The sequence below is a fragment of the Treponema sp. OMZ 805 genome (assembly GCF_050937395.1).
In the GTDB taxonomy this organism is placed as follows: Bacteria; Spirochaetota; Spirochaetia; order Treponematales; family Treponemataceae; genus Treponema.
On sequence record NZ_JACCLP010000012.1, the window covers coordinates 1 to 95781 of the forward strand.

Below are 95781 nucleotides of genomic sequence, written 5' to 3' on the forward strand. Positions count from 1 at the left end.
CAGCAGGGCGAAGCACCGGCAAGCGCAGGTTATCTATGCAAATCCTGATATGTTTGACAGGATAAAACGGGCGTGGGCTGTATGGATGCTTGCAAACATTTCATACGGTTGCAAGCTTGACGGCGTATTCGGATATGACCGATCCGGTACGGCAAGCAAGAAACTTGCCAATAAACGGAAAGGTTTTACCGAAGAATACGCGATAAGGCTGCAAAATACTCAGATTGAGTGTTGCGACGCCTTGAGAATTATCAGAAGCCGCGATACGGAAGAAACATTTTTCTATATCGACCCGCCGTATGTCGGAGCTGACCAGGGGCATTATGACGGCTATAGCCAAGAAGATTTTGATGCCTTACTTGCTTTACTGGAAAGCATTAAAGGCAAATTTCTTTTAAGTTCCTATCGGAACGTTGCCTTAAAAGAGTGCGTTAAGCGGAACGGCTGGTATTCGCTTGAGATAGATATGGCTTGTTCTATGACCAATAGAGCACAATCACCCCGCCACAAAGTGGAGGTATTGACGGCCAATTATCCCATATCGGTAGACCTGAAAGGCTCACAAAAGCGGATCGTAAACAGCGATACCGACAGCCTTTAAAATCAAAAAAGCACCCTTAAAAATCCATTTTAGGGGTGCTTTTCCTGCCATTAAAAGCTGTTTTATAGGCGGTTTAATTCCTAATATTGATGTAAAATACGGCCGTTGTTTTTCCTATTCTATGTGCAAAATTTTTCCTAGTTTGCACGCGCGGTTACAGGTGCTTCTGACGTTTCTGTTGTGCCCCCCGCAAATAAGGCTCCTATTCCAGTCATAAAGACCATAAGAGCTATACCGATTTTCCGTTTCATACATTCCTCCTAATAAAACATCTAATCGAAAATATCAAACCGTGCTCGAGCACGGTTTTAATTATTCTACAATGCTTTCGACATATTGTCAAGGAAATGTATTGATAATTTATACATTTTGTCCCGAATTACCCTATCGTTTTCCATTCTGATCGTACCGTTTCATTGTCCTTCCTCCTCTCTTTTTCGGCAATTTTAGTACTGCACTTTTATTGTATCACTCCACTTCATGCGTCATCGCAAAAGAATGGAGTAATTTTATAAGCTCATTGTGAGAAAGGGGGCCTAAATATGATATAACAGCGGAGGATATCTCGAGCATTATGGATATAAATTATGTATCGGTTTTATGGGGAAAAAAGATAAAGAGAATAGTGAAATCAGCAGTATAAGAGAAACGCAGTAGATGCGTCGTCTATTTCAAAAGGAGGTTGCGTCTTTTAGGTATATCCTATAGTATGGAACACCGCTAAATTCACAATCGCCCTTTCGGCGACGCACCTATGCGTATCAAAGATGAGCAAAAAAGATGGATATAATCGATTTTATTTACAACATTGTTAAAGACCTCAATTTACCTACCACAATCCTGATATCCTTTGCGCTGATATTGATAAGCGGATTTTTGGTCACTCGATTCACAAAAAAGCTCCAACTGCCGAAGGTAAGCGGCTATATTCTTGCCGGAATATTGATTGGCCCAAGCGGATTGCATTTAATTCACCGGCATTTTATCGTCAACTTGGACGTTATTTCGATTATCGCACTCAGTTTTATCGCTTTTGATATGGGGCGCTACTTTAAACGGAGCGACGGCAGAAAGGAATTCCGGAATGTCGTATTTATCACGCTCTGCGAATCTCTGTTAGCGGGATGCTTGGTTACCGTCGTTATGATCTTTGTCTTTAAAATGAAGCTTTCATTCTCACTCTTACTCGGTGCGATTGCAACCGCGACCGCTCCCGCCAGCACTATTATGACGATAAAGGAATACAATGGAAAAGGCCCGTTTGTCGATCTGCTGTTGCATATCACTGCTTTTGACGATGTTGTTTGTCTTTTTGTGTTCAGTATCATGGTTGCCGTCGTCAATGCACAGGACAGTGCTGTGTTTAATATTATGAGCATTGTGAAGCCGATTGCTCTTAATGCCGCAATGCTGATGTTGGGATTCATGACCGCTCTGTGTATGGAGTTTCTCATTACGGAAAAACGGAGCTTTGACAATCGCCTGATTTTAGCTGTCGCGTTCCTTTTTTTAATTTCCGGCATCTGCTCATACTTCGAGGTAAGCCCGCTGCTTGCCTGTATGGTGTGCGGCGCAGTGTATTACAACCGGACAAATGATAAAACCCTGTTCGACCAAATGAATAATTTTTCTCCTCCGGTGATGAGCAGCTTTTTTATCATCTCCGGTATGAATATGGATCTCACCATTATTGTAACGGCGGGGATTATCGGAGTTGCGTATTTTTGTATCAGGATAATCGGAAAGTACATCGGTGCATACACATCGTGTAAAATGCTGTCACTCGATAAGAAGATAACGGACAATATGGGGTTTGCGCTGATGCCGCAAGCAGGTGTTGCCATCGGGCTTGCATTTATGGGAAAAGCAATGTTGCCGGAAAAAGACGGTCTCATCCTGTTTAACATCATTTTAGCATCTTCGGTGTTATATGAATTAATGGGGCCGGTAACGGCGAAGATAGCGCTGATACGCTCAGGCTCAATTGAACCTCAGACTTTCAAAAATCATTGAAATGATTTACGTTTTACATTATACTGCCTGACAATTACTATGAAAGTCGTTATTCTGTATGAAAAAACGGGAAAAAAAATATCCGAAACCGCCGCTCATATCATTGAATCGCATGAATGTGATGTTGTATATCGCCAAGTCGATACAATTTGGGATAATGGCAGCTATTCTCCCACCGTATTGCTGCATGATGCTTCACATATTTTATTTATTTTTGGTAAGCATACGTCCACGCTCAATCCTGCATTTATTTTCTTTTTAGGTCTTGGTATCGGAAAAAATTTACCTATCTTAACACTTGGACAAGAAAATGCCGTATCCTTGCCGGAAAGCTGCAAACAATTTATCATTCCTCTGGCGCTTGATCTATTTGAAGATTATTTTATTAAAGAACAACATAATTTCCTACTAGTAGAACGCAAGCGAATTGCCCGCGAACAGTTACTGGATAACGGCTTTCCCTGTTGTGAGTCGAATTTTACAGAAACAGTAGAAGAAGGCAAATACGAAATTGTCCGGCTCTTTTTAGAGGCAGGCTATAATGCTTCGCAGCGAGACACGCGCGGCACCCCGGTACTTTCACTCGCAATTAGAGACTCACATTATGAAATTGCCTCATTACTGCTTGAATATGGAGCAGAGATCAATCTCTGTTCCGAAGACCGTTCCTATTCGGCATTGATGGAAGCTGCTCAAATCGGTGATTTAAAAACCGCAAAATTGCTTCTCTCGAAAAATGCGGATACAAATATTCAGAGCAAGGACGGTCAGACAGCATTAATCTTTGCTGTCGGTAGAAAGGATATCCCTATGGTAAAGCTGCTCATAGAACATCATGCCGATTGGAATATCGCCGACCGGCTGGGCATGTCCGCACTCGGTTATGCAAAACTATTCAATAATAAAGAAATTTTAGAAGCCATGCAGCAGCCTTAGCTGCGTTCCGACACTATCATTATCAATAAACCTGTTTGGAAACTTCCGTTTCTGAACAGGTCTAATGTCCCTCAAGATTATCAGCCGTTCTATTCGGCTAAAAGTGCATTATAAGGTGAATGATTATGAAAGAAAAACTTGAAAGTTTATCGGTTCGTTGGAAAGAATTGGAACAAGAAATACAAGACCCTGCGTTGATTAAAAATCAAAACCGCTATAAGGAAGCGATGCGGGAACACGCCTATCTTTCAAAGCTGATGGAAGAATATACGCAGTATCTCCGGTTGGAGAACGACATCGGGCAAACCCGCGCAATGATGCAGGAAGAAACCGACCATGAGCTGAAAGAGATGGCGCGGGAAGAGCTGCATAACTTAGAAGCTCAGCTGGAGCAAAGCGAGAACAACCTGAAAGTGTTGCTCATTCCACCCGACCCGCTGGAAGAAAAAAACATCATTATGGAAATACGCGGCGGTACCGGCGGAGAAGAGGCGGCGCTCTTTGCAGCGGATCTGTTAAAAATGTACACGCACTATGCGGAACTGAAAAACTGGAAATACGAAATTCTTTCTTCCAACGAAACTGAACTAGGCGGATTTAAAGAAGTAACGCTGTCCATTTCGGGCAAGTATGTGTACGGAAGTCTCCGCTATGAATCGGGTGTGCACCGTGTACAGCGCGTACCGGAAACGGAAGGTTCGGGGCGTATCCACACAAGTGCGGTAACCGTTGCGGTTTTACCCGAAGCGGAGGAAACGGAAATCGTTATCAAGCAGGAAGACTTGCGCATCGATGTTATGCGCGCAGGAGGCCCCGGCGGTCAGTGCGTCAACACCACCGACTCCGCCGTGCGTATTACCCATATTCCGACCGGTCTTGTCGTTATCTGTCAGGATGAAAAGAGCCAGATTAAAAACAAGGCGAAGGCAATGCGCGTATTGCGGAGCCGCCTCTACGATATGGAAGAGGCGAAGAAGCAGTCCGAGCGGGCGGAAGACCGGAAAAATCAAGTCGGTTCGGGAGACCGTTCAGAACGCATCCGCACCTACAACTATCCGCAAAACCGCGTAACAGACCACCGGATTAACCTAACCCTCTACAAGCTCGATGCGATTATGCAAGGGGACCTCAACGAAATTGTCGAAGCACTCTGCATCGCCGCCCGCGAGCAAATGATGAAAGCTCAAGCATAACCGGATGTTTACCGTCGCCGATGCCCGCCGCTACGCTGTCGATTTGTTTATGCAGTCGGCAATACTGAAAACGCAGCCCCGCTCGTCTTTAACGCTCGATGCGGACGTCCTGCTGCAGCACTTCCTCAATAAGCCGCGGGCATGGCTTTTTGCCCATGATGACACCGATATTTCCCCGATACGGGAAGCCTTTTGCATAGCAGCGAAGCGGCGCTGTACCGGTTTACCCATTGCCTATATCACCAGCGAAAAAGACTTTTGGGGGCTTCCCTTTCACGTAAGTCCCGATGTGCTGATCCCCAAGCCCGACACCGAACTGCTGGTAGAGCGGAGCCTCGCTGTCATAAGAGAAAAAACGGCGGCTCTCCGGCAGAATCAAACCTTGTTCATACTCGACCCCTGCACCGGATCGGGCTGCGTGGCAATTTCCATCTTACATACGCTTGAGGAAGAAGGCATTCGGAATATCTGCTGCATTGCTGCCGATATTTCCCCCGCAGCCCTCGCCATAGCCCGCCTCAATGCACAGCGGCTCCTTCCAGCGGAAACTCAAAGGCGGCTTTACATCTTCGAAGGAGATATGCGCGCATTGCCGGAAACCATCATCCGCTTTCAGAAGCTACTGCGATTGGGAGCAAACCGCTGTTCCGAAACCGCCGGAGAAATCTTCTCCCCGCCCCTGCTCCCCAATATTCTCCGCTTCGACCTCATTGCTGCCAATCCGCCGTATGTCCCCTCCGCACTGACGCAAGAACTGCTCAAAGACGGCCGGAATGAACCGGCATTAGCCCTCAACGGCGGCTCCGACGGTCTTGATTTTATACGGATTTTGACAAATAATACCCGTACTGTCCTAAACCGCAACGGCGTCCTGTTAAGCGAGGTAGGAGAATACCATGCCCAAGCCGCCCGTCGGCTCTTTGAAACCGCAGGCTTTTCGGACATCCGTATCCATCAGGATTTAGCAGGCCAAGACAGACTAATCGAAGGCGTATCGGAGCAACCGGGGGTGTCTCAAAAGCCGGTTACTTTTTCGCTATCCCTGACGGGACATTCGGAACGAAGCTGCCGGAAACCGGATGCTCTGAATTAGTTTTTTCGCAGCAACGAAGGAGATACCCGCATATTTGCAAAAGGGGCTTGACATGATAGCAAGTGACGTCATAATCAACTCAGCAACTCAGCAACTCAGCAACTCAGCAACTCAGCAACTCAGCAACTCAGCAACTCAGCAACTCAGCACTAGATAGTTTTTCATCATTTTTTCAACGTAAAACTCATCATCTTTTTTTATCAACAAAAACGAAACGGCATCATCTTATCTGCTTTTTTCAGTTGATACACATCATTAACAGTACGTATTACCGCAAAAGCGGAGCAGCGATTTGGTTCGATTCCGGGTAATTTATTCAATTTGTAATGAGTAATGGATAATTGGTAATTGGTAATTGGTAATTGAATTACAAATTACACATTACCAATTACAAATTGATTACGCATTACAAATTACAAATATTGACTATTCAACAATGATAATTTTGGAGGAATATTGCAGATGAAAAATATAAAATTAATGAACGGAAAGCTTTTAAGCGGAATAGCAGCGGTACTGATGCTTGCGGCGTTAGTAGTTGGCTGTAAGCAAACTGTAGATACGCCGGTAGCGGTAACAGGGGTAACGCTGAATAAAACTGCGCTGACGCTTGAGGAAGGAACAACCGAGAAACTGACTGCAAAGGTGAACCCTGAAAACGCAGCGAACAAAAAACTAACGTGGAGTTCCGACAATAAGGAAGTTGCGGAAGTAAATCAAGACGGTACGGTAAGGGCAAAAAAAGTTGGAATAGCTAAAATTACCGTAACAACCGAAGACGGCGGTAAAACAGCTGACTGTACTGTAACGGTAACACCGCCAAAATATCAGATCACTTTTAGTGTGGAAGGCGGGCACGGCACGCTTACAGCAAAGGTGGGCGAGGGAGCAGGCGCAGTCGAGCTCAAGACGGGGGCTCAAGTAGAACAGGGTAAGACCGTAACCTTTACGGCAGTGCCCGAGGCGAACTACACGGTGGAAAAGTGGACGCTTGACGGTGTGCACGCTCCCGAAGCGGGAATCGGCACAACCTACACACTCACCGTAACAAAGCCCGCCATAGTCAAAGTGAGCTTTAAGCACATCAGCCACGAAGTCACTTTTGGCGTAGAGAACACGGAGGCGGGAGTTCAGGGCGGAACGCTCAAGGCAAAGGTCGAAGGCACGGAAGCCGACATAACGGTAAGCCCTGCAAGCGTTGAGCTGCATAAAACCCTCACCTTTACGGCAAAGCCCGACGCTCAGTTTGCCGTAGATGCGTGGCAGGTTTTGCCTGAAACTGCATTGCAATCAGGCGGCACTGCCGGAAGCCCGACGGCAACGGTGGAAGTGAGCGCTGCGGTAACGGTCAAAGTAAAGTTCAAATATGTGGGCAATACGCTCGAGCTTGAAAGCCAAGCCTTTACCAAAGGAAAGACGGAAAGTTTTACCTATAAGCTCGTCAAGGCGGGTTCGGGCAACTACACGGCAGAGCCGGAAGACCCTGCCGTCATAAGCGTGGCTCTTAACGACGCTACGGGCGAGGCGGCGGTGCAGTGCGTGGGCGTAGGAAGCACGCGCATAAAAGTGAAAGACAACTTGAGCGGAAAAGAAGCAGCTTCGGGCATCATCACCGTGCCGGAAGGGGCATTTCTTACCCTCAGCCCCGACAAAAAAGACATCAAAGTTAAGGCAAAAACTAAAGACGGGAATCCTATAAAAGTGACAGGCTGCACCGTAACAACGCTTGCAAACGACAGTGAAACCACACTGAATGCAACGGACACCGCCGTCATACTCGAAGGAAACATCATCGAGCTTGAGCTCTATGAAAATAAACTTACCGCCCTTAACGTGCAAGGGTGTGCCGCATTGCAAAGGCTAATCTGCGGCGACAATCAGCTTGTTTCTCTTAACCTGCAGGGCTTAACCGCTTTGCAAAGATTGGAATGCTACAGCAATAATCTCACAGAGTTTAACGTGCAAGGGTTAACCGCATTGCAAAGGCTGCTCTGCTTCGACAATCAACTTTCTTTACTTAACGTGCAAGACTTAAACGCTTTGCAAAAGTTGGAATGCAACAAGAATAAACTTACCGAGCTTAACGTGCAAGGGTTAACCGCATTGCAAGAGCTGAACTGTGAGAACAATGAGCTTACGTCCCTTAATGTAGAAGGATGTACCGCTTTGAAAGATTTGTACTGCGGCAGCAATCAGCTTACTGACATTGACGTACAAGGCTTGACTGCTTTGGAATTACTGAAGTGTGGCAACAATCGGCTTAGTGCCCTTGATGTACAAGGCTTGACCGCATTGCAATGGCTGAACTGCGAGAACAATGAGCTTACGTCCCTTAACGTGCAAGGCTTAACCGCTTTGATACGTCTGGAGTGCCATCGTAATCAGTTTACCGTCCTTAATGTGCAAGGATTAAGGGATTTGGAATGGCTGCGTTGCTACGGCAACAAGCTGAATGCCAAAGTGATGACAAAACTGTTGAACGATTTACCGGAGCTCCAATCGCTGCACAATCCTTCACTGTGTTTTCTTTACACCGAACAAACGGGCGTAACCGAGGGTAATCACAAGGACTTTACCGCTCCGCCTGAATTGAAAGCCGCTTTTGACAACGCAAAAGACAATAAACACTGGAATATGTATAAAATAAATGAGCATGGGCATGAGGACGAGCTTGAGTAAGGCACCGCCCCAGCAAGAGCTGGGGGCATAAGGGGAATTTGGGGAGGCTTCCCCAAGCCCCGCTTTTAGGGGCGGGAGGAAACTTTTTCGGATAAAAGTTTTTTTAGGGAACCTCTAAAAACCTCAGTTTTTTAGAGGTCTTCCTTAGATTTATTTTGCGAAACTTTGTTGGTAGTACCTCCCCCCTATGTCCCCCTTACAACACAGGAAGGATTGCGCACATTAGGGTAGAAGACAGCGCTCCATCCCCTGCACAACTGGATATCAGCGTTTTTTGTACGGACGGCATAGTCAGTGACTATTCCATTCTTCCATAGACGAGTTGCGGTACAAAACAATCGGCATGGTCAACAAAGTGCTGACGGTTATCTATACCGAACGCAAAACCGTGTAACCGACCACCGGATTAACCTAACCCTCTACAAGCTCGATGCGATTATGCAAGGAGACCTCAACGAAATCGTCGAAGCGCTCTGCATCGCCGCCCGCGAGCAAATGATGAAAGCCCAAGCATAACCGGATGTTTACCGTCGCCGATGCCCGCCGCTACGCCGTCGATTTGTTTATGCAGTCGGCAATACTGAAAACGCAGCCCTCGCCATAGCCCGCCTCAATGCACAGCGGCTCCTGTCGGCTGAAACACAAACCCGGTTGCACATCACCAAAGGAGATATGCACACATTGCCGGAAACCATCGCCCGTGTTAGTGAATCACGCTCTCCATCTTCCCTGCTCCCCAATAATCTCCGTTTCGACCTCATCGCTGCCAATCCGCCGTATGTACCCTCCGCACTGACGCAGGAACTACTCAAAGACGGGCGGAATGAACCGGCATTAGCCCTCGACGGCGGCTCCGACGGTCTTGATTTTATACGGATTTTGACAAATAATACCCGTACTGTCCTAAACCGCAACGGCGTCCTGTTAAGCGAGGTAGGAGAATACCATGCCCAAGCCGCCCGTCGGCTCTTTGAAACCGCAGGCTTTTCGGACATCCGTATCCATCAGGACTTAGCAGGCCAAGACAGACTAATCGAGGGCGTATCGGAGCAACCGAATCAGACAATATAATTCTCATAGCGCACAGTGTAAGAGATCTACTCATTCATGTTATTTCAGAATAAAACAGCTTGTCCCCATCTCTTTTTATGCTATAATAACAAAAGAAAGGCAGGAGAAATATACTGTGGAAAAAGAATTTGACGAACTAACCATAGCCGACGATTATATGTTCTATCGTGTAATGGAAGATCCTGAAATTTGCAAAACGCTTTTAAATCGTGTTTTACAGGGAAAAGTAGAAACCATAACCGAAATAGAATTACAAAAGACAATAGATGACGCAGGACGAGCTAAGGGGGTTCGGTTTGACGTATGGGCAAAAGATTGCAAGGGGCGCATTTACGACATAGAAATGTCGTTTTCCGATAGACATCCGTGTCTATCGGAAAACACGAGTTTTGCCGTTCGGCAAAACGTCGCTACTGCATGGAATCACCGCCATCCTTGGCGGTACTGTGATACATTTTCAGTAGCGGCACGGATGCCGCGCGTATTAAGCAGAAGCGATGTTTCGATTTATCGAAACTCGCCGTCAAAAGTGTACAAGGATGTACACTTTTGACGAAAGCAGCCATTGATGTTAGCATATTGGGGAAGAGCAAACCATACGAAAGTCTGCCCGATACGTTTATACTCTTTTTCTGCACGTTTGACTATCTTGAAAAAACACTGCCAGTTTATACCTTTAAGACGATATGCAGTGAAGATAATCGGATAGAACTGGGCGATGGGATAACAAAGATCATTATAAACAGTAAAGCGGCGGAGCACGAAAAGAATGAAAAGCTGAAAATATTTTTAGAGTACATGAACGGAAAAGTCAGCGATGACGAATTTATCCAAAGACTGGAGCGTCGAATCAAGGAAGTAAAGGCAAGTGAAGAATTGAGGAGGGAGTATATGTTAGTGAATACTATCGAGCGTGATGCGAGAAATGATGGATGGAAAGCAGGTATTGTGCAAGGTCTTGCCGAAGGTGAAGCACGTGGTTCCTATCAAAAAGCCCTCGAAACGGCACGGAACTTACACGCTATGGGCTTATCAAGTGAAAAAATCGCACAGGCGACCGGTTTAACCATACAGGAAGTGGAAGCACTATAAGAATGCTTTAGAACCAAGGCGGGTTTTTAGGGTAGAAGCCTAAGTCGCTCAGTAAGGGGAGTACTTCCCTGTACCCCCTTAGTACGAGATTTACGTTTGACGCAAATCTCGTTTCTGCATAAAACCACCGCCATCCGTAGCGGGTCTGAATAGATGGGGGCGTAGCCGGAATGAACCGGCATTAGCCCTCGACGGCGGCTCCGACGGTCTTGATTTTATACGGATTTTGACAAATAATACCCGTACTGTCCTAAACCGCAACGGAGTCCTTTCAAGCGAGGTAGGAGAATACCATGCCCAAGCCGCAAGCAAGCTCTTTGAAACCGCAGGCTTTTCAGATATCCGTATCCATCAGGATTTAGCAGGCCAAGACAGACTAATCGAAGGCGTACACGATGATACAAAAAGTTGAAAACCTAAGCAGTCTTGAACATTTTTTTGCGCAGTATCCCTGTTATGCGGAAGAGGAAAGTCCTGAAGACGCCGCACGGATTACCGCTGCGTGGAATCTTTTGCTTACAAACCGTATATCCGATACGGCAGCTGACGCCCCCATTCCGCACGACGCCGCCCATTCGCTGCGTATGGCGCACAGCCTTGCCGCGCTTGAAATGGATTCCGAAAGCATCATCTGCGCGCTGCTGTACAGCGAAGACGGCAGCTTTACGTTACCGGATGATCAACTGCGTGCTCAATTCGGAAATACGGCGGCGGATATTTTGAATGCGGCGGCAAAGTTCTCCGATGTGAAGTTGTATAATAAAAGCAAAGAACATACCGATACCGTGTGCAAAATGTTCTTCTCCCTCGTAAGCGACTTACGGGTTATGATTGTCCAACTCGCCGATCGACTCAATAAGATTCGGTATATTTCCGAATACCCTACGGAATGGCAGCGCAGTATCGCCCGAGAAATCAGTGAAATCTGGGCGCCGCTTGCCCAGCGGATGGGTATTTCCACCGTTCAAAATGAGCTTGAAGATTTAAGCCTCAAATATATCAACCGCGAAGCCTTCGATCAGATAAAAACCGTTGTCGCAGCAAAGAAAAAAGAACGGGAAGCCTTTTTGCAGAGCGCCGAAAAAACCATCTATCAAACGATGGAGAAAGCGGGAATCAAGGTTAAGGTGCAAAGCCGCGCCAAACATTTTTGGTCTATCTATCAAAAAATGAAAAAGCGGAACAAGGCGGCGGATGAATTGTACGACCTCCTCGCCGTGCGGATTTTATGCACCACAGTGAACGAGTGCTATACCATCCTCGGTCTGATGCATACGGTATGGAAGCCGCTTGAAGGCCGCTTCAAGGATTACATCGCGATGCCGAAAGCGAACGGCTATCAAAGTCTCCACACCACCGTTATCTGCAAGGGCGGGCAAACCTTAGAAATCCAAATCCGTACGCACGAAATGCACGAAATAGCGGAGCGTGGGGTTGCAAGCCACTGGGTGTATAAAAAACACAGCAAGAACAAAACAGCGAACGAGCAGGAATTATCTTTTGTGCAGCAGGTCAAGTCGCTCGCACAACAGCGCTTTAATAATGAAGAATTTCTCGCGGAACTCAAAAGCGATTTATTAAGCGATTCGATTTTTGTCTTTACTCCTAAGGGTGATATTATCGAGTTGCCCGCCGGTGCAACCGCCGTCGATTTTGCATACCGTATCCATTCGTCGATAGGGGAAAAACTCGTATCCGCGAAAGCAGACGGCGCCATCATCCCGCTTTCTCGCCCGCTTAAAAACACGCAGGTGGTGGAGGTTATCACGCACCCGAACGCGCACCCCACGCACAACCAGTACGAAAACGCCCATACGACGCGGGCTCGCCAAAAAATCCGCGCATGGCTCCAACTGCACGAAAACCTCCTCCACACTGAAAAAGAAGAAAAAGGACAGCGAACGGATATTGCCGAAGATGCTGCAAAAGAAGCGCCGCGGCCGCCCAAAGAAACACCGGAAGAAGCTGAAACGGCAAAACGGGAACTCGAAGCAGCGCAAAAGGATCCCAAGAAGAATCCAGCATTGCGGATACGCATCGGCGGCTCTACCAACTTTCCCGTACGTTTTGCAGGGTGCTGCAAGCCGACCTCCGATTCCGTCATCTGCGGCTATGTCGCCAACGGCAGAGGAGTTATCATCCATCGGAAAAACTGTACCAACCTCAAAAGAATCCCCGATTTGGAAGCCCGCCTCATCGATGTTGAGTGGGATATAAAAGAAAGCAAACAGAAAAATCCTGAAAAAGCGCAGAAAAAGATTAAGCCGCATAAGTAATCCGTTCGATATTAAAGATATGAAAAAGAACGGTATTGTTACGGTTATTGTGCTTATCGGATTCCTGTTTCCAGTGTTCGGGGCGGATTTAGAGCTTGACCAAAGCGATCTTGCAGTTATTCAAGACCCTAAGGGAGCCGGATATCACTTTTATATTCGAAAAAAGCCCGACATCGCTTCCATCCTGATGACGGAGACCACAAAGGATCCTCAAAACAGGCTCGATAACTTTGCATACCGTGATTTTCAATACAACAGCATTAATGGTGATGAAAAACGTATCCTGAACGGAAAAGAGCTGGATACCCGCGGAAAGCGGCTCTACAGCTTGATAGACTCCAGCCCGGAAAAAGACACGCCGCTCGGCAAGGCGTTTCACATCTGGGTACCGTACATTATCTGTTACGGCTATGAATGGGACAGACACGGCGAAGTGCAGGTATTGGACGGCACGTTTTTTAATATCCGCGCATTTGAAAAACCGTATGCTGATTATACCGGCTCTTTTAGCGATAATCCGTTTGTATTACGTGTAACGCAAAAATCGATTAAGGAAGTGCATGATCCGGCTTTTAGCGAACCGGCCGCCGCTTCTTTTTCGGAACTCGCCCGCTTGAGCGGCAATAAACTGATCTATTCGGAGAACGTTGACGGTATTATGCCATCAATTGAAGTAATCCTGACGCCGAAGAAACACAAGAAACTCGATGTAGTATTTGTTATCGACGCAACCGAAAGTATGAAGGATGATATAAAAAAAGTCAGAGAGCTGCTTGCGGCTTCGTTGAAAAAGGTACTTCCCAAGTATGATTCCTACCGGATAGGACTTGTCCTTTATAAAGACTACTATGATGATTTTTTGACTAAAACCGCAACCGATTTTACCTCGGATATCGATCGTTTTTCCGCTGCTCTTAGAAGTTTTAGCGTATTCGGCGGACGCGACATCCCCGAAGCGGTGTACGAAGGCATCGACGCGGGACTCGACCTTGAATGGCGTACTGATGCGGATACCGACCGCAAACTGATCCTCATCGGCGATGCGCCTCCCCATCCCCGCCCTCAAGGTTCAATTACCAAGGATGGAGTTATCGAAGCGGCAAAGGCAAAAGACGTAAAACTGTTTCCGATTATATTGCCGCATAATAAAACCTACTAGACCTTTTGAAATATACGGCATATCTGCGTTGTCGCATCGTCAAAACTATACATCCGTGTATAGTTTTGACTGTGAGTTTCGGCAAGAGCCGAAACATCGCTACTGATATAAACCAGCGGCATCCGTGCCGCTACTGAAAATCCTCAACGTATCAAACGGACACGGATGTCCGTGGTTCCACGCAGCAGCGATGTTTTTGTGGAACAAAAACTCGCCATCAATGCGTCCATGGAGGGACGGGGTACTAATCAGCAGTGAGTTTTGTGCACGCACAAAACTCGTCTTTTCCCGACATACACGGATGTATGTCGGGAAAAAGTGTACACGGAGGTACACTTCCGGACAGGCTATTTTCAAAAGGCTTACGGAAAGGCTGTTTTACTATGTTGCTACTCTGTTAAAAACGCCGCTTCGTATTCGCCGTTAGTAATAGTGCTGATAGGTAAACTCTCATAGCGGATATCGTATACGTCATTCATATCTGTAGAATAAGTAACATGATCATATTTTTCATATAAGAAACCGATCCGGTGATCCTGCTGCATCACCATTGTCGAATACCCGCTCTCTCCGGTAAATACTTGATATTTTTCCCACTTGGTACTGTCTGCCAATGCCGAAAGACTGATATTCTCTTCTATTACGCGCCAATAGATACCTACATTCATACGGATGTTCGGTTCGTCGCTCTTAGGGTGCGGTTTTGAGGATAAGGGAATAGACTGTAATGCAAGATATACCGGCGCTTTCGTATCGGCTTTACGGGCTTGTATAATACATATTTCACCATTCGTACCGCGTTCCGTTCCGAGCTGTGCTTTTTGTCCGCTTTCCCAACGTCCGCTTGCTGTTTCTTCATTTGTATAAGTGAAGATATTAAAAAGACGTCCGTTTTTTGTGCGACTTGAAAGCAATACTCTACCGTCGGGAAGCTCTTCAACCTTGGCTTCATCACCGTTCGGTATCGGCGACACTGTTGCATCACCGAGAACCTGCCATGTTTCGCCGAAATCGTCAGAGTACAATACGGCATTTCCGAAGAGAGCTTTTGATGTCTTTTTAACTAACAGTGCTGTATAAATACGATAATAACTACCCTTTTTTATCTTGCGAGACTGCATAATCTTCCCCGAACCGAAAAAAAGTGTTCCCCAATTGTCGTTTAAACCGTAAATAGAAGTTGTAATTTCCTCAGGCGATGTAAATGTTTTACCTCCGTCTAAGGAACGGAGCTTAACAACTTTAAGCCGTGTATTTGCATTTCCTGCCTTATAATGTCCGTAGCGGGTATCCCCGTGAGCGCAAATAATCAGTACATTATCCGACTCTCTATCCGCCACGATAGCGGCATCTCCATAACCGTATTGCACGGGATTATCCGGTGCATTTGTAATTTTTGTACTGCTGCTATCCCATGTCAAGCCGTTATCGGTAGAGCGTTTAATTATTACATCCACGCGATGGATATGGGAGGCTTGACCCCATTCCCCATTAGGCCCGAACTTACCGATATCGGCAGTATGATTGTATCGTAAATCCGTAACGGCAATCAGCGTCCCATCTTTTGTCTGTGCCAATGCCGGAATTCGAAAATAGTTTGTCGATCCTTCAGTGTTCTTACTTTCCCATAAATCCTGTTTTGAAAGAGTTTTAGGAGTCCATTTTGCATAAAGCGTTATATCTGCCGTAACGGTATCGGAGGCCGTATTCCATTGAGCATTGCAATTTTTATCTTTATACCAGCCGGAAAAATTCCATGTCCGGTGCGTAGGATTCGGTATATCAGTTGCAGGGATAGTATGATTTTTAATAACAGTTATCGGAGTGAGGGGTGATGTAAGATTGCGCGTATTAAACGTTACCGTATACAACGGTTCAATTGGAGTAAGCGGCGAAGCATTACGCCATTTTGCGTAGAGCGTAATATCTTTGGTAACCGTATCGGTGGCATGGTTCCACGGCTGTGTACCGGCAGCATCTTTAAACCAGCCGCCAAAGCTTTTATTTAAAGGGATGGCCGTAGGTGCCGGTGTCTGCGCTGCGGTCAGTTTACTTCCTTCCGCAACCGTAAGCGCTGTCGGCGCCATACCAATACCCTGCGTGTTAAAGGTTACCGTGTATAGCGGCGTCGAAGGTTCAATCGGTGTAAGCGGCAAAGCATTACGCCACTTTGCATAGAGCGTAATATCTTTGGTAACCGTATCGGTGGCATGGTTCCACGGCTGCGTACAAGAAGTGTCTTTAAACCAGCCGCCAAAGCTTTTATTTGAAGGGATGGCCGTAGGTGCCGGTGTCTGCGTTGCGGTCAGTTTACTTCCTTCCGCAACCGTAAGCATCGCCGGAGCAGTACCGATACCCTGCGTATTAAACGTTACCGTATACGTCCTCAGAGAAGGATTGCGACAGCCGGCAATTATAAACACACCGGCAAGAATCAAAACAAGGGGAAAAACTCTTTTCACACGCGGCTCCTTTAAAATCGCTTTTTCTAACACTATCAATATGATTAAAAGTAAAATGCAGCCTACATACAAGGAATAAGATTATAAGAAGTTACAGAATTACATTATCTTGCATAGAATGAAAAATATGCGTACACTCCCTTAATATGGAGAGCTTACAAACCGAAGCGTTGCAGCGGGTTGCTGCGTTTAAAAAACAAATGGCCGTATCCGTGATCGGGCAGGAACGGCTGATCGACGATATTCTTGTTGCCTATATTGCAGGCGGACATGTGTTGCTGGAGGGTGCCCCCGGCCTTGCCAAAACCTTAACGGTACGGACTTTCGCGGAGCTTTCTCAATTAAGTTTTAAACGCATCCAGTTCACACCCGACTTGCTGCCTGCCGATCTCACCGGAACGCTCATCTTTGATTCTACCGCACATCGCTTTGCGGTACGAAAGGGGCCGCTTTTTGCGCACGTAGTGCTGGCTGATGAAATAAACCGTGCTCCTGCAAAGGTTCAATCCGCATTGCTCGAAGCGATGGCGGAAGGTCAGGTTACCATCGGCGAAACGAGCTATCCCCTCCCCGAACCGTTCTTTGTGCTTGCAACCCAGAATCCTATTGAACAGGAAGGCACCTACCCCCTTCCCGAAGCGGAGCTCGACCGCTTCCTGTTTAAACTTTTTGTCCCCTACCCTAAACCGGCGGATGAACTCGTCATCATGCTGAAAAGCGAGAACATCACCGCTTCGGTAAAAAAAATGCAAGCGCCCGAAACCGAATCGATTCTTTCCGTCGATATGCTCCATACCATCCGTAGAGGCGCCGAAGCAGTCCGCTGCACCGAAGGTTTACAGGAATACATTATCGCGTTGGTTACGGCAACCCGTCCCATTATCGAAAAACGGGAAGAGCTGCCCCGCGGCAGTTATCTTAGCTATATCACCGTCGGAGCCTCTCCCCGTGCGAGCATCGCCCTTTATCGGTGCTCAAAGATACGGGCATTTTTAAACGGACGCGACTACGTTCTTCCCGAAGACGTAAAGGCTCTCGCCTACCCTATTCTGCGCCACCGCTTAAAACTTTCGTACGAGGCAAGCGCGGAAAATATCAGTGCAGATGAAATTATCGCCGAGCTGCTCGAGCTTATTCCGCAGCCGTAACATATTTGGAGGAACTATGAATAAAGAACTTGACGCCGTAGCGCTTTCAATACGGAGCCTTTCAATCGATGCAATCGAAAAAGCCAATTCCGGCCATCCCGGGCTTCCGCTCGGAGCCGCCGAACTCGCAGCGATGCTGTACGCAAAAATTTTACGGCATAATCCGAAAAATCCCCAATGGGTAGACCGCGACCGGTTCATCTTGTCGGCGGGGCACGGGTCTATGCTCCTGTATGCCGCGCTGCATCTTGCCGGTTACGATCTTTCGCTTGACGACATCCGCTCTTTCAGACAAGTCGGTTCCCGCTGCGCAGGGCATCCCGAATACGGGCTCACCCCCGGCGTCGAAGCCACCACCGGGCCGCTCGGTCAGGGCATTTCTACCGCAGTCGGGATGGCGATTGCCGAAGCGATGCTGGCAGCGCGGTTTAACACCGAAGAGTACCGCATTGTCGATCACTACACCTACGCGCTGGTGGGAGAAGGCTGTTTAATGGAAGGCGTTTCTTCGGAAGCATCGAGCCTTGCCGGTACGTTGAAACTCGGTAAGCTCATTGTATACTATGATAAAAACAATATTACGATAGACGGCTCCACCGATATCGCCTTTACCGAAGATGTTACAAAGCGGTACGAGGCTTACGGTTGGCAGGTGCTGCACGGTTCGATGTATTCTTACAGCGATATAGAAAAGCTCACTGCGGAGGCAAAAAAAGATCCCCGCCCCTCGCTCATCATACTCGATTCGGTAATCGGAAAGGGAGCGCCCGCTGTTGAGGGAACCGCTGCCGCACACGGAGCGCCGCTCGGTCAAGAGAAGCTGGCACAGGCAAAGAAGACGTTGGGGCTTGATCCTGCAGAACAGTTCTTTGTCGCCCCCGAAGCCTACCGTTATTTTGAAGAGCGGCAAAAGGAATTCGCTCAAGCGGAAGCGGACTGGAATAGCCGCTTTGCCGCATGGAGCGCCGCCTATCCCGACCTGCGCAAAGAATGGGATCGAAGCTTTGTACAAGGCGGTATCGACCAAGCCGTACTGGACGGCGTTGCCGATCCGGTCTTTAAAAAAGATGAGATGATTGCGACGCGGGCAGCTTCCAAAACCGCACTGAACGCTTTTGCAAAGGCATTTCCAAATCTCGTCGGCGGTTCGGCGGACTTGCAGGGACCGAATGCAGTCGCCTTACAGGATGCCCAATCGTTTACCGCCGCAACACCGCAAGGACGGTACATCCACTTCGGTATCAGAGAATTCGCGATGGCAACGATTACCAACGGTATTCAGCTACACGGCGGCTTCCGCGCCTTCTGCGCAACCTTTGCCGTGTTCTCCGACTATCTGCGTCCGGCGCTCCGGCTTGCGGCGCTGATGCGCATCCCTTCTATTTTTGTATTAACCCACGATTCCATCTTTGTCGGCGAAGACGGCCCGACCCATCAGCCGGTGGAAACACTCGCAAGCCTCCGCGCCATTCCTAATCTACTGGTACTCCGCCCTGCCGATGCGGAAGAAACCGCCGTCGCATGGAGAATTGCGCTTGAGCAGAAAGATCGTCCAGTCTGTTTAATACTGAGCCGCCAGAATCTGCCCATACTGGAAAAAGCCGAACCTCAGTGGAAAGCTCTGATGAAAGCTGTCGGCAGCTATATCGTAAAAGGCACCGACGGCGATCCTGAGATAACCGTGCTTGCAACCGGTTCCGAGGTAAGCCTTGCCTGCGAAGCCGCTCAGCTTGCCGCCCCGAAAAAAGTACGAGTTATTTCCGTTCCGTCGAAAGAGCTGCTGGAAGCTCAAACATCTTCCTGTAAAGCACAGCTAGTCGGGAACAACGGCCGTGTAATGGTTGCGGAAGCCGGAGTTAAACAAGGCTGGGAAGGCTGGGTACAGTCGCCGGAGCAAGATATTTTCTCGATAGAACGTTTCGGCGAATCGGGACCCGCAAAAAAAGTTGCGGAGCATCTCGGATTTACCGCCCAAGCGCTTGCCGCTCGTATCAAAGAATAGTGAAAATCAAGTAGGAGAAAATCTATGAAAACAATTTTGAAAACAGGTATTTTGCTTGCAGCAGCGGTAATAATTGCCGCTTGTACGACAGCGCCGGCTTCATCGCGAAAAACAGAAACCGTAACCATCACCGTTCCCGAAGGCTCAACACTATCGATTAGAATAAGAACACAAGACGGCTCGGCGGTAAGAGTACAGGGCGCCGATAAAACAGTGATTCCGGGAACGGATGAGGTTCGCGAACTCAACGAGGACAAACCGATGCAGCTACTGAAAGCTACGGGAACGACGGTCGTATTCACCGGAGACATCCGCGAACTGGATATTAAAGATAACGGCACTGTAGAAAACATCGATGTTTCCCGCTGTCCGAATATCGAAGTACTGTACTGTGCAGGCAATAAAATAGCACAGCTGCAATTATCCGCAAATAAAAACTTAAAACGACTGCAATGTTATAATAACCGTTTAAGCGGATTGGATGTTTCACAACAGACACAGCTCGAGCTTTTATGGTGCGGCATCAATCGGTTGTCGGCATTGGACGTATCAGGTTGTAAAAAACTCACACAGCTGCGGTGCTATATGAACGCAATCGAAACGGAAGCAATGGACGCTTTGCTGAAAAGCCTTCCCGCAGCAATCGGAAACAGCACCGTCGTTCGTGAAGCACGCATTTTAGCGGTGGGAGATAAAATCAAGAACGGCAAACCATCTGCCGCCGCATTACAGCAAGCGAAGTCAAATGGTTGGGTTATTCTCGATAGTGGAAATGCCCCGATAGAACCGTAAGCGCAAGAAAGACTCGGCTGGAATGGATAAGCCGCTCAATACCGCTATCCCATCTTGACGAGCGAACACATACCAAGGCTGCTCACCCTATGCAGTCTTGGTAAATTTAAAAGGAGAGAGAGAATGAAACATATAAAAAAATTTACAGCGCTTTTAGTCTTGAGTACATGCTTTGCCCCCGTTTTTTCCCAAACCATTCAAAACGGAATACTTGATCTCCGCAATAAAAACTTCAATGACACTCAAAGTATCGTGATAAGCGGAAAGATGGGATTCTATAATCGCCAGTTACTTTCTTCACCGGAAGATGTGCGTAACCCTACGGTATTTATCGAATGTCCTAAAGAATGGAGTTCAACCGTTTTATCCGACGGGACAAAGATGTCTGCGTTTGGATACGGTACTTATACTCTACAAATTTTATTACCGGAACGGCATCCTGAATTAGCAATACAGTTTTCTTCTCCGGTTTCCGCATGGAGTCTCTATGTAAATGAAGGATTGCAAGCCCATTCAGGAAAAGTAGGAGCTTCACAGGAAACGTCTGTCCGCGGCGAAGGAAACATTCTCTATTATATTCCGAAAGACATAACCGAAGTATGCCTTGCCATTCAAGTTTCAAACTTTTTCCATTCACGCGGAGGTATTTACCAAACCATTAAGTTTTCGACAAAGACAAAAGCCGACAGTGCCAATTTTGCATTCCTTTTTATTGAGATTTTTGTTTTTGGGTTTGGTGTCGCAATTATTCTGTATCACCTTGCGCTTTATCTATTTCAACCTGATAATAAAAGTATCCTATGGTTCGTGTTTTTCAGTATTCTCGTCGTTCTCCGCAACATGGTAAAGGGACCTGTCTTTAGAATCCTTTTTCCTTCTTTATCGTGGAACATCGATACTAAAATCGACTATCTTACCTTTGCATTACTCAGCTTTTCCGTAGTCGGTTATTTTGCCGCGCTCTATCCTAAAGACACCCATAAAATTATCAACCGTATTATTATGATTGAAGCATTGGCATACACAGCTTTTATTTGTGTAACGCCGTCTTATATCTACGGAAAGCTCATACAAGTTCATCAATTAGTGATTGTTATGATTATCGTTTATGTCATTTATTTGATCATCAAACTGCTCATACGTAAACGGGAAGGTGCAATATTTATTGTTATCGGTATTATCATTTTGACTATTTTTACATTAAACGATTTGTTTTACAGTATGATGCTTGTACCAACAGGGAATTTACTACCGTTCGGTTTTTCCGCATTTTTATTAGCGCAGGCATTCGGGTTTGCATGGAAAACACATATCTATAATCGTCAAAGCGAGGAGATAAAAATCCAACTGTCAGATTCCGACAAACAGAAAACGCTTTTATTTAATGAAATTCGACATACCAGCGACAAACTACAACAACAAGAAACGGTTCTGTCACAAAACATGGACGGAGCAGAACAGTCGATGCAGGCATTATCACTTCAAGTACAAACGTTAAAATCTGAAATGTCCGAACAAAGTAATCAGCTCCGCAGTACGCAAAATGCAACCGACAGCTTTAATGCTTTTTTGAATACTATGCGCCAAGGAATTGAACGGCAATCCGATGCGGCAGAAGAAACGGTAATGCAGATTAAACAGTTGAACGATGCTACTAACGGACTAACGGAAAAGTTCAACGAAATAAATCATAACTTTTCTTACATCCGTGAAGCAAGCGATGCCGGTAAACATCATTTAATAACGGTTACGGATATTATCAATGCAATTTATGAAAGCTCGGAAAGCCTGCTGGAAACAAACCAAATTATTACCGCTATCGCAGAGCAAACAAATTTATTGGCAATGAATGCGGCGATAGAATCTGCCCATGCCGGTGAAGCGGGAAAAGGATTTGCGGTCGTTGCCGATGAGATACGGAAACTTGCGGAAAACTCCGCGTATGAAGCCGATAATACCGGTAAGATTTTAAAGCACATCAATAAAAGCATTAAAGACTCTGCGGAAGCTTCGGAAGTATTGCGAAAAAGCTTTGACAATATCAATACGCAGGTCAATAACTTCCAGACGATACTAGGAGATATTTCATCCTTCTTAAAAGACGTCGATATACAGGCAGAAAAAATGAACAGCGCTATGCAATCGCTGGCTGATCAATCCGTTGATGTTCAAGAGGAACAAACCGAAGTTTCCGAACTCAGAAATAAAATCAATGAAAGCTTTACCAGCTTATTGCAAGCAACCGAAAAAGTACATACGGAAATCGAGGCTATGTTCACAAATATTAAAAGCTTAAATGATGCAGTTGAGACAACACGCGGAGTAGAAGCCGAAACGAGCGAATCGATCGGTACGCTCAATGCACTGATTACGCACACCGATCATCTGCAAAACATCCAAATGAATGAATAGCTGAAACGAATAAAGGCATCTCTTAAAACTATATCTGAGTTTCTAGAGATGCCCATGTTCTACCACGTAAACGTCCCTTAAAATTGAACAACTGAACAAAGTGTCAATTTTGGAAGTTGTTCAATTAGTGCGCGATAGCGCACATATAATCTACGATGTTTGCCGAATGGCAAACTCGCAGTGTTTTTCAGCCGCGCCATTTTAGCGGCTGAAAATAAACGTCCCTTTTACCCATATAGCGCTTATCTTGTGTAAGGCTGCAAAGTCTCCCTTACCGTCATAGCCTTTGGTGTACAGATCACCGCCGAGTGCAACATTGATATTATCGGTGAGGGCATAGCTAACCGAATAGGTGCTGGATGTACTGCCGTAGTTTATATCGATAACGCCGCTTGCCGAAAGTTTGAGCGTGTCGCGTAAGAATGTTTTACTCACACTGAGGCTGACAAAGCCCTTGTGCATCGGCCGCTCTATATCGTCTTTATGATTGAGGATGAGATCTTCAAAATACTGGGCGCTCAGCGTCCACGAACTCTTGATCCAGTCAATACCGGCAAGCATCAGCAGCTGGTGTTTTTTGACCGGAGCATTAAATTTAATTGGTACATCGACCTTTGAATCTGGATTAAGCAGTTCTACAATCGGCAAAGGTGATAGCATTTCTTTTGGTTCAAAGTATCGTCCGCCTACCCACGCGGTTTCTAGCCGGATTGTTACATCGCCTGCAGGAATCGCCGCATCGATACCAGCCATTCCGATACGATAATACTCCTCATTTAAATTGGTATAGAGCGCTTTCGGAACGTATGGATTCGAACTGGTATTATGTGGACTATCAGGATTACGAAGTTCTTTTTTAACATACCCGCTTTTTGCATAGCGCGGATTTTTATCCCAGCCGTAGAAACCGGAAACGGAAAAATCGATACCGGGTAAAAAGAAAGAAAAACGGGCGGCCGCTTCCGTGTCGGTAAACATCTTTGGTTTTGCACTTTGGGTTTTTGTATACCGAATTGGAACGGAACCGAACGGCGTCTTGTAACTATCCGGTGTGTCGATATAGTAGAGGCCGTTCTTTGCACCGTCTTCAAAGCCGAAGCGCGGCAGTTTATTCGGGGTAAAAAACGGTACGGCAACCGCTTCAAACGTAAACAGATCGTGAAAAAAACGCAGGCGAACACTATCAGACGGAAACCGCGCAGCATCGCCGCTAAAGGAGATAAACTCCGAGCTGTCCCGCGCACTTAACACATCGGTGAGTTTAAACCCATCCGCCTGTCCCCATGCAATAACCTGCCGTCCGACACTGATATCCCATATCTCACCCGAATAGCGGTAATACGCTTCGTTCAACCGGAAGCCGGTGCGTGCGGGGTTGCGGTAATTGTATTCAGCTGCGGCGGACATAACTGCATAAGAAGAACCGGCAGAGACCTCACCGTTTATCCGGGCAATCGAACGGGACGCTCCGTATTCGAGATTTTTTTTAACATCGTTCCAGCGAACTCCGTGCAGCGTTTCAATTTTGCCGCTTACCGTAAATACCGGTTTTGCACTGTCATCTTCCGAATCGATAGAAAATTCGTCATCTGTTAAATCGTCAACTATGTCATCGGCTGCTTGAGATTCAACCGCATTGCCGGATGAAACTTCCGCTGCGTGAGCTGTTCCTTCCATACCGTCTCTGCCCCGTATATCCGCTGCTTCCTGCGCAGTGCAAGGCAGCAATAGTACCACAAAAAACAGCGTACAAAACGCAATAACCGCTCCGTGTTTTTTTGGTATCGTTTTCATGTTGTCATACCTCTCCTTATCGACATTCTTCAACCTTATCGGCTACCGGTTTACCGTATTCCCGTTTCATAGCTGCTGCAGAAACAACCCACTGTTTACCGTATTTACAAGCATCGATTCCGTTAACAAGCTTACCGTAAGAAATCGCTTTTCTCAATGTACTTTCATGTAAGCCCCAGAGCTCAGTTGCATCGCTCAGCGCGATTAAACCGTCGAACGGAGTTGTTACCGTTTTTCCATTCTCATACAGTTCATCGCACGATAAATCAAGTTCATCATTCCAGACAATACCGTAGCCGCCCGTATCAACTTCCACCTCGGCAAAGAGAGCCGGTTCATTTTTGAGTACCTGAAATACCGTCCATTTATTAAAAAGCGGCTTCACGTCATATATCTTTGATATGCCTTCCGAAAATTGCACCTGTAAGCGATAATCCGACAGAGGATGCACCGCTTTTATTTTATGAAACATACAATTTACCCTCTTTATTCAAGTGGGGAAAGCGGCTTAAATTCCTGTGTTTCCCACATACGTAAAAGATCTTTTCGATGAATGCCGACCCATTCCCGTACCATCGATAATGCTTTCGGAGGTAAATGCCCTTCTAATATTTCTCCGTTTTGTATATCGATAGCAGCCATATCGTCCCCATATAATGCATGAATATGCGGCGGATTATGTTCTGATTGCTGAAAGTACATTCGGATAATAATTCCATAAAACCTTGATAATACAGGCATATCTAATACCTCCTACTTTTAGTATTTACACTATATTCACGGTATCGTGATATTGTCAATGGGTTTATCAATCCTATCAATTTACCGGTTGCCCGTATTCCCGCTTCTCAGTGTACTTTCATGTAAGCTTTAGAAAGAAAACAGAAATTGTATTAGCATTACAATGCCTGTTTGAACCAGAGAAAAAAGCGGCACTATTATAAACGGCCACAACAAAAAATGCTCCGGTATTCCTATAACCTTCATCCAATTTTTTGTTTGATATATTGGGTTATCTTCTGTTCCCGGAATGACAATCAGCTTAGTCCACTTTTGGAATAAAAGACAATCCAACAAGAAAAAATCGCCGAAATTCACAATAATCCAATGAATATATGCAGTCCAAAACAATGCCTTAAACGTATGAATTCCGACATGCAATGCGCTTATTACTCCATAAAGCCAGCATGCTCCCATTACTATCACCGTAAATATTTTATTTACCCGTTTTTCTTTCTTATTCATTGGCTCAGGAGCAGCTTTTTGAATCCCCTTAGGATATGAATCCATCAAATATCTCGGGTTTGCTATTACAAGAGCCGCCGCCGAACCGTTAAATATGGCAGCCATCGCTATGCCATCCAATACTGCCCTGATTATATCCATTGCCCTCCCCTTTTTGCTCCCTCTCCGTCAGCCTTTTGAAATAGCCTGTTGAAAAGTGTACTTCCGTGTACACTTTTTCCCGACATACTTCCGTGTATGTCGGGAAAAGACGAGTTTTATACAAAACTCGCTTCTGATTAATATCCCGCCCGTCCTTGGGCGTTCTGACGACGAGTTTGCACTGCAAACTCGCTACTGCCTCACACCACGGACATCCGTGTCCGTTCTGAAACTACAAGGCGCGAGCACAAATTAACCGCAGGCACGGTAAAAAATGTACATCCCTGTACATTTTTTACCTACGTGCTTGTAAGGCAAACACGCTACTGATTAGAAGCACCGCCATCCTCGCTCAAAAATGTACATCCTGTACATTTTTGAGCTGCAAGTTTGCGGAGCACACTTGTTACTGCATGGAACCATCGGCATCTATGCTGCTTCTGATACGTTGAGGATTTTCAGTAGCAACGTTTTGCTTTTGGCAAAACTTGCAAGTTTAAGCGGCAAGACCGCTTAAACGTTGGCACGGATGCCATTGTTCGGGAATGTACATCCTTATACATTCCCGAACGGCGAGTTTGCTTTTGCAAACATCGCTTTTGCATAGAACCACTGACATCCTGTCAGAGAAGCGATGTTTCGGCGATGCCGAAACTCGCTGCAAAAAGCGTACAAGAATGTACGCTTTTTGCAATGCGACAACGCAGATGTCCCGTATATTTCAAAAGAATCCTTTTTCGCCCTCTCTCCGCTAGCCTTTTGAAATAGACTGTTAAGCAGTTGTACATCCGTGTACAACTGCTTAACGACGAGATTTGTGCATAACACAAATCTCGCTCCTGTATAAAACCACTACCATCCTTGGCAGTTCTGAAGATGCTAGGAGCGTACAAAAAACACCCGCAGGCGTACTTTTTGTACGTCGAGGACTGTTTTTTGTTAAGCGACAACGCAGATGCCCCGCATATTTCAAAAGGATTACCTGATTTTGCCTTCTTCTAATGAATTCACTCTAAAATATGAATCGGGGATATTTTTGTTGAACTCGTGCTTGAGCGTCTCGATAACGGTTGTGTGTTTTTTTTGCAGGTTGTTCATTTCCATTTTGCCCGCAGTCCAAAAACCGTCTTTTTTCTCGATGCCGCTTACCGTAAGCACTTTCAACAGCGAACCTTGCTCATCGTAAAATTCCGCCTTTACCTGCACCAGCGATTCCTTATCAATCCACGAAACGTATTTTGAGTACATCGATTTTTTCACCGGAACCGATTCAACCTTCCAGCAGTTTTTCCCGTCTACGGTTTCTTCTGCAAGCAATGTGTACGTGTAGTCATCGATCTTGTGCCCGCTTATGTCATCATAGGTAAAATCGGTACCCATAAAATAGTCCTGACTTGAAGAACCGGAAATGCGCTTTGACTTTTTAAGCGCAGGCATATAGAGCCAGCGGTCATCGTTTTTCGAAGCATCATCATACGAGAAAGAAAGATAGCCGACGCCCTTTACATCGGCAGGCAGCATAAACACCATCACCGTTTTTTTCTCACTGCCGTAATCCTTTGAATATGCTATAACTTGGCGCACCCGCTTTTTACCGCTGGAATTGATCAGCGTCATCCGCATCGTAAATGAATCTGTTGTCGCCTTTTCGCGCTTATCAACCTTTTGCATAATCTCTTTACCCGTCAGCTGTTGTGCAAAAGCAAGACTCACCGCCACTGCTGCAAACATAGTCAGCGCGATTACGTGTTTTATAATTTTCATACATCCTCCTCTTTTAATTGGTAATTTGTAATGCGTAATTGGTAATTACTGCTGCACGTAAATCGCTTTAATTACCAATTATCAATTACGCACTACCCATTAGTTTCCTCTTTCCCAAATGGTTTACTTATGTAAATCAATACCGGCGTCATAAAATAGTCTGCGGCAAGCGCAGATAAAAGCCCGACAGCGGCTAATACGCCGAGACGCAAAATCGCATCAATCTTACACGTAAGATACACTAAAAATGTTGCGGACAAAATAATCGTTGTCATCGCAAGTGTCTTTCCGATGGAATAAAACGTCTCGAAAATAGCGCGGTTATATGATTTTTCTTTTTCAAAAAGATACTTTGCGTGGTTGGTAAAGTGAATAGTGTCATCAACGGCAATACCGAGGATCATCGGCATAATCGCCATCGTCATAAGGTCGAGCGAAATACCGAGATAGCCCATAATCGCACCGATGACAAGAACGGGGAAGATATTCGGGATAAGCCCGATGAGTCCCATTTTCACACTGCCGAATACGAGCATCATCAAAATTGCAATCGCACCGAGCGAAGTTAAAAATGAGTACAGCTCGCCGAATACGATTTTGTTGTTCAATTCCGCAAATTGCACGGCTGCTCCGATTAAATGACAGTCCGCCTGCGGAAATAGTTCCGCACATGTTTGCTCGATAGTTTTCAGATTTGCCGCAAGCTCGTTCGCATCATACGAGGCAACATCAATCGACATACGAAGCGTACGGAACTCTTCGTCAACCCAACGCGATGTTTGCCCGCCTGAAATTTCGTACAAGAACAAGAGCTGCGCAAGCAAGTCTTCGTCATCGGGGATTGTGTAAAACGCAGGATCGTCGGAGTGCATCGTTTGATTCATCTCTTTGACAATATCCAAAATCGAGAATATCTTCGGCACACCGTTATTCATTTTTGTTAATCTGAACGTCCCGATGAGTGTGCTCAGTTTATCGAGTTTTTTAAGCACATCGGGATTTTTGACTGCATCATCTTCATCAAAGGTGAGCATAATATTGTAACTAAAATAGGAACCAAGCTGCGACTGCGTAATTTGATAGATGCGCCTGATATACGGAATGCGCAAACCCATAAATTTAAAGTTATCCATGTTGACATCGATTTTGAACAACGCCGGAATACAAGCCGCAGTGATGAGCGTAAATGCAACGATGATCGCTTTGCGTCTTTTGATAACGGAATGTCCGAAGCGTTCAAACCATTTATCCAATTTTTGCGCGCGTGCAGCTCTTTTTGTATGAGCGAGTGCCGAATCTTTACCGGCTTCAATATCTTTACCGAAGCTCATCAAAATCGGGATTAACACGCTTACATAGATATACACAGCGAATACCATCGCGGCGCTTGCAGCTCCCATCCAGCGCATGGGGCGAAGGTCGGTTGTCAAAAACGAAAGTACCGAAACAACGGTAGTAACAACCGTAAAAAAGAGCGGCCAGCCGGTATTTTCAATCGAATCGATAACGGCTTCTTTGCGTTTACCGATTGCATAGAAACCGGTTTTAAACGAATTGACTAAGTGAATTGAGTAACCGACCGAAAGCGCCATCGCAAGCACAATCGGAACCGACATCATCTCCGACTTTCCCGAAATATGCAAAAATCCCATAAAGCCGAGTACCGTAGTAATACCGAAGAAGGTTGCGAACAGCGGTACAATCGTTCCGCGCAGCGAGCGGGTAAATATGATGAGCAAGATAATCATACAGAGAAAACTCAAGCCCACGCTTTTTGTGGTCTCGCGCCCCATCACTACTTTTTCTTCCGTTTCGGTATAGGGAAGCCCCGCAGGTTTTATTGTGTACGCAGCGCTGTGATATTTAGGGTCGGTTACAATATCGATTGCAGCATCTCCGATAACGTACATCGGCGCCTTGGTCGAAGTTTTACTCCACACTTCTTCAGGCGGCGTTGCTTTAAGCGACAGCACCAACCACGTTTCCGTTGCATCCTGCGTTACAAGCTTATTGACAATCGACTTGCGCGACAGGATAAAGTCTTTGGCTTTTTTTAATGCTTCGGGATTGTCGGGAATGCCGTCTCGAAACGGATTGGTGATTTCTATGCCCTCATCCGTACCGACGGTAATATCCGTATCGGTAATCGAGGTAATGGAATCCGAATATGGTACCTTTTCCAAAAGTTCGGCGCCGATATCTTTAATCGCTTGCAGCACCTCCGGCTTAAATACATCGTCTGATTCAAAGAGCAGCACGATCGAATCGTTACTGCCGAACAATTCCTTAAACCGCGCATCATTCTTTTTTGTGCTTTCTTTTACGGTTAAAAACTCGTCTTCATCAGCCGAGCCGACCTTAAAACTTTTTACGCCTATAAGCCCCGCAACCGTTACTGCCGCGAGCAGAGCTAAACAAAGCCAGCGGTATTTTAATTGAAACTCTGCGATCTTCTTAAAGAATAGATGCATCCCTTCAAGTTTCATGCCATGAACCTCTTACAATACTGAAATAGTAAACATTGTTTACTATTTCAGTATAAGATTCCCCTAGGAATTGTCAATAGGTATGATTGAATTTGCGATTTAGTTATTCTTCGGATCCGTTAAAACAATCTGAGGCCATTACCTTGATCATATTTCCGGCTGCATAATTTTATTCCAGCAGAAATACATGACATCGGTTAATATATCGATAAATCCTTGAGCTTTTTCATAAGAATATTCATGGGTTATAATCTCAAAAAACGGCGTTAAGGCAGTGCTGTAAATCAAATGAAGCTGGTCGTCGCTTAAAGAACGGATATTGATTCCATGTTTTTTAAAATCGTCGATGAATTTTTTACATGCTGCAACATCCGCCATTACAAATTCATGGCGGATATTTTCGTATTTTGTTCCTGTAGCACGATTAAACAACAGCTTAAATTCGTCAAAGCGGCTATAAACAAGATTATATAAATTCCATATCGATGTGCGTATAACCTCTTTTATCGCCGTGTTATTTTCTGCCTTGAATAGATCAATCACGATTTCGGAAAAATCGGTACCGATACTTAATGTTTGCGCAATAAGCGGCTGCACCAGTGCTTCAAAGATTGCAGCCTTTGACGGAAAGTGTTTATACAAAGCGCCGGCGGTTATTCCCGTCATTGATGCGATGGATCGCATAGACGCTTTCTCAAAACCTTTTCGCAAAAATTCCATTTTTGCATTTTTGAGAATTTCAGTATAAGTATTGCGCCTTTTTTTCGATTCTTTCATTACTGATAGTATAGATTGCCGTTTGCAAATTGTTAAGAGGGCAACTTCATTAACCTCAATTCTCAGTCAGCGTTTTATGCTGCAACAACTGCATCGTCCGGCGGTTAAACCACGAAAGGGATCCGTCATAATTCACGCTGACGATGTATGTATCCGTCATCAACGCCTTGCGGGATAACGCATAGTCCCGCGGAAGCTGCCGAATCGATCTCCGCTTTTTATCGTAATAGCTCAGTTGATTTTTCCCGAGGTTGGTGAGCACGGCGTATCCATCATCGTAGAGCGAGGCTTGTAAGTTTTCATCACCGTACGAAAGCGCCGCGGTAAAAGCGCTGCGGGCGGGATGCGCCGTATCGATTTTCATCGTCATTAAATCGGTTTGCGCCGCTTTCTCCGTTTTTAACCGAAAGCATGAAAATGTATCGGGTACCTTATTATTTGCCTGTGCGGAAAAGGCAATGTCTCCTTCCATATTAAGCGGGATGGTTTCGCTCGTTCTGATGTCAATCAGCAGGAGCGGTTGACGGATAACACCGCCCGTACTTTTGGTAATAAGCACGAATGTGTCATCAACTTGTACTGCATCTTGCAATCCGGCTGCTTGATATGTGAACAACTGTGCACCGTTTTTACCGTTCAATAGAACGAGTCCGCTAAACGCCCGCACAGCTGCGATGGTATCTTTATACACAGAAACCGAATTGAGCCGTTCCCGCGGGCGGTAGAGAATAGTCGGCGTTTGCCCTTCCTCTGCATAATACAGCGGCGCATTTTTTTCCGCTGACCAAAACAAAAAGCCGTTTCCGTATACGGTACACCGTTCGCCCGAAACGGATTGGATAACAGGCGCCGGCTTATCCGCCGGAGAAGCGGCGGCATAGAGTGTCGAACCGCTCAGCATATAGATTTTGGAATCCTTCGTGCACATATCGCTGACCTGAATTGAAGCGTCGATGTTCAGCTCCGTTAGCGAAACAGTCGCATCGCTGTTTTGTGTTAAACGGTATAGCCTACCGTCATCGGTTCCGATTACAACCGCCGCATCGACATGCCGCGCTGCCGTAATTGCTGCCGGATGCGGAAGGCTAAAAGCGGGGGATTTTTTATCACCTTGACACAAATGCCATGTTCGCCGTGCGTCCCCTTTTTCAATCCATACCGGCAGGCTATCCGTAATCTTCCCTGCAAACAGCGCCGAACGCGCGGGATAGCTTTTCAATACCTCGCCCGAAGCAGCCTTTACTACCACGACATTTCCGTTTTTATATCCGATAATCTGAGTGTAATTCTTAATCAGGCAGGGACTTTCCAATCGATCCTCAGTTTCGTACTGCGTTAGAATGGATTTTTTCGCTATATCGGCATACACAAGCCTGCCGGTTTCTCCATAAGTTACGATACTTTTTTCGCTCGGGCCGGTCGCGGCAAGCAGCACAATTCCCGGCGGACGCGGATACACTTTTTTAATCTTTCCGCTTGCATCAAGGATAGTAATGCCTTCCGTCGATGCGGTTCCGATAAAGAGATATGTCCCTTGAGCCGACCACGATAGTGAAAGAACAGAGCTGGTAAAGCGTTTTGCGTACAGCTGTTTTTTTGTTTGCCAATCCCAGAGGGAAATAGTATGAATGCTGAAACCGTCCGTTTCGTAGACGGCAATAAACGTTTTTTTTGGATGGACGGCAATGCGCTTAATCGGCAGGGTCGATACCTGCCACGTTTCGGGCTTCATCGTTCTATATGAAAAACGAGTGATAAAGCCGTCTTTTCCCGCAGCAAAAAAAGAACGTGTAATGGAAGAGTCGGCAATAGCGGTAACCCCGCCTTCAAATTGATGAGAAATACGTGCCCGTTCCAGACTGTTTTTTACAGAAGGATCTTGCCCCCCTACTCCATTTTTTTGCATCGCCGTATCGGCAAGATTTTCATCAAGTGCAGATTCTGCATTGGCATCGGTATTCTCCGATACCCCCTTGCCATTCTGCTCTCCGGCAGCACTTTCTCCCGCTCCTTCCGGAACAGAATCTTCCGTGCGAGGTGATTCATCAGAAGCAGATACGGCACCGGTTGTGTCAGATTTCTCCGGCGTTTTTTTCGATGTATCCTGTGCAGCGGCGGATGATTGCTCTCCGGCATCGGTAGGATTATCTGATTGGGATTGGTGCTGTACACCCGAATCGTCATCGTTATCCAATGTATCCGTTTGCAATTGTTCATCAGCAGCGGTTTGTTCAATCACCGATGCTGCCGGTTTGGTTGACGCAGCTGTTGAGCCGGTGTGACCGGTGGTCTGTGCCTGTATACTTACACACACACATAAAAATAAAAACAAAAGCGGAATGCATCTAAACCACCGGCTCATGATCATCTCCTTCGGCATGAATATTCTTATAGGAAAGATAGGCACCGAGCCATAAGGCTTGAAACACCTCTTTTTGTTTTTTCGCTTTGCGATCCGCTTCAATCGAACGATAAAGATTCAGTGGGATACGCATTACTGCAACCTCTTTTTCCCGTAATCCATGCACATGAAATTCAATCGTCTCATCATTGAGTTTTTCAAACAGAATTTGAATTTGCTTGCCCTTGATATTTTTTCCATTATCCAGCAAAAAGAATTTTACCGCTTCCACAATCTCAGGGTCTAAGCCGGAATCAAGGACGGCAATCCGATCCGCAAGTTCAGGATAACCGATAACAGGTGTTTGTCCTTTCTTCAGAAATTCAGTCTTTAACTTTTTATTATTTTCCGCATCGATTCGGACAGCGCCTGCGCAAAAAGCGAGGCATTCCATACGCTTCTTTTCGGGTACAAACAGCAATGTCGTCTTTTTTGATTTCCACACAAATTCCGTTTCAAGCTCGATATTGACTTTTGAATGGCAGGACGGACATATAAAAGACAAAAAGGAGCCTTTCTTTATATCTTCTTTGATTGCTGGGCGGGCATCAAGATCGATTGTTTTTTCATATTCCACGTCAAACGAACAGTCACATTTACAGGTAATTTTTTGCATAACTTCTCCTATAAAAAGTCAATAAAAAGTTTCAACTTTTTGTTGACTTTTTAAGCACATTCGCAATGAAATGAGAATGTGCAGTAGATATACAAGTTTGCAACGCAAACTTGAGTAGATAAAAGCTGACGGTATCTTCGGCAGCTTTTATCGTACGGCTCCTCACGAGATGCACAAGGAGCATCAAAAATAGATTCTTTCCACTCCCTGTTATTTCATAATATATAAGATATCCGCCCAAAGTGCAAAGAAAAAAAGCACCGCAATAAAGGCAACCCCTACAAACTGGAGATAATATAACACACGAGGCGGTATTTGTCGGCGGACAATGCATTCAATAAAGGCGGTAAAGATCAATCCTCCATCCAAAATAGGAATGGGCAAGAGGTTCATTAAAAAAAGAGACACGCATATTACCGCAACAATTTCTGCGATATTCACAAAGCCCGCCCGTACATTCTCACTAAAGCCGTCTGCTGCAAGACCGCCAATCATCGAACTGATTCGTACCGGCCCTGCAACCGCTTCGGTCATACTCACGCCCTTAAATAAAAGACCGAGGCTTTTCAGCGTAACAACCGTCAGTTCTCCGGTTTGCACCAGCCCTTTGCGCAAACTGGCAATAAAACCGGTTCCTTCTTCATTTACAGTGATATATTCCCAATTCAAACCGAGATCGACGCTGCCGTTTTCCGTGCGGACAAGGTTTACCGGCAGCTCAATCCGCTCACCGGCACGGATAAGCTCAAAGAGTGCGGTCTTTTGCGTATAGTCGCGGAAAAAGTATATCAGCGCCATCTGGTTATCGAGCGCCGTGCCGTCAATACCGGTAATACGATCACCTATTTTTATTCCCGCTAAATCGGCAGCGGAATCTTTCCGCACGGATGCAATTTCGAGCGGCACATAACGGTAAATACCGACCTGCCCCGCACCGGTCTTTTTATTCAAATCAGGACGTATCGTTATGCTAAGCTGCTCGCCACCCCGTTCAATCAGCATTGTAAGCGATTCTTCCGGATGCAGTGCAATAATCTGCTGAATGTCGGCAAAGTTCGCCGTCTTTTCATCGTTTATTTTGAGGATACGGTCGCCCATCTGTAAACCGGCTGCCCGCGCGGGCGATTGGTCGCTCGGGTCGAGGCAGTATACCGGCACAATGCGGTTGTCGGTGGTGTAATATGTTCTGCCGAGCCCGCTTATCATGGCAAGAGCCGCCGCGGCAAGCAAGAGGTTTGCAAAGGGCCCCGCAAACGCTATCAGAATCCGTTTAAAAGGATGGGCGGCAAAAAGGCTCCCCTCTTCTTTGGGAACACTCGAAAGTTTTTTTTCGTACGCCTCTCTAAATGCGTGTTCCCCCTTCATGCCGCAGTACCCGCCGAGCGGGATTGCCGATAGCCGGTACTCGGTTGCTCCTATTTTTTTACGCAACAGCACCGGCCCCCAGCCGATGGAAAAGCTTTCCACCGATACGCCGCAGAGTTTAGCAACGATGAAGTGTCCAAGCTCATGAATAAATACAACGATGCCGAGTACCGGCAATCCGATTAAAAATTTTATCATCTATATAGTCCTTCGCAGGGTAACCGCATCAGTTTATTTTTTTTACACCCCGCAGCATCACAGGGATTGTTCGACCAGAGTTTCGCCGCTTTGCGGCTCAAATGGTCGCCCAATCCCTGTGCTGCTGCGGTATTTGAACTGCACACCTGATGCGGTTATCCTTCTTTTCTAAAAATAAACTGCGTGAAATTTTAGATAAAATTTCACGCAAAAGATACGTCCATTACAGTCCTTTGCTTAGCGATATCATCGGTGATAGTCAACTCGTCAAATTCTTGTTCAATATATTTGCTCCCGTCTTTCCTTTATTATTATAGCAAAAAAAGAGATGGGGACAAGCTAGATATTCTTAACATACATCCTTAAAGCAATTTTTACCACCTCTATCATATACTGGTAAGTTTTGCGGAGCGAAACATTCTTTGAACCGCTGAAAATAGTAACTTATATAACCGCTGTCAGTGTGATACGGCTGTTATTATTTCTTTTATTTTCTGATAAGCATCTTCTTTATCTAAATGGGATAATCGATACCGTTTTTCTTTTTTTAAATATTCCATACTCAACCGCACGGCGAGCTCTTCAAATTCAGATTTCGTTTGATTTTGATTATTTCCATTGCGTAGGTTAATTTCATACAATTCTGTCTTCTCCAATAAACAATCGATAACGCAAGAATTATCTTCTTTTGAAAATACGCAGCAATTTCCATCATTATATTCAGCATAAAACCATATTTTCCAATGTATACTATTAATCGTAAATCGGTAATGTTTTTTACTTTTATCATCACTATATTTTGCCAGATTTTGCGTTAAAAATTGCGATTGTTCAGGTGGAATAAGTTCTAAATAAAAGATATATAGTTCCAAATCAATAAAGGTGGTAGCTCTTGTTTTCGGAACTAATATCCAGTTATCTTTTTTATCATCCCATTGTATATTCTTTTTCTTACAATAGGCTAAAATTTCAGGATATTTCAAGAATTTATCTAAATCATAATCTAATTTACGCTTTCCACCTTTTATATCATCGATACATTTGGTAATCATATCTTTTTCTGCATTCTGTATATTGGATTTATCTTTCAGTATATCAAGAAAAGATTGAAAACCTTTATTATTCTCATAAATCAGCGTTTTCCAATCCTTATACTCCCAACAAAAAGAATAATTTGTATTTCCTCTAAATATCTTAGGATAATTATCCGACGGTAGAATAGTCAGTAACGCTCTTCTGGTGATATCGAGCTTCCGATCCTTATGGCCATTATAAAATATCTGCCTAACGGTTTTATCGTATTCATCAAAACGTGCTACATCAAAGGTGCTGCTATCGAGTACCCCATCTCTACAGCTCCATTGCAATAGCGGCTTTATTTCACCCTTCCATAGATGATGATCTTCTGCTGCCCAAAATCGCTTTTCATAGTTTTGTCTTTCTTTTCCTCCGGTTTTATACAAAGCTAATTTAAATGCTTCTTCATCGGTTAATAAGGTTTTTGAAATTTTATCTTTAAATTCCAATAGAGATGTTATCTCAGCATTCGGCAACTTCTTTATAATGCTGAGAGCTTCAGGTAATTGTTCGGAAATAGCCTTGCTTACGTTCTCCACGCGCGAAAGATTAAAGAAAAACCGTATTACCCGTCTAATATTTTCTATATTCGATTGACCAAACCGAGAGATATATTCAATTACCGGTAAAATCTTAAATAATATAATCTGATCGTTTTGCTCCTGCGGCGCTAGGTATGAGTCAAATTTATCAATGAGTTCTTTATCGAAAAGAAACGTAATAATAGAAAAATACTTTTTCACCGTTTTAAGATCAAGCTTTCTCAGTTCGGTACTCGGCATAGAGTCGACCATATTTTGGAAAGCTGTTTTATTATCGTTTATTATATCAAATTGCAATAATACAACCCATCTAAAAAACTCCTTTAAGCCGATATCTGCAGTATCATTTTCATCTCGATTTTGCCAAAAAAAGTCTTCCCATTGTTCCCAGTCTTTGCTAGCAGATTTTTGTTTTTCGTCATCCGTAATCTTTGATAACATAAGGGGTTTTAGATTTTCAGTTTCGGTAAGCGGTTCACCGGTGGTATTAATAATCACGAAGGTTTCTTCGCCGTTTCTACGATTTTCCATATCATAATACAGAAAAAATATCTTATCTATTAGAAACTCTCCGAAAGCCTTATAGTTATCTTTTATAGTTTGAGACGTTAACCGTTTATCAATGATATCTAAGGCTTTCAGCATACTTTGTATACTAGGATCCACATCATAGTCTTTAAAATACCACGGCTGTTTTCGTATATCTTCAACATTCAGGGTTGTATTATCCCCGGCAAAAAAATTACCGGCAAGATCGAATAAAAAATAGAGCGTATTTTCCCGTATTGCATATTGTAAACGAGGCTCTTTGTTATCAGTAATATACTGCTCAAAAGAATTTTCCGTTCGCTTATTGAGCAGACCGAGTAATAAAAAAAGCGTTGTAAGACGCTGTTGTCCATCGCATAATTGCAGATAATGGGACGGCTCCTCGTATCCATATATGAGCCCCATAGTGATATGCTGATTTTTATCTTTTACAAAGAGTTCAATAAGGTTATCCGTAAAGTTTTCTACAAGACCGGCTTTGTCTCCCCAGCAATAATCACGTTGTAAATCGGGAATAATTATCTTATTCTCACCATTGAATATATCCCCTAAGCAATATTCTTTCCCTGTCTGAAAGGTTTTATTTTGTGTAACCATAATACTTTTTTATCTCCGCTATTATTTTCTCTTTATTCTGCTCTATTTCTTTATTTCCCCAACAGCTTCCTGCAAATACGGACATAGTATGCAGTAAATGACGGCTTTTAAAATTTTCAGAAAAATCAAAATACATTCGTTTTTTATCTTCAAAACTCTTGTTGCCGAATGCGGAATTCTCATTTTTGTAAAGCAGGACAAGATTTCCGATACAATGTTCATTTTTTCCGGATGCTTTTGATTGTGGTAAAATATGCTCTAATGATTTCTTTCCGTTATCCCAACAGGAAAAATCAAAAGCTCTGCCGAGTTTCGTATCTTCTTCAATATTTAATCTAAAAAGTTGCAAATACGCATATTGTTTATAATCATTATTATTGTATAAATCATTATCAGAAACTGCGTTAATTAAATCCTTTACATCATTCTCAATGATCGGTTCGTCATCTTCAGCATTTTTTTCAGCTGCTAATGCTTTTTTGATATCATTATAGGTAAGACTTAAAAATACATATTTATACCATTTTTCCAATTCATCTTGTGTAATATGATCGGAAAAATAATCGACAAGAAAGTTTATTCGATGCTTCTTGTTAAATATTTTTATTATTGCGCCGATTTTATTATGCAACTCCACCGTGTTGCCAGTGCTGTTATATACATCTTCGAATTTCTTTTGTAACCGGCGTAAATCATAAAAAAGATCATGCGCTTTTTGAGCTGAATTTTCTTTTAAAAAGAGACTTCTAAATTCTGCAAAAGAATAATCTGCATTTTTTTCTTTGTGTATTTCATAATATGTTGTTAATAAAAGACCGAGCGTGTTATTTGATTGCTCTTTCATGCCGTAAAACTCTTTTACGCTATTATTATTCCACCAATAGAGCCATCTATCCCACTCCCGTGCATATTTTCCGCGCAATAAGACTTGTTCCCATCGTTTTGCTGAATCTTCATCACTATTGCTATCTAACGATACTAAACGTAATAATTCGGCTTTTATGAGTTCCTCCGGTGTCATCACCGCTTTATTGCCGTTCATCATGGAGAAAACGGTTATCGCTTTATCGTCCGGTATAGATATGCATAAAAACTTTATGTTTTCATACAAAAATACTGCTAAATCGTGCAACTCATTAGGAGTTTTCTTTTTTAAAACTTCATGTATTATCCGTATTGTTTTCTTAAAATAATATATATCTTGATGTTTTTCGGTTTCATCTTTTTTTGCTTGTTTTACCAATTCTTCACGTGACTGTTGAGCAACTTCTGCAATATTTTGAAGAAATGAATCGGATTCTTTACGGATTTCATATTTTATTTTGAATATACGGTCTGAACCAAGATAGCGTAACAGGAGATAAAAAAAGGTTGTGCGCTGTTGTCCATCATCTATTAATATCACTTCATTATTTTTAGGTTTAGTAGTAATAATACCTTGCAAAAATAGCTCTCGCTTCTTTTCAAAAGCTGCTATAATACTGTCAATCATGTATGCTGCCGAATCTTTCTTAGAATCACGTTTTTTACCCCATATATATCCGCGTTGATAATAAGGAATAATGAAAGTAGAAGTTAGACTTAAATACTCGTTTAATGACTTTATTGAATTTTCCATATCCACACCTATCTTTATCCTACCACACTGCTATTCCATTTTCAACACACTACCGAAATTATCCTCGGTGTAACAAATAGAGACGATCTCACTGGAAATCTTATAATGCAAGCGAAGAACGCTCCGACAATTCTGATTTTGAAGCAGGCTGGAACATCATTTTAGAAACGATAAAAATACTCAAACCGAATACTGTTGTTTCATTGGGTGAAAGGCTTTTGATGTATTAAGGAATTTAGAACACGAGGGGATTACCGTTAAAAAAGAAAAATGGGGAAATGATAAAATCAACAATGCCTATCCTCGCTATTTCCGCATAGAGTTTGACGGGCACCCTATCGACACTATTTTTCTCCGGCATATGCAATGTAGGTAAACACTTGAATTATTTCCGTATGGTTGCCTTGTATTCTTACATTACATGCGTGATAATGGCGTCTGCGCGGCGGCGGGCGGATTCGTCAATGCGCATAACCTCCGTTATATCCTTCGGCGCGGCGCTCCAATCTTCCTGCATCACCTGTGCGGTAATCTCCGCTAAATGCACAAACCGGATTTGATTGCGCAAAAACGCCGCGACGGCCTGTTCATTGGCGGCGTTGAATGCGATCGGGTACCCGGCCTTTTTACGGGCGGCGGTAAACCCGAGCGATAGCATCGGAAAATCCTCCGTCCGCGGCGGCTCGAAGTGCAGGTCTAAAGGCTTGGTAAAATCGAGCGGCGCAAGATAGGGCGGCGGCTCTTCAGGATAGCTGAGCGCAGCAAAAATAGGGTTTCGCATATCGGGCGGAGAAAGCTGCGCATACACTTCGCCGCCGGTAAGCTGCACCAGCGAATGCACAATACTCGTCGGATGCACCGCAACGGTAATACGGTCGGCATCCATATCAAAAAGATGCACTGCTTCGATTACTTCCAAAGCCTTATTGGCAAGGGAGGCGGAATCGATGGTGATCTTAGCCCCCATCGCCCACGTCGGGTGTTTAAGCGCGTCCTGCAAGGTTGCTTCTTGAATACGCTTCCTCGTCCATGTTCTGAACGGGCCGCCGGAAGCGGTAATGATCAAGCGTTCAATAGCCTCCCGCCCGTGCGCTTGTATTAAGCGGTAAATGGCTGAATGCTCGGAATCTACCGGAATAATAAGGGAATGATACTTCTCGGCTTCTTTCTGCAAAAGGCGCCCCGCCATCACAATGCTTTCTTTATTCGCAAGCGCGAGTGTTCGATGAGTCCGAACCGCAATGAGGGATGCCGGTAATCCCGCCGCCCCCGCAATACCGTTCACGACAATATCGGCGGGCGTTTCAGTGAGAAACTGTTCAAGGCTCTGATGTTTTGTATCATAGTTTGCGGCTGCGGCAGAATCCGTTACCGCAAAATCCTGAAAATGAAATTCGGTACATAAGGCATCCAATACATCGGTCTTCGTGTGTACGGAAACGCCGACAAGTTCAAAACGATCCGGAAACTTGCGTATAATATCGATAGCATTTTGTCCGATTGTTCCGCTTGCCCCAAGCACAATTATCTTTTTCATTATTCCACCCTATATAATGAGACATCTAAAAACAGATGGTTGCTTTTTCGAGATGCCCGACGAGTATTCAACCTGTTCGGAAACTTCCGTTTCCGAACAGGATACCTTGAAATGAGATGTTCTTGCATCGTGCTATTCGTGCGATTTAGAACTCGTCGACCTATTCGAAGACGCAGTTATCGAATAGGTCTATTATATCCCAACGAAAAATCGATAGCAAAGGTAGAATATCGGAGCAGCAAGTAGAATAGAATCAATACTATCGAGAATACCACCGCGCCCGAGTATGAGCGCTCCTGAATCTTTTACCTCAGCGGAACGTTTAAAAATGGATTCGATAAGATCTCCGATGATGGCGGCTACTCCGGTACAAAAACCCGTTATTAAAGAGCCGCTCAAACTCTTTCCAAAGTCGGCAGGGAACAATTTAAAAGCAAGAAAGCCGACAGCAGTTGAGGCGATGAGTCCACCGATAAAGCCGACGATGCTTTTATTCGGACTCGCCGGTACAAAGCCGCGGTTTCCCTTCCCGAACAACACACCGAAAAGCCATGCAAGCGAATCACAAGAAAAAACCATCAATAAAAATACGGCGATAATATTCGAAGCTGATGTCCAGCGCGTCATAGCGGAAAGGAATACGATCAAAAATCCCGGGTAAAAAATCATAAATACGGCTGAACAAACCCGTTGGATACTTTTTTCAAACGGTTTTGAAAACGAATAAAAAGCTTCAACAAAGAAGATAAAATAGAGCGCACCGATGCCGATCAAGACCATCTCGACACGAGAAAAAAGTCCAAACATAAACAGATATACAGCCACTGGGATAATCATACCGGCTAATAAGACAATTGGTGTAGAATAGACGGCAATTTTTCGGGAAAACATGGTGCGAATTTCTATGATTGAAAGAGCGGTAACAGCAAATATTTCGAGATGTAATATCAAAAAATGTTGATACGGCAAAAAATATACCGAACTGATTACAAGAGGCAAGCCGACGACAAACATTATTATCCGTTCAATAATCTTTTTCATACGATCCTTCCGAAGCGTCGTGTGCGTTTACCGTAAGCGTCTAATGCTTCCTGCAGATGAGTGGGTGTAAAATCCGGCCACAAGACATCCGAACCGTAAAATTCGGCATACGCGGTTTGCCATAATAAGAAATTACTTAAACGCTTTTCCCCGCCGGTACGGATAACAAAATCAACAGGCGGAACTCCTGCCGTGTCGAGCAACTGTTCAAAGGTATCTTCCGTAAGCGCTTCAAGCTGTTCGCCGCTCAGCTTTTTTATTGCACGAATAATTTCATCCTTACCACCATAGTTAATGGCAAGTTGCATGGTTGTTCCCGTATAGTGTTCCGTTTTTTTCATTATATCGGCAATATCCGCTTGAATTGCACGCGGCAATGCTGTCGCATTGCCGATATGCCGTACCTTAATATTGTTCGCAGCATAAAAGGCGAGTTCCGCACGCAGATGTTGTTGAATAAGACCCATCAAAAAACCGACTTCTTCCTCCGTGCGTTTCCAGTTTTCCGTCGAAAACACATACAGAGTGATGTATGGTATATGTAAATCTGAGACAGCCTTGACAATTCGCTTTGCCGCTTCCAGTCCTTCTTGATGTCCTTTTGTACGAGCTAATCCCCGCTGCTCGGCCCATCGCCCGTTGCCGTCCATGATGACGGCAATATGCTGCACTATCATTAACCTTCCATAATCTCTTTTTCTTTTTCAGCAAGGAGCTTATTGATATCGCTGATATGAGCGTCCGTTGCTTTTTGGAACTTTTCTTCGGCTGCCTTTAACGCATCTTCACTTAAAAGTCCCTCTTTTTGCTGTTTTTTTGCATCATCAATTCCATCGCGCCGAATATTGCGGATTGCAACGCGGCACTGCTCTGCAAAGTTTTTCGCTTGTTTTGCGAGCTCCTTTCGGCGTTCTTCGGTAAGCGGCGGAATTGCGATACGGATAAGTTTACCGTCATTGGCAGGGTTTAACGAAAGCTCCGATTTAAGGATGGCTTTTTCGATTTCTCCCAATAACGATTTATCCCACGGCTGAATAACCACTAAGCGAGCTTCCGGAATAGAAATGGTCGCCACTTGATTGAGCGGCGTCGGCTGCCCATAGCTATCCACCCGTATTTTATCAAACAAAGAAGCGGAAGCACGGCCTGTCCTAAGCCCGTTAAATTCATCTTTCAACGCCGCAATCGACTTCTTCATTTTGTCTTCATAGACACTATGAATATCGCTCATATCCGCCCTCTATTGACCAAGCTGCCACAGCACAAGCTTTGAAAGACTGATATTCGCACCGAGCTGCTTTCCTACTTCTTTCATCTTTGCCGCTACGGATACCTTGTCATCCTTAACAAAGGCTTGCTCAAGGAAGCAGATTTCGGCTAAATGCTTATTGAGCTTTCCTTTTACGATGCCTTCTTTTACGTTATCGGGCTTCTGCAATTCGGCAACCTGTCCGCGGAATACTTCAAGCTGCTCGTCGATATAGGCAGCATCGACATCTTCTTTCTTTACATAGAGCGGGGTAAATGCTGCTGCGTGGAGACAGCAGTCATACGCAAAGTCCTTGAATGCTTTCTCGGCAAATACAGCGGGCTTATCGGATTTCAATACGACGATAACGCCGGTTTTTTTGTCGGAGTGGACGTAGTGTGCAATGTATTCGTCGCTGCCCGCTTGTACGGCAGTTAAGCGCCGCAGACCCATATTCTCGCGAACGCGGGTTGCAAGGTCGAGTACCATATCGCTCAATTCTTGTTGAACATCGGTATAGCCTTTTGCAAGAGCAGTCTCTGCAATTTTATCGCCCACTGCGATAAAATCGGCATTTTTTGCAACAAAGTCGGTCTCGCAGGTTAATTCCGCCATCACCGCTTTAGAATCGGCGGTTTTAACAACGATGATACCTTCGCTGGTCGCGCGGCTCGCACGCTTTTCAACAGCGGCAAGGCCTTTTTCTTTTAAGTATTTTTCCGCTTCTTTTGCGTCGCCGTTACATTCCTGCAAAGCTTTTTTACATTCCATCATACCGGCGCCGGTCTTTTCGCGCAGCGCCTTTACATCAGATGCTTTTATTTCCATAATTAATTTCTCCCTCAATCTTTGTGCATGGTAAGATACCGCTGAAAGCATACACACCGTTCAGCGGCAAGTTTTACAAGGTAACCTATTCAGAAACGGAAGTTTCCGAACAGGTTTATTCTTTAGCGGTCGCCGTACAGCGTGTCTTCGTCGATTAAAGAGCTGCTGCTGTCATCCGCTTCTTCTTCAGTTTCGTTCTTTTCCGAAGGGGTATAGTTGGAATAATCCGTAATTTCTTCATCTTCGCGATCTTGATACGGATCGATACCGGAATCGTTGAATCCCTCGTCTCCGTCCTGCAAGTTTTCGATAATCTTGAGACCGCTTTCGTTATCTGCTTCGATAACGGCATTCGCAATAATTTGAGTGAATAAAGAAATCGAGCGGATGGCGTCGTCGTTACCCGGAATCGGATAGTCAATCCCTTCGGGGTTACAGTTTGTGTCGACAACTGCAACAATGGGGATTCCCATGCGGCGCGCTTCGCTGATGGCAATAGTCTCTTTCCGCGTATCGATGATAAAGATGATGCCCGGCAAGTCTTTCATCTCTTTGATACCGCCGAGGTTCTTTTCGAGCTTTGCTTTTTCTTTCTGCAGCACTGCAACCTCTTTTTTGGTAAGGCTGTCAAAAGTGCCGTCGTTTTCCATTTTTTCGATTTTCTTGAGACGTGCAAGGCTTTTCTTAATGGTAGAAAAGTTTGTCAACATTCCGCCGAGCCAACGGTTATTAACATAGAACATTCCGCAGCGTTCAGCTTCTTTTGCAATGGTTTGCTGTACTTGTTTTTTAGTTCCGACAAATAAGACGGATTTTCCTGCTGCGGTTGTCTTACGCACCGCCTCGTATGCCTCGCGGATTGCAGTGATGGTTTTCTGCAAATCGATAATGTGGATACCGTTCCGTTCCGCAAAAATGTATTTCTTCATCCGCGGATCCCAGCGTTTTACCTGATGTCCGAAGTGAACACCGGATTCAAGCAGGTTTTTCATGGTTACTACTGCCATGGTTACTCCTTCACGAGCTTTTTTAAGCCCATCCTTCTCTATTTCTCTAAAAATGCACTCCGAACGTTTCTAAAAATATGGTAAGATTTTAGAGGTTTCCCACTGCATTTTAGGATATTTACACAGCTGCTATTTTTTTAAGTAAAGCTATAGCCGTGCTCAGTCAAAATATCATATAACTCATAAATAGGCAAGCCTACGATTCCGCTGTACGAACCTTCTATTTTTGTAATAAAACACGCCGCCGTTCCCTGTATGCGGTAGCCTCCGGCAGCGCCTTGCCACTCTCCCGTACTGAGATACCAATCGATTTCGGCCTCCGACAACGCCTTAAAAAACACCTGCGAACTGCTGATTCGGGTTGAAATGTGCTGTAATTTTTCGTCGTAGCAACAAATCGCCGTGATAACCTTATGCGCAGTATTGGAATACGATTGCAGCATCTTGCGGGCATCGTCAATATTGGCGGGTTTTCCCATCGGCGTACCGTTAGAAAAAATGAGCGTGTCGGCAGAGATAATCCACGGCGTATTGATTTTGAGCGGAGAGCGAAGCAGCGCCTCTGCCTTCCGCAATGCAATCTGCTCTACCGCTTTTTCGGGAGAAAGATCAAGGGCGACAACTTCATCAGCCTCCGACGGGATACTGATAAATGGTATATTCAAATGTTTTAAAATATCCTGCCGTTGAGGCGATTTGGATGCAAGGATAATGGGTTCCATTCCTAACAGTATACGAGAGGAATCGTAAAAAAACAAGCAAGATCAGAAACAGTACCCTTAGTATAATACTGTTTATTATACATCTGTACGAACGAAATATTATCCGTAACGCCTGCAAAAAACCCTACATGAGGTAGAAAGTAAAAACTTACCCCGACGTTAAGGCCGAGTCCCAATAAACCAATGAGGCTGTCTCTTATCTCAATTCGTTTAGATATGAGAGACACCGCATGCCTACTGCATTAATTCACGCTGCACACGTTGCACAACATAATCGACAATGCCTTCAAGCGGTATGTTCATCGACTCTTTATTCGAACGGAACTTAAATTCAATATTAGGCAGTTTCTTATCGCTGATAACAAGCCGGATAGGCAAGCCGATTAAATCCATATCCTTGAACTTAACCCCCGGCCGTTCTACACGGTCATCCAGCAATACCTCAATCCCACGAGCTGTGAGTTCATCGTGCAGCCGGTCAGCAGTGGCTTTCATTGTTCCTTCATACTGTATCGGTACGATGCCGACATGATACGGGGCAACGCTCATCGGCCAGATAATTCCGTTATCGTCGTGATGCTCTTCGATAATCGATGCCAGAGCACGGTCGATGCCGATACCGTAGCAACCCATTAAAGGATATTGCTGTTGACCGCTTTCGTCAAGGTAAGTCATATTCATACTCTTGGTGTATTTTGTACCGAGTTTGAAAATGTGTCCAAGCTCATTGCCTTTTTTGCTGTAAAACGGCGTTTTGCACAAGGGGCAAAGATCGCCGGCTTTTACAATGCGGACATCACATACCAAAGCAGGAGTAAAATCCCGTTTCGGTTCAACATGAATATAGTGCATATCTTTTTCCAATGCACCTGCGACGGCATCGTGCATCATCATGACGCTTTCGTCAGCCAATACGGGAGCCTTGGTTAAACCGACAGGACCGGCAAAACCGACTACGGTACCCGTAATATCTTCCACATCCGCATTGGATGCAAGTTCAACCTCCGCCGCTTTAAGCGCAGCCGTCAATTTTGCTTCGTTCACTTCCAAATCGCCGCGGATACACACTGCGACAAACTCAGAGTCGATAACCTCGGAATCCTTTACATGATAGATCAACGTTTTGATAAAGGCCTTCGGTGAAGTATGCAAGAAAGCAACTAATTCCTCTATTGTGCGGGCATCGGGCGTCGGCAGTTTAGTACATTTTTCCGACGTTTCGGGAAGTTCGGTGTAGGGATCGGGTGCACAGGCTGCCTTTTCTTCGTTTGCCGAATAGCGGCACTGCGGACAAAGGATGAGCGTGTCATCCCCGATTGCGGATTCAACCATAAATTCCTCGGAGCCGCTGCCGCCCATAGAACCGGAATCCGCCCGCACCCGAATAATGCTTAGGCCGAAGCGGCGGAAAATCTTTTCGTATGCTTCGCCGAATGTACGGTAGGTTTTATCCAGACATTCAGCATTCGTGTGGAAGGAATACGCATCTTTCATCGTAAACTCACGGGCACGCATTAATCCGTAACGGGGACGAATTTCATCACGATACTTAGTATTGATATGATACACCGAAAGCGGATAATCCTTGTACGAACCGAGCTCGTACCGCATAAGGGCGGTAAACGATTCTTCATTTGTAGGGCTGACAACGAGGTCTTGACCGAGCCGGTTCTTCATCCGTAACAGGCCGTCCCCCATCGTGTACCAACGCTTGGATTCCTGCCAAATTTCCCCCGGAGCGACAACCGAAGCCTTACACTCCAAACATCCGGTAGCGTCGATTTCCTCCCGTACGATATTTTCAACCTTCCTAAATACCCGTAAACCGAGCGGCAGATAATTAAACAGCCCGTTGCCCAATCTGCGGATCATTCCGGCGCGTAATAATAATTGATGACTGATAACAACTGCTTCCGCAGGCGTTTCCCGTAATGTGGGAATAAAAGTTTGAGATCTTTTCACACTATGCCTCACTCAGGGTAATCGCATCAGCCTTTTTTCGGGATATTCCCGCAGAAGAATGGAGGTTTATCAACCAGAATTTCGCCGCTTTGCGTCTCAAATGGTTGTCCAACCTCCATTCTTCTGCGATATGTGCCTATGTGTCTGATGCGATTGCCCTTCTTCTAATAAAAAATAACCGGTACGAAATTTTAGAAAATTTCGTACAAAAAGGAAGTCAACCGCTTGAAATATTTCCGATCCGGTTGCCCTGATGCCTCACTATCTTAAACTAAGTTGAGAGCATATAGATTTTTTTTTTTTATGTAAAGAGAGTAGGTATACAGTAATCAACCAACCACATTCGGAAATAGTTCTTAATTCTGCGGTAGGACTATATCCTCCGGAGCACTCCCCTCAATATGCAAAAAAACCCTGTTTGGCATACAAGCATTCCAGTCGCCCACATTTTTGAGTGCTGCGGCCTTTACACAGGTTTTATTGGGACACGGAGAATCGGAAATAAAAGCAGTATTGTTTTCTATACGGACGGTCGTATTGCCGATTGCACCGGGTACAACTACCGTGCGCGTTTCGGTAAGCGGATATATCCATTTACCGCTCGGGGTTTCGATCACCAGCCGCTGTGCACGATTCTCTCCGGTATAGAGAAGAAAACCTGCCCATAAAGAAACCGTAATAATGGAAGCAAAAATAAAATAATCAAGAACACGCAAACGTCGGAAAATAGGAATCATACGCTGTACTCTTTTTTTGTTTTTCGAGTTAAAAGCGCTCGTTGTATCTTGCCGTTAATACCTTCTGCAAAAAAGGCTTGCAGCAAATCTTTGTTATCCATTGTTTTTTGATATCCGAACGCAATCTGTTTTTTGGGGTCTGAAAAATCACGGGAAGACCGAGTGCTTGTCAAATTGATAAACGCAGTAGGGTATTCATTCGGCTGCAGCGCAATATGAGCAGTAGTACAGGTAAGCGTCCTCATCAGTACTGCAACCGAAGTATCCAATTCTGAGGCGGCAACCGGTTCAAAGGAGCCGAAAGTAAGCGCAAGAATATTTTTATACCCCTGCTCACGGGCAATCCAAACGGGGGTATTGTCCATCACACAAGCATCTATCAACATTTCATTCTGCCGCTTAACAGGAGTAAAGAGTCCGGGATAAGAAGAACTCGCCCTCATTGCATCCGCTAATAGTCCTGAATTGAATACAACTTCTTTTCCGCTGCAAAGGTCAAAGGCATTGCAAAAAAAAGGAATAGTACAGTCATCAAAAGATTTACAACCGGAGAGTTCCAAAAAGAATTTATGCGCTTTTTCTCCCGAATCCGCTCCCGTGCCGGAAAGCATACGGGTAATCAACGTACCATAGTGAATAATCTGATTAAGGGCGTGTTTAAAAAGCGGAATATGCACACCGCCTCCGCCGACATATCGGTTGACATCAAAGGATTCTTCAAAAACGGCTTCCATTTCACGTACCGTTTTTCCGCTTGCATATAAGCCGCCGATAATCGAACCCATCGAACAGCCGACAATACAGTCCGGCTTAGGGAGATTCAATTCTTCAAGCGCCTTAAAAAAGCCGATATACGCAAGCCCTGCGGCTCCGCCTCCTGATAACACAAGTGCCCATTTCATAGTAACTGATAGTATACAAAAAAATACGATATACGCCTATAGCGCATTTACCACCTGCTTGAAGAAAGTTATAAATTATAGTATCTTCTATTTATTGATTATTGACGTTCGGCGTTATCAATTTTAGCGGAGGATAGATATGGCGATTACTGACGCGCAGTTTCAATTGGTTACCTTTCAGCTCGGCGAAGAGCTTTACGGTGTTGATATAATGGATGTAAAAGAGATAGTAAAGATTCAAGAAGTTCGGCAGATCCCGAATGCACCGTATTACGTCGAAGGTTTTTTCCATTTGCGGAATGAAATTATACCGATTATCAGTTTGCATAAACGGTTCCATCTTAAAAAGGCGGATTTTGACGGCGACGATGAATATTTAGGAGGATTTATCATCCTTAAAATCGGAAAATATAAGATCGGTATTGTAATTGATCGCATCGCACGTGTTATTATGGTACGGCAAGAAGATGTTCAGCCGCCGCCTCAGATGATTACCGGTATCGGTACCGAATATATCAACGGGGTTATCCGCCAAGACTCAGGGTATCTCATCCTCTTGGATATCCGCAGATTGTTTAATCCGAAAGAATTACAGAAGCTCACTTCCTTCTAGTATGTCGATACCCGTTTATAGCTCTACCATCCGCCGCTCGGAAATGGATGCCGTACTCACCTGCATGGTTGAAGAAAAAATCGGTCCGGGTGAGATGAATCAAAAACTCATTAAATTGGTACGCGAACTCTACGCGGTCGATGGTGCTATTGCTTTACGCAGTCCGGCGATGGCATTAGTCTATGCGCTGAAGATGTTCGACCTTCCTGAGAAAGCGGGCGTACTATTATCGGCGCTCGCTCCTTCGTGGCAGTATCTCGAAGTAGCGCGAAACGGATTTACACCGATTGTCTTGGATGTCGATCCCTTGACCGGCTTGGTTACGCTCGAAGCGATTGAAGAAGGGATCAAGCAAGGCGGTAGAGTGCTGGTACTGCACGAAACGCTCGGCAATGTACCCGATATGGAAGCGTTTACCGCCCTTTCAATTCCGATTATCGAAGATATCTCCCAAAGCGCCGGCGCCCTGTATGGGGAAAAACGGGCGGGAACATTCGGCTCGTTTGCAATACTGGGGCTTGAAGAACGGGATATTTTAACGGGCGGCGGCGGCGGTATCCTGATTGCCGTAGAACGGCGTAATGCCTCCGTGTTAAAGAACATGGCAGAAACCATTCCGATAACCGATTTTTTACCCGACATCAATGCATCCCTCGCCTTTGTGCAGCTTAAAAATATGGAAAAAAATCTCCTACTTCGTGACGAAATGAGGGAGTTGTATCTCCGTGCGCTTTTACAGACAAGGCATAAGCCGCTCGTATTCTCCGAAAGAGTAAAAAATCCCGTCTATTCCTTTCCGGTAATTCTGGAAAGCGGCTTTAAAGATGTAAAACAGTACGTTAACCGCAAGGACATTGACATAGAGCTCGCCTTTACCAATTCTATTGCGGACTTTTTAAAAGAAGAAAATAAAAGCATCAATGCGGCGTCGCTGTTGCTGCGAACCGTGCTCTTTCCGCTCTATCCTCGGCTCGGGCTCAATAATGCGGCAAAAATTGCAAAGGTATTGGGGACACTTCCGTAACGGACACGTATGCAAAAGAACGCCATTATCATCCTGACAACCTATAAACCGCACGCAGCGGAGATATCCAAGGAACTCTTGGGCTTTTTGCAAGAAAACGGGATTCAAGCTGATATCTACGAATATGACGGCTTACCACCGGCAAAACCGATACGGAAGCGGTATGATTTTGCCGTCAGCCTCGGAGGGGACGGTACGGTGTTGTTTGCGGCACGGTACTGTGCACCGAAAAAAATACCGGTATTTCCCATTAACCTCGGTGAATTCGGCTTTATCGCAGGCGTTGAACCGGCGCATTGGAAACAAGCGCTTGGAGAATACCTTGCAGGAAATGCGGAACACCACGAGCGGCTCATGCTTTCTACCGCCGTGTATCGTAACGGCGAATGTGTCGGCTCCTTTGATGCGCTCAACGATGTCGTTGTTTCAGGCGGCGGCATTGCAAAGCTGATCAACCTCGCGCTTTCCTTTAACGGTATCTCTTTCGGCATATATCGGGCGGACGGCGTTATCGTGTCGAGTCCGACCGGTTCTACCGCATATTCGGCAGCCTCCGGCGGACCTATTATGGATCCGACGGTTGCCGCCTTTGTTCTTACGCCCATCGCGGCATTTTCCCTGTCAAACCGGCCGGTCGTACTGCCTGCTTCCGGTACAATGCGTATTGAGGTTTTGCATAATCGTCAAAAAGATGTTATTGTATCCATAGACGGACAGGAGTTGTTTCCGCTCTGCGAAGGCGACAAAATCGAAATTCAAATGTCGCGCCACCGGTTAAAACTTATCGGATGTTCGCCGGAAGCGTTTTATACGGCGCTCCGGTCAAAATTAGCGTGGTCGGGAAGTCCGTTGCAGGAATAACACTGCGGCGCGGAGGTTGATGTGCTCGAAACCATTTCGGTAAAAAATATTGCGCTTATCGACGAGCTTTCGCTCGATTTTAACGCTCATTTGAATGTGCTATCGGGAGAAACCGGTGCGGGAAAATCCATTTTGATCGGAGCGCTCAGCTTTTTGCTCGGCGGGAAGGTTACCGCAGATATTATCCGCACGGGCGCTGCCGAAGCGGCGGTGTCCGGTACGTTCTACCTTGCAAACGCCCATCCCGAAGCCGCCGCATGGCTTGACGAACGAGGCATCGAGCCTGAAAACAACCGGATATTATTACGGCGCACACTGAAAGAAAACGGCCGCGGCGGTATTTGGATTCAAGACACGCAAGTTTCCCGCGCCGAGCTTGAAACCTTTACATCCTTTTTGGTTGATATTCACGGTCAGCACGACCATCAATCCCTTTTTAAAACAGCGGAACACCGCCGCTTCTTGGATTCCTATGCAGGTATCCTCGATGAGGTGCATACATTCAGCCTCCTTTATACCCGCCTCGCCGAAATAAAAGCAAAACTGGAAACGATAGGGCATTCCGAAAAAGAGCGTACCGAACGGGTAGACTATCTTGCATTCGTCATCGACGAAATCGACAACGCCCGGTTACAGCCGGAAGAAGACGATGCGCTTGAAGCGGAAGAAACAAAGCTCTGCCAGTATGAAAAACTGTATGAACAGGTCGAGACGCTGCAAAACCTGTGTACGCAGGAACAAGGCATTGTGCCGCAGCTTAAAAAACTACAGCATATCTCTGACAGCGTTGCCGCTATCGACCCCGCCGTTCACGAATATGCCGAACGGATAGAAAACGCCTACTACGAAATGCAGGACATCGGCGAATTTTTCAGCTCCTATCTTTCAAAACTGGTATTTGATCCCGACCGGCTGGAACAGGTGCAGGAGCGGCTGTCTCTTATCAATAAGCTCAAGAAAAAATACGGCGCAAGCATCAAGGATATCCTCGCCTATCGAGACTCCGCACAAGCTGAACTGGATTCTCTCGGCGAAAGCGAGCAAGATAAAACCGCTCTGGAGAAGGAAGTCCCCGCGCTTGAAGCAAAATTATTTGCAGCCGGTACCGCCTTGTCCCAAAAACGGAAAGCCGCCGCAGCGGAGCTTCAACAAAAAATTCAAACTACCCTCACCAACCTCGGTATGCCCAAGGTGGTATTTACCGTGCAGGTTACCGCAGCCGAACCGAACGGAAACAAGCAGACAGCAGGGCTTTACGGGTTCGATTCGGTAGAATTTTTAATCAGTACCAATCCGGGAGAGCCGGTCAAGCCGCTCAACAAAATAGCGTCGGGAGGTGAACTCTCGCGTGTCATGCTGGCGCTCAAAACCGTTCTAACCGCTGCCGACGAAGCGGACACCCTTGTGTTTGACGAAATAGATACCGGCATCGGCGGTGAGGTTGCCCGCACCGTCGCGGAGCATCTGAAAGAATTAGCCGGTAATAAGCAAATACTCTGTATTACACACCTTGCAGTTATTGCCGCCGCTGCCGATACTCATATTAAGATACTGAAGATACAATCCGAACATACAAGCCGCACATCTGCCAAAACAATAGACGGAGAAACTCGTGTTGAAGAAATTGCACGGATGCTTGCAGGCGATGAGGTCAGTACCGCTTCACGTATTCACGCAAAAGAGTTATTATCAAGGTATGGAAATATAGGATAACACGATATGGATAATCCACAGCAAGGTACAAACATATACGAAGAACAACTCCGTTACTATCAAGAGGAAATCAATCAAATACTCAAACAGGAAAAAGCGATGGCAGAGCTTACCGCAAAAGATCCTGAAGGCAGTATGTATAAAAAAATCATGCTTGCCGATGAACTGATATATATGGTAACACTCTATTTGGCAATGTATCAAATAGCGGTTTCCTTTTTGAATCGGAAAAACGAAACCCTGCTCAACGAAGCGCGGAAGGCCTTATATAAGGTCATTATCAATCTTGAAGAGATTGTTTCAAACTTTATCGATGCTCCTTTTTCCGACTATGAGGAGAAAGTACGAAAGATCGAACACGTACCTCAAAAACAACGGTTTTATTTAATCAGAAAATTGGGCTTGGCGATAGACCTCGTCATTCGAGCATACAGCGATAATACCAAATGGAAATGGTCATTTGTGGAACTCCAAGGGCGGTACGCAACGGTTGCTAAAAATATCCTCGATTTAAAGGACACTGCGGAGACGGGGTTTGATCCTCGCTCACCTGATTACGAAAGCACGATGTTCCATCTAAAATTAGTAAAAAAACTGCTCTTACAGGCAGCCGATCAATACCGCGCACGCTACGAAACAGCAACTTCCAGTATAGAGGATTTCAGGATTGCTATTCAGTATTTGGAAGCTACGCGGCGTATACACATTTTGCTCAATGAGCGAAGCGCAGCGGAAGAAGTAAAACGGCAAATCGGAATATGGTCTGAGAAGATGGAAAAAGATTTACAGCGGCGGAAAAAAGTATAGACAAAAGAGAAATAAAATGTTTAGCAAAGAAATTGTATGTAAACTTTTTGAAGCGTTTTCCATTCAGCGGTGGAACGATTTAGTCCGCCCCTTCGATATCGTCGAAATGGATAAGACAGCGGAAAAAATGTTTCTCAGCTTTATCATCGGCAAATATGAAGAAAAAAATGGGAAAGCGGTCAATTGGCTGCCCATCATTAATAATTCCTTCTTTGAGCTGCTACGCCGAATTGCGCTCTGCGATATGAAGTCGCCGGTACAGCGCATTATCCGCTCGGAATATCCCGAAGAATATAAAAAACTGAACCGCTGGGTACTCGATAAATACAAGACGATTATCACCGATCCGCAGTTTCTTGATGAATTTGCAGCCTACCTTTTTGATCCGGTTGACCCTACGGATATAAGTTTTCGGGTACTGCGCGCTGCACATAAGTATTCGGCAATGCGCGAGCTAGATATGATCCGCATGGTGAACGAACCTTTCCGGCTGACTGAAATCGATAAATGCTTGGAGACCGATATTGCCGATTTTATGGACTTAAAGGGCGTACAGCTTTTGACAACGCGGCAACAACCGTACTATTTTATTACGGAAATTGAAAAACTGCGCTTCCAAACCCGTTGGAATCAAACGCCGCGGGTTCCGGCGACGACGGTACTCGGGCATTCGTACTTTGTTGCCGCGCTGGTTTTCTTAATGAGCCGCACGCTTAAGCTACCGCAACATCGGCTTTCGATTAACTTTTTTGCAGCGCTCTTCCACGACTTGCCGGAAGCGGTTACCCGCGATATTATCTCTCCGGTAAAGCAAGCGACCGATCGCCTACCCGAAGTGGTTAAGCATATTGAAGATGAAATTGTCGCAAAGGAATTACTCCCGCTGATGGACGACTTTTACCGCGAAGAGGTACTGTATTTTATTCAAGATGAATTTGAGAACCGCATTAAACTGGACGGTGCTGTTCGCTGCGTAACAAGCGAAGAGCTGAACACAACGTACTCGGCGCCTCGGTTTCGCGGGATCGACGGTAAACTGATCCGCGCGGCGGATCACATCGCGGCCTTCGTAGAAGCCGACAGTTCCATCCACTTCGGCATCCGCTCCGAGCAGCTGGAAGAAGGCAGGGCAAACATCCTGCAGCACTACGGCAAAAACACCGTTATCAACGGCTTTTCCCTAGAAAGCTTTTTTGAATCGTACCGTTAAAGAAAGGGTATGATACAAACCGTTAGGCTTGATATTTTTAGAGGATCCCTTATAGCTATGCACTATAAAGTTTTATTCAGAATAGAAAAGATTCGGTTGATCGCTAAATTGCAAAATAAATTAGTCAATTACCGAAATTATTGCAAAGAAACCGGCGATACGGCGGAAATTGAAATCGTGTTTGCCGGAGATGTTGTGCAATATTTTAAGAATCTTGAAAATGATTTTACGGACTGCGGTTGCGACATAGCTCTGTGCCATAATGCCTTAGCGGGGCAGGGGATGGACGACATACAGTATAAAAATATCAGAACCGTACGTGCCGGAATCGGAGAAATCATCAAACGGAAAGCGGAAGGCTTTATCGAGTATACGATTGAGTAAAAAAATTATTCTGTGTACTTTCGCTCCTCGTTTTGACTCTCCGCTGCGAGGTTTAGCAGCGCCTGCCGTTCTTTTGCGGTAAGGTCGCGGAACTCTCCTGCTTTCAGGGTTCCCAGCTCGAGGTTCCCGATGCGAACCCGCACCAGCCGCTTTATCGTACAGTTAAAGGAATCCAGCACGCGGCGGATTTCTCTATTTTTCCCTTCGACAAGTACAATCCGCAGCTTACGGCGGTTCACGGCAGCGGCTGAACGGCATTTGTAAAAAATGCCGTCAACGCGGATACCGCGTTCAAAGCGGGTGAGCAGCTCCGGCGGAAAGTCCTGCGTGGTTTCGATGACATATTCCTTTTCGATCTGCGCTGACGGGTGTTCTATCTTTGCGGCAAAATCCCCGTCGTTGGTAAAGAGGATTGCCCCGCTCGAAAACATATCGAGCCTGCCGATGTTGTAGAGCCGTTCGCTGTAGGTTTCTTTTAAAAGATCTGCGGCAGTGGGGCGTCCTTTCTCGTCGGAGAGCGTGCAGACAAAGCCCGCCGGTTTGTTCAAAAGTACGTAGCATTTGCGCGCTTCGGGATGCACCGGCTTTCCGTCAAGGAGTACCGTATCACCTGTGCGAACCTTGCTGCCCATGTCGGTAACAAGCGTTCCGTTTACGGAAACGCGCCCCTCCGCGATAATCTTTTCGCAAGCCCGCCGCGACGCAACCCCCGCATGGGCAAGATAGACTTGCAGCCGCATCTCCTGCTTGTCGCTTTTTCCGTTATCTTTAGTAGTTGTACCGCTGTTGAAATATTCGGTTCGCTTGCCGCTGTTTTCGTCGTCTTTGTTAAGAGTGCCGTTATCGAAAGGTCGAGAGCTGTGAGAAAAATGATTGTTATCGCGCAAGTTCGAACCGCTCCTGTTCAGTCTCATCCATCTTTGGTAAGTCCGCAATGCTGTTTAAACCGAATACTTTTAAAAATTCCTTAGTCGTGCCGAATTGCACCGGTTTTCCGGGAATGTCTTTTTTCCCCACTTCTTTAATCAGCTCTTTTTCTACCAAAAGCCTAATCATCGTGTCGGCGGAAACCCCGCGGATTGCTTCGATTTCGGCACGGGTTATCGGCTGAGAATAGGCGATAATCGACAGCGTTTCCATCGCAGCGCGCGAAAGCCGGTTTTCGTTCTTTTTGCCGTAGCGGTCTTTCAGCGCATCCCAAAATTCTTTTTTAGGCGTGATAATCCAGCCGCCCATCATCTGTGTAATTTCGATACCGCTCGAACCTTCCGAATATGAATCTTTCAGATTTTTAATACATTCTTTTACGACATCGACCGATAAGCCGGCAATTTTACTGATTGCAGCGTCGTCAAGCGGCTCTCCTTCCAAATAGAGGATTGCCTCTACGAGGGCTGTTTCTTTTTCCATTTTATACTCCATCATCATTGCGGGCAGCTTCCCACGGGCGTATTTTTATATCGCCGAACATCCTGTTTTGCCAGATACTTGCCATCCTGAATTTGACCGCCTCAAGCAGCGCCATAAAAGCGCAAATGACATCCAGCAGATTTCCTTTCCGTACAATCAAATCGGTAAAGAGGCATTCACCCTTTTCTTCCAAAAATTCATTCATCAGCGTCAGCTTTTCATTTACGGACACCTCTTCGTACAGGTCAAGAATTTGTTCCGAGTTATAATTAGACATCAGTTTTGAGAACGTCCGTAAAAGCTCCCACGTATCAACCCGCTCCCACAGGTTTTCTTCGGTAAAGGGAAGCGCGTGCTGTATTTTCTTGCGCTCAAAAAACCATTCGGCCTCGCTTTCTTTTTCTTCCATTAAAACCGACAGTTTTTTGAATTTCTGATACTCAATCAGCTTGTTGACCAATTCCATACGCGGGTCTTCGATATCCTCATCGTCCGGATCAACCTCGACGGGAAGGAGCATCTTGCTTTTAATGTAGACAAGGTGCGCCGCGAGTTCATAAAACTCGGTTAAGCTGTCCAGATTGAGGCTTACCGCATAATCGAGATATTCAAGGTACTGTTCGGTTATGTCCCCGATGGGGATATCGTAGATATTGATCTCATTTTTCTTAATTAAAAAGAGCAGAAGGTCGAGCGGCCCTTCAAAATCATTGACTTTAAACGCAGTTAGCGCCTCGTTGTTCTGTTCTTCGTGCTTTTCATCTTCGCCAGTTATCATGGGGGTTATTATATCGAAGAACGGGACTTTTGAAAATATGCATACCGTCTACGGCGTTGCTGCACAAAAATAAATGCTCAACGTACAACAAGTACGTCTCCGCTTTATTTTTGTTCGTGCCTTGTATCCGGTACCCCTATTTTCAAAAGGCTTACGGAAACAAAATATACGGCGCATCTACGCCAAAACTATACATCCGTGTATAGTTTTGGCGAATGCTCTGCGCCGGGGTTGTTGATTTTGTAAATCTAAGATAGCAAAGAAATAAATTAATACCGTTCAATCCGCCCTTCGGGGTAATTGACAGCTTTGACCTTTGTTACGATATTATCGAACTCAGCTCCTTGCGGTATCCTTATCTTTTTGCAACAAGTTTCGCTATGATCTTTATGACCAAAAGCATTGTTGCCTATTGTAGTAAGCTCATTACCTACAATTGTGATCACACTTGCAGTACAGCCTAGAAAAGCTTCCTCACCAATTGTTTTGAGACCACGAGGAAGCTTTACTGCTTCCAAGTTTGAATATCCTCGAAAGGCGTAATCCTCTATTTCGATAACGGAATCAAGAATATTCGCCTCTTTTAGCGCGGGGGCTGCCCACACCAGTTTTTTCTTATCCTTGCTGTAGATGATATTTTCTTCGGCATGATAGATGGTATTGTCAGCATGTACCGTGAATGTAGCCAGTTTAGGGCACTCTGTAAACGCCGTTTTATCAATCTTAGTAACTTTTGCAGGAATGTCTATGGCTTTGAGTTCTGTACAGCCGCTAAAAGCATTTTCACGGATCTCTTCCAGCTTCTCCGGTAAAATGACATTTGAGAGCTCTGCAGCTCCTGCAAAAGCATTCGAATCGATTACGGTAATATTTTCAGGAATAATAATTGAGCCTTTTGGGGCTTTTCCATGCGGATATGCATCAAGTGTTTTACCGTCAGCTGCAATGTTAAAGCTCTTATAATTGGTAACGGCATAGACTGTTGTATCTTTGGTAAAGGTATACGTTGTATCCAGTTTTTCACCGTTTCTATCGTTGAGCCGCCATTCGTAGATTTCATAGTCTGCTGCCGGCCAGTCATCTTTTAAGATAGCCTTTGCTTTTGCTTGTGCTTCCACGTCTGCCCATGTTGCATCCTTGTTTACTTCGATAGTGCCCAACGTATCTTCCTTTATGCGCTCGTCTCCCTCTACAGTAATCCTTAGCTTTCTCCACTGTGCAGTGTATGTCTTACCGTTAGCTTCTAAGGTGAAAGTTGCTGGAAGTTCCGGATCCCACCCCGCAAATATGACATCTGCTTTTGTCGGGTCAGTTATAGAAATAGGCGCCCCAAAACGTCCCGTCAAGGTATTTCCCGATGGAAGGGGCGGTACAAAACTGCCTCCATCCAAGTCGAAAGTAAGTGTGATATTCTTCCGGTCATACTTAATCTCTACAACGGTTGTATTGTCAGCCGCAATTTTCTTCTGATCAAAGGACTGTGCAGTAAAACCCTGATAGGAATTTGCAGTAGCTTTTGTATCTGTGCCGACATCTCCGTGCAGTGTTTGATCATCTTGTGTGTTGTGCGTGTAGTTATCATCGTTGACATTTTGCAGTAAATGATGCACGTAATATTTTTTTCCCGGTTTTTTTGCCGACACTGCAAAAACAACACTATCATTGTTAAATACCGTTTCGTCCGTTACGGCAGTTCCGCTCGCATTGTTGAGCTTCCAGCCGCTCAGCTCATAATCATCATGACAGCTTATTTCGATTGTGCTCTTTATTGCAGCCCATTTGCTGCCTCTTGCAACTGTTAATGATTTTGTTTCCGGTTTTTTGACGGTGATATACTGGTCTCCTTCTACTTTGATGGTAATGACGTTGCTACCACTGTGACCTCTACAGCTTAAAAACATCACTGCGCTTACAGTCAGCATAAGCACAGAGAGGAAAATATGCTTCATCTGCGGCAGCCGGTATGTACGTTTGGCTGCTGAATGAGCGGAAATGTGGTTTTGATCCATGGTGACTCCTTACTGCAGGTGGTTCCCGCGTATCTATTTTGTGTTTTGACTATACACGGTATTTTCCTTCGGTTTGTAAGCTCGGAGCGGCAACCGTGTATGTACCAAAGAATGTAGCTATTCTACAATCAAACTGCGAAAGCTAGCATAAAAGCTATACACACGTCAATACATACGGGAACCTCTAAAAAACTTACGGTTGTTAGAGGTTCCATATAGGGCTGCAACAATGTATTACGTTAGATTGCAAAAGAGATATTGCAATCTAACGTGAAAGATTAATCATTTTCAATAGGTATATTTTTCCGTTACCGAAGACTTTTCAATCATACTTCGGTACAGCGCCGATTTTTGTAACAGCTCTGCGTGCGTACCTTCCGCATCAACTTTGCCTTTATTCATTACGATGATTTTATCAGCGTTCTCGATTGACTTTAAGCGGTGCGAAATGATAATCACGGTTTTGCCTTTTATGAGTGTGTTGAGGCTTTCCTGTATTTTCATTTCGTTTTCCACATCGAGCGAGGCGCTGATTTCGTCAAGAATGATAATCGGTGCGTTTTTCAAAAGGGCGCGAGCAATGGAAAGACGCTGACGCTCTCCGCCGGAAAGCCTGCTTCCATTTTCACCGATGACCGTATTGTAGCCGTCCGGCAGCGCTTCGATAAACTCGGCGCAGTTTGCAAGACGGGCAGCTTCTTTTACGTCGTTATCGCTTGCGTTTTTATTTCCGACGCGGATATTTTCCATAATCGAGGTATTGAAAAGCCCGACATCCTGAAAGACAATCGAAATTTTATCGAAAAGGCTGTCGGTATCGATTGTTGCAATGTCTTTGCCGTCGATGAGAATTTGTCCCTTGCCGTAATCATAGAGACGGGACGCAAGCCTCAGTACGGTTGTTTTTCCGCAGCCTGATGGACCGACAAGCGCGGTAACTTTATTTTGTTCCGCGGTAAACGAAATACCGTCGATAATCTTTTGTCCGTCGTTATACGAAAACTCCACATCTTTAAATTGAATACCGTAATGCTGCAAAGAAGCAGGTTCGCCTTCCTGCGTTTTTGTTTCGCGCAGCTCGTTTATGCGCTTAACCCGTGCATCGATATACATCATCTCTGCAAGGTTCGCTTCAACACCTGCAACCGCATCCACCACACGGGCAGCTGCAATAATATAGCCGATAAGATATAAAAGCGAAGCCGTGCCTGCCAGATACATTTTTAGTCCGAAAAATACGGTAACGCCGATGGAAAACTTTAAAAACAGCAGTGCGATGTTAAGCGGGATCGCTTGATGCGCTTCCACAGTTAAGTGCAATTTCTCTGCTTCATCAACATTGCGGTTCAATTTTTCCATTGTGTCTTCCGTAAGCCCGTAGCTTTTAATTTCCTGTTGCAGTTCTATCGCTTCTTGAAAAAATTCCGTGCGCTCACGCTGTTTATGAAAGTCCCGCGTTGTCTCCCGTATTTGAATTTTTTTCGACAGGATCAATAAAATAAAGCTGATAATAATCGGGACAAATACACATAAGCCTAATCCCGGATGAGCAGTAATCATCACTGCACCGATTATAAGCAAATAGAACACAAGACCGATTGTTTGAGGAATTGCGTGGCTGAGCGCATGTTCGATTGTAGCGACATCGGTCATCACCGTTTGTGATAAGTCGGAAACATCGTGTTTGGAAAAATACGCAAGCGGCAGCGCCTTGAGCCGGTCTGCAATATTCACGCGCAGTTCTTTACATTCTTTAAATGTCGCGGTGTAGAGCGTATTGTAATTGATATGCACAAGCACATACATCACAACCGCAAGCGCAGCAATAATACCGATATAAAATCCCGCCGACTGCAGCGTTCCGTCAAAATAGTTTTGCAAAAAGAACATCATTAAAAACATCGGTAAAATAAATGCAACATCCGCAAGCATCGACCATACCGATGCCGTAACAATTCCTTTTGCCCCCGATTCGGTTACCCCGAACCATTTTTGTAATTTAGTCATATATAACTCCCTAATTAGGAAAAAATCTCTTTCCTTCCAACGCTTTTGCAAATAGGTGAGGTAAGTACGAGGAGCGAATAAAAATTAACCGGAGGCGTATCTTTGATACGTTGAGGATTAATTTTTATGCAGCGACAAAGTAATTACCCGCATATTTGCAAAAGTCTAGACCCTCCAGTCATTCGCCTTAGAATACAGTCGTTGTAGATGGCTGTATTTTCCGCCTTTTTGCATAAGCTCGGCATCGCTGCCGCGTTCGGCGATGTTTCCGTCTTCGACCACGAGAATTTCGTCGACGTTTCTAATCGAGCTCAAGCGGTGCGCAATCATAATAACCGTTTTGTTTTTCATCAAATTGGAAAACGCCTGTTGAATTTCGTATTCATTTTCCGGGTCGGCAGCGGCGGACGCCTCGTCCAAAATGATAATATCCGCATTTTTCAAAATAGCGCGGGCAATCGCAACACGCTGAATTTCTCCGCCGGATAAGTGTACACCCTTTGAACCGATAACCGTTTTTTCACGTTCGGGGAATTTGGCTAAAATATCTTCGCAGCGGGCAAGCCTAAGCGCATTCATCACCTCTTCATCGCTTGCATTTTTATTCCCCATTTTGACGTTTTCAAAAATACTTGTTTTAAAGAGCTTCGAGGTTTGGAACACAAAGGCGATACTGTGCATCAGCGCATTCCGTGAATATGACGAAATATTTTTTCCGCCGATTAAAATTTCACCTGAATTTATTTTATAAAAACCAGAGATCAATTTTGCTATTGTACTTTTTCCTCCGCCTGATGATCCGACCAGTGCATAGGTTTTATTCGGTTCCAATGTAAAACTGACATCATTTAAAATCTTTTCTTCCGTGTAACCGAACGATACGTTTTTAAATTCAATACCGAAGTTCTCAAAGGTTTCTTCCGTACCGTGTTCAAGGTTATCCTTTTCCATATCTGCAAAAAGATTTTCGAGTTTATCTACAACGCTTTTTGCCTGAAAGTTATACATACCGACATACATCACGCGCATAAATGCCGAAAAAAGCACACCGGCGATACAGACAAAAAAGACGAGCTTTGCAATGATAAGGTTAGCGTCCGCCCCCTTGTTCATAAAATAAATAGCGGCAGGAATAGTGAATACCGCGAACAGATTAAACAGCACTTGAAACATCACATACGGCGTACGGCAGCTGAGCGTGTACTTGTATGCTAAATCGGAATAGCCGGTAATTGCTTCGTAAAACGCTTTAAAAGATTCAACCGTGCTTCTAAAGATTTTGACAATCTGCATACCGCGGACATATTCAACCGCTTCGGCATTCATCCGTTCCAACGCCGCTTGATACTTCCGCATAAAATCTTTATTGCCCATCATAAACATCATCTGCGCACCGCCGATAAGCGCAACGGCAAGCAGCAACAGACCGAGTTTTACATCAACTGCAAATACAATGATAAACATAAAAATCGGCGTAAACAATGCGGAAATATTATCGGGAATTAAATGCGCAACCAGCATGTGCGTTTCCTGCGCATTGTCATCGATCAGCTTGCGGATTTTTCCCGACGGGTTCAGGTCGAAAAACGAAAACGAAGCATTCATCAAATGATTGATTGCCGTTTTGCGCAAATTCGATTCAAGCCGGAACCCAAGTACGTGCGACGCCCACAAAGCGCAGAAATATACAACCGAATAACCTGCCAACAGCGAAACAATCACCGTTGCGTACATCGACCCGTCCGTAACGTTTTTGGTAACCAAAAGCGCGTACAAAAACTTCCATAAAAACCAAAATGCACCCATCTGAGAAGCAACTCCCAGCGTAGCGCACACCACCGAAATATACGCACAGTGTATTTTCTCCGGCGTATATTTTAATAACCTTTTATATGTGTCCATTTAGAACAACCTCCTTATCTTTTACAAATATACGGGACATCTGCTGCGTTGCTTCAAAAAAATTAATCCTCACCGTACACAAAGTACGGCTCCGGTTAATTTTTGCTTGCGCCTTGCATCTGTACCGTCTATTTGCAAAAGGCTTATTCATAAAATTAATTTTGGGCGTTCCGGTTCCCGCGTATCCCAGTAGCCACGGAGGGCTGTGGAATACGCTATTGCGAGATTTATACAATAAATCTCGCAGGTCAAACATTGACACGGATGTCAATGTTTGACCGACCGTCGGGCTTTACGGGGTTCCGCTAACGCTCCATTCCTTCGGAACAGCTGCGCTGCCCCTCCAATCCCTAACGCTTATTACCAATTACCAATTATGAATTTCCCATACCCCTTTAGCCTTTTACTTGTTCCATCCAATATTGTTTCCACCCGGCACAATGGTATATGTTAAAGTCGAGTATATATTCTACCGCTTCCGATTTTTTTAAGTTATGATAAAAAACTTCTTTTAGATTTTCAAAGTGAGACGTTACCATGACATGAATAAAAAATCGTATGCGCCGCGACATTTTAACGCCGTCTTGTTCCAGCCATTGAAGTGTTTCTCTTTCAGTTACATCGATTGCTTTATCAAAAATATGCTCACAGGAGCTTCCCTTCGAACAGCAGACAATCAATTTCATCGCATCCCAATGAGCATAGAAAAAATCTATCATCCTTAAAAAGCGGCGTTGCGAAAGCTCGGTAATTGCGGAAAGCTCGCCTGTTTTCATGCCGAATTTTTCAGCATCGAATACATCGTGATGCGTTACGATGGCTAAAAATTCGTCGAATACGCCGCTTACAAGAGCTTCGAATATGCCGTCCTTATTATCAAAAAGGTTATACAGCGCCCCTGTCGTAACCCCTGCTTTTTCGGCGATGGTGCGCACATTGGTATCTGCAAAACCATTGGTAAAAAACTCCTGTTTTGCAGCGCGCAAAATCTTTGCCCGTGTGTTTAGTTCATCCTTATCGGCTAATATTTTTTCCGCATAGTTGTTCATAGTTCTAATCAACATACCCCGCTGCAGAGCATTGCCGAAAAACGGCAGGTATAAAACCCTCCGCATGAATAACTTTTCTACTAATTAGTAACAATGTTACTAAAACAAGCTAAAAATGTCAAGCGTGGGTTACTTTTATAATGCAAAATAGGGAAATCACTATGTCTATAAAAAAACTATTTTTTGTATAGACAAAAGGACGTCGATCCGTTTTTCTACTGTAAAATGTTTATTTGTACGGAAAAGGGTAATATCTCGGCCTCTGTACCATAATAACAATTACAACTACCTTACGGACTCAGGGCTTCAGCATGAAAAAAATTCTTGAGAGATAACAGTGAAACAGGAGGTTTTCTAATAGAGCAAGTGCGGATTTTTGAATGTTTTTTAGGACAAAGAAATTCAAAAATCCGCACTTTTTTAATAATGACAGGGATTCAGCTGTGAAAAAAACAACGAAAGACCGGAATATATCAGAAAAGCGTGAAAAAAGAGGGTTGTGAATGGCCTTTGAGCGAAGCGAAAGTGCCTGAACGCCCTCTTTTTTCACACGTGCTGTCACATAAAACGATGTTTTTCTTTTATTTTTCTTTCATGCTGAATCCCTGCTTACGGACTTTCGGCACATTGTTTTTTTTCGATAAATGGTCTATACTTTACAGTCAGTTCGGCATACATCAGGGCACCTCTAAAAACTCGGTTAGATTTTTAGAGGTGCCCGACGAGTTTTAATTTAAGTCTTTATATAGTAATGACTTAAATTAAAACATCGCAAATAAGCTTAAGGAAAACCTCTAAAAAACTGAAGTTTTTAGAGGTTTCCATCAGTGTGCATAAGAATACTTTACCAATTTGATAGGAGCATCCGGCTATGAGCAAAGGATTAAAAACAGGGCTTATCGTTCTCGGCATTATTGTGCTGATTATTTTTTCACTGTACGGTTGTGTAACCCGTTCGTATAATTCGATGGTAGCGGCGGATGAAAACGTTAAAGCGGCATGGAGTCAGGTAGAAAACGTATACCAGCGCCGTTTCGATTTAATCCCCAACCTCGTGAACACCGTAAAAGGCTATGCGAGCCATGAGGAAAAAGTCTTTACCGAAATTGCGGAAATGCGCTCTAAAGCAGGTGGTGTTATCAATGTTTCGGACGACGTCTTAAATAATCCCGAATCGTTTGAAAAGTTCCAAAAAGCACAGAGCGAGTTAGGCGGTGCACTACAACGACTGCTTGCCGTCGCAGAAAATTACCCCGAATTAAAAGCAAATGAAAACTTTCGAGACTTACAAAGCCAGCTTGAAGGAACCGAAAACCGTATTGCCGTAGAACGGAAGCGTTTTAATGAAGCGGTACAGACATATAATTTACAGATTAGGCGTTTTCCGCAAGCCTTTCTCGCTAATATGTTCGGCTTTAGAGAAAAGGCGTATTTTAAGGCTGATGAACAAGCTGCAACTGCGCCTAAAGTTGAATTTTAACTGATTATCGATTAAGGAAGGGATGCAATGAAAAAGAATAGGCTGTTAAAACTGATGGATATTTCTCCTACTCAAATGAGAGAAATTGCGGATACGGTTGCGGAGGCTGAGAAAAAGACAACCGGAGAAATTGCCCTTGCGGTTGTGTACCAAAGCGATTCCTATGCCTTTGTAGAGCTATTCGTTGCATTTTGCGCATCCTTTCTCTCTTTTCTCATCTTGTTTTTATGCGCTGCCCCCATCTGGAACCTGTTGGAACGCACTGTTTGGTTCCCTTCTCCTGCCCAGTTGACAGCAGTTATCGGCAGCAGTGCAGCTACCGTTGTGCTTATCGTTTATTTATTGGTAAATATTCCCGCAATCGACCGGCTGATTATCCCGAATGCCTTAAAAAACCGCCGCGTCTATGCCCGTGCACTCCAACACTTTGTGGAAAGCGGCATATATAAAACTACCGGACATTCAGGCGTTCTCATCTTTGCTTCCGTACTGGAACGGAAGTTTTTTGTCATCGCCGATTCGGGAATTGCCGCAAAAGTAGCTCAAACCGAATGGGACAGCATTTGCAAAATTATGACTGCAGGATTAAAAGAACGCCAGGCCGCTCAAGCCTTTATCTCTGCCGTAAAAGAATGTGGCAGGATTCTGCAAGAACACTTTCCTAACAAAGCGGAAAATCTCAATGAGCTGCCCGATGGGCTTGTTATTTTAGAATACTAACCTCCTTTTTTTGCAAATATACGGCACATCTGCGTTGTCGCATCATGAAAAGTGTACATCCGTGTACACTTTTCATGACGAGTTTCAGCGATGCTGAAACATCGCTTCTGATATAACCAGCGGCATCCGTGCCGCTTCTGAAACTAGATATCGGATTCAGAATGGATATGGATGAAGAGAGTTGTTGCATTAAAACGGCGGTTTTCTAAAGATGAATTGTCCCCTACCCTTTTCGCCTAAAAATTCGTTATTCTTTACGATTAATTCCCCACGGCTGAATACGGAATCGATTGCACACTGCACCTTCATCCCTTCATACGTGCAGTAATCGCAGGCGCTTTTCAAATTTTTCTTTGTCAGCACTTCTTCGGCATTGGGATTGATCACCGTGATGTCGGCATCGGCGCCGGGCAACAGGCATCCTTTTTGAGGATACATACCGAAGATGCGGGCAGGATTTGCCGCCATCACCTGTACGAAACGCTCCAACGAAATCCGCTTTTTTTGTACGCCTTCGGAGAAAATAATCCGCACCCGCTCTTCGATCCCGGGAGCGCCGCCCGGTCCCTTGGTAAAATCGCCCTTGGTGTCCATCTTTTCTTTTAACAGGAAGGGACAATGGTCGGTTGCGACTACTTGGATATCGCCGTTTGCAAGCCCGATCCAGAGCGCTTCTATATCTTGCTTTCTGCGCAAGGGCGGCGCCATAATATATTTCAGCCCTTCGATATTTTCAGGATCATCGGGGCTGCCGTTCTCGTTTCCGTATTTTTCTTCCGAAAGCGTCAGATACTGCGTACAGGTTTCAACAAACAGCCGATTAACGTGCTGCCGCCCCTCTATGACGCTGATAAGCGCCTCTCCCGTAGAAAGATGCACAATGTACAGCGGGGCATCTTCCACCATTTCCGAAAAATGGATAAGGCGAGAAACAGCCTCGGCTTCCGTTTCGTTAGGGCGGCTGCGCGCATGGTAGATAGGCAGCATTTTATTTTCTTTTACGAATTTCGAGCGGAGATAGTTAATAAGCGAATCGTTTTCCGAATGTACGGTTAAAATTCCGCCCGCTTCCTTCACGGTTTGCAGCAAGCGGTAAAAACCCGTGTCATCAATTTTAAATCCGTAAGTCGTATAGGCCTTAAAGCTCGTAATACCTTCGTTTTTAATGATACCGGATAATTCCTGCAAGATAGCGTCGTCGACATGCTGAATAACGCCGTGAAAGCTGTAGTCGATAACCGCTTTTTTTGCAAGCTCATGGTACCGGTCAATGGAATAATGCAGGTTGCATCCGGCGGGGCCGAAAGCGATATGGTCGATAACGGAGGTCGTACCGCCGCAAGCTGCTGCAACGGTACCGGTGTAAAAGTCATCGACGGCGCGATATTGCGGGGATTGCTGTAACTCAAGATGTGTGTGCGCATCGATTAACCCCGGCATAACATAACAGCCGGAAACTTCATATACGGCATCAAAATCAGCAGGGGGAAAATGCCCAATTCCGGTTATCTTGCTGCCGGTTATCGCAATATCCGCCTTAAACGTATCGTTTTCGGTTACGAGTGTACCGCCCGTTATCAATGTCTTTTTCATATAGTAAACCTCCATTTACAAATTGACTGTAAAAACGCCGGAAACGCCGCGAAAGTCGATTGCTTTCGGAACGCTCCCGGCGCATAATCGGCGTAAGACTAGTCTTCCACCATGATTTTTAATATCACCTTATCGGTTTCCCGCATACCGTCGGCTGCAACAGAGCCTACACCGGCAATGGTCTTTTCTATATCGCCTTTTACGATACCCTCGCCCGGTTGAAATACCCTGTTTTGCATTGCAAGGTAATGAGCATTCAGCGCTGCATCGACCGATGAGGCAATCTTTGAAGCGCACGAGGGCTTGGCGCCGTCGCAGACAATTCCCGACACAACCGCAAGGGTATTGGTAATTGTCCCGCATACCTGTTCATAGCTGCCGCCTGAAAGATATGTAACGGCAGCCCCGCTTCCGCAACCTGCACTGACAGCTCCGCAATAGGCGGAAAGCCGTCCGATCCGCGTCTTTTGATGAATCGCAATCAAGTTACTAACCAGCAACCCGCGTAACAGCTTATCATGCGGGAGCTTTTTTTCTTCAGCAAACACGATAACCGGTAACGAAGCAGTCAAACCCTGATTACCGCTGCCGGAATTGGTAACAACCGGCAAGGTACAGCCGCTCATGCGGGCATCGGAACCTGCGGCGGCGGCGGCCTGTGCACGGATTTTTAGGGTAACGGCTTGCTCCGCTTCAGCAGCCTTCAAGAGATTCGCGCCTGCGTTAATACCGTAGCGATGTTCCAAGCCTTCCTGTGAGATGCGGGTATTATAGTCGATCTGCCGCTCCAGTATCGGGCGGACGCGGTCAAGGTCTATCGTATCGGCAAACTCAAGGATCTTTTTTACCGACAATCCCGCGCGGTCGGTCAACGCGGCATTTGCACTGGCCGGATCAAACGGAATAGATAATACGTCTTTTCCGTTTTTGGTTGTATGCACGATATTCGTATGCTGATGGATAATCTCAACCGATGCGCTGTCGGCGCCGGCAAAAACTTCTACAATAAAATGCAGAGAAGCGACCGTATCCAACAAGGACACCTTGCAAGGAACTTTTTCCAAAAATTCCTTGGTACGGGCGATATCGGCTTCGGTTATGTCGGCAAGGACCTCAAGCCCCTTATCGGGATTACCGCCGATAATACCGATTGCCGCCGCCGCCGGAATACCTTTCATGTTGCCCGAATTGGGGACGGTAACGCTCTTTACATTTTTAATAATGTTACCGCTGCTTTTAATGCACACGCGGTCGGGAATTTTCCCGAGCAAAGTACGGGCATGAGCGCCCGCATATGCTATGGCAATCGGTTCGGTACAGCCGAGCGCGGGAACCAGCTCTTCTTGAAGGATTGCAATGAATTGATTACAGTCAATGTCCGTGAGTTCCATACCTTACGCCTGTTTTAATGTTCCATCGGGTTTATAGAATACACCGCGCAGAATAAGTGCGAGCGCGCCGTCTCCGGTTACGTTGCATGCCGTTCCGAAGCTGTCCTGCAAGGCAAAGATGGCGATCAACAAGCCGGTACCGATTTCGTCAAAGCCGAGTACGCTGATAACGATACCGAGCGAAGCCATAACCGTTCCGCCGGGTACGCCGGGCGCTCCGACGGCGAATACACCGAACAGAAATGAGAACAAAATCATTGTTCCGACTGAGGGAACCGAGCCGTACAGCATCTGAGATATCGTCATTGCAAAGAATGTTTCGGTAAGAACGGAACCGCACAAATGGGTTGTCGCTCCCAGCGGAATCGCAAAGTCAACGATATCAGCAGGTAAAACACTGGATTTATGTGCACAGCGTAGCGCAACCGGCAAGGTCGCAGCGCTTGACATCGTACCGACAGCGGTGGCATACGCAGGGCCGTAATGCTTTACCACTTCAAGCGGATTCTGCTTGGAAACCGCACCGCCGATGAGATACAGCAGCGTCATCCAGATAAAATGACCGATCAGTACGATAATAATAACCTTTAAGAATACGGGAAGCTGGCGGGTTAAGCTGCCGCTGTACGCAAGCTCGGCAAAGGTTGTCGCAATGAAGAACGGCAGCACCGGTACGATAACGCGGTTGACGATTTCGAGCACCATTGCCTGAATCTCTTTTAAGAGCTTTTCAACCGTAGCGGCCTTTGTCCAAATAACCGAAATACCGGCTAAGATAGCCAATACCAACGCAGTCATAACCGGCATAATCGGTTGAATATTCAGCGAGAATGCCGTCGCCGGTATGTCAACCAATTCGGCAGCCTGTGACGGGATATGCAGGAACGGGATCAGAATATATCCGGCTACAGCCGAGAACAGGGATGCACCGACTGCGGATAAATACGATATCAGCAAAAAGACGCCGAGCATTTTTCCCGCATTTGCTTTTAAGTCGCAAATTGCCGGAGAAATAAAACCGAAGATAACGAGCGGAACGGCAAAAAAGATCAGCGAACCGAGTAACCTTTTAATTGTCGCGATGATCCCCATCACCGGAGCGGGTACAACTAACCCGAGTACCACACCGGCAAGAATCCCCAATGCAAGCTGCGGTAACAGTCCCAATTTTCTACCGCTTTGTTTTTCCATAATAGAAGCCTCCATAAAAATTTTTTAGGTAGTGATTGTCCGTCAATTAACATGAAGCGGATCAATTCACAACAAAGGATATTAAACCTGTTCGGAAACTTCCGTTTCTGAACAGGTTACCTTGAAATGCGATGTTCTCGCATCGTGCCATTTGTGCGATTGGGAACTCGTCGACCTATTCGAAAACGAAAGTTTCAGAATAGATCTATTATATACCCGCTTTTTTCCATTTGTCAAATTATAAATGAGGTAACAGTGCCCTGTATTAAGCGAAGAAGAAATACAAGCAAAAATGGAACAGGAAGCACGACGGCAGCGGATAAGCTATCTTTTACTCTTACAGTTAGAGGTTATTGATTCGTAATGTGGTGCTGTGATAAACTGCTAGGGTATGTACTGGAGGCTACCTAGAGAAGTGCTGATTAAAGCGAGGGCGCATTGAATTAGCACTTTCTCAGATTTATTTGTCTGATGCATTTTCTCCTAAAAATAAACTGTGCAAAATATAGCGGAGGCATTTATGAAAGGTTTTGAGATTACATTTCCGGACGGCTCAAAAAAACAGTTTGTTGAACCGATTTCCGCGCGTGCTGCATTGGCATATTGTAAAGAGCCGGAATCGGTTGCATTCGGGATGAAAGTAAATAACGAATTAGTTCCGTTAAACAAGATGATCGATGTGCGCGCTACTATAAAGCCTGTCTTAAAAGGAACTTACGAAGGATCGAATATTTACCGGCGCACGCTGTGTTTTCTGTTAGCCGCTGCCGCACGGAAAGTATACCCCGATTTACGACTGTTGGTTGGGCACAGTTTCGGCTACTCGTACTATTATACCTTTGAAGGCGCCCATGCTTCCGATATCGATCTCAAAATAATCGAAGATAAAATGCACGAGATGGTTGATGCGGATTTACCGATACAAACGCAATCCGTCGCATACTCCGAAGCGCTGGAACTTTTTGCAAATACCAATCAGCCCGATGCGTACCGGCTGCTTTCCTATAACAGTAAGCCGAAAATCACGATCAACATACTCGATGATTATTACGACTTATACTTCCAGCCGTTGATGGATCGTGTCGGCTATTTAAAAGTATTCGAATTGATGAAGTATGAAGACGGCTTTTTGCTGCGCTTCCCTGCAACTGCCGATACCGACACACTGCCTAAATTTAAAGATATTCCGCAGCTTTTTACCGTATACAAAGAATATAAAATGTGGGGTAAGATGATCGGCGTATCTTCGGTCGGGCAATTAAATGAAATTATCGAAAGCCGTAAAACCAAAGACTTCATTGAAATTACGGAAACGTTGCAGAATAATAAGCTGGCGCATATTGCCGAGCAAATTAGAAACAGAGGAAACGTCAAAGTGATTCTGATTGCAGGGCCGTCCAGTTCAGGAAAAACGACCTCCGCAAAAAAACTTTCAATGCAGCTGCGCGTCGTAGGCTATGAACCTTATGTTATCAGCCTCGACGATTATTATGTCGGCAGGGATAAGACGCCGCGTGATAAGGACGGAAAGTTTGATTTCGAATGCCTTGAATCTTTGGATGTTCCGCTTTTAAATGAGCTGTTGCTCAAACTATTTGCGGGTGAAGAAGTTGAGCTGCCGTCTTATAATTTCAAAACAGGTGAGCGGTTTTATACCGGAAAAAAACTTCGCCTCAATAGCCGCTCTATTCTCATCTTGGAAGGAATACACGGATTAAACGACAACCTAACCCCGCAGATAGACGCTTCGCTTAAATTTAAGATATATCTTTCGGCATTAACACAGCTGACCTTAGATGATCATAACCGGATACCGACTTCCGATAACCGGCTCTTGCGGCGTATTGTGCGCGACGCTCAATTTAGAGGCAGCTCCGCATCGATTACCATCGGTATGTGGTCTGATGTGCGGGCGGGAGAGGCAAAGCATATCTTCCCGTATCAAAATACCGCCGACGTTATCTTTAACACAGCGCTCGATTATGAGCTTTCGGTACTGAAAATTTATGCGGAACCGCTGCTCCGTGCGGTAAAACCCACCGATCCGGCATACAGCGAAGCATCTCGACTGCTCATCTTCTTAAACAACTTCCTTTCGGTCTCTCCGTCCTTCGTGCACGGGCAGTCCATTTTACGGGAGTTTATCGGCGACAGCGACTTTTCGTACCGATAAGTGGGCATTCCCGACAGAAGTTCTGTAAAGAAACGGTTTATCATATCCGCTGCTAATGCGGATTGCGTAACAGTTTTTGGACTGCCCCTTTTTACTAGCTTTTTTTACAGCTGTCTTAGGCTGATTCCTATCACAAGTCCTATAGCAATCATTGCGGTCCACAAGGAAGAGCCGCCATACGACAGAAATAAAAGCGGAATACCGGTAATCGGCATAAATCCCATAACCATCCCGATATTTACAACAAAATGAAAAAAGAGCATCGCAACGACACCGGAGACAATGAGTTTGCCGAATAAATCACTTGTCTTTTGAATGATAAAAAACATCCGTAAAAAAATGATTGCATAAAGTCCAAATACCAAAAGCCCGCCGAGAAATCCCCACTCTTCGGATAAAATACTGAAAATAAAATCGGTACTTTGTTCCGGCAAAAAGCGGTAATGGCTTTGCGTTCCTTTTAGAAAACCTAAGCCCGTTTTTCCGCCTGAGCCGATTGCCGTCATCGATTGGAGAATATGCCAACCCGCACCGAGCGGATCGCTATTAGGATCCAAAAAGATAATGAGCCGTTTCATCTGGTAGTCTTTTAATACTCTGCTCCCAACCAATGCACCGGATAAAGAGATGGCGACAATACCGAGCACATAGCCAATCCAGTAATAATACCGTTTCTTTAAAAGGATGTATCCGATTGCAGCAATAACCCCCGCCCCGACAACGGAAAAAATAATCAACAGCATAATATTTTTATTGCCCAATACTTTAACCGCAAGGGAAGATTTGTGTAAAATAGTCCGCTCCCAAAGAGGCAGAAGCGTGAAAACAAGCGTACAGATCGTTGTTCCCAATAAGCCGAACACATATCGAAGCGGAAAACCGGCTATAAAACACATAATTAAAAAGATGGGAAGATAAACGGAAGCTGTTCCAAGATCGGGCTGTAATAAAATCAACCCCATCGGTACGAACATAATAACCGCAGCCTTTATAAATCGGCGAAGTTCGCTCTCATTCTGAGATCTTGATAGATACCATGCAAGAAATACAATATAAATAATTTTTGTAAATTCGGAAACTTGTATGCCGAAATCTCCGATTCCGATCCAGCTCCGTGCACCTTTAACGGTTTTTCCGAACAGTCTTGTGTACACCAATAAGAGCATCGTAATAATATAAATCAATAAGGCACGATCGGCGATTTTAGTATAATCGTATATCGCTACCGCAAACAGTAAAACCAAGCCCGACACTACCCAAATAAGCTGTTTAACATATTCATGCGAAACCGATATGCCATCGGAATTAACCCCGGAAGAATAGATAAAGAGAATACCGACAACCGATAAGCCGATTACAGCTAAAAACAGTATATAATCAAAATTAGTAACTTGTCTCAAATTCATTCTTGCCTTACCCTTACCGCCGGTAAAAAGCGCCTACCGCCGAGAGCCTCAACCGCTTCTTCATACGTTTGATCTGCAAAGATACCTTGAAAGATAATATTCGTGGCATAAGGCGCCCACCACTCCCATTTGTTTTGCGCTTCAACCAATACTACTACTATCACCGCGTTTTCTGCCGAAGCATTGTAAGGTCCGTAAGCCGCCATCCATGAATGCCAGTGATCCGCAAGACCGACTTCTGCAGTACCTGTTTTTCCTGCAAGCTGCACGATTTTATTATGCATAGGATATTGAGCTGTCCCATCCGTAATGGTATACCGCATATCCGCCCGTACCTGTGCGAATACATCCGGAGAAATATCACTTTGCTTTAATATCTCCGGCTTTTTTTCAAAAATGAGTTCGTTGGTACCGGGGGCTCGAACCTCTTTTAACAAATGCGGCTTATAGATTATACCGCCGTTAACAACCATTGCAACCATATTTGCAACCTGTAACGGAGAAGCAAGCATAAATCCTTGTCCGATGGCCATATTCATCGTATCTCCGCCAAGCCATTTTTCATGGAATTGCCGTTCCTTCCATACCGGATTGGGTACTTGACCGATCGCTTGACTCGGCAAATCAATTTCAGCAGACTTACCATACCCAAAATCGCGGACATACTCGACCATCTTATCGATACCGAGATTATCGCGGCATACCGTCCAATAATAAATGTCGCACGACTGTGCGAGTGCATTTCGCAAATCCAAATAACCATGCCCGTAACGCTGGTGGCAACGGAACAAGTGATTACCGTATTCTACTTTACCGGTACACTGTATTTTTTTTTCAGGAGGAAACGCCTTTTCAGAAAGAATAGCGGTAGACATAGCAATTTTAAAGGTCGAAGCGGGCGGATAACTTGCATTAACGGCTCTGTTCAAGAGCGGATTACGAGGATCATGCAACAGCTGCGCATACATCTCATTGCCATTATCATTCAAAAAAAGGTTGGAATCAAAAGAAGGATACGAAACCAGCGCAAGAATTTCTCCTGTTGTAGGCTTCAGCACAACAGCAGCCCCAATACGTTGACCGAGGGCATCTTCCGCAAGCTTTTGAATTTTCCGATCGATGGTTAAGATAAGATTGTTTCCCATTTTAGGGGGAGTAAATGCAGTATTGTTTTCAATTAAACGTCCTCTTGCATCAACCGTACGATATTCGCTGCCATCCTCTCCACGTAACCACTCATCATAGTATTTTTCGATACCGGCCTTACCGATTGAAGTATTCGCGGTATAACCCTTATTATAGAAAGTCTTGAGTTCTTCTTTTGTTATATCACCGACATAGCCGAGAATATGGGAAAATGATCCCGTTTCAACATAATTACGCACCGGCTTTGAATGCCACGAAACGCCCGGAAGTTCGTCGATATTTTCTGCAAGTGAGGTAATGACTTCATAAGGAAGATTAGACCGTATCGCGATACTTTGAAAGGAACTACGCTTTGCCGGTAATTTCTTTTCAATATCTGCAACGGGAATTTGCAGAATATTTGCAAGGCGGGCGATAACCGTCGCAAATGCCTTTTTCGGAATTTCGCCCGGCGTTACCGACACGGCAAAGGTATTGGTGTTAAGCACCATAGGGATATTTGCATTACGGTCAAAGATTTCCCCGCGTTGCGCCGGTATACGCTCTGAACGCTGGGATATTGTTTGAGACTGTTTTCTAAATTGATCGCCTTGAACAATCTGCATCGAAAATAATCGAAAAAGATATATCACTAAAATACAGAAAACAAAGACACTAAAAAATTTCAGCCGTCTATCAACTTGTTGAAAATCCTGCTCATACATGGAACTCAGAGCTCCTTTATTTCAAACGCATTCGGAAATAAACCGAACAACATAAATAACAGCGGTGCACAGAGAGCGTTTTCTGCAACTTCAATCCAAAAGGAGACTGCAAATAGGTTATAAATCTGAATACTTTGTCCAAACAGTACATGCAATATCAATATGATTCCGGCTTTTAAAAATGTCGCCGAAAGACCGAGTACGAGCGGAAAAAAGAAGCGCCGCACATTATATTTTCCGTACAATATACCATAAAGAAATCCGAGTACGGTAAACGTAAATGAATGGAGTCCCATCGGCGCCATGGAAAGAAAATCAAAAATGAGTCCGGAAAAAAAACCTGCCGTAATACCGACGACTGTCCCGTTATACAGCGCAATATACACCACAAGAATTAAAATTAAATCCGGTAGCGCCGACAATAATTGAATATGGGACAGAATAGCTGTTTCAAACACACCGAGTAAAAAGGCTGCTGCAATCGTCCACAGAATAACTTTCCTCACTGTGCTGCCTCCCCATCAGAACCCGACAAGTTTAACACGAATACATAATCGAGCCGGGAGAAGTCGATAATCGGCTGTACCGCGAGCTCAAGGTAGGTTTCATAATCATGCACCTTAATACCGGTTATAATGCCGATGGGACTATCTTTAGGGAACAGATTGTTTTCTCCTGAAGAAAGAATTCTATCGCCGATAGCAATTTCGTCTTTTGCCCGTTTTTGTACATACTTCATAATAAGCGGAAGATCGGCAGTACCCTGTCCGTTAATCAAACCCCGGTGCTTTGTTGTTTGAACGGAGGCGGCAACATAACATTGATAATCATATATTGGGATAATCATACTGCTGTCGCGGCCGGTTTGTACGATTTTTCCTACCAAACCGACATTGCTGCCTTGAAATGCCAATACCGGCATATTCTTACGCACACCATGCTTTGTTCCGCGGTTAATGATAATACCGGAATAGAGGTTGTCGGGATCAAAGCCGGTAACCTGCGCCGGAATATTTTTATATGTAATCGTGTCCGCAAAACCGAGCAGCTCCTTTAACTCTCTGTTTTCACGGCGGATGTCGGCATTTGATCGCTGCAAAAGCTCATAATCTTTGAGTTTTTCGCTCAACGCCACATACTTCGAACGCAGCTCCGCAAGCTCCCGCACAGCCGACACCGCATCCGTCACAAATGATGATATCGAATGTACGGCATTTTCCGTCCCTGCAGCCACCGAAAAACCGACCGATTTAAAATCGACAATAAACCGACCGCCGGAGAATGTCAGCAACACCGAAGATATGATAAGCAGCAAGATCAATAAAAAAACATCAAGCTTTATTTTAAATGAAAATTTTTTTTTCATTGCATTAGCGGTTTAGACTCTCATACAAACTGCGGTTACCCGACATATCCTTATATACGTCATAGTATAAACCTGCACCGATCGCCACGCAGTTCATAGGGTTTTCGGCAAGGATGACCGGAACATGCGTTTCTTTGGAGATAAGCTTCGGTAACCCTTTCAACAGGGCGCCTCCGCCGGTCATAACGATCCCCCGCTCTACAATATCGGCTGCCAGTTCCGGCGGCGTCTGTGCGAGTGTTGTTTTTATCTCTTCGACAATCTGGGTAATCGGCTCCCTCAGCGCCTCGCGCACTTCTACGGAATCGATTTCGAGGCGGCGGGGAAGTCCGGTAATCGCATCGGTTCCCTTAATTTCTACTCGTTCCATATTTTTTTCGGGGAACGCATTACCGATTTCAATTTTAAGGCGCTCGGCAGTCTGCTCTCCGATGATAAGGTTATGCACGGAGCGGATATGCTTAATGATAGCCTGATCGAATTCATCGCCGCCGACACGGATGGCATTGGTAACAACCATACCGAGCAATGAAATAACCGATACCTCAGTCGTACCGCCGCCGATATCGCATACCATATTACCGGCAGGTTCCGTAATCGGAATTTGAGCGCCGATGGCTGCTGCAAGCGATTCTTCAAGCACCTCGACGCTGCCCGCACCTGCTTTTAAGGCGCTTTCGTGCACGGCGCTGCTTTCCACATCGGTGATGCAGCTCGGGATTCCGATAACCATACGAGGCTTAATAAGCCTGTGGCGCGGCAAAATCTTGGAAATGAAGTACCGGATCATTTTCTCCGTCGTATCTTTATCTGCAATAACACCGTCTTTCAGCGGTCGTATAGCGATAATATTGCCCGGCGTCCTCCACAACATCCGTTTAGCTTCGGCGCCGACCGCCACGACCGATTTTGTTCCGCGTTCTACAGCAACAACTGACGGTTCATTAACGACAATACCCTTTCCTTTTATATAGATAATAGTATTACAGGTTCCCAAATCAATGCCGATATCGGCAGAAAATCTTTTAAAAAAGCCCATATTCCGTACGTTCCTCCTAGCTTATTTTATATTCAATTTTGCACGTGTTTCCGCATGTATGGGATTAAGCCGTATCGCAGATCGCCACTCATACCGCGCCTTAATCATATCACCCTGCATCTCATGTATCAGTCCGATACCGTAATGAGCATCAGCAGAGTTGACATCTTTTTCAAGTACAAGCTTGAATTGCTCTAAAGCATCTTCCGGTTTATTTTCCTCTAAAAAGAGCAACCCGAGTTGATTTCTACACCGTACTTCCAACACGGCATTGCCGGTTTTTTTTATGGTTTCAAAAAGATAGAGCTTTGCATTTTGTAGATCACCCTTCTTTTTATAGTTCTCCGCTACGGCATATAGTATGAAATCGGAAGGGTTTACCGCAAGCGCCTGTGTAAAGGCCTCTATCGCCTTATCGGTATCTCCTAATAAAGAAGCCGCCATACCGCGGAACTCCGACAAATCGCTTGCCTCGATACCGCCGGTATATGCTTCATCCAAATACTTCACTGCAAGATCGGCATAGTAATAGCCCTGTTGATAATATGCCTTCCCGAGTACATAAGCGATCTTAGGGATGTCTTTATCTTTAGTTAGATACAGTGCGCGGCGCAAATGCACGATAGCTGCGGTAAGATAATCTGCGCCGATGGATAAATCGGTCTGCTCGGCAAAAAGGTAATATGCGGCAAAACCGTGCAGTGCAAGCGCAGTTCCATCCATCGGGCGTTTCTCTAAAATTTGAGCGGTTTTTGCATACACTCCCGCATAATCTTTATTTTCCCACTGAGTATATACCGTACGTATCGACGGCACACGGAAATAACGCGCCCGATAAACAGTAAAAAAGAAGAGAACTCCGGCAACGATAAGTGCAATACACAAAAAAAGAACGGCATATCTTCCGATATGCGGTTTCGATGAATGCTGTGTCTTACCGTGGTGCCTTTTCATACGTTCCTAACTAATGTCCTTCATAACGGAATCTATCCGTATAAATAAAAATAGAGAGCCATAAGCCGGATTCTGTCTGCGAACAGGGTAACCATCTATCTTATTGCTGCATTACTACAGCAATTTCCGCAATCAACCCGTAAATAAAGGATCGGATATCCTTTACTATTCAATTTTGCTCCTGATGAGGCTTGCACTGCCACCCCGTTACCGGAAAGCGCGGTGGGCTCTTACCCCGCCTTTTCACCCTTACCGTTTTACCGGCGGTTTATTTTCTGTTGCGCTGTCTGTCGCCTGCATTTTACAATACAAGTGCCCGGTCGTTAACCGGCATCATTTCCGAAGGAGTCCGGACTTTCCTCCGTATATCACGGCGGTTACCGGCTCTCTATCCTATTACACTATTAATCTTCGCTGCTGTCTGATTCAGCCTCGTCATAGTCAGACGAATCATCCAAATCGGCTAAGCTTCCCATATCCATATCGTCAAAAATCATATCCTCAGCAGCATCCTGCTCGCTTTCTTGATAATACAGAATTCTACTGCAATAGGGGCAGTACATGATATTTTTTCCTTCCCGCACTTCAATAGCAAATTGAGCCGATAGGATCATGTGACAGCCCATACAGACATTACCTTGAACGGGGACGATACCGATACCTTGCTTGTTTTTGATGATACGGTCGAATTTAAACAGCGTATCGCTATCCAAATCGGGAGCAATCCGCTGCTCCCCTTCAACAAGCTCAGCCAACTCGTTTTTCTTTTCGGCAATTTCTTTTTCAATCATCGCCTTGCGTTCATCGAGTTCCTGCTCTTGCTGTTTAATCAACGCCTCTTCGTTTTTAATCTCTTCGTCAAGACGTTTGTGATTGGCTTCGTTTTTAAGGATTTCCTTGCGAAGTTCGGCTTCTTTTTTAGTGGCATCCTGAATTTCACGATCAAGAGCATCATATTCCCGCTGTGTGGAAATAGTATCCATTCCTTTCTCGGCCTGTTCGCGCTTCTGTTCGGTTTCAAACAACTCTGCTTTTAATGCCCCGATGGTTTGCCGTATTGCTTCGTCATCGGTATTCTTCTTAATATAATTGGTTTTATACTGCGCCAACAGCTCTTCCTGCTTTACCAACAGTTGAGGCGCCTCTAAAATCTCACTATCAAGCTGATTCTTCCGTGCAAGAATATCCTGTAATTCACGCAGTTTATCAAAAATCTCCGCTGTAACCATCGTCACTCCCCTATATCAAATATTCCCTATGTATCCAAATAATCTTTTAATTTGCAGCTCTGTTTAGGATGCCGCAGTCTACGTAATGCCTTCGCCTCAATTTGGCGAATACGCTCACGGGTTACGTTAAAATACAAGCCGACTTCTTCCAAGGTCAGCGCATAACCTTCATCAAGACCGAACCGCATCTTAAGCACTTCTTGCTCCCGCAGCGGCAAACATGATAACACGCCGCGCAGCTGCTCTTGCAAGAGAATATACTCCGTCAGGTTGGATGGATTTTCGACATCCTTATCTTCAATAAAGTCACCGAGCGAAGAATCTTCTTCCTCTCCTATCGGCGTTTCAAGTGAAATAGGTTCGCGCGCTACGTTTTTGACCTGCTTAACCCGCTCGACATTCCAGCCAAGCTGTGCAGCGATCTCTTCATCAGTCGGCTCCCTGCCGAACTTCTGCATCAGCTGCCGCGATTCGCGGGTAACCTTGTTGATTTGTTCAATCATGTGTACCGGCACACGGATAGTCCGCGCCTGATCGGAGATGGAGCGTGTGATTGCCTGCCGTATCCACCATGTCGCATACGTCGAAAACTTATATCCTTTGCGATATTCAAATTTTTCAACCGCTTTGATTAAGCCGATATTGCCTTCCTGAACCAGATCGAAAAAGTGTAATCCTCTATTGGTATACTTCTTTGCAATCGATACAACCAAGCGCAGGTTTGCATTAATGAGCTTATCCTTTGCCTTTTTCAGCATTGCATGACCATGGCGTATCTCTTTCGCAAGTGCGATAATATCTTCCGTCGGCGCTTCAAAATCATATTCGATTTTTCGAACCTTGCGAATGAGCGTTTGAATATGCGTATAAATATCACGGATATCGCTTGCCGTCATACCCAGCTCTTCTTCCAGCTTCTGCCGTTCACGCGGAATAGCGAGCCGTTTTCCAAGCTTTCGTAAATCAGAGTACGCCCGTATACCGAGCTGACGTTGTTTCTTTTCACGTCGGCGCCGATACTCCCGTATTTTCCGTGCAGCCTCCAAAAAATGATCCGAAATTTTTTCAATTTCTTCCGTTTGAAATTCAATTTTCTGTAAATAATTCAGGATTTTTTTTCGTGTTTTTTGCAGATCTGCATCATCCAGAAAACTGGCAAGCGTCTCTTTATCGTATAGTTTCTTTTTTAATAGGATATAAGCCTTTATATCGGAATAGATGGGTTTTAATTGTTCGCCGTACGATTGGCGGAGCCGTTTTTTTTCGGCATCTTCATAGCTCAATTCTTTACGCGGCTTATTGCTCTCTGAAGAACTGATTTTGGCAAACGCTTTTTGAGCGATCATCTGAACTTCGGAAATCAGCACACCGGAGTTTTTTATCGCACTTTTGATGATATTCTCCCCGTCCTCCATCGCTTTCGACAGAATAACTTCCTGTTCGGCTGTCAGCAAATTTTCTTTGCCGATATCACGTAAATAGAGTTTAATAGGGTCGTCAACAATCGCTTCTCTATCGTTATTCAAAAGCTTTTTATGCGTTTCTTCGGGTTTTGAAAATTCAGCGTTGTTTTCAGGTTCAAGCTCGGCTTCTTCAAACAGCTGTTCCTCGCTTTCAAGCTCTACTTCATCAAGCTCATCCGCGAACATATCATCGGTTTCTTCGGCGACCTCATCAACTACTTGTATCTGCTCCTGTTCGAGCAAATCTAGAATTTCATCCATTACAGCTTCGGACGAAGTCATTTTTTCAGGCAACAAATCGGTCAATTCATCCCATGTCAATGACTTGCGTTCTTTTGCATGGGCAATCAACTTTATAACAATAGGATCTTCGGAGATATCTATCATTTACGTCGTTTCCTTTAATTCTGCAAGCACTCTGTCGATATGCAGTTTCTCACTCAGCAGGTCATTGGTATGCCGAATGTCATCAACATTACCGCTCTCATGCACTGCTTGCAATTTACGGATTATGAGCTCCTTTTGCCGCTGTAAAGCATTTTGTTTAATATAGTAGATACCGTCATACACCAGTTTATCAGGATTTTCTGCAAATTCACCTTTAATAATTGCACTGCTTACGGCATTCCTTAACGTTTCGGAAGGACAATGCGCTAATAAGCTGTCATACGTATTTGCATCGGCGCGATAACATTCTTCTAATACAATAAACAAATCCTTCGCAGCAGGATCCTCAAAATCATCGGAAGTCAACTCTGTCCGCATTTTTTTAAATAGATGAGGATTTGCAGCTGCTGCAAGCACGATCCTCAGCTCCGCGGTCATTTTAAGCGCAGTGCGCTTTTGTGTTTCACTTTTTCGTGTAGGCGGTACCCGTTCTTGTTTTTGGTCATACTGTATATAATCAGTAAATAACGCTTTTGAGCTTATACCCAAATCCGCCGAAAACTTATGTATTGTTGACTCTTTTTGAATATCGGATTCCAACACCTCAATATAGGGGAATAGAAAGGCAGCAGCTTGAGCCTTTCCTTCAGGACTCACTACATCAAACCGCCCAACGGCAATTTGAATAAGATAATCACTGTCTAAAATAGCATTTTTCACCAGTTCCGTCAAGCTTTCGGCACCCTTATGCGCCAGTATCTCAGCGGGATCCTTTCCTTCCTTTATCATCAGCACCCGCACCTGCAAATGTCCGGCACGGCAAAGCTTTATCGCCTTGTATGTTGCCTGTTGTCCTGCAAAATCGGAATCGAAAGAAAGAATGATAGTGTCGGCAAAGGATTGAATAAGCTTTACCTGATCTTCCGTCAAAGCAGTACCCAACGGAGCGACGGCATTGGTAATACCTGCTTGATGAAAGGCGATAACATCCATATAGCCTTCGCAAAAAATAACCGTTTTTTCTTTTCTAATTTGTGCGAGTGCCTGCGAAAACGCAAAAAGAGTCTCGCCTTTTTTATACTGCGGTAAATCTCCGGTGTTAAGGTACTTCGGTCCATCGCCTTCCAGAATCCGCCCGCCGAAAGCTACCGGCTGACCGTGCCGATTACAAATCGGAAACATAATTCTGTTAGAAAAAAACGAAACTTCGGGATAGTTTTTGGAAAAGAGTCCCGACTTCGCCAAGAACTCCGCGGAATATCCCTTTGTCTGTAAAAACTTAAAGAGCCACCGACGGTCAGCCGGTGCATACCCGAGGTTGAACTGCTCGATCATTTCGGGACTTACCGCCCTCCTCTCCAGATACCGGAGCGCGGAGGCGCCTTCGGGAGTGTTCAGCAGGAAATAATGAAAGGTTCCGCTCACTCTTTTGTACAATTCGAGCACTGTTTCTTTAAACGAATCTTCCGGTGCAGGACTGTAACTGCCTTCCGCATACACAACCGGAATACCGGCACGCTTTGCAAGCGCTTCCACCGCTTCGGTAAAGGACAGCTTTTCCATCTCCATAACGAATTTAATGGTAGATCCGCCCGCACCGCAGCCGAAGCAGTAATACATTTTTTTGTCGGGGATAACATGGAAGGACGGTGTTTTTTCACTGTGGAAGGGGCAGCACCCCCACCAATCATGCCCGCGCTTTTCCAAATGAGTATAGTTTTCGACGATCGACACCAAGTCGGTATGATTGTTTACTGCGTCGATTGTTTCGGTGGTAATTTTTGCCATCGCGGTCAGCGCCCCGCAGCCCGTTTTAAAATAATCGCGCCTGCTTTTGCATGTTCCGTTAAATTTCTGGTAAAAATATGCGTACCGGTCTCCGCATTTTCCAAGCGGAAGTAGAGGTACCCGCTTTTTTCGGGATTACAGGCGGCGTATAAGGCTGTCATACCCGGATTGGAAATCGGCCCCGGAGGAAGCCCCCGCCATTTATAGGTATTATAGGGATGATCTATTTCCAAATCCCTGTTCAACAGGCGGTCAGGGTGAGGTTTATGCTGAATCTCCGTCAAGATATATTCAACGGTTGCACACGATTGCAAGCCCATACCGATTTGCAACCGGTTTGAAAAAACACCGGCAATTTTTACGGCTTCTTCAGGTACGCGGTATTCCCGCTCGATAATGCTTGCTAAAATAACCGCCTCGTACCGCTGAGCAGGATCATCGGGAAAATGAGGAATATCGGCTGTTTTATGGAAGAAATTATCCAGCATCACCGTGATAACTCGTTCCGCCGTTTCGTCGTACGAAAAAAAGTAGGTGTCGGGAAATAAAAACCCTTCGGCGGAAGCACCGATAATGCTGTATGATTGCAGCAAAGCCTCGTTTTTTGCTGCGGCAAGGAAATCATCGGCGGCGACAACCTGCCGATCTTCAAGAATCGCTGCCGTTTTTGAAAGGGTCAGACCCTCCGGCACGGTAACCTTGATCAGCTCTTGTTTTCCCGCTTGTAAATAGGCGCAGAGTGTATGTACTGACCAAGCGGGAGAAAGTTTATATGTTCCGGCTTTAATCGGTTTATTAACAAGCCGGAAATACAGGTATGCCGGATACTCAAACCGGATGAGCCCCGCCGCTTTTAAATCGGCAGCAATTGCCCGCACGGAAGCGCCGCGTTTAATGGTAAAAAGCTGTTCAGCTGGATTTGTATCAAAAGAAGCAGGAGTATAAAAACCGGCAACCGTACCCACTGCGATAAGAAGGATACACGCCAACACAAACATTATTAAGCGAAAGCGTTTTTGTTTCATAGATATTGCTTGCATTACCGCCCGCCGTAGAGCTGTTCCGCTTCACCGATGGTAAGATTTCGATAAATATACTTTTCAGCAAAAGCATTCAATGAATACAGCTCATCGGGCAGCGGGAGATTTTTCCTAAAAAAAGAAATAAGCGCTTTGAGTTCTGAATCTGAGAATTGATAAATCGGCAGCTCATCACTCATAAGTACAGATCCGTTCCTTCAACAGCGCTGAATATTTCAAGCGTACCGGCGCCTATATAGTTGCAGTAATGCTGTGCACTTGATTCTATCGCTAGAATCTTTTTATCGTTATAGGTCGGTTCGTGATGGAAAAGCGCTAATTTTTTAATTCCCCACGAAGTTGCAAAATCAATAGCGAGGGAAAAGGTAGAATGCCCCCACCCTATTTTTTCGATGGAATCGGTCATCGTATACTGAGCGTCGATAATCAACAGTTCTACATCACTGTAAAATGCGATATTGGCATCGTTTTTTTCAAAGTCTTGAGGACGAAGTTCCGTATCCGTTGAAAAGATGATCTTTTTTTGATTATCGAAAATTGAATATGCCACACACCCGCCCGGATGACGCACACGATGCCAACCTATCCGGGTATTACCGATGTGGATGTACGGTTCGTCAGGGGCAATACAGCGGAACTCAAACTTTGCAGTAAAGCCGCCCTTCCCGAACATAGTTATCGGGAAATACGGCCACTTCATCTGCTCTTCTAAAAATTCCCGCATTTTAGGGCGAGTGCTATATATGATAATGGTATTGCGTGAATCATACGCGGGGCCAAAAAAGGGAAGGCCTTGGACATGATCCCAATGAAAATGAGAGAAAAAGAGATGATAGGTTTGCGGACGATCAAAATAATCAAAGCGATTTTGCAAATTGATTCCCAATTCACGAATACCGGTACCTGCATCAAAAATGATTTGATTACCCTCTTCGGTTTCAACCTCTACGCAGGTAGTATTCCCTCCGACAGTTCCAAAGAGCCATGGCGGTAATGAAGCAAGGAAACGTTCCCGTGCATCTTGATCGGTAATGTCTTTTTCGGTTATCCGTTGAACGACGGCAGAAATTTTCGCTTGAATTTGCGCTGCACTCAACGGAGTTGCAATCGAACCGCGAACGCCCCAAAAATGTACCCGCATACACTCCTCTATTTTTCGGTGAAATCCGCGCTTTCACCGGTTCTTTTTCGTCGAATGACAGGAAATTGTTTTGCAGTATCAAGCAAGCCTTGAATTTCTTCCGCCGAATACCGTTTACCGCGATTTATTCCCGAACAGCTGCGGGCATTTACATTCCAACGCTGCTCATTTTCGAGTAAATAATCCCAAAACGGATATGACGAACATTGAAAAGGCCGATAGTTATATGCAATACAGCCGTTATTCCATAAAATACAATCGTAATTAGGCAGCTCTTTTAAACAAAGATACTCGTATCCATCCCCTTGGAGTACCCACCGGCAATATTTTTGAATAAAAGCGGATCGTTCCAACGACGCCCATGTCTGCAAATTCTGAAGATCGCGAGGAGATAAATACACAAACCCCGGATCATATCGACAACATGCCGAACATCGGTCGCACGAAAAGCATAAGCCGTCTTTCCAAAATAATCCTTGCTGCAAAAACTACTCCGTTACAATTATTCTATTATTATATATGAAAAATCCTGCTATTTCAAGCATTTTTTTGTTTTGCTGCGTTTTTACTATGTGTTTTGGTATGAATTTCCGACGTATGTACTTGCGAAGATGCAATAACCGGCTTATACTAAAACGATATGCGGTTTTTTGATAGGTTTTTTCGCTGGCTAAAGAGACCTCAAATATATGCGCTGGTTGGCGGCAACGGTACCGGAAAAAGTTTTAGGGCACGGATGGTCGCGCAAAGATATGGAATTGATTTGATTATCGATGACGGATTGGTTATTAAAGGCGATAAAATACTTGCAGGGCATTCTGCAAAACGGGAAAAGACCTTTTTGGCAGCAGTAAAAACAGCTGTCTTTGACGATAAACAGCATCGTGATGAAGCGGCAAAAGTGCTTCATCAATTAAGCCGTAAAAAGGTGCTGATTTTGGGAACGTCGGATAAGATGGTTAATAAAATTGCAACACGATTGCAAATTCCGCCGCCGCAAAAAATTATCCGTATTGAAGATATTGCAACGAGGGAAGAGATTGAAACCGCTATCAGGAGTCGCCGTGTTGAAGGAAAGCACGTTATTCCCGTTCCCTCTGTTGAAGTTAAACGGAACTATCCGCAAATATTTTACGATAAAATCAGGCTGTTGTTCCGTAATGCACATATTGGGCGCTTAAAAGAAGAAGAAACGTTATTTGAAAAATCGGTTGTGCGTCCCGAGTTCTCAAAGGTCTATGCGGCACAGGTCTCCGATACCGCATTAAAAGAAATGGTGATACAATATGCGGCGCAGTACGATAGTGCGGTACATATTAAGAAAATAACCGTTCAAGCGGAAAGCAACGGTTACAGAGTTATTATGATGGTCGATATGCCTGTCGGCCCCGATTTGGCGGGCAGGATATTGGCGTTAAAAGACTTTATCATAAAAAACATCGAGCGGTATTCCGGAATTTTTATCGAAGATTTTAATATCGTATTGAATAAGATGATTGATGTACAAACGGAGAACTAAGATGGCACGGACATTAATTCCTTTATGGCAAAATTGGCAATTTGCGGAAAACTTTACGGAGCAATATATACAACCCGATTGCGACGAAACTCATTTTACCGAAGTGCAGCTTCCTCATACGGTGAAGGAATTGCCGTACCATTATTTTGATGAAAAAATATATCAATTCGAATCATGTTATCGAAAAAAATTTGCTGCCCCTTCTCAGTTGCAAGGGATGCGTCTTTTTATCGACTTTGACGGCGTAATGTGCTATGCGAAGGTCTTTATTAACGGACAGTTTGCCGGTGAGCATAAAGGCGGATATGTCCCGTTTTCCGTAGAGATTACTCAATACGTTGAGTATGGAGAAGCTGAAAGCAACGTACTCGTCGTATATGTCGATTCGACGGAGCGGGCTGATATTCCTCCGTTCGGCGGTATGGTAGATTATCTGTGTTACGGGGGCATTTACCGCGATGTTACCCTACGTGCAGTACCCCATTGCCATATTGAATCGATGTATGCCCATCCTGTTTCCGTTTTAACGGCGGAAAAAAGTTTGCAGGTTGATATTGCGATTGAACACAGCGAGCGAACAAATCAATCGATTGATATTTCGGTAGCGCTTTTCGATTCCAGAAACCGGAAACGGGCAGAGCTGAGCAGAAGTCTTGTCGTATCCGTTCCGTTGCTTTCTCTATCGATGATAATGGATGAATTAACCGGCTTAAAACTATGGACACTTGAAAAACCTGAGCTGTACCGCGTCGAAGTATCGTTACTGGAAGACGGCATGGTATGTGATGCCGTATCGACCCGTATCGGATTCCGCACGGTTGAGTTTACGCCGGAAGGTTTTTTCTTAAACGGCAAACTGCTCAAGCTGCGCGGTTTAAACCGGCACCAGTCTTTTCCGTATGTCGGTTATGCAATGCCGAAGCGAGTGCAGCAAAAAGATGCGGAGATCTTAAAATATGAACTTGGCGTTAATATCGTCCGTACCTCGCATTATCCGCAGTCACCGTATTTTTTGGATCGATGTGATGAGATGGGCTTATTGGTTTTTGAGGAAATCCCCGGTTGGCAGCATATCGGCGATTCGGCGTGGCAAGATATCAGCTGTGAAAGTGTCCGGAAGATGATCATTAGAGATCGAAATCATCCTTCTATTGTATTGTGGGGAGTACGCATTAATGAATCGCCTGATTGCACGGCGTTTTATCAGCGCACAAATACGATTGCCCATGAGCTTGACCCGTACCGGCAAACCGGCGGCGTCCGCTGTATTGAGAACAGTGAATTTTTTGAAGATGTCTATACGATGAACGATTTTATATATGGTTCTCAAGGATTGCCCGTCGGTACTGCAACAGCGGCGCGTGTACTTCGGTCTCAGCGTGAGGTTACGGGACAGTCCGATGTGGTGCCGTATCTGGTAACCGAGTTCGGCGGACACATCTATCCGACAAAGCGGTTCGATCAGGAAGAGCGCTTGGTTGAGCATGCAAAACTCCACCTTTCGGTGCAAAATGCCGCCGCGCTCGACCCGCAAAAATGCGGTGCAATCGGCTGGTGCGCTTTTGACTATAATACCCATGCGAATTTCGGTTCGGGCGACCGCATTTGCTACCACGGCGTGATGGATATGTTCCGCATTCCTAAGTTTGCCGCAAGCGTCTATGCAAGCCAGCTGCCTGCGGAAGTCCGTCCGGTGTTGGAACCGTTGACCCGCTATACCGTCGGTGACCGTGCAGTCGGCGGCATCGCACCGCTTATCATCTGTACGAACTGTACCGCAGTCCGGCTGAGCATCGGCGAAAAAGATTTAGGTCTGTTTTATCCCGCTATTGACCGATATCCCGGGCTTGCGCATCCGCCGGTTGTTATCGAGAGCCTTCCAAGCGTGTGGGGAGGCGAATGGGAAGATGCCGTATTCATCGGCTACCATAACGGTAAAGAGTGTATTACCCGCCGCTTTACTGCAAATCCCGTTAGGACGCAGCTCGTGCTTACCGCCGATGAGACAAAACTTCGGGCGGACATACCCGATGCCGTCCGCTTCGTTGTGCGGCTCCTTGATCAGGCGGGGAACGAACTCCCCTATAGCTCCGAGGTTGTGCAGATTAAGCTGAAAGGCCCCGCAGAAGTTATCGGCCCGAAGGAGTTCGCCCTCATCGGCGGCGCCCGCGGATTTTGGATTAAAACGCTCGGAAAAGTCGGTACGGTAAAGGTGTCCGCACAAACCGGTGAATTTAAAAGCGAAACCGTTTCAATCCGCATCCGGTGAGGTTGTAGGTATCAATCTTTAGGTAAAGTAAAATTTTAAGGGTAATTGACAAAGATTTTATTTTGCGCTATAGTCTTCAAGTATTTTTACGGCGGTATAGCTCAGTTGGTAGAGCAAACGGCTCATATCCGTTAGGTCATAGGTTCAAGCCCTATTGCCGCTAACTCCTTTTACATTTACACCGAAGTATCGCCGAAAGGCAAGATAAATCTTTCTGTTACAGTATTGGTGTTCATATTTCCGCTTTATTTCTCACAGTACGCTAAACGCAAGCAAAAATAATAGGTGTATTTTCATCGTACTAATCCCTGCACCGTTCCGTGCTGTATCGTCTGCTCTGACCGTGATAATTCCTGTTCATTTTTTCTGTATGTTACTTAACGCCATGACACATTACCCATGAATAATATGAAGGGTTGTTTTTTTTATACGGGCTGTATATACTGTTTCAATGCTTTTTTATTTGTCGGGGCTCCTTTCTTCATTTTACGGCCCCATGCGGCTTTTACAGTCATATCTTGTACTTATTTCGATTGCATTTTACGTAGGCTTTTTTTTAACGGTATTTATTTTACCGCGCTTTTATGCGCGTTTACCGAAAGACAGGGGAAAGGAATTCGGTATTGCTCCTGAGGCTGCAAAGGGTAAACCGACCGGCGGCGGCGTTGTGTTTATTACGATTTTTGTCGTGATGATTTTTCTGCTGATTATTCCTTCGGGTACGCAAATCGCCGTACTGGTTTTAACATGGTTGGTAATGCTTACCGGTTACCTTGACGATCGGTCGGTTAATCCGTGGGGAGAATACCGGAAAGGTGCGTTGGATTTAGTGTTGTCGCTGATTACCACAGCGGTGCTCTTTCATTGGTATTTCGATGATTCCATTTTTTACTGGATTCCGTTTATGAGTCAAAGTATCGCCGTGCATCCCGCCGTGTTTTTTACCGTTTCGGTTTTAATTTTATGGTTTTCCATCAATACGACGAACTGTACCGACGGGGTGGATGGTCTTTCCGGCACGCTCATTTTGATGGCGCTTATTTCGCTCGGTATGGTTTTCTATTTTATTATCGGGAACGTAAAAGTTTCGGAATACCTGCTCATTCCGCATCGGATAGACGGCGCACAGTGGGCGCTTATCTGCTTTAGCCTTTCCGGCGTGCTGATGGGATACCTGTGGCATAACGCATATCCGAGTAAGGTGATGATGGGAGATGCCGGTTCCCGCGCCCTCGGCTTTTTTATCGGCGTGTTGGTCATTATTTCGGGCAATCCTTTCTTGCTGTTAATGACCAGCGGGATGATTCTACTGAACGGCGGCACAGGTCTCGTTAAAGTAGCGTTATTGCGCTTTTTCCATATCCGTATTTTTAGGAATATCCGATTCCCGCTCCATGACCACATGCGGAAAAATCTTCAATGGTCATCGACGCAGGTATTGATAAAATTCCTCATTTTACAGCTGCTCATTACGCTTGCCGTATTTGCAGTCCTCTTTAAAATTCGCTAATCTCTGTGTCTGAACCTGATAGCAAGAGCGCTGTGTGCAGCTCATACGATGTACACAATATCAGCACAGCTGTGCAGGATGAGCATGGGCCACTGTTTATCCGGAGTAAAGCGCTTATCGGAACGGAAGGCGTTGAGCTGCTCCGTAAGCTGCGGATTGCGGTATTCGGTATCGGCGGCGTTGGCGGGTACACGGTCGAAGCCCTTGCCCGCGCAGGTGTCGGGACGCTGTACTTAATCGACGGCGATACGGTAACTCCTTCAAACCTTAACCGGCAACTCTATGCACTCCATTCCACCATCGGACAGTACAAAACTGCCGCAGCTGCCGCACGTATCACCGACATAAACCCAGCGTGTACGGTTCATCAGATTGTGCAGCATATTCTCCCCGATGCGGACGGATTCCTTTCTTTCTTACCTTTTTTATCTGACATCGATTGTGTTGTCGATGCGGTTGATACGATTTCGCTTAAAGTCGCACTGGCGGCAGAGGCAGAAAATCGCAGCATCCCAATCGTAGCGGCGATGGGTTGCGGGAATAAGCTCCGCGCGGATTTATTTCAATTTGCTGATATTTACGATACCGCCGTTTGCCCCCTCTGTAAAACCATGCGCGGTCTTTTAAAAAAGCGGGGCGTAAAAAAGCTGCGGGTACTGTATTCCAAGGAAGTTCCCGCTGTCCGCAGCCGTCCGCCAAGCTCGGTTTCATGGGTACCCGCTGCTGTCGGTATTTTGCTTGCAGGCGATTTACTCAATCAGATACTCCGATACTAAATCCCATGCGGTGCGGGAAATATCGGTACATTCGGCCTGTTCGATAACTGCGTTTCCGAATAGGTTTATCAGTTACTTTTCCAGCACGGTGATTTCAACACGCCGATTCCGCGCCATGTTCGCTTCCGTGGTGTTAGGCGCAATCGGCTTTTCCGCACCGAAGCCGCGGGTAAAAATATGGTGCTGCTCCCTTACACCGAGTTCTACCAGATAATTTGCAACCGCTGCTGCACGCTGCTCGGATAAGATTTGCCGGTCTTCGGCTTTGCCTGCCAACGCGGTATGCCCCGAAATCAACAGTTCATAGTCGGGATACTTGCTTAAAAGTTTCCCTATTTTTTTAATCTTTTCTTTTTCGGCCGGAAGGAGACGCGCTGAATCGGCTTCAAATTGAATATTTTCAAGACTGATGGTAATGCCCTCATCGGTTTTTTCTACGGTCGTATTCGCAATGCCCATGTCACGGATATTTTTATCTAGTATTCCTGCTATTTCTTCTTTATCCATACGTTGTAACGCGGTCATTTCCGCCTTTGCACTACCGCGGTATTCTATCACTGCTCCGGTGTTTAGCTCCATCATTATGGTAAATACTTCATCATAATAGGGAAGGATTCCTGCATCATTATCCCAATACAGCCGCTGTTTTGAATACCCCATCGTACGGACGGGATAGAGCATCGGCAGCGTTGTATTTCCGTTTCTTTTATTTTGGATATTTTTTATCGGAATATCATAATAAAGGTCATAATTTACTTCTATTAATTGATAGGTTTTCCCTTCACGCTGGGTAGGCCCTTGGTATGTATACGTAACATCGATGGGAACGACAAACGGTTTTTGAATGTTAAAGTTATCCCGCAGGTCGTGCGCTTCGCTTGCAGAATGCCGCCAGCTTTCACCTTTTTTTACATCATACTGAGGAAAAACCGGAACATCTCGAACCACCGGCATAAAATACTGCTCGCCAATAGCATAAATACCAAACTCGTCTCTGCGGAATACGCTCGGATATTCGCGTCCCCACGAGAACGTCCGGTTGCTGTTTTGCTCGCTCGTCATAAAAGTACAGGTATGAAGCGCAGAAGAAGGCTTGCCGTTTGATGCCGGTTGAACATCCGAAACTTCCACAGTAACGCGATTGATAATATAAGCCTGATGTGCAAACCGTCCATTCAAGTATACGTCTTCGGTAACCGTAGAATTAATCCGGTAAGTATCACCATCCCTGAAGTTGAAACGGAAGATTTCGGCATGCAGCGGAGAGAATGCACTGAACGTAAAAGAAATTCCTAAAAATAGAAAGCGCTGAAATTGCATCTTTGAGAGATTCTTTAACATATTCATCATAGTATTGGAAAAAGAAAAAAGTAATAGCATACCGTACCCTAATATTTTCATAATTTTTTGTAAATATGTAACCTTTCTTTTTTCGTCTGTTTAAGTGGTGTATATTGCGATACGTACTATCAAGAGAGTATTCAATGTACCTCCTTTACAGTTGCCCTGTAGGATTTTTTCCTCCTTTTGCCTACAGGGTTTTTTCTTTTTTTCCCTTCCCTCTCCAGATAATGAATAAACCTGTAAGGAAATGGTTTATCATATCCGCTAACGCGGATTGCGAATCAAGCCTAACGGCTTGTTC

Annotated in this window: 77 protein-coding genes, 1 tRNA gene, 1 other RNA gene and 1 pseudogene; 32 read left to right on the forward strand and 48 right to left on the reverse strand. The window is 45.0% G+C overall.

Translation table 11 applies throughout. From position 1 onward, the window contains the following. From HGH47_RS09515 to HGH47_RS09575, 13 genes and pseudogenes are all read left to right on the forward strand, one after another. Positions 1-601: DNA adenine methylase (locus tag HGH47_RS09515; RefSeq protein ID WP_432912043.1), on the forward strand; the 601-nt coding region annotated here is incomplete at its 5' end. A gap of 780 nt (positions 602-1381) precedes the next feature. Beyond that, on the forward strand, positions 1382-2614 hold the full coding sequence (locus HGH47_RS09520; RefSeq protein WP_212564737.1) for a cation:proton antiporter: 1233 nt from the start codon (positions 1382-1384) through the stop codon (positions 2612-2614). Positions 2615-2653: 39 nt separating this feature from the next. Next, positions 2654-3550 (forward strand): ankyrin repeat domain-containing protein, encoded by an 897-nt coding sequence (locus HGH47_RS09525; RefSeq protein WP_253675188.1) that lies wholly within the window; start codon positions 2654-2656, stop codon positions 3548-3550. Between the two features lie 125 nt (positions 3551-3675). Next, positions 3676-4743: a peptide chain release factor 1 gene (gene prfA, locus HGH47_RS09530; RefSeq protein ID WP_212564736.1), complete on the forward strand. Its 1068-nt coding sequence runs from the start codon at positions 3676-3678 to the stop codon at positions 4741-4743. Positions 4744-4747: 4 nt separating this feature from the next. Continuing rightward, positions 4748-5836, forward strand: coding sequence for a peptide chain release factor N(5)-glutamine methyltransferase (prmC, locus tag HGH47_RS09535; protein WP_230974309.1), 1089 nt, complete (start codon positions 4748-4750; stop codon positions 5834-5836). A 462-nt stretch (positions 5837-6298) separates the two neighbouring features. Beyond that, positions 6299-8515, forward strand: coding sequence for an Ig-like domain-containing protein (locus HGH47_RS09540; RefSeq protein ID WP_212564735.1), 2217 nt, complete (start codon positions 6299-6301; stop codon positions 8513-8515). Positions 8516-8896: 381 nt separating this feature from the next. Continuing rightward, positions 8897-9031, forward strand: a pseudogene (locus HGH47_RS09545) (peptide chain release factor 1); the annotation flags it as partial. A gap of 156 nt (positions 9032-9187) precedes the next feature. Then, the gene (locus HGH47_RS09550) at positions 9188-9586 is read left to right on the forward strand and encodes a hypothetical protein (protein WP_230974308.1); all 399 of its coding nucleotides are present in this window, start codon (positions 9188-9190) and stop codon (positions 9584-9586) included. A 115-nt stretch (positions 9587-9701) separates the two neighbouring features. Then, a complete protein-coding gene (locus tag HGH47_RS09555; RefSeq protein ID WP_230974307.1) occupies positions 9702-10139 on the forward strand; it encodes a hypothetical protein in 438 nt (145 codons plus the stop codon). Next, positions 10136-10678: an Rpn family recombination-promoting nuclease/putative transposase gene (locus HGH47_RS09560; protein ID WP_432912051.1), complete on the forward strand. Its 543-nt coding sequence runs from the start codon at positions 10136-10138 to the stop codon at positions 10676-10678. The genes HGH47_RS09555 and HGH47_RS09560 overlap by 4 nt, the downstream gene beginning before the upstream one ends. Positions 10679-10904: 226 nt before the next feature. Beyond that, the gene (locus HGH47_RS09565) at positions 10905-11090 is read left to right on the forward strand and encodes a hypothetical protein (RefSeq protein ID WP_230974305.1); all 186 of its coding nucleotides are present in this window, start codon (positions 10905-10907) and stop codon (positions 11088-11090) included. Further along, positions 11074-12954 (forward strand): RelA/SpoT family protein, encoded by a 1881-nt coding sequence (locus tag HGH47_RS09570; protein WP_212564734.1) that lies wholly within the window; start codon positions 11074-11076, stop codon positions 12952-12954. Before HGH47_RS09565 ends, HGH47_RS09570 begins: the two co-directional genes overlap by 17 nt. Positions 12955-12973: 19 nt before the next feature. Then, positions 12974-14113, forward strand: a complete 1140-nt coding sequence (locus HGH47_RS09575; RefSeq protein ID WP_432912056.1) for a vWA domain-containing protein — start codon at positions 12974-12976, stop codon at positions 14111-14113. 389 nt (positions 14114-14502) lie between these two features. On the opposite strand, the gene HGH47_RS09580 is transcribed toward HGH47_RS09575, so the two are convergent. Next, on the reverse strand, positions 14503-16575 hold the full coding sequence (locus HGH47_RS09580; RefSeq protein WP_230974302.1) for an InlB B-repeat-containing protein: 2073 nt from the start codon (positions 16573-16575) through the stop codon (positions 14503-14505). A gap of 146 nt (positions 16576-16721) precedes the next feature. Here HGH47_RS09580 and HGH47_RS09585 point away from each other — a divergent pair, with 146 nt between their 5' ends. The 4 genes from HGH47_RS09585 (at position 16722) to HGH47_RS09600 (ending at position 22929) form a co-directional block, all read left to right on the forward strand. After that, the gene (locus HGH47_RS09585) at positions 16722-17723 is read left to right on the forward strand and encodes an AAA family ATPase (RefSeq protein WP_212564733.1); all 1002 of its coding nucleotides are present in this window, start codon (positions 16722-16724) and stop codon (positions 17721-17723) included. A 16-nt stretch (positions 17724-17739) separates the two neighbouring features. Further along, a complete protein-coding gene (gene tkt / locus HGH47_RS09590) occupies positions 17740-19725 on the forward strand; it encodes a transketolase (RefSeq protein WP_432912061.1) in 1986 nt (661 codons plus the stop codon). 24 nt (positions 19726-19749) lie between these two features. Continuing rightward, positions 19750-20517, forward strand: coding sequence for a leucine-rich repeat domain-containing protein (locus HGH47_RS09595; RefSeq protein WP_212564732.1), 768 nt, complete (start codon positions 19750-19752; stop codon positions 20515-20517). A gap of 123 nt (positions 20518-20640) precedes the next feature. Further along, a complete protein-coding gene (locus tag HGH47_RS09600) occupies positions 20641-22929 on the forward strand; it encodes a methyl-accepting chemotaxis protein (protein ID WP_212564731.1) in 2289 nt (762 codons plus the stop codon). A 201-nt stretch (positions 22930-23130) separates the two neighbouring features. Here HGH47_RS09600 and HGH47_RS09605 read toward each other — a convergent pair whose 3' ends face one another. The 22 genes from HGH47_RS09605 to HGH47_RS09710 all read right to left on the reverse strand — a co-directional run bounded on the left by HGH47_RS09605 (position 23131) and on the right by HGH47_RS09710 (position 50084). Further along, a complete protein-coding gene (locus tag HGH47_RS09605; RefSeq protein ID WP_212564730.1) occupies positions 23131-24723 on the reverse strand; it encodes a hypothetical protein in 1593 nt (530 codons plus the stop codon). Positions 24724-24739: 16 nt separating this feature from the next. Then, on the reverse strand, positions 24740-25195 hold the full coding sequence (locus HGH47_RS09610; protein ID WP_212564729.1) for a DUF2442 domain-containing protein: 456 nt from the start codon (positions 25193-25195) through the stop codon (positions 24740-24742). A 14-nt stretch (positions 25196-25209) separates the two neighbouring features. After that, positions 25210-25464, reverse strand: a complete 255-nt coding sequence (locus tag HGH47_RS09615; RefSeq protein WP_212564728.1) for a DUF4160 domain-containing protein — start codon at positions 25462-25464, stop codon at positions 25210-25212. 129 nt (positions 25465-25593) lie between these two features. Then, positions 25594-26109 carry a hypothetical protein gene (locus tag HGH47_RS09620; RefSeq protein ID WP_212564727.1) on the reverse strand — a complete coding sequence of 172 codons (516 nt, stop codon included), beginning with the start codon at positions 26107-26109 and terminating at the stop codon, positions 25594-25596. 978 nt (positions 26110-27087) lie between these two features. Further along, on the reverse strand, positions 27088-27873 hold the full coding sequence (locus HGH47_RS09625; RefSeq protein ID WP_212564726.1) for an outer membrane lipoprotein-sorting protein: 786 nt from the start codon (positions 27871-27873) through the stop codon (positions 27088-27090). Between the two features lie 92 nt (positions 27874-27965). After that, entirely contained in the window at positions 27966-30359 is a 2394-nt protein-coding gene (locus HGH47_RS09630; RefSeq protein ID WP_432912068.1) for an efflux RND transporter permease subunit, read from the reverse strand. A 147-nt stretch (positions 30360-30506) separates the two neighbouring features. Beyond that, positions 30507-31136 carry a TetR/AcrR family transcriptional regulator gene (locus tag HGH47_RS09635; protein ID WP_432912070.1) on the reverse strand — a complete coding sequence of 210 codons (630 nt, stop codon included), beginning with the start codon at positions 31134-31136 and terminating at the stop codon, positions 30507-30509. A 55-nt stretch (positions 31137-31191) separates the two neighbouring features. After that, positions 31192-33498, reverse strand: coding sequence for a hypothetical protein (locus tag HGH47_RS09640; protein ID WP_432912073.1), 2307 nt, complete (start codon positions 33496-33498; stop codon positions 31192-31194). After that, entirely contained in the window at positions 33482-34153 is a 672-nt protein-coding gene (locus tag HGH47_RS09645) for a CpXC domain-containing protein (protein WP_432912076.1), read from the reverse strand. The genes HGH47_RS09640 and HGH47_RS09645 overlap by 17 nt, the downstream gene beginning before the upstream one ends. 210 nt (positions 34154-34363) lie before the next feature. Further along, positions 34364-35716: an RIP metalloprotease RseP gene (rseP, locus tag HGH47_RS09650; protein ID WP_432912079.1), complete on the reverse strand. Its 1353-nt coding sequence runs from the start codon at positions 35714-35716 to the stop codon at positions 34364-34366. 458 nt (positions 35717-36174) lie between these two features. Then, the gene (locus HGH47_RS09655; RefSeq protein ID WP_212564720.1) at positions 36175-38481 is read right to left on the reverse strand and encodes a DUF262 domain-containing protein; all 2307 of its coding nucleotides are present in this window, start codon (positions 38479-38481) and stop codon (positions 36175-36177) included. Beyond that, the gene (locus HGH47_RS09660) at positions 38465-40099 is read right to left on the reverse strand and encodes a DUF262 domain-containing protein (RefSeq protein ID WP_212564719.1); all 1635 of its coding nucleotides are present in this window, start codon (positions 40097-40099) and stop codon (positions 38465-38467) included. The genes HGH47_RS09655 and HGH47_RS09660 overlap by 17 nt, the downstream gene beginning before the upstream one ends. 412 nt (positions 40100-40511) lie before the next feature. Then, positions 40512-41636, reverse strand: coding sequence for a 1-deoxy-D-xylulose-5-phosphate reductoisomerase (dxr, locus tag HGH47_RS09665; protein WP_212564718.1), 1125 nt, complete (start codon positions 41634-41636; stop codon positions 40512-40514). A gap of 192 nt (positions 41637-41828) precedes the next feature. Continuing rightward, positions 41829-42677, reverse strand: coding sequence for a phosphatidate cytidylyltransferase (locus tag HGH47_RS09670; RefSeq protein ID WP_212564717.1), 849 nt, complete (start codon positions 42675-42677; stop codon positions 41829-41831). Continuing rightward, positions 42674-43354: a polyprenyl diphosphate synthase gene (gene uppS / locus HGH47_RS09675; protein ID WP_212564716.1), complete on the reverse strand. Its 681-nt coding sequence runs from the start codon at positions 43352-43354 to the stop codon at positions 42674-42676. Before uppS ends, HGH47_RS09670 begins: the two co-directional genes overlap by 4 nt. Then, positions 43354-43908 carry a ribosome recycling factor gene (frr, locus tag HGH47_RS09680; RefSeq protein ID WP_212564715.1) on the reverse strand — a complete coding sequence of 185 codons (555 nt, stop codon included), beginning with the start codon at positions 43906-43908 and terminating at the stop codon, positions 43354-43356. The genes uppS and frr overlap by 1 nt, the downstream gene beginning before the upstream one ends. Positions 43909-43917: 9 nt before the next feature. Then, entirely contained in the window at positions 43918-44754 is an 837-nt protein-coding gene (tsf, locus tag HGH47_RS09685; RefSeq protein WP_212564714.1) for a translation elongation factor Ts, read from the reverse strand. Positions 44755-44876: 122 nt separating this feature from the next. Further along, positions 44877-45761, reverse strand: a complete 885-nt coding sequence (gene rpsB, locus HGH47_RS09690) for a 30S ribosomal protein S2 (protein WP_212564713.1) — start codon at positions 45759-45761, stop codon at positions 44877-44879. Between the two features lie 137 nt (positions 45762-45898). Next, positions 45899-46483, reverse strand: a complete 585-nt coding sequence (locus tag HGH47_RS09695) for a Maf family protein (RefSeq protein ID WP_212564712.1) — start codon at positions 46481-46483, stop codon at positions 45899-45901. A 234-nt stretch (positions 46484-46717) separates the two neighbouring features. Further along, on the reverse strand, positions 46718-48445 hold the full coding sequence (locus HGH47_RS09700; protein WP_212564711.1) for a proline--tRNA ligase: 1728 nt from the start codon (positions 48443-48445) through the stop codon (positions 46718-46720). Between the two features lie 356 nt (positions 48446-48801). Then, a complete protein-coding gene (locus HGH47_RS09705) occupies positions 48802-49182 on the reverse strand; it encodes a NusG domain II-containing protein (protein WP_212564710.1) in 381 nt (126 codons plus the stop codon). Beyond that, on the reverse strand, positions 49179-50084 hold the full coding sequence (locus tag HGH47_RS09710) for a patatin-like phospholipase family protein (protein WP_212564709.1): 906 nt from the start codon (positions 50082-50084) through the stop codon (positions 49179-49181). The genes HGH47_RS09705 and HGH47_RS09710 overlap by 4 nt, the downstream gene beginning before the upstream one ends. A 139-nt stretch (positions 50085-50223) precedes the next feature. Here HGH47_RS09710 and HGH47_RS09715 point away from each other — a divergent pair, with 139 nt between their 5' ends. The 7 genes from HGH47_RS09715 to HGH47_RS09745 are packed head-to-tail and all read left to right on the forward strand — an operon-like array spanning position 50224 to position 56696. Next, on the forward strand, positions 50224-50697 hold the full coding sequence (locus HGH47_RS09715; protein ID WP_212564708.1) for a chemotaxis protein CheW: 474 nt from the start codon (positions 50224-50226) through the stop codon (positions 50695-50697). Position 50698: 1 nt separating this feature from the next. After that, entirely contained in the window at positions 50699-51721 is a 1023-nt protein-coding gene (locus HGH47_RS09720) for a DegT/DnrJ/EryC1/StrS family aminotransferase (RefSeq protein WP_212564707.1), read from the forward strand. Positions 51722-51730: 9 nt separating this feature from the next. After that, positions 51731-52582, forward strand: a complete 852-nt coding sequence (locus HGH47_RS09725) for an NAD(+)/NADH kinase (protein WP_212564706.1) — start codon at positions 51731-51733, stop codon at positions 52580-52582. 21 nt (positions 52583-52603) lie between these two features. After that, positions 52604-54295: a DNA repair protein RecN gene (recN, locus tag HGH47_RS09730; protein ID WP_212564705.1), complete on the forward strand. Its 1692-nt coding sequence runs from the start codon at positions 52604-52606 to the stop codon at positions 54293-54295. A gap of 6 nt (positions 54296-54301) precedes the next feature. Further along, positions 54302-55102 (forward strand): hypothetical protein, encoded by an 801-nt coding sequence (locus tag HGH47_RS09735; RefSeq protein WP_212564704.1) that lies wholly within the window; start codon positions 54302-54304, stop codon positions 55100-55102. Positions 55103-55118: 16 nt separating this feature from the next. Beyond that, entirely contained in the window at positions 55119-56312 is a 1194-nt protein-coding gene (locus tag HGH47_RS09740) for an HD domain-containing protein (RefSeq protein WP_212564703.1), read from the forward strand. A gap of 57 nt (positions 56313-56369) precedes the next feature. Next, positions 56370-56696: a hypothetical protein gene (locus tag HGH47_RS09745; protein WP_212564702.1), complete on the forward strand. Its 327-nt coding sequence runs from the start codon at positions 56370-56372 to the stop codon at positions 56694-56696. Positions 56697-56701: 5 nt separating this feature from the next. Here HGH47_RS09745 and HGH47_RS09750 read toward each other — a convergent pair whose 3' ends face one another. From HGH47_RS09750 to HGH47_RS09780, 7 genes are all read right to left on the reverse strand, one after another. After that, complete coding sequence (locus HGH47_RS09750) at positions 56702-57436, reverse strand: pseudouridine synthase (protein ID WP_212566566.1); 735 nt, start codon at positions 57434-57436, stop codon at positions 56702-56704. Between the two features lie 136 nt (positions 57437-57572). Then, a complete protein-coding gene (gene scpB, locus HGH47_RS09755; RefSeq protein ID WP_006189743.1) occupies positions 57573-58106 on the reverse strand; it encodes an SMC-Scp complex subunit ScpB in 534 nt (177 codons plus the stop codon). A gap of 1 nt (position 58107) precedes the next feature. Beyond that, positions 58108-58884 (reverse strand): segregation and condensation protein A, encoded by a 777-nt coding sequence (locus tag HGH47_RS09760; RefSeq protein ID WP_253675220.1) that lies wholly within the window; start codon positions 58882-58884, stop codon positions 58108-58110. A 269-nt stretch (positions 58885-59153) separates the two neighbouring features. Continuing rightward, entirely contained in the window at positions 59154-60893 is a 1740-nt protein-coding gene (locus tag HGH47_RS09765) for a leucine-rich repeat protein (protein WP_212564701.1), read from the reverse strand. Positions 60894-61181: 288 nt separating this feature from the next. Next, positions 61182-62900, reverse strand: coding sequence for an ABC transporter ATP-binding protein (locus tag HGH47_RS09770; protein WP_212564700.1), 1719 nt, complete (start codon positions 62898-62900; stop codon positions 61182-61184). Positions 62901-63065: 165 nt separating this feature from the next. Then, positions 63066-64802: an ABC transporter ATP-binding protein gene (locus HGH47_RS09775; RefSeq protein ID WP_212564699.1), complete on the reverse strand. Its 1737-nt coding sequence runs from the start codon at positions 64800-64802 to the stop codon at positions 63066-63068. Positions 64803-65197: 395 nt separating this feature from the next. Then, entirely contained in the window at positions 65198-65851 is a 654-nt protein-coding gene (locus tag HGH47_RS09780) for a TetR/AcrR family transcriptional regulator (protein WP_212566565.1), read from the reverse strand. A gap of 871 nt (positions 65852-66722) precedes the next feature. Here HGH47_RS09780 and HGH47_RS09785 point away from each other — a divergent pair. Further along, on the forward strand, positions 66723-67331 hold the full coding sequence (locus HGH47_RS09785) for a LemA family protein (RefSeq protein WP_212564698.1): 609 nt from the start codon (positions 66723-66725) through the stop codon (positions 67329-67331). 27 nt (positions 67332-67358) lie between these two features. After that, complete coding sequence (locus HGH47_RS09790; protein ID WP_432912099.1) at positions 67359-68051, forward strand: TPM domain-containing protein; 693 nt, start codon at positions 67359-67361, stop codon at positions 68049-68051. A gap of 189 nt (positions 68052-68240) precedes the next feature. Here HGH47_RS09790 and hydA read toward each other — a convergent pair whose 3' ends face one another. From hydA to HGH47_RS09805, 3 genes are all read right to left on the reverse strand, one after another. Continuing rightward, on the reverse strand, positions 68241-69644 hold the full coding sequence (hydA, locus tag HGH47_RS09795) for a dihydropyrimidinase (RefSeq protein ID WP_212564697.1): 1404 nt from the start codon (positions 69642-69644) through the stop codon (positions 68241-68243). Between the two features lie 98 nt (positions 69645-69742). Further along, complete coding sequence (locus tag HGH47_RS09800) at positions 69743-71035, reverse strand: serine dehydratase subunit alpha family protein (protein WP_212564696.1); 1293 nt, start codon at positions 71033-71035, stop codon at positions 69743-69745. 3 nt (positions 71036-71038) lie between these two features. Continuing rightward, positions 71039-72226 carry a dicarboxylate/amino acid:cation symporter gene (locus HGH47_RS09805; protein WP_212564695.1) on the reverse strand — a complete coding sequence of 396 codons (1188 nt, stop codon included), beginning with the start codon at positions 72224-72226 and terminating at the stop codon, positions 71039-71041. 520 nt (positions 72227-72746) lie between these two features. Between HGH47_RS09805 and HGH47_RS09810 the strand changes: the two genes are divergently transcribed. After that, positions 72747-74399, forward strand: coding sequence for a nucleoside kinase (locus tag HGH47_RS09810; protein WP_253675229.1), 1653 nt, complete (start codon positions 72747-72749; stop codon positions 74397-74399). A 104-nt stretch (positions 74400-74503) separates the two neighbouring features. On the opposite strand, the gene rodA is transcribed toward HGH47_RS09810, so the two are convergent. The 14 genes from rodA to HGH47_RS09880 all read right to left on the reverse strand — a co-directional run bounded on the left by rodA (position 74504) and on the right by HGH47_RS09880 (position 88547). Beyond that, positions 74504-75805 carry a rod shape-determining protein RodA gene (gene rodA / locus HGH47_RS09815; RefSeq protein ID WP_212564694.1) on the reverse strand — a complete coding sequence of 434 codons (1302 nt, stop codon included), beginning with the start codon at positions 75803-75805 and terminating at the stop codon, positions 74504-74506. Further along, positions 75802-77655, reverse strand: a complete 1854-nt coding sequence (mrdA, locus tag HGH47_RS09820; protein ID WP_432912106.1) for a penicillin-binding protein 2 — start codon at positions 77653-77655, stop codon at positions 75802-75804. The genes rodA and mrdA overlap by 4 nt, the downstream gene beginning before the upstream one ends. Positions 77656-77660: 5 nt before the next feature. Continuing rightward, entirely contained in the window at positions 77661-78161 is a 501-nt protein-coding gene (gene mreD / locus HGH47_RS09825) for a rod shape-determining protein MreD (protein WP_212564693.1), read from the reverse strand. Further along, positions 78158-79021: a rod shape-determining protein MreC gene (mreC, locus tag HGH47_RS09830; RefSeq protein WP_212564692.1), complete on the reverse strand. Its 864-nt coding sequence runs from the start codon at positions 79019-79021 to the stop codon at positions 78158-78160. Before mreC ends, mreD begins: the two co-directional genes overlap by 4 nt. A 4-nt stretch (positions 79022-79025) precedes the next feature. Then, entirely contained in the window at positions 79026-80060 is a 1035-nt protein-coding gene (locus HGH47_RS09835; RefSeq protein ID WP_016524105.1) for a rod shape-determining protein, read from the reverse strand. 21 nt (positions 80061-80081) lie between these two features. Next, entirely contained in the window at positions 80082-81014 is a 933-nt protein-coding gene (locus tag HGH47_RS09840; protein ID WP_212564691.1) for a tetratricopeptide repeat protein, read from the reverse strand. 46 nt (positions 81015-81060) lie between these two features. Beyond that, positions 81061-81406, reverse strand: an RNA gene (gene rnpB, locus HGH47_RS09845) — RNase P RNA component class A. Between the two features lie 12 nt (positions 81407-81418). After that, positions 81419-82243: a zinc ribbon domain-containing protein gene (locus HGH47_RS09850; RefSeq protein ID WP_212564690.1), complete on the reverse strand. Its 825-nt coding sequence runs from the start codon at positions 82241-82243 to the stop codon at positions 81419-81421. Between the two features lie 26 nt (positions 82244-82269). Next, on the reverse strand, positions 82270-84093 hold the full coding sequence (rpoD, locus tag HGH47_RS09855; protein WP_212564689.1) for an RNA polymerase sigma factor RpoD: 1824 nt from the start codon (positions 84091-84093) through the stop codon (positions 82270-82272). Beyond that, entirely contained in the window at positions 84094-85881 is a 1788-nt protein-coding gene (gene dnaG, locus HGH47_RS09860; protein ID WP_212564688.1) for a DNA primase, read from the reverse strand. Between the two features lie 5 nt (positions 85882-85886). Then, the gene (gene mltG, locus HGH47_RS09865; protein WP_230974299.1) at positions 85887-86906 is read right to left on the reverse strand and encodes an endolytic transglycosylase MltG; all 1020 of its coding nucleotides are present in this window, start codon (positions 86904-86906) and stop codon (positions 85887-85889) included. 14 nt (positions 86907-86920) lie between these two features. Next, positions 86921-87100 (reverse strand): hypothetical protein, encoded by a 180-nt coding sequence (locus tag HGH47_RS09870; RefSeq protein WP_016524111.1) that lies wholly within the window; start codon positions 87098-87100, stop codon positions 86921-86923. Further along, positions 87097-88062 carry an MBL fold metallo-hydrolase gene (locus HGH47_RS09875; RefSeq protein WP_432912115.1) on the reverse strand — a complete coding sequence of 322 codons (966 nt, stop codon included), beginning with the start codon at positions 88060-88062 and terminating at the stop codon, positions 87097-87099. The genes HGH47_RS09870 and HGH47_RS09875 overlap by 4 nt, the downstream gene beginning before the upstream one ends. An 8-nt stretch (positions 88063-88070) precedes the next feature. Then, positions 88071-88547 carry a YkgJ family cysteine cluster protein gene (locus HGH47_RS09880; protein WP_212564686.1) on the reverse strand — a complete coding sequence of 159 codons (477 nt, stop codon included), beginning with the start codon at positions 88545-88547 and terminating at the stop codon, positions 88071-88073. A gap of 155 nt (positions 88548-88702) precedes the next feature. On the opposite strand from HGH47_RS09880, the gene HGH47_RS09885 reads away from it, so the two are divergent. The 5 genes from HGH47_RS09885 (at position 88703) to HGH47_RS09905 (ending at position 94136) form a co-directional block, all read left to right on the forward strand. Then, on the forward strand, positions 88703-89581 hold the full coding sequence (locus HGH47_RS09885) for a hypothetical protein (RefSeq protein ID WP_432912118.1): 879 nt from the start codon (positions 88703-88705) through the stop codon (positions 89579-89581). 1 nt (position 89582) lies between these two features. Beyond that, the gene (locus HGH47_RS09890) at positions 89583-91850 is read left to right on the forward strand and encodes a glycoside hydrolase family 2 protein (protein WP_432912121.1); all 2268 of its coding nucleotides are present in this window, start codon (positions 89583-89585) and stop codon (positions 91848-91850) included. Between the two features lie 90 nt (positions 91851-91940). After that, positions 91941-92013, forward strand: a tRNA-Met gene (locus tag HGH47_RS09895). A 288-nt stretch (positions 92014-92301) separates the two neighbouring features. After that, positions 92302-93360: a phospho-N-acetylmuramoyl-pentapeptide-transferase gene (locus tag HGH47_RS09900; RefSeq protein ID WP_212564683.1), complete on the forward strand. Its 1059-nt coding sequence runs from the start codon at positions 92302-92304 to the stop codon at positions 93358-93360. Positions 93361-93419: 59 nt separating this feature from the next. Next, on the forward strand, positions 93420-94136 hold the full coding sequence (locus HGH47_RS09905; RefSeq protein ID WP_212566563.1) for a tRNA threonylcarbamoyladenosine dehydratase: 717 nt from the start codon (positions 93420-93422) through the stop codon (positions 94134-94136). Positions 94137-94208: 72 nt separating this feature from the next. Here the strand turns inward: HGH47_RS09905 and HGH47_RS09910 are convergent, their stop codons facing one another. Continuing rightward, on the reverse strand, positions 94209-95516 hold the full coding sequence (locus HGH47_RS09910; RefSeq protein ID WP_432912125.1) for an OmpA family protein: 1308 nt from the start codon (positions 95514-95516) through the stop codon (positions 94209-94211). Positions 95517-95781 lie beyond the last annotated feature (265 nt).

Coding starts and splice junctions, on each gene's coding strand:
- HGH47_RS09520 (WP_212564737.1), top strand. CDS start 1,382: ATGGATATAATCGATTTTATTTACAACATTGTTAAAGACCTCAATTTA.
- HGH47_RS09525 (WP_253675188.1), top strand. CDS start 2,654: ATGAAAGTCGTTATTCTGTATGAAAAAACGGGAAAAAAAATATCCGAA.
- prfA (WP_212564736.1), top strand. CDS start 3,676: ATGAAAGAAAAACTTGAAAGTTTATCGGTTCGTTGGAAAGAATTGGAA.
- prmC (WP_230974309.1), top strand. CDS start 4,748: ATGTTTACCGTCGCCGATGCCCGCCGCTACGCTGTCGATTTGTTTATG.
- HGH47_RS09540 (WP_212564735.1), top strand. CDS start 6,299: ATGAAAAATATAAAATTAATGAACGGAAAGCTTTTAAGCGGAATAGCA.
- HGH47_RS09550 (WP_230974308.1), top strand. CDS start 9,188: ATGCACACATTGCCGGAAACCATCGCCCGTGTTAGTGAATCACGCTCT.
- HGH47_RS09570 (WP_212564734.1), top strand. CDS start 11,074: ATGATACAAAAAGTTGAAAACCTAAGCAGTCTTGAACATTTTTTTGCG.
- HGH47_RS09575 (WP_432912056.1), top strand. CDS start 12,974: ATGAAAAAGAACGGTATTGTTACGGTTATTGTGCTTATCGGATTCCTG.
- HGH47_RS09585 (WP_212564733.1), top strand. CDS start 16,722: ATGGAGAGCTTACAAACCGAAGCGTTGCAGCGGGTTGCTGCGTTTAAA.
- tkt (WP_432912061.1), top strand. CDS start 17,740: ATGAATAAAGAACTTGACGCCGTAGCGCTTTCAATACGGAGCCTTTCA.
- HGH47_RS09595 (WP_212564732.1), top strand. CDS start 19,750: ATGAAAACAATTTTGAAAACAGGTATTTTGCTTGCAGCAGCGGTAATA.
- HGH47_RS09600 (WP_212564731.1), top strand. CDS start 20,641: ATGAAACATATAAAAAAATTTACAGCGCTTTTAGTCTTGAGTACATGC.
- HGH47_RS09605 (WP_212564730.1), bottom strand. CDS start 24,723: ATGAAAACGATACCAAAAAAACACGGAGCGGTTATTGCGTTTTGTACG.
- HGH47_RS09610 (WP_212564729.1), bottom strand. CDS start 25,195: ATGTTTCATAAAATAAAAGCGGTGCATCCTCTGTCGGATTATCGCTTA.
- HGH47_RS09615 (WP_212564728.1), bottom strand. CDS start 25,464: ATGCCTGTATTATCAAGGTTTTATGGAATTATTATCCGAATGTACTTT.
- HGH47_RS09620 (WP_212564727.1), bottom strand. CDS start 26,109: ATGGATATAATCAGGGCAGTATTGGATGGCATAGCGATGGCTGCCATA.
- HGH47_RS09625 (WP_212564726.1), bottom strand. CDS start 27,873: ATGAAAATTATAAAACACGTAATCGCGCTGACTATGTTTGCAGCAGTG.
- HGH47_RS09630 (WP_432912068.1), bottom strand. CDS start 30,359: ATGAAACTTGAAGGGATGCATCTATTCTTTAAGAAGATCGCAGAGTTT.
- HGH47_RS09635 (WP_432912070.1), bottom strand. CDS start 31,136: ATGAAAGAATCGAAAAAAAGGCGCAATACTTATACTGAAATTCTCAAA.
- HGH47_RS09640 (WP_432912073.1), bottom strand. CDS start 33,498: ATGAGCCGGTGGTTTAGATGCATTCCGCTTTTGTTTTTATTTTTATGT.
- HGH47_RS09645 (WP_432912076.1), bottom strand. CDS start 34,153: ATGCAAAAAATTACCTGTAAATGTGACTGTTCGTTTGACGTGGAATAT.
- rseP (WP_432912079.1), bottom strand. CDS start 35,716: ATGATAAAATTTTTAATCGGATTGCCGGTACTCGGCATCGTTGTATTT.
- HGH47_RS09655 (WP_212564720.1), bottom strand. CDS start 38,481: ATGGTTACACAAAATAAAACCTTTCAGACAGGGAAAGAATATTGCTTA.
- HGH47_RS09660 (WP_212564719.1), bottom strand. CDS start 40,099: ATGGAAAATTCAATAAAGTCATTAAACGAGTATTTAAGTCTAACTTCT.
- dxr (WP_212564718.1), bottom strand. CDS start 41,636: ATGAAAAAGATAATTGTGCTTGGGGCAAGCGGAACAATCGGACAAAAT.
- HGH47_RS09670 (WP_212564717.1), bottom strand. CDS start 42,677: ATGAAAAAGATTATTGAACGGATAATAATGTTTGTCGTCGGCTTGCCT.
- uppS (WP_212564716.1), bottom strand. CDS start 43,354: ATGATAGTGCAGCATATTGCCGTCATCATGGACGGCAACGGGCGATGG.
- frr (WP_212564715.1), bottom strand. CDS start 43,908: ATGAGCGATATTCATAGTGTCTATGAAGACAAAATGAAGAAGTCGATT.
- tsf (WP_212564714.1), bottom strand. CDS start 44,754: ATGGAAATAAAAGCATCTGATGTAAAGGCGCTGCGCGAAAAGACCGGC.
- rpsB (WP_212564713.1), bottom strand. CDS start 45,761: ATGGCAGTAGTAACCATGAAAAACCTGCTTGAATCCGGTGTTCACTTC.
- HGH47_RS09695 (WP_212564712.1), bottom strand. CDS start 46,483: ATGGAACCCATTATCCTTGCATCCAAATCGCCTCAACGGCAGGATATT.
- HGH47_RS09705 (WP_212564710.1), bottom strand. CDS start 49,182: ATGATTCCTATTTTCCGACGTTTGCGTGTTCTTGATTATTTTATTTTT.
- HGH47_RS09710 (WP_212564709.1), bottom strand. CDS start 50,084: ATGAAATGGGCACTTGTGTTATCAGGAGGCGGAGCCGCAGGGCTTGCG.
- HGH47_RS09715 (WP_212564708.1), top strand. CDS start 50,224: ATGGCGATTACTGACGCGCAGTTTCAATTGGTTACCTTTCAGCTCGGC.
- HGH47_RS09720 (WP_212564707.1), top strand. CDS start 50,699: ATGTCGATACCCGTTTATAGCTCTACCATCCGCCGCTCGGAAATGGAT.
- HGH47_RS09725 (WP_212564706.1), top strand. CDS start 51,731: ATGCAAAAGAACGCCATTATCATCCTGACAACCTATAAACCGCACGCA.
- HGH47_RS09735 (WP_212564704.1), top strand. CDS start 54,302: ATGGATAATCCACAGCAAGGTACAAACATATACGAAGAACAACTCCGT.
- HGH47_RS09740 (WP_212564703.1), top strand. CDS start 55,119: ATGTTTAGCAAAGAAATTGTATGTAAACTTTTTGAAGCGTTTTCCATT.
- HGH47_RS09745 (WP_212564702.1), top strand. CDS start 56,370: ATGCACTATAAAGTTTTATTCAGAATAGAAAAGATTCGGTTGATCGCT.
- HGH47_RS09750 (WP_212566566.1), bottom strand. CDS start 57,436: ATGCGGCTGCAAGTCTATCTTGCCCATGCGGGGGTTGCGTCGCGGCGG.
- scpB (WP_006189743.1), bottom strand. CDS start 58,106: ATGGAAAAAGAAACAGCCCTCGTAGAGGCAATCCTCTATTTGGAAGGA.
- HGH47_RS09760 (WP_253675220.1), bottom strand. CDS start 58,884: ATGATAACTGGCGAAGATGAAAAGCACGAAGAACAGAACAACGAGGCG.
- HGH47_RS09765 (WP_212564701.1), bottom strand. CDS start 60,893: ATGGATCAAAACCACATTTCCGCTCATTCAGCAGCCAAACGTACATAC.
- HGH47_RS09770 (WP_212564700.1), bottom strand. CDS start 62,900: ATGACTAAATTACAAAAATGGTTCGGGGTAACCGAATCGGGGGCAAAA.
- HGH47_RS09775 (WP_212564699.1), bottom strand. CDS start 64,802: ATGGACACATATAAAAGGTTATTAAAATATACGCCGGAGAAAATACAC.
- HGH47_RS09780 (WP_212566565.1), bottom strand. CDS start 65,851: ATGAACAACTATGCGGAAAAAATATTAGCCGATAAGGATGAACTAAAC.
- HGH47_RS09785 (WP_212564698.1), top strand. CDS start 66,723: ATGAGCAAAGGATTAAAAACAGGGCTTATCGTTCTCGGCATTATTGTG.
- HGH47_RS09790 (WP_432912099.1), top strand. CDS start 67,359: ATGAAAAAGAATAGGCTGTTAAAACTGATGGATATTTCTCCTACTCAA.
- hydA (WP_212564697.1), bottom strand. CDS start 69,644: ATGAAAAAGACATTGATAACGGGCGGTACACTCGTAACCGAAAACGAT.
- HGH47_RS09800 (WP_212564696.1), bottom strand. CDS start 71,035: ATGGAACTCACGGACATTGACTGTAATCAATTCATTGCAATCCTTCAA.
- HGH47_RS09805 (WP_212564695.1), bottom strand. CDS start 72,226: ATGGAAAAACAAAGCGGTAGAAAATTGGGACTGTTACCGCAGCTTGCA.
- HGH47_RS09810 (WP_253675229.1), top strand. CDS start 72,747: ATGAAAGGTTTTGAGATTACATTTCCGGACGGCTCAAAAAAACAGTTT.
- rodA (WP_212564694.1), bottom strand. CDS start 75,805: ATGAATTTGAGACAAGTTACTAATTTTGATTATATACTGTTTTTAGCT.
- mrdA (WP_432912106.1), bottom strand. CDS start 77,655: ATGTATGAGCAGGATTTTCAACAAGTTGATAGACGGCTGAAATTTTTT.
- mreC (WP_212564692.1), bottom strand. CDS start 79,021: ATGAAAAAAAAATTTTCATTTAAAATAAAGCTTGATGTTTTTTTATTG.
- HGH47_RS09835 (WP_016524105.1), bottom strand. CDS start 80,060: ATGGGCTTTTTTAAAAGATTTTCTGCCGATATCGGCATTGATTTGGGA.
- HGH47_RS09840 (WP_212564691.1), bottom strand. CDS start 81,014: ATGAAAAGGCACCACGGTAAGACACAGCATTCATCGAAACCGCATATC.
- HGH47_RS09850 (WP_212564690.1), bottom strand. CDS start 82,243: ATGGTTACAGCGGAGATTTTTGATAAACTGCGTGAATTACAGGATATT.
- rpoD (WP_212564689.1), bottom strand. CDS start 84,093: ATGATAGATATCTCCGAAGATCCTATTGTTATAAAGTTGATTGCCCAT.
- dnaG (WP_212564688.1), bottom strand. CDS start 85,881: ATGGCAAAAATTACCACCGAAACAATCGACGCAGTAAACAATCATACC.
- mltG (WP_230974299.1), bottom strand. CDS start 86,906: ATGAAACAAAAACGCTTTCGCTTAATAATGTTTGTGTTGGCGTGTATC.
- HGH47_RS09870 (WP_016524111.1), bottom strand. CDS start 87,100: ATGAGTGATGAGCTGCCGATTTATCAATTCTCAGATTCAGAACTCAAA.
- HGH47_RS09875 (WP_432912115.1), bottom strand. CDS start 88,062: ATGCGGGTACATTTTTGGGGCGTTCGCGGTTCGATTGCAACTCCGTTG.
- HGH47_RS09885 (WP_432912118.1), top strand. CDS start 88,703: ATGCGGTTTTTTGATAGGTTTTTTCGCTGGCTAAAGAGACCTCAAATA.
- HGH47_RS09890 (WP_432912121.1), top strand. CDS start 89,583: ATGGCACGGACATTAATTCCTTTATGGCAAAATTGGCAATTTGCGGAA.
- HGH47_RS09900 (WP_212564683.1), top strand. CDS start 92,302: ATGCTTTTTTATTTGTCGGGGCTCCTTTCTTCATTTTACGGCCCCATG.
- HGH47_RS09910 (WP_432912125.1), bottom strand. CDS start 95,516: ATGCTATTACTTTTTTCTTTTTCCAATACTATGATGAATATGTTAAAG.